Annotated in this window: 105 protein-coding genes, 1 tRNA gene and 2 pseudogenes (2 of these 108 only partly in view); 48 read left to right on the top strand and 60 right to left on the bottom strand. The window is 53.4% G+C overall.

Going from position 1 to position 115,343, the window contains the following annotated elements; translation table 11 throughout:
• The 14 genes from der to trmJ form a co-directional block, all read right to left on the bottom strand.
• Positions 1-808, bottom strand: partial view of a ribosome biogenesis GTPase Der gene (der, locus tag ACM5QY_RS09965; RefSeq protein ID WP_416120485.1) — the 5' portion only. The gene continues 677 nt to the left of window position 1, outside the view; the window shows 808 of its 1,485 coding nt (coding positions 1-808); its start codon is at positions 806-808; its stop codon lies beyond the left edge, outside the window.
• Between the two features lie 210 nt (positions 809-1,018).
• Positions 1,019-2,200, bottom strand: coding sequence for an outer membrane protein assembly factor BamB (gene bamB / locus ACM5QY_RS09960; protein ID WP_416120484.1), 1,182 nt, complete (start codon positions 2,198-2,200; stop codon positions 1,019-1,021).
• Positions 2,201-2,211: 11 nt separating this feature from the next.
• Positions 2,212-2,832 (bottom strand): YfgM family protein, encoded by a 621-nt coding sequence (locus ACM5QY_RS09955; RefSeq protein WP_416120483.1) that lies wholly within the window; start codon positions 2,830-2,832, stop codon positions 2,212-2,214.
• 13 nt (positions 2,833-2,845) lie between these two features.
• A complete protein-coding gene (gene hisS / locus ACM5QY_RS09950) occupies positions 2,846-4,120 on the bottom strand; it encodes a histidine--tRNA ligase (protein WP_416120482.1) in 1,275 nt (424 codons plus the stop codon).
• Positions 4,121-4,251: 131 nt separating this feature from the next.
• On the bottom strand, positions 4,252-5,373 hold the full coding sequence (gene ispG / locus ACM5QY_RS09945; protein ID WP_104921069.1) for a flavodoxin-dependent (E)-4-hydroxy-3-methylbut-2-enyl-diphosphate synthase: 1,122 nt from the start codon (positions 5,371-5,373) through the stop codon (positions 4,252-4,254).
• 42 nt (positions 5,374-5,415) lie between these two features.
• Positions 5,416-6,396 (bottom strand): cytoskeleton protein RodZ, encoded by a 981-nt coding sequence (gene rodZ / locus ACM5QY_RS09940; RefSeq protein WP_416120481.1) that lies wholly within the window; start codon positions 6,394-6,396, stop codon positions 5,416-5,418.
• A complete protein-coding gene (pilW, locus tag ACM5QY_RS09935; protein WP_416120480.1) occupies positions 6,386-7,147 on the bottom strand; it encodes a type IV pilus biogenesis/stability protein PilW in 762 nt (253 codons plus the stop codon). Before pilW ends, rodZ begins: the two co-directional genes overlap by 11 nt.
• Positions 7,148-7,238: 91 nt before the next feature.
• The gene (gene rlmN / locus ACM5QY_RS09930; protein WP_416120479.1) at positions 7,239-8,438 is read right to left on the bottom strand and encodes a dual-specificity RNA methyltransferase RlmN; all 1,200 of its coding nucleotides are present in this window, start codon (positions 8,436-8,438) and stop codon (positions 7,239-7,241) included.
• Positions 8,439-8,664: 226 nt separating this feature from the next.
• Entirely contained in the window at positions 8,665-9,090 is a 426-nt protein-coding gene (gene ndk / locus ACM5QY_RS09925; protein ID WP_101076359.1) for a nucleoside-diphosphate kinase, read from the bottom strand.
• A gap of 221 nt (positions 9,091-9,311) precedes the next feature.
• Positions 9,312-10,175: an enhanced serine sensitivity protein SseB gene (sseB, locus tag ACM5QY_RS09920; protein WP_416120478.1), complete on the bottom strand. Its 864-nt coding sequence runs from the start codon at positions 10,173-10,175 to the stop codon at positions 9,312-9,314.
• Between the two features lie 76 nt (positions 10,176-10,251).
• Positions 10,252-11,562 (bottom strand): aminopeptidase PepB, encoded by a 1,311-nt coding sequence (pepB, locus tag ACM5QY_RS09915; protein WP_416120477.1) that lies wholly within the window; start codon positions 11,560-11,562, stop codon positions 10,252-10,254.
• 77 nt (positions 11,563-11,639) lie between these two features.
• Positions 11,640-12,815 carry an IscS subfamily cysteine desulfurase gene (locus tag ACM5QY_RS09910; protein ID WP_416120476.1) on the bottom strand — a complete coding sequence of 392 codons (1,176 nt, stop codon included), beginning with the start codon at positions 12,813-12,815 and terminating at the stop codon, positions 11,640-11,642.
• A gap of 209 nt (positions 12,816-13,024) precedes the next feature.
• On the bottom strand, positions 13,025-13,519 hold the full coding sequence (gene iscR, locus ACM5QY_RS09905; protein WP_416120475.1) for a Fe-S cluster assembly transcriptional regulator IscR: 495 nt from the start codon (positions 13,517-13,519) through the stop codon (positions 13,025-13,027).
• Between the two features lie 217 nt (positions 13,520-13,736).
• Positions 13,737-14,474 carry a tRNA (cytosine(32)/uridine(32)-2'-O)-methyltransferase TrmJ gene (gene trmJ / locus ACM5QY_RS09900; protein ID WP_416120474.1) on the bottom strand — a complete coding sequence of 246 codons (738 nt, stop codon included), beginning with the start codon at positions 14,472-14,474 and terminating at the stop codon, positions 13,737-13,739.
• A gap of 126 nt (positions 14,475-14,600) precedes the next feature.
• Here trmJ and suhB point away from each other — a divergent pair, with 126 nt between their 5' ends.
• A complete protein-coding gene (suhB, locus tag ACM5QY_RS09895; RefSeq protein WP_416120473.1) occupies positions 14,601-15,404 on the top strand; it encodes an inositol-1-monophosphatase in 804 nt (267 codons plus the stop codon).
• A gap of 65 nt (positions 15,405-15,469) precedes the next feature.
• On the opposite strand, the gene ACM5QY_RS09890 is transcribed toward suhB, so the two are convergent.
• The gene (locus ACM5QY_RS09890; protein ID WP_416120472.1) at positions 15,470-16,522 is read right to left on the bottom strand and encodes a nickel/cobalt transporter; all 1,053 of its coding nucleotides are present in this window, start codon (positions 16,520-16,522) and stop codon (positions 15,470-15,472) included.
• Positions 16,513-17,112, bottom strand: coding sequence for a DUF1007 family protein (locus ACM5QY_RS09885; RefSeq protein ID WP_416122860.1), 600 nt, complete (start codon positions 17,110-17,112; stop codon positions 16,513-16,515). Before ACM5QY_RS09885 ends, ACM5QY_RS09890 begins: the two co-directional genes overlap by 10 nt.
• Before the next feature lie 252 nt (positions 17,113-17,364).
• On the opposite strand from ACM5QY_RS09885, the gene csiE reads away from it, so the two are divergent.
• Complete coding sequence (gene csiE / locus ACM5QY_RS09880) at positions 17,365-18,645, top strand: stationary phase inducible protein CsiE (RefSeq protein WP_416120471.1); 1,281 nt, start codon at positions 17,365-17,367, stop codon at positions 18,643-18,645.
• Here the strand turns inward: csiE and ACM5QY_RS09875 are convergent.
• Both ACM5QY_RS09875 and glyA read right to left on the bottom strand, forming a co-directional pair.
• On the bottom strand, positions 18,642-19,802 hold the full coding sequence (locus ACM5QY_RS09875) for a 3-phenylpropionate MFS transporter (protein ID WP_416120470.1): 1,161 nt from the start codon (positions 19,800-19,802) through the stop codon (positions 18,642-18,644). The genes csiE and ACM5QY_RS09875 overlap by 4 nt on opposite strands.
• A 163-nt stretch (positions 19,803-19,965) precedes the next feature.
• Positions 19,966-21,219, bottom strand: coding sequence for a serine hydroxymethyltransferase (gene glyA, locus ACM5QY_RS09870; RefSeq protein ID WP_104921057.1), 1,254 nt, complete (start codon positions 21,217-21,219; stop codon positions 19,966-19,968).
• A 400-nt stretch (positions 21,220-21,619) separates the two neighbouring features.
• On the opposite strand from glyA, the gene hmpA reads away from it, so the two are divergent.
• Positions 21,620-22,864 carry an NO-inducible flavohemoprotein gene (hmpA, locus tag ACM5QY_RS09865; protein ID WP_416120469.1) on the top strand — a complete coding sequence of 415 codons (1,245 nt, stop codon included), beginning with the start codon at positions 21,620-21,622 and terminating at the stop codon, positions 22,862-22,864.
• 76 nt (positions 22,865-22,940) lie between these two features.
• Here hmpA and glnB read toward each other — a convergent pair whose 3' ends face one another.
• The 6 genes from glnB to ACM5QY_RS09835 form a co-directional block, all read right to left on the bottom strand.
• Complete coding sequence (gene glnB / locus ACM5QY_RS09860) at positions 22,941-23,288, bottom strand: nitrogen regulatory protein P-II (RefSeq protein ID WP_416120468.1); 348 nt, start codon at positions 23,286-23,288, stop codon at positions 22,941-22,943.
• Between the two features lie 153 nt (positions 23,289-23,441).
• A complete protein-coding gene (gene glrR, locus ACM5QY_RS09855; protein WP_416120467.1) occupies positions 23,442-24,779 on the bottom strand; it encodes a two-component system response regulator GlrR in 1,338 nt (445 codons plus the stop codon).
• A complete protein-coding gene (gene qseG, locus ACM5QY_RS09850) occupies positions 24,776-25,552 on the bottom strand; it encodes a two-component system QseEF-associated lipoprotein QseG (RefSeq protein ID WP_416120466.1) in 777 nt (258 codons plus the stop codon). The genes glrR and qseG overlap by 4 nt, the downstream gene beginning before the upstream one ends.
• 31 nt (positions 25,553-25,583) lie before the next feature.
• Positions 25,584-27,020, bottom strand: a complete 1,437-nt coding sequence (locus ACM5QY_RS09845) for a sensor histidine kinase (RefSeq protein WP_416120465.1) — start codon at positions 27,018-27,020, stop codon at positions 25,584-25,586.
• 586 nt (positions 27,021-27,606) lie between these two features.
• Positions 27,607-29,553 (bottom strand): penicillin-binding protein 2, encoded by a 1,947-nt coding sequence (gene mrdA / locus ACM5QY_RS09840; protein WP_416120464.1) that lies wholly within the window; start codon positions 29,551-29,553, stop codon positions 27,607-27,609.
• A gap of 143 nt (positions 29,554-29,696) precedes the next feature.
• Positions 29,697-30,095, bottom strand: coding sequence for a hypothetical protein (locus ACM5QY_RS09835; RefSeq protein ID WP_416120463.1), 399 nt, complete (start codon positions 30,093-30,095; stop codon positions 29,697-29,699).
• Between the two features lie 374 nt (positions 30,096-30,469).
• On the opposite strand from ACM5QY_RS09835, the gene ACM5QY_RS09830 reads away from it, so the two are divergent.
• Positions 30,470-31,216, top strand: coding sequence for an alpha/beta fold hydrolase (locus ACM5QY_RS09830; protein ID WP_416120462.1), 747 nt, complete (start codon positions 30,470-30,472; stop codon positions 31,214-31,216).
• A gap of 7 nt (positions 31,217-31,223) precedes the next feature.
• Here the strand turns inward: ACM5QY_RS09830 and ACM5QY_RS09825 are convergent, their stop codons facing one another.
• Together ACM5QY_RS09825 and ACM5QY_RS09820 are read right to left on the bottom strand one after the other, a co-directional pair.
• Positions 31,224-31,781, bottom strand: a complete 558-nt coding sequence (locus ACM5QY_RS09825) for a DNA-binding protein (protein WP_416120461.1) — start codon at positions 31,779-31,781, stop codon at positions 31,224-31,226.
• A gap of 51 nt (positions 31,782-31,832) precedes the next feature.
• A complete protein-coding gene (locus ACM5QY_RS09820) occupies positions 31,833-32,063 on the bottom strand; it encodes a hypothetical protein (protein WP_152324591.1) in 231 nt (76 codons plus the stop codon).
• A 497-nt stretch (positions 32,064-32,560) separates the two neighbouring features.
• On the opposite strand from ACM5QY_RS09820, the gene ACM5QY_RS09815 reads away from it, so the two are divergent.
• The 3 genes from ACM5QY_RS09815 (at position 32,561) to ACM5QY_RS09805 (ending at position 34,764) form a co-directional block, all read left to right on the top strand.
• On the top strand, positions 32,561-33,811 hold the full coding sequence (locus ACM5QY_RS09815) for an L-lactate MFS transporter (protein WP_416120460.1): 1,251 nt from the start codon (positions 32,561-32,563) through the stop codon (positions 33,809-33,811).
• A 135-nt stretch (positions 33,812-33,946) separates the two neighbouring features.
• Positions 33,947-34,150 (top strand): hypothetical protein, encoded by a 204-nt coding sequence (locus ACM5QY_RS09810; RefSeq protein WP_416120459.1) that lies wholly within the window; start codon positions 33,947-33,949, stop codon positions 34,148-34,150.
• Between the two features lie 476 nt (positions 34,151-34,626).
• Complete coding sequence (locus ACM5QY_RS09805) at positions 34,627-34,764, top strand: hypothetical protein (RefSeq protein ID WP_416120458.1); 138 nt, start codon at positions 34,627-34,629, stop codon at positions 34,762-34,764.
• 638 nt (positions 34,765-35,402) lie between these two features.
• Here the strand turns inward: ACM5QY_RS09805 and cspE are convergent.
• The gene (gene cspE, locus ACM5QY_RS09800; protein WP_101076387.1) at positions 35,403-35,615 is read right to left on the bottom strand and encodes a transcription antiterminator/RNA stability regulator CspE; all 213 of its coding nucleotides are present in this window, start codon (positions 35,613-35,615) and stop codon (positions 35,403-35,405) included.
• Between the two features lie 366 nt (positions 35,616-35,981).
• Positions 35,982-37,052 carry a DUF1615 domain-containing protein gene (locus ACM5QY_RS09795; protein WP_416122859.1) on the bottom strand — a complete coding sequence of 357 codons (1,071 nt, stop codon included), beginning with the start codon at positions 37,050-37,052 and terminating at the stop codon, positions 35,982-35,984.
• 169 nt (positions 37,053-37,221) lie between these two features.
• On the opposite strand from ACM5QY_RS09795, the gene ACM5QY_RS09790 reads away from it, so the two are divergent.
• Both ACM5QY_RS09790 and ACM5QY_RS09785 read left to right on the top strand, forming a co-directional pair.
• Positions 37,222-37,935 (top strand): DUF3053 domain-containing protein, encoded by a 714-nt coding sequence (locus ACM5QY_RS09790; protein ID WP_416120457.1) that lies wholly within the window; start codon positions 37,222-37,224, stop codon positions 37,933-37,935.
• A gap of 90 nt (positions 37,936-38,025) precedes the next feature.
• A complete protein-coding gene (locus ACM5QY_RS09785; RefSeq protein WP_416120456.1) occupies positions 38,026-38,298 on the top strand; it encodes a hypothetical protein in 273 nt (90 codons plus the stop codon).
• 55 nt (positions 38,299-38,353) lie between these two features.
• On the opposite strand, the gene ACM5QY_RS09780 is transcribed toward ACM5QY_RS09785, so the two are convergent.
• The 3 genes from ACM5QY_RS09780 to ACM5QY_RS09770 form a co-directional block, all read right to left on the bottom strand.
• The gene (locus ACM5QY_RS09780) at positions 38,354-39,916 is read right to left on the bottom strand and encodes a sensor domain-containing diguanylate cyclase (RefSeq protein ID WP_416120455.1); all 1,563 of its coding nucleotides are present in this window, start codon (positions 39,914-39,916) and stop codon (positions 38,354-38,356) included.
• A 138-nt stretch (positions 39,917-40,054) separates the two neighbouring features.
• The gene (locus ACM5QY_RS09775; RefSeq protein WP_416120454.1) at positions 40,055-40,534 is read right to left on the bottom strand and encodes a 2TM domain-containing protein; all 480 of its coding nucleotides are present in this window, start codon (positions 40,532-40,534) and stop codon (positions 40,055-40,057) included.
• Between the two features lie 151 nt (positions 40,535-40,685).
• Entirely contained in the window at positions 40,686-41,594 is a 909-nt protein-coding gene (locus tag ACM5QY_RS09770; RefSeq protein ID WP_416122858.1) for a LysR family transcriptional regulator, read from the bottom strand.
• A gap of 157 nt (positions 41,595-41,751) precedes the next feature.
• Here ACM5QY_RS09770 and ACM5QY_RS09765 point away from each other — a divergent pair, with 157 nt between their 5' ends.
• From ACM5QY_RS09765 to ACM5QY_RS09750, 4 genes are all read left to right on the top strand, one after another.
• A complete protein-coding gene (locus ACM5QY_RS09765; protein ID WP_416120453.1) occupies positions 41,752-42,981 on the top strand; it encodes an MFS transporter in 1,230 nt (409 codons plus the stop codon).
• Positions 42,982-43,079: 98 nt separating this feature from the next.
• Positions 43,080-43,229: a hypothetical protein gene (locus ACM5QY_RS09760; RefSeq protein ID WP_416120452.1), complete on the top strand. Its 150-nt coding sequence runs from the start codon at positions 43,080-43,082 to the stop codon at positions 43,227-43,229.
• A gap of 40 nt (positions 43,230-43,269) precedes the next feature.
• Positions 43,270-43,362 carry a small membrane protein YniD gene (yniD, locus tag ACM5QY_RS09755; RefSeq protein ID WP_416120451.1) on the top strand — a complete coding sequence of 31 codons (93 nt, stop codon included), beginning with the start codon at positions 43,270-43,272 and terminating at the stop codon, positions 43,360-43,362.
• A 123-nt stretch (positions 43,363-43,485) separates the two neighbouring features.
• Positions 43,486-43,728, top strand: a complete 243-nt coding sequence (locus ACM5QY_RS09750; RefSeq protein WP_416120450.1) for a hypothetical protein — start codon at positions 43,486-43,488, stop codon at positions 43,726-43,728.
• Here the strand turns inward: ACM5QY_RS09750 and recD are convergent.
• The 5 genes from recD to ACM5QY_RS09725 all read right to left on the bottom strand — a co-directional run bounded on the left by recD (position 43,725) and on the right by ACM5QY_RS09725 (position 54,854).
• Positions 43,725-45,773 carry an exodeoxyribonuclease V subunit alpha gene (gene recD / locus ACM5QY_RS09745; RefSeq protein ID WP_416120449.1) on the bottom strand — a complete coding sequence of 683 codons (2,049 nt, stop codon included), beginning with the start codon at positions 45,771-45,773 and terminating at the stop codon, positions 43,725-43,727. The genes ACM5QY_RS09750 and recD overlap by 4 nt on opposite strands.
• Positions 45,770-49,450, bottom strand: coding sequence for an exodeoxyribonuclease V subunit beta (recB, locus tag ACM5QY_RS09740; protein WP_416120448.1), 3,681 nt, complete (start codon positions 49,448-49,450; stop codon positions 45,770-45,772). Before recB ends, recD begins: the two co-directional genes overlap by 4 nt.
• A complete protein-coding gene (gene recC, locus ACM5QY_RS09735) occupies positions 49,447-52,911 on the bottom strand; it encodes an exodeoxyribonuclease V subunit gamma (protein WP_416120447.1) in 3,465 nt (1,154 codons plus the stop codon). Before recC ends, recB begins: the two co-directional genes overlap by 4 nt.
• A 128-nt stretch (positions 52,912-53,039) precedes the next feature.
• Positions 53,040-53,552, bottom strand: a complete 513-nt coding sequence (locus ACM5QY_RS09730) for an SRPBCC family protein (protein ID WP_416120446.1) — start codon at positions 53,550-53,552, stop codon at positions 53,040-53,042.
• 204 nt (positions 53,553-53,756) lie between these two features.
• Positions 53,757-54,854, bottom strand: a complete 1,098-nt coding sequence (locus ACM5QY_RS09725) for an NADH:flavin oxidoreductase/NADH oxidase (protein WP_101076400.1) — start codon at positions 54,852-54,854, stop codon at positions 53,757-53,759.
• A gap of 122 nt (positions 54,855-54,976) precedes the next feature.
• Here ACM5QY_RS09725 and ACM5QY_RS09720 point away from each other — a divergent pair, with 122 nt between their 5' ends.
• From ACM5QY_RS09720 to ACM5QY_RS09705, 4 genes are all read left to right on the top strand, one after another.
• Positions 54,977-55,879 carry a LysR family transcriptional regulator gene (locus tag ACM5QY_RS09720; RefSeq protein WP_416120445.1) on the top strand — a complete coding sequence of 301 codons (903 nt, stop codon included), beginning with the start codon at positions 54,977-54,979 and terminating at the stop codon, positions 55,877-55,879.
• Between the two features lie 91 nt (positions 55,880-55,970).
• On the top strand, positions 55,971-56,279 hold the full coding sequence (locus ACM5QY_RS09715) for an Rdx family protein (protein ID WP_416120444.1): 309 nt from the start codon (positions 55,971-55,973) through the stop codon (positions 56,277-56,279).
• A 234-nt stretch (positions 56,280-56,513) separates the two neighbouring features.
• Entirely contained in the window at positions 56,514-57,020 is a 507-nt protein-coding gene (locus tag ACM5QY_RS09710) for a nuclease-related domain-containing protein (RefSeq protein ID WP_416120443.1), read from the top strand.
• An 8-nt stretch (positions 57,021-57,028) separates the two neighbouring features.
• Positions 57,029-58,378: a DEAD/DEAH box helicase gene (locus tag ACM5QY_RS09705; RefSeq protein WP_416120442.1), complete on the top strand. Its 1,350-nt coding sequence runs from the start codon at positions 57,029-57,031 to the stop codon at positions 58,376-58,378.
• Positions 58,379-58,448: 70 nt separating this feature from the next.
• Here the strand turns inward: ACM5QY_RS09705 and ACM5QY_RS09700 are convergent, their stop codons facing one another.
• From ACM5QY_RS09700 to ACM5QY_RS09675, 6 genes and pseudogenes are all read right to left on the bottom strand, one after another.
• Entirely contained in the window at positions 58,449-59,315 is an 867-nt protein-coding gene (locus ACM5QY_RS09700; protein ID WP_416120441.1) for a ribokinase, read from the bottom strand.
• 1 nt (position 59,316) lies between these two features.
• On the bottom strand, positions 59,317-60,174 hold the full coding sequence (locus ACM5QY_RS09695) for a MurR/RpiR family transcriptional regulator (protein WP_416120440.1): 858 nt from the start codon (positions 60,172-60,174) through the stop codon (positions 59,317-59,319).
• Entirely contained in the window at positions 60,174-61,145 is a 972-nt protein-coding gene (locus ACM5QY_RS09690; RefSeq protein ID WP_416120439.1) for an ABC transporter permease, read from the bottom strand. The genes ACM5QY_RS09695 and ACM5QY_RS09690 overlap by 1 nt, the downstream gene beginning before the upstream one ends.
• A gap of 46 nt (positions 61,146-61,191) precedes the next feature.
• Entirely contained in the window at positions 61,192-62,694 is a 1,503-nt protein-coding gene (locus ACM5QY_RS09685) for a sugar ABC transporter ATP-binding protein (RefSeq protein WP_416120438.1), read from the bottom strand.
• 33 nt (positions 62,695-62,727) lie between these two features.
• Entirely contained in the window at positions 62,728-63,771 is a 1,044-nt protein-coding gene (locus ACM5QY_RS09680) for a sugar ABC transporter substrate-binding protein (protein WP_416122857.1), read from the bottom strand.
• Positions 63,772-63,834: 63 nt separating this feature from the next.
• A pseudogene (locus tag ACM5QY_RS09675) lies at positions 63,835-64,814 on the bottom strand (TIM barrel protein).
• A gap of 329 nt (positions 64,815-65,143) precedes the next feature.
• Here ACM5QY_RS09675 and ACM5QY_RS09670 point away from each other — a divergent pair.
• A complete protein-coding gene (locus tag ACM5QY_RS09670) occupies positions 65,144-66,931 on the top strand; it encodes a methyl-accepting chemotaxis protein (RefSeq protein WP_416120437.1) in 1,788 nt (595 codons plus the stop codon).
• Between the two features lie 69 nt (positions 66,932-67,000).
• Here ACM5QY_RS09670 and ACM5QY_RS09665 read toward each other — a convergent pair whose 3' ends face one another.
• From ACM5QY_RS09665 to ACM5QY_RS09655, 3 genes are read right to left on the bottom strand one after another with little or no spacing between them, the layout of a single operon-like run.
• Positions 67,001-67,810 (bottom strand): pyrroline-5-carboxylate reductase family protein, encoded by an 810-nt coding sequence (locus ACM5QY_RS09665; protein ID WP_416120436.1) that lies wholly within the window; start codon positions 67,808-67,810, stop codon positions 67,001-67,003.
• Between the two features lie 34 nt (positions 67,811-67,844).
• Positions 67,845-69,002, bottom strand: coding sequence for a M20 aminoacylase family protein (locus ACM5QY_RS09660; RefSeq protein ID WP_416120435.1), 1,158 nt, complete (start codon positions 69,000-69,002; stop codon positions 67,845-67,847).
• Positions 69,003-69,061: 59 nt separating this feature from the next.
• Complete coding sequence (locus tag ACM5QY_RS09655; protein ID WP_416120434.1) at positions 69,062-69,775, bottom strand: GntR family transcriptional regulator; 714 nt, start codon at positions 69,773-69,775, stop codon at positions 69,062-69,064.
• A gap of 617 nt (positions 69,776-70,392) precedes the next feature.
• Between ACM5QY_RS09655 and ACM5QY_RS09650 the strand changes: the two genes are divergently transcribed.
• The 7 genes and pseudogenes from ACM5QY_RS09650 to ACM5QY_RS09620 all read left to right on the top strand — a co-directional run bounded on the left by ACM5QY_RS09650 (position 70,393) and on the right by ACM5QY_RS09620 (position 77,776).
• Positions 70,393-71,511 (top strand): ABC transporter substrate-binding protein, encoded by a 1,119-nt coding sequence (locus tag ACM5QY_RS09650; RefSeq protein ID WP_416120433.1) that lies wholly within the window; start codon positions 70,393-70,395, stop codon positions 71,509-71,511.
• 40 nt (positions 71,512-71,551) lie between these two features.
• Positions 71,552-72,445, top strand: a complete 894-nt coding sequence (locus ACM5QY_RS09645; protein ID WP_416120432.1) for a branched-chain amino acid ABC transporter permease — start codon at positions 71,552-71,554, stop codon at positions 72,443-72,445.
• A complete protein-coding gene (locus ACM5QY_RS09640) occupies positions 72,438-73,325 on the top strand; it encodes a branched-chain amino acid ABC transporter permease (protein WP_416120431.1) in 888 nt (295 codons plus the stop codon). The genes ACM5QY_RS09645 and ACM5QY_RS09640 overlap by 8 nt, the downstream gene beginning before the upstream one ends.
• Positions 73,322-74,101, top strand: coding sequence for an ABC transporter ATP-binding protein (locus ACM5QY_RS09635; RefSeq protein ID WP_416120430.1), 780 nt, complete (start codon positions 73,322-73,324; stop codon positions 74,099-74,101). Before ACM5QY_RS09640 ends, ACM5QY_RS09635 begins: the two co-directional genes overlap by 4 nt.
• A pseudogene (locus tag ACM5QY_RS09630) lies at positions 74,098-74,816 on the top strand (ABC transporter ATP-binding protein). The gene ACM5QY_RS09635 and the pseudogene ACM5QY_RS09630 overlap by 4 nt, the downstream one beginning before the upstream one ends.
• 52 nt (positions 74,817-74,868) lie before the next feature.
• Complete coding sequence (locus ACM5QY_RS09625) at positions 74,869-75,720, top strand: VOC family protein (RefSeq protein ID WP_416120429.1); 852 nt, start codon at positions 74,869-74,871, stop codon at positions 75,718-75,720.
• A gap of 457 nt (positions 75,721-76,177) precedes the next feature.
• Positions 76,178-77,776 carry a methyl-accepting chemotaxis protein gene (locus ACM5QY_RS09620; protein ID WP_416120428.1) on the top strand — a complete coding sequence of 533 codons (1,599 nt, stop codon included), beginning with the start codon at positions 76,178-76,180 and terminating at the stop codon, positions 77,774-77,776.
• Positions 77,777-77,790: 14 nt separating this feature from the next.
• Here the strand turns inward: ACM5QY_RS09620 and ACM5QY_RS09615 are convergent, their stop codons facing one another.
• Entirely contained in the window at positions 77,791-78,861 is a 1,071-nt protein-coding gene (locus tag ACM5QY_RS09615) for a GlxA family transcriptional regulator (RefSeq protein WP_416120427.1), read from the bottom strand.
• A gap of 439 nt (positions 78,862-79,300) precedes the next feature.
• Between ACM5QY_RS09615 and ACM5QY_RS09610 the strand changes: the two genes are divergently transcribed.
• The 11 genes from ACM5QY_RS09610 to ACM5QY_RS09560 all read left to right on the top strand — a co-directional run bounded on the left by ACM5QY_RS09610 (position 79,301) and on the right by ACM5QY_RS09560 (position 91,788).
• The gene (locus tag ACM5QY_RS09610) at positions 79,301-79,846 is read left to right on the top strand and encodes a fimbrial protein (protein WP_416120426.1); all 546 of its coding nucleotides are present in this window, start codon (positions 79,301-79,303) and stop codon (positions 79,844-79,846) included.
• A gap of 109 nt (positions 79,847-79,955) precedes the next feature.
• Positions 79,956-80,690, top strand: coding sequence for a fimbria/pilus periplasmic chaperone (locus ACM5QY_RS09605; RefSeq protein WP_416120425.1), 735 nt, complete (start codon positions 79,956-79,958; stop codon positions 80,688-80,690).
• Positions 80,668-83,256, top strand: coding sequence for a fimbrial outer membrane usher protein (locus tag ACM5QY_RS09600; RefSeq protein ID WP_416120424.1), 2,589 nt, complete (start codon positions 80,668-80,670; stop codon positions 83,254-83,256). Before ACM5QY_RS09605 ends, ACM5QY_RS09600 begins: the two co-directional genes overlap by 23 nt.
• Positions 83,257-83,276: 20 nt before the next feature.
• Positions 83,277-84,614: a fimbrial usher protein StbD gene (gene stbD / locus ACM5QY_RS09595; protein WP_416120423.1), complete on the top strand. Its 1,338-nt coding sequence runs from the start codon at positions 83,277-83,279 to the stop codon at positions 84,612-84,614.
• Positions 84,580-85,293, top strand: coding sequence for a fimbria/pilus periplasmic chaperone (locus tag ACM5QY_RS09590; protein WP_416120422.1), 714 nt, complete (start codon positions 84,580-84,582; stop codon positions 85,291-85,293). The genes stbD and ACM5QY_RS09590 overlap by 35 nt, the downstream gene beginning before the upstream one ends.
• Before the next feature lie 96 nt (positions 85,294-85,389).
• A complete protein-coding gene (locus ACM5QY_RS09585) occupies positions 85,390-86,043 on the top strand; it encodes a helix-turn-helix transcriptional regulator (protein ID WP_416120421.1) in 654 nt (217 codons plus the stop codon).
• Positions 86,044-86,065: 22 nt separating this feature from the next.
• On the top strand, positions 86,066-87,385 hold the full coding sequence (locus ACM5QY_RS09580; protein WP_416120420.1) for a TolC family outer membrane protein: 1,320 nt from the start codon (positions 86,066-86,068) through the stop codon (positions 87,383-87,385).
• A 14-nt stretch (positions 87,386-87,399) separates the two neighbouring features.
• Positions 87,400-88,662, top strand: a complete 1,263-nt coding sequence (locus ACM5QY_RS09575; protein WP_416120419.1) for an HlyD family secretion protein — start codon at positions 87,400-87,402, stop codon at positions 88,660-88,662.
• Between the two features lie 25 nt (positions 88,663-88,687).
• Positions 88,688-90,850, top strand: a complete 2,163-nt coding sequence (locus ACM5QY_RS09570; RefSeq protein ID WP_416120418.1) for a peptidase domain-containing ABC transporter — start codon at positions 88,688-88,690, stop codon at positions 90,848-90,850.
• A gap of 36 nt (positions 90,851-90,886) precedes the next feature.
• The gene (locus ACM5QY_RS09565; protein ID WP_416120417.1) at positions 90,887-91,321 is read left to right on the top strand and encodes a DcrB-related protein; all 435 of its coding nucleotides are present in this window, start codon (positions 90,887-90,889) and stop codon (positions 91,319-91,321) included.
• A 143-nt stretch (positions 91,322-91,464) separates the two neighbouring features.
• Positions 91,465-91,788: a colicin V synthesis protein gene (locus ACM5QY_RS09560; protein WP_416120416.1), complete on the top strand. Its 324-nt coding sequence runs from the start codon at positions 91,465-91,467 to the stop codon at positions 91,786-91,788.
• A gap of 75 nt (positions 91,789-91,863) precedes the next feature.
• On the opposite strand, the gene ACM5QY_RS09555 is transcribed toward ACM5QY_RS09560, so the two are convergent.
• On the bottom strand, positions 91,864-92,343 hold the full coding sequence (locus tag ACM5QY_RS09555; protein WP_416120415.1) for a hypothetical protein: 480 nt from the start codon (positions 92,341-92,343) through the stop codon (positions 91,864-91,866).
• Positions 92,344-93,228 carry a transcriptional regulator gene (locus ACM5QY_RS09550; protein WP_416120414.1) on the bottom strand — a complete coding sequence of 295 codons (885 nt, stop codon included), beginning with the start codon at positions 93,226-93,228 and terminating at the stop codon, positions 92,344-92,346.
• Positions 93,229-94,339: 1,111 nt separating this feature from the next.
• On the opposite strand from ACM5QY_RS09550, the gene ACM5QY_RS09545 reads away from it, so the two are divergent.
• The 6 genes from ACM5QY_RS09545 to ACM5QY_RS09520 all read left to right on the top strand — a co-directional run bounded on the left by ACM5QY_RS09545 (position 94,340) and on the right by ACM5QY_RS09520 (position 100,401).
• Positions 94,340-94,942 (top strand): helix-turn-helix transcriptional regulator, encoded by a 603-nt coding sequence (locus ACM5QY_RS09545; RefSeq protein ID WP_416120413.1) that lies wholly within the window; start codon positions 94,340-94,342, stop codon positions 94,940-94,942.
• 114 nt (positions 94,943-95,056) lie between these two features.
• A complete protein-coding gene (locus ACM5QY_RS09540) occupies positions 95,057-95,557 on the top strand; it encodes a fimbrial protein (protein ID WP_463366397.1) in 501 nt (166 codons plus the stop codon).
• A 68-nt stretch (positions 95,558-95,625) separates the two neighbouring features.
• Positions 95,626-96,306 (top strand): fimbrial biogenesis chaperone, encoded by a 681-nt coding sequence (locus ACM5QY_RS09535; RefSeq protein WP_416120411.1) that lies wholly within the window; start codon positions 95,626-95,628, stop codon positions 96,304-96,306.
• Between the two features lie 44 nt (positions 96,307-96,350).
• Positions 96,351-98,879, top strand: coding sequence for a fimbria/pilus outer membrane usher protein (locus ACM5QY_RS09530; RefSeq protein ID WP_416120410.1), 2,529 nt, complete (start codon positions 96,351-96,353; stop codon positions 98,877-98,879).
• Positions 98,870-99,391 (top strand): fimbrial protein, encoded by a 522-nt coding sequence (locus ACM5QY_RS09525; protein ID WP_416120409.1) that lies wholly within the window; start codon positions 98,870-98,872, stop codon positions 99,389-99,391. The genes ACM5QY_RS09530 and ACM5QY_RS09525 overlap by 10 nt, the downstream gene beginning before the upstream one ends.
• Positions 99,391-100,401, top strand: a complete 1,011-nt coding sequence (locus ACM5QY_RS09520) for a fimbrial protein (protein ID WP_416120408.1) — start codon at positions 99,391-99,393, stop codon at positions 100,399-100,401. The genes ACM5QY_RS09525 and ACM5QY_RS09520 overlap by 1 nt, the downstream gene beginning before the upstream one ends.
• A 77-nt stretch (positions 100,402-100,478) precedes the next feature.
• Here ACM5QY_RS09520 and ACM5QY_RS09515 read toward each other — a convergent pair whose 3' ends face one another.
• Positions 100,479-100,712: a putative hemolysin gene (locus ACM5QY_RS09515; protein ID WP_195815433.1), complete on the bottom strand. Its 234-nt coding sequence runs from the start codon at positions 100,710-100,712 to the stop codon at positions 100,479-100,481.
• Positions 100,713-101,025: 313 nt separating this feature from the next.
• Between ACM5QY_RS09515 and ACM5QY_RS09510 the strand changes: the two genes are divergently transcribed.
• The gene (locus ACM5QY_RS09510; RefSeq protein WP_416120407.1) at positions 101,026-101,253 is read left to right on the top strand and encodes a hypothetical protein; all 228 of its coding nucleotides are present in this window, start codon (positions 101,026-101,028) and stop codon (positions 101,251-101,253) included.
• Positions 101,254-101,310: 57 nt separating this feature from the next.
• Here the strand turns inward: ACM5QY_RS09510 and bhsA are convergent, their stop codons facing one another.
• Positions 101,311-101,568, bottom strand: coding sequence for a multiple stress resistance protein BhsA (bhsA, locus tag ACM5QY_RS09505; RefSeq protein WP_416120406.1), 258 nt, complete (start codon positions 101,566-101,568; stop codon positions 101,311-101,313).
• A gap of 223 nt (positions 101,569-101,791) precedes the next feature.
• On the opposite strand from bhsA, the gene ACM5QY_RS09500 reads away from it, so the two are divergent.
• Entirely contained in the window at positions 101,792-102,055 is a 264-nt protein-coding gene (locus ACM5QY_RS09500) for a type 2 periplasmic-binding domain-containing protein (RefSeq protein WP_416120405.1), read from the top strand.
• 150 nt (positions 102,056-102,205) lie between these two features.
• On the opposite strand, the gene ACM5QY_RS09495 is transcribed toward ACM5QY_RS09500, so the two are convergent.
• The gene (locus tag ACM5QY_RS09495) at positions 102,206-102,478 is read right to left on the bottom strand and encodes a helix-turn-helix domain-containing protein (RefSeq protein WP_416120404.1); all 273 of its coding nucleotides are present in this window, start codon (positions 102,476-102,478) and stop codon (positions 102,206-102,208) included.
• A gap of 111 nt (positions 102,479-102,589) precedes the next feature.
• On the opposite strand from ACM5QY_RS09495, the gene ACM5QY_RS09490 reads away from it, so the two are divergent.
• Positions 102,590-102,862: a helix-turn-helix domain-containing protein gene (locus tag ACM5QY_RS09490; RefSeq protein WP_416120403.1), complete on the top strand. Its 273-nt coding sequence runs from the start codon at positions 102,590-102,592 to the stop codon at positions 102,860-102,862.
• A gap of 41 nt (positions 102,863-102,903) precedes the next feature.
• On the opposite strand, the gene ACM5QY_RS09485 is transcribed toward ACM5QY_RS09490, so the two are convergent.
• From ACM5QY_RS09485 to gpt, 6 genes are all read right to left on the bottom strand, one after another.
• Positions 102,904-102,979: transfer RNA gene (locus ACM5QY_RS09485), tRNA-Thr, on the bottom strand.
• 157 nt (positions 102,980-103,136) lie between these two features.
• Positions 103,137-104,390 (bottom strand): glutamate-5-semialdehyde dehydrogenase, encoded by a 1,254-nt coding sequence (gene proA, locus ACM5QY_RS09480; protein ID WP_416120402.1) that lies wholly within the window; start codon positions 104,388-104,390, stop codon positions 103,137-103,139.
• A 10-nt stretch (positions 104,391-104,400) separates the two neighbouring features.
• Positions 104,401-105,504, bottom strand: coding sequence for a glutamate 5-kinase (proB, locus tag ACM5QY_RS09475; RefSeq protein WP_416120401.1), 1,104 nt, complete (start codon positions 105,502-105,504; stop codon positions 104,401-104,403).
• A gap of 122 nt (positions 105,505-105,626) precedes the next feature.
• A complete protein-coding gene (gene crl / locus ACM5QY_RS09470; protein ID WP_416120400.1) occupies positions 105,627-106,028 on the bottom strand; it encodes a sigma factor-binding protein Crl in 402 nt (133 codons plus the stop codon).
• Between the two features lie 63 nt (positions 106,029-106,091).
• Positions 106,092-107,342, bottom strand: coding sequence for an esterase FrsA (frsA, locus tag ACM5QY_RS09465; protein ID WP_416120399.1), 1,251 nt, complete (start codon positions 107,340-107,342; stop codon positions 106,092-106,094).
• A 226-nt stretch (positions 107,343-107,568) separates the two neighbouring features.
• The gene (gene gpt / locus ACM5QY_RS09460; protein WP_013574288.1) at positions 107,569-108,027 is read right to left on the bottom strand and encodes a xanthine phosphoribosyltransferase; all 459 of its coding nucleotides are present in this window, start codon (positions 108,025-108,027) and stop codon (positions 107,569-107,571) included.
• A 294-nt stretch (positions 108,028-108,321) separates the two neighbouring features.
• On the opposite strand from gpt, the gene pepD reads away from it, so the two are divergent.
• Positions 108,322-109,782, top strand: a complete 1,461-nt coding sequence (pepD, locus tag ACM5QY_RS09455; RefSeq protein ID WP_416120398.1) for a beta-Ala-His dipeptidase — start codon at positions 108,322-108,324, stop codon at positions 109,780-109,782.
• A gap of 41 nt (positions 109,783-109,823) precedes the next feature.
• Here pepD and dinB read toward each other — a convergent pair whose 3' ends face one another.
• Complete coding sequence (gene dinB, locus ACM5QY_RS09450) at positions 109,824-110,882, bottom strand: DNA polymerase IV (RefSeq protein ID WP_416120397.1); 1,059 nt, start codon at positions 110,880-110,882, stop codon at positions 109,824-109,826.
• Positions 110,883-111,162: 280 nt separating this feature from the next.
• Here dinB and dpaA point away from each other — a divergent pair, with 280 nt between their 5' ends.
• Entirely contained in the window at positions 111,163-111,888 is a 726-nt protein-coding gene (gene dpaA / locus ACM5QY_RS09445) for a peptidoglycan meso-diaminopimelic acid protein amidase (RefSeq protein ID WP_416120396.1), read from the top strand.
• Here dpaA and ACM5QY_RS09440 read toward each other — a convergent pair.
• Together ACM5QY_RS09440 and lpcA are read right to left on the bottom strand one after the other, a co-directional pair.
• Positions 111,859-112,626, bottom strand: coding sequence for a class II glutamine amidotransferase (locus tag ACM5QY_RS09440; RefSeq protein WP_416120395.1), 768 nt, complete (start codon positions 112,624-112,626; stop codon positions 111,859-111,861). The two genes, dpaA and ACM5QY_RS09440, sit on opposite strands and share 30 nt — an antisense overlap.
• A gap of 26 nt (positions 112,627-112,652) precedes the next feature.
• Complete coding sequence (gene lpcA / locus ACM5QY_RS09435) at positions 112,653-113,234, bottom strand: D-sedoheptulose 7-phosphate isomerase (RefSeq protein WP_101079792.1); 582 nt, start codon at positions 113,232-113,234, stop codon at positions 112,653-112,655.
• Positions 113,235-113,502: 268 nt separating this feature from the next.
• On the opposite strand from lpcA, the gene fadE reads away from it, so the two are divergent.
• Positions 113,503-115,343: the 5' portion of an acyl-CoA dehydrogenase FadE gene (gene fadE, locus ACM5QY_RS09430; RefSeq protein WP_416120394.1), read on the top strand. The gene runs 628 nt beyond the window's last position; 1,841 of the gene's 2,469 nt are visible here — the first part of the coding sequence; its start codon is at positions 113,503-113,505; the stop codon falls past the right edge of the window.

The raw sequence follows: 115,343 nt of genomic DNA, 5'->3' as shown, positions 1-115,343 counted from the left end.
CTTTTCCGCGCTTACGCACACCGGCGGTGTCGATCAGAACGTATTCACGCTCGTCACGTACCATCGGGATATAAATACTGTCGCGAGTGGTGCCCGGCATGTCATAAACCACCACGCGCTCTTCGCCCAGAATACGGTTAGTCAGTGTGGACTTACCGACGTTGGGACGCCCGACGATAGCCAGTTTGATAGGCAAAGTCGTCGGGTCGAAATCATCTTCCTCATCTTCCGGGATTTCATCACCGGTCGCTTCCTGTTCAGCCCAGTAAGCGGCGTTGGCTTCTTCTTCAGTCAGCTCGACCTCTTCGGGTTTTGCACAAACAAACGGGACCAGCACGTGTTCGATCAGCTGTGCAACACCACGACCGTGAGAAGCCGCAATCGGATAGACTTCGCCCAGACCGAGAGAATAGAAATCGCCGATTGCGCTGTCAGGATCTAAACCGTCAGTTTTGTTGGCTACCAGGAATGTGGATTTTTCACGGCTGCGAAGATGCTGGGCAATGCCCTGATCGGCAGGCATCAGGCCCGCGCGCGCATCGACCATGAACAAGACGATGTCGGCTTCTTCGATTGCCAGCAGTGACTGCCCGGCCATGCGGGTTTCGACGCCATCTTCGGTACCGTCGATACCGCCGGTATCAACGATGATGAATTCATTACCCTCAATTTCTGCACGACCATACTTGCGGTCACGCGTAAGCCCCGGGAAATCCGCAACCAGCGCATCACGCGTCTTGGTTAAACGGTTAAATAAAGTGGATTTACCCACATTCGGGCGCCCTACAAGCGCAACGACAGGTATCATTTTGAAGCCTCAGTTTTTATAGATAGAGCTAAACGCAAATAGCCAGCACGCCCGTTAAATCAGACAAACCGCTATAATTCAATTTCTTACGTCGTAATTCATAAAAATAAATTACGCTGTTTTCAGAATACGAAACGGCCCCTGAGCAATTCAGGAGCCGTTTTAATGGCCGGGATCAACCGATCTCAAAGCCAGACGCGGGTCGCGATTTTAGCGGGTGAAAGAGTAAACTTCGCCGCCTTTCGCCTGCACAACCAGCTTGTCGCTTGCCACAATCGGCGCGCTCAGGAAGCCGTCGCTGTCAACTTTCTGCTGAGCCACAAAACGGCCATCAGAGGTGTTGATCCAGTGCAGATACCCTTCGGAATCGCCGACCACAAGGTAACCATTAAACAACACAGGGGCTGTCAGGTTACGGTGCAGCAAGTCACTTTGACGCCACAGACTCACGCCGCCTTGAGTATCAAGCGCCATGACGCGGTCATCCTGATCGACCAGATAAATACGGCCGCCATCAACGATGATGTCATTCACGGAACCCACGTCACGCTTCCACGCAACCTGACCGGAACGCAGATCCATCGCCACCAGATTGCCGTTGTAAGCCAGCGCATACACTACGCCATCAACGATAACCGGCGTGGTATCCACATCGCTCAGACGGTCGATTTCAGTCGTACCGGTGGTCTGAGAAATACGTTGCTGCCAGATCAACTGACCTTCTTTCATCAGCACGGCGCTTACGCGACCGTTATCACCGCCGACAATTGCCGCACCAAACGCCACCGCAGGCGCAGATTCACCGCGCAGGGAGAGCGTTGGCATATCGAGGTTAGCCGTCCACTGGATTGTACCATCGGCCTCGCTCAGACCCTGCAACATACCGTTGCCGGTATGCACCAGAACCAGACCATCGCTGACGACCGGACGGGATAACGCTTCACCCGCCACTTTGGTCTGCCATGCAATTTTACCATCAGCCGTGTTCAATGCATAAACTACCGCTTTTTCACTGCCGACATAAACATGATCACCGGAAGCAGTCAGGCCACCGGAAAGCTGAGCTGAGATGTTGCTGGAGAGGAAACCGGTTTTTTCAGACAGGTTAACACTCCATTTTTCCTTCCCGCTGTCCGCATCCAGTGCTTTGACCACACCAAAACGATCGGCGGCATAGATCGTGTTGTCCTGCCACGCAGGATGCAAGTTGGAGTAGTATTCGCCTACGCCATTGCCGACAGATTTGCTCCAGACTTTCGTCGGAGTGAACTGGTTTTCAACTTTTGGCAGCGGGGACATTTTCACAACGTCTTCTTCGCTGTTAAACAATGAACAGCCACTCAGCAGGGCAACAGAAACCCATCCTACCAAGAGTGTTTTACGCAATTGCATCGGGGTTCCCCTTAGCTGGCTAAGTTGTTCAATTTCATACGCAGCATGGTTTGCAGCGTTTGAGAGGGTTTAGAATCAATTCCTTTGCTGTAGGCTTCGCGAGCGCCTTTTGCATCGCCTTTTGCCAGCAGAACATCACCACGGATGCCTTGCTGCATTGCCACCCAGCCTTCACCCTTCACGCCGTCTAACGTTTTGAGTGCATCATCAAATTTACCTTGCTGCATCTGGACACGAGCCAGACGTAGATTCACCAGCGAATGGAAATTATCTTCTTTTGCATGGTCTTGCGCCTGCGCCAGTTGCTTTTCAGCATTGGCAAAATCTTTCGTTTCCACGAAATGATCGGCCAGTTGCAGCGCGGCCAGCACCCCGTAAGTGTTCTCATTGCTCTGCGCAAACTTTTCGAGGTCAGCAACGCCCTGAGCGCTATTCGCGGTCAGTGACTGATTCGCTTTCTGGAAAGACGCAGAAGCTTCCGTCAAGGCTGAGTCCTGATGGCTCTGCCAGAAACGCCAGCCGCTCAGGGCTGCAATACCCAGAACTACGCCAATGGCCAGCGCTTTACCGTTCTCGGCAAAGAAGCGACGTACAGCATCAACCTGTTCATTCTCAGTGGTATAGACTTCCACAGTGTCCTTCTCCTTAACCCAACATCGAAGCCAGACGCGCAGCGAGTTCGCTTTGCGCCAGCGTTTCTTGCGTTCCACTTTGCAGGTCTTTTACCACAACCTGCAGGTTAGCGACTTCATCTTCACCCAGCACCAGGGCAACACGTGCGCCCCATTTATCAGCACGGGCAAATTGCTTCTTGAAGTTACCGCCACCGTAGTTAGTCATCACTTTCAGTTCAGGCAGTGCATCACGCAGCGTTTCAGCCAGTTGCATCGCCGCACTTTGCGTCCCCGCACCAGAAGAAATCACATAAGCATCTACCGTCGCAGGCGCTTTGAAATCCGGATTAACCGCCTGAACCAGTAAGACCAGACGCTCCAGCCCCATCGCAAAACCGACGGCAGGTGTTGCACGACCCCCTAATTGTTCTACCAGCCCGTCATAACGGCCACCGGCACAAACAGTGCCCTGCGCCCCCAGGCTGCTGGTTACCCATTCGAATACCGTGCGGTTGTAATAATCCAAACCGCGCACAAGTCGCTGATTAACCGTATATGGGATACCAGACTGCTCTAAAAGTTCACACAGACCTGCAAAGTGTTCTCTTGATTCTTCATCAAGATAGTCTCCCAGGACCGGCGCGTCGTTTAATAACGCCTGAACATCCGGATTTTTGGAGTCCAGCACGCGCAGCGGATTGCTGTACATACGACGTTTGCAGTCTTCATCCAGCGTGTCTTTATGCTGTTCGAGGAAAGCCACCAGTGCATCACGATAGTTGGCGCGGGCTTCCAGAGAGCCGATAGAATTCAGCTCCAGCGTAACGTGTTCAGAAATACCCAGCGCACGCCACCAGCGGGCACTCAGGAGGATCAGTTCGGCGTCAACGTCCGGGCCTTGCAGGCCAAAGACTTCCACACCCAGTTGATTGAACTGACGATAGCGGCCTTTTTGCGGACGCTCGTAACGGAACATCGGGCCGATATACCACAAACGTTGTTCCTGATTGTACAGCAGACCATGTTCGATGCCGGCGCGGACGCAGCCAGCTGTCCCTTCAGGACGCAGCGTCAGGCTTTCGCCGTTGCGGTCTTCAAAGGTGTACATTTCTTTTTCCACGACATCGGTTACTTCGCCGATAGCGCGTTTAAACAATGGGGTCTGCTCTACAATCGGCATACGGATTTCACTGTAGCCGTAACCGCCGAGCACTTGTTTCAACGTACCTTCGATACGTTGCCATAATGCCGTGTCTGCAGGCAGATAGTCGTTCATGCCGCGAATGGCCTGGATATTCTTTGCCACGTCAGTTCTCTATCGTTTTATAAAAAATGAACCCGATTATAGGGGGTTTGTGCCCTGCGGTTCAACGCGCAGACGCCATCCCCTACCGGGTTCAATATAATGCAGGGTATAAATATAGCCCGCAACCGATGTTACTTTTCAAGATGATTGATAACGATACGTTTACTCTCATCCATAATCGCCGCTTTGGCGCGAATTTTTGCTTCTAACTGGTCGATCATATCTGTGTTATCAAAACGCTCTCTCTGACGAACGCCGTCTTCGTAGAAACCGCTTTTATTATGACCGCCCGTCACACCGATTGTTGAGACCAGCGCTTCTCCCGGACCGTTCACCACACAGCCGATGATGGAAACATCCATTGGCGTAATGAGATCTTCCAGACGTTGTTCCAGCGCATTCACTGTGCCGATGACATCAAACTCCTGACGCGAACAGGTCGGGCAGGCAATAAAGTTGATCCCACGGGAACGGATACGCAATGACTTCAGGATATCAAAACCGACTTTCACCTCTTCGACAGGATCGGCAGCCAGTGAGATACGCAGCGTATCGCCGATACCTTCTGACAGCAGTAAACCCAGGCCGATAGCCGATTTGACGGAACCGGCGCGTAAACCGCCCGCTTCCGTGATCCCAAGGTGCAAAGGCTGAACGATTTGTTTGGCCAGCAGGCGATAAGACTCAACGGCCAGGAAAACATCTGAGGCTTTTACGCTGACTTTGAACTGGTCAAAGTTGAGGCGGTCGAGAATATCGACGTGACGCATTGCAGATTCCAGCAGCGCTTGGGGCGTAGGCTCGCCGTACTTTTCCTGGATGTCTTTTTCCAGAGAGCCGCCATTGACACCGATACGGATAGGAATATTTTTGTCGCGGGCGCAGTCCACTACGGAGCGGATGCGGGATTCATTACCGATGTTGCCCGGATTAATACGCAGGCAATCCACGCCGTATTCTGCAACTTGCAGCGCGATGCGGTAATCAAAATGGATATCAGCGACCAGCGGGACATTAACCTGCTGTTTGATGAGTTTGAACGCCTCTGCGGCATCCATCGTAGGCACGGAAACGCGGACAATATCGACACCCACGCGTTCCAGTGATTTGATCTGCGCGACTGTTGCCGCTACGTCTGTGGTGCGGGTGTTGGTCATCGATTGCACAGCAATCGGCGCTCCGTCACCTACAGGCACCTTGCCGACATAAATCCGGGTTGATTTGCGACGGGTAATGGGTGCTTGGTTATGCATTACTTCACTCTCCATCGTTACGAGCGTCTGACAAACTGCCGATTACTCGGCAGCTAAAGTCAGGCGTGCAACACGGCTTGATTTTACAAAACGACTTAAATCAACCGGTTTGCCCTGGAATTGGATTTCCACCGCACCCGGAGCACCGATTTTCAGCTTATACGGCGCGGTGCCCTTAACGCTGAGAGACTCACCACCTTTTTTGACGCCGCTGAACAGGGTTTTACCTGATGCGTCATCGATTTGTAACCAGCAGTCAGCTTTGAAAGTCAAAGCAACGGCTTGTGGATCTGTACCTGCGACTGCGGCAGTTTGTGCATTACCGGTTGGCAGACCATTCTCAGCCGTTGTTCCTGGCTGGCTGGTAGAAACCGCTACGGGTGCTTGTGAAGCCGTTGCAGCGGGTACATTGCCTGCGGTTGCTGCAGGTGCCGTCGTGGTATTGAGCGCAATACTGTTCTGCGGCTCGGTCGCCGGAGCAGAAGACGTATCTTCTGTTGTCGGCGCAGAGTTCGCATTATCACCCAGTGCTACCGCTTGCCCCTGACCATTATCCTGGTTCAGTTGTGCAGAGGATTGGTCAGCCATGGTAGCAATTTCTTGCTGCTGCGCCTGATGATTTTGCCACCACCACGCACCGGTCAGACCGATCACAACAAACACCACCAGCCAGGTAAAGCCCATCAGCCAGCCATCGCGTTTCTTGCGAGACTTACCGAGGGAAAAACCCTGCATTGAAGCGACTTTAGGCACTTTAATGGGCGCTTGTTTGCCAATCAGCGCTAACAGTTCCTCTTCAGGAACATGCACCAGCTTGGCGTAAGAGCGCAGATAACCGCGCAGGAATGTCGGCGCGAGATCGGCCGGCGTCGTTTCTTCTTCGATTTGGCGAATAGTCGAGACTTTCAGACACAGGCGTTCTGCAACGGCCTGATGACTGAGACCTAACTGTTCACGCGCCTGACGCAGACGTTCGCCTGTGGTCAGCTTTACATTATTTTCTTGGGAGGCTTCAGTATTCATTAGCTAAGAACTGCTGGTACTGTTTAGATTGTGGATAACTACGCGCAAGCTGCTTACCGTAGCGTTGAACGCTATCCGGATTGCCCGCTAACGCAGCGAATCGAATTTGTAACATGATGCTTTCAGCTGTGGCTGGCAGAACATGTTGATATACATCCAGTAATAGTTTCGCCTGAGCGCGGTTCCCTTTCCCAAATTCTTTGGTTGCCTCAGTCAGCAAGGGTGCGCCTTTATCGGGATCAGCTTTTAATGCCCGGCTTAGTAACACTCGCGCTTCCTCATTCTGATTGGCCTTCAGAAAACAGTAGCCTGCATTTTCCAGACTGTCAGCGACCTGACCGTAATCAGGTGCATTAACTGCGGCGCTAAACTGCTGTTGTGCGGGTACATACTGCCCTAAACTACACAAAAACGCACCGTAATTATTCATCACTGTGCCATTTTGCGGTGCCAGCTTCAGCGCTTGCTGGTAGCGGCTTTGCGCAGCATTCTGATCGCCGTTTTTTTGCTCGTAAAGTGCCATTCCGAGCTGGGTGCGGTAATCGTCCGGCGCGCCATCAACGGCTTTCTGTAAATTTTGCTTCGCCGCGTCCATATTTCCCTGAGACAGATATTCCATCCCCAGTTCCAGACGCGTTTGGGACGCGCCCGTGGCCTGTTGCGTTTCTTTCGGCGAACTGGAACACCCTGCCAGCAGTGCAACGGAAATCCCCGCTGCAATCAGCAACTTCACACTGCCCTTCATTGTCATGCTTAATTCCCTTTATCCTGCCACCGACAACAAAACGGGGGTTTACCCGACCTGCACAGTAAACCCTCGCACACCTTACGGCTTATGGCGACTACACGGCTTTTACGGAAATCTGCTGCTCGCCTGCCATTCTTTTCTTCAACGTACGTTTGGTACGGTCGATCACGTCGCCCGCCAGCTGACCACAAGCGGCATCAATGTCATCGCCACGGGTTTTACGTACAATCACCGTGAAGCCGTAATCCATCAGCACTTTCGAGAAGCGGTCAATACGACTGTTGGAGCTGCGGCCATACGGTGCACCGGGGAACGGGTTCCAGGGGATCAGGTTGATTTTGCACGGCGTATTTTTCAGGCGTTCGGCCAGTTCATGCGCATGTTCCGTGCCATCGTTGATGTGGTCTAGCATGACGTATTCGATCGTCACGCGGCCCTGATTGGCGTTAGATTTACTAATATAACGCTCAACCGCTGCGAGGAACGTATCGATATTGTATTTGCGGTTGATCGGCACAATTTCGTCGCGGATGGTGTCATTTGGCGCGTGCAGGGAAATCGCCAGCGCCACGTCAATCATGTCGCCGAGTTTATCCAGCGCAGGCACCACACCGGAGGTGGAGAGCGTAACGCGACGTTTTGACAGACCAAAACCAAAATCGTCCAGCATGATTTCCATAGCCGGAACCACATTGTTCAGGTTCAGCAAAGGTTCGCCCATGCCCATCATCACCACGTTGGTGATAGGACGCGTACCGGTTACTTTTGCCGCACCGATGATTTTTGCCGCACGCCACACCTGACCGATGATTTCGGACACGCGCAGGTTACGGTTAAAGCCCTGCTGAGCGGTTGAGCAGAAAGTACATTCCAGCGCACAACCTACCTGGGAGGAAACGCAAAGCGTCGCACGTTCGCCGTCCGGGATATACACGGTTTCGACCAGTTGGCTGCCCACCTGGATGGCCCATTTGATGGTGCCATCGGTTGAACGTTGTTCCGACGCCACTTCCGGCGCACGAATTTCTGCAACGCGGGCCAGTTTTTCACGCAGCGGCTTGTTGATATCGGTCATTTGCTCGAAATCATCGCTGCAGTAGTGGTACATCCACTTCATAACCTGATCCGCACGAAACGGTTTCTCGCCCATGTTGAGGAAGAACTCGCGCATTTGTTTGCGGTTAAGGTCAAGAAGGTTAATTTTTGCAACAGCAGGCGTGACAGTGTTCACGGCTTCTGCGGATACGGACGTGTTCTCAGACAAGTTATGCTCGGGCGTGTTTGATTCTAACATGATGAAAAATGGCCTCGTTGTTACACGTTATGGCGTATTGGAAGTGCAGAGCCGTCACCTTTTCAGAAAATGGCGGCCTGCAAATAAATTGCGCCCCGACGAGGCTGGCTCATTCGGGGCGCAACATTGTACAAATTTTAGGGCAGTGTTGCCATGTTTGGAAGGCGCCAGTGACAAAATTCTTGCGAATTTGCGGTCTGTCTTCCAGCAACCGGTGCCAAAAATCTTAACGCGGGCAGATTTCGCTTTCGGTGAAGAAGTAAGCGATTTCGCGTTGTGCGGATTCTACAGCGTCAGAACCGTGAACAGCATTAGCGGTGAAGCTGTCAGCGAAGTCTGCACGCAGGGTACCCGCCAGTGCGTTCTCAGGGTTGGTTGCACCCATGATGTCGCGGTTACGCTGAACAGCGTTTTCGCCTTCCAGAACCTGAACCATGATCGGGCCAGACGTCATGAACTCAACCAGACCATCAAAGAAAGGACGGCCTTTGTGTTCAGCGTAGAAGCCTTCAGCCTGCTCTTTCGTCAGTTTCAGCATTTTAGACGCGATGATAGTGAAACCTGCGCGTTCGAAACGTGCGTAGATAGCACCGATGTCGTTGTTAGCGACGGAGTTTGGCTTGATGATGGAGAAAGTACGTTGGATAGTCATGAAAAACCTCTGTCTGACTTTTATAGGTAGGGCCGGTTAATTTAATGTTATACCTGCCGTAAAATGGCGGTGATTATAGGGAGCGAAGTTACGATTGCCTACCTGAATCACAACATTTAATTAAAAAAATGTGTCATTGATTCACCATCACAACTAAACCACCCATTTTTCGCAAACAAAGCGGAAGAGAACAACATATTTGATCCTCTTCCGCGCGGTCATTACGCCTGACCAGAAGAAGGGATTATGTTGCGCAGCCAGCTGCCCCACTTGCGCTGATAGAAAGGCTGCGTGTGGCTGATCAGATAATGACTGATGCCGCGCTCCTTTTCGGAAACGATACAGAAATCCACCGGGCGATCGTCCGGAGACGTTTCACTCGCCACATTTCCGGCTTCACGGATCAGCGCGTCAATCTCCTGTTCATCACCGTCAGCTTCCACGCCAATTAACAGGTTTGGCTGGTCATCCACCGCTTTATCATGAATCAGCGCCATGAACGCCCGGCGCACCGGCTTTTTCTGGGCAAACAGCGTGGTTAACGCGTCAATCATTGCGGAAGGATATTCTTCCGGCTGACCAATCAGTAACTGGCTTTCTTTATCCAGTACCAGCTCCGACGGCGCATGCAGACCGCCGTGGCTCAGTAACAGCGTGACTTCATTGGGCGTGAATTCCTTTCCGTATTCCGATTTAGGATTCAGAAACAGCTCATCGCCCTGCGTCATTTCAAACAACACACGGGCGGGCAGCGCAACAAACGCCTGCTCGTCCGGGCTTTCGCCAGCGCTGGCTTTTTCGAGCACATCGACAGAAGAGAAGAAAGGAATGATAGAGCTGCCATCCTGCTTTTCCCAGTGCAGGATATTAAGCTCACTACCGGCGGTGATCGCCACACTGCCCTGTTTTTCCGCGTCATCCTGACCTGCATCGCCCAGCACGAAAACGGTGGAGTCCAGCAAGGTTTGGTAAAACGCCGGGCGCCAGGCAGGCGCGGTGACGGACAGGCGAAGCAGACGCTCCAGCTCGTTTTCTCCGTTTACCGCTGCGGCACCCGCAGGGAGATGATCGTGTGGGACACTCATAATACTGACTCCGGTAAGGGTATAAAACGGGGCGCTAATCAGCGCCCCGTTATTTCTGCATCGACAAATAGTTCTGTTACTGAGACTTGGCTAACAATAAGTTAGCCACGGTACGAACGCCCAGACCGGTCGCACCGGCAGACCACTGGTCAGCCGAGCTTTTACGGTACGTCGCCGAACAGTCGATGTGCAGCCAGCCTTTCTTATATTCGGTGACGAAATGAGAAAGGAAAGCCGCCGCCGTGCTCGCGCCTGCGGTGTGCGAAGGGCCGGCGATGTTGTTCAGCTCAGCAAAATTGGAAGGCAGATGTGAACGGTGGAACTCTTCCAGCGGCAGGCGCCAGAACGGTTCGTGTTCTGCTTTGGCACTTTCCAGCAGGTCCGCCACCAGCGCATCATCAAAACTGAACAGCGCGTGGTAATCGTTGCCCAATGCCGTTTTGGCCGCTCCGGTCAGCGTTGCCGCATCAATGATCAGTTCCGGATTTTGCGCTGAAGCGTCGATAAGGCCATCAGCCAGAACCAGGCGACCTTCGGCATCGGTGTTCATCACTTCAACCGTTTTGCCGTTGCGGTAGCGAATAATATCGCCCAGTTTCAGGGCATTGCCGCTGACCATGTTGTCCGCGCAGCACAGGTAAAGTTTCACACGTTTGTTCAGGCCGTTTGCCGCCGCCAGCGCCAGTGCGCCGGTCAGGGTGGCCGCGCCGCCCATGTCGGCTTTCATGGAATCCATAGAGGTGCTCGGTTTCAGGCTGTAACCGCCGGTGTCAAAAGTAATCCCTTTGCCGACCAGACAGGCAAAAACCGGGGCTTCTGCGTCGCCGGACGGGTTGTAATCAAGTGCCAGCAGAACCGGCTGACGGTCAGAGCCACGTCCCACAGTGTGGATGCCCATGTAGCTTTGCTGACGCAGATCTTCGCCCTTGGTGATGCGGTAACTGACTTTGTCGTTGCCAAATTCACACATCAGATCGACAGCGCGGGTCGCCAGCTGCTCCGGAGACAAATCTTCCGCCGGGGTATTGATGGTATTACGCACCCAGTCGATGATTTTCAGGCGCTGTTTCAGTGTCGTGGTGTCATCTTCGGATAATTCGGCCCATTCCACATTGCGCGTGCCTTTCGGGCCACGGAAACCCTGCCAGAATGCCCAGCTGTTTTCGAGATCCCAGCCTTCGCCAGCGAGCTTGACGTTTTTCACGCCCTGACCATCGATACGGCGTGCCGCACGGGCAATCGCAGTCAGCGCATCGCCCTCTTTCAGATGGATGGTCATGCCTTCAGAATCGGTGCTCAGTGTGGCTTTTTCACCCCAGCGGGCGTCTGCTGGCTGGGAAGAAAGGAACACGGACATGGCTTCATTGGTGTTTACGTCGGAACTCATAACAGCACTCCTGATTTATTATTTTCAAAGACAAGTTTTATCTTCAATGACAGTCTTTTCTTCAAGGACAGGTAATGTCAGGCTTTCGCCGTATAAACCGGTGGCAATTCACGCAGGCGGCGGACAGATTTCACCACCAGCGCAATCGCATAATCAATTTCTTCTTCCGTCGTCCAGCGGCCCAGCGAGAAACGCAGAGAGGCGTGTGCCAGTTCTTCATTTATGCCCAGCGCACGCAAAACGTAAGAAGGCTCAAGGCTGGCGGACGTACAGGCAGAGCCAGAGGAAACTGCCAGATCTTTTAGCGCCATGATCAGGGATTCCCCTTCAATGCCCGCGAAACTGACGTTCAGAATATTGGGTGCGGCATGTTTGGCTGAGCCGTTCATGAAGACGCCATCCAGCGCCTGAATTCCTTTCCACAGACGGTCACGAAGCATAGTCAGACGTTCAGCTTCCGTCACCCTTTCTTCACTGGCAATGCGATAGGCTTCACCCATCCCGACAATCTGATGCACCGGCAACGTTCCGGAGCGCATTCCGCGTTCATGCCCGCCGCCGTGGATTTGTGCTTCGATACGAACTTTCGGTTTACGGCGCACATACAGCGCGCCGATGCCTTTCGGGCCGTAAATTTTATGCGCGGAAAACGACATCAGATCAACCGGCAACTCGCTGAGATCAATATCAATTTTACCTACGCTTTGAGTCGCATCGACGTGGAACAACACGCCACGACTACGGCACAATTCGCCAATCGTTGCGATATCCTGCACCACACCGATTTCGTTATTCACCTGCATGATGGACACCAGGATCGTATCCGGGCGCATCGCGGCTTCAATAGCCGCTGGCGTGATAAAGCCGTCAGCCTGTGGTGCAAGATACGTGACGTCAAAACCTTCGGTTTCCAGCTGATGGCAGGTATCAAGCACCGCTTTATGCTCGGTCTGGCTGGTAATAATGTGTTTGCCTTTCTCGCGTTGCGCGTGCGCGGCACCTTTGATCGCCAGATTATCGGATTCTGTTGCCCCGGAAGTGAATACGATTTCACGCGGATCGGCATTAATCAGCCCGGCAATCTGGTTGCGCGCTACATCTACCGCCTCTTCGGCCTGCCAGCCAAAACGATGAGAACGGGAAGCCGGATTACCGAAAGTACCGTCCAGTGTCAGACACTGCATCATTTTCTCAGCAACGCGCGGATCAACCGGTGTGGTGGCAGAGTAATCGAGATAAATAGGTAATTTCATGACAGGCAAGCTCCGGACCGCGCGTTCTGTTTCGAACGAAAGAATTAAAAAAACGACATCCAGTTTAAAACGGCTTCACGAATTCTTAAAAGGGAAATGACGTTTTGCGGGCACTAAACGGTAAGTATTGGCGTCTGAAAATGCAAAAGCCCGTGAGAATGTGAATTCCCACGGGCTTTTTAATGGCATATCAATGGCTGACCGGAAGTTTATGCTCGCAGGTTTACATTGATCGTTTCGATTTGCCGACCATTCGGCTGGCGACGGACTTCACCGTTCTGACGGTCGGCCACTTCCAGGATTTCCTGATTGTTGACCAGCTCTGCCAGTGTGATGTTGTTGAGGAAACCGCTGATGCGCTCGCTCAGATCACGCCACAACGTGTGCGTCAGGCAACGTTCGCCGTTCTGGCAACCTTCTTTACCCTGGCAACGGGTGGCATCGACAGATTCGTCAACGGCAGTAATGACCGCGCCAACCGCGATATCACCGGAATCTTTACCCAGCAGATAACCACCGCCCGGACCACGAACACTGGCAACCAAACCATTTTTACGTAAACGCGAGAACAACTGCTCCAGATAAGAAAGAGAAATACCCTGACGCTCAGAAATATCAGCCAGTGGTACGGGTCCTTCCTGGGAATGCAGTGCAACGTCGAGCATAGCGGTCACGGCGTAACGGCCTTTGGATGTCAGTCTCATAGCATGGTTACCTGTTTTAAATGTCTTTTAAAAACGCACGAATGCGGTTGATAAAACGAGTCTGACATTCCCGAGTAAATCAGTCAACTATTTAACCGAGTAATTTACTCAAGTATTACACTGAGGGAAAACAGGCGTTTTAGCCTTCACGGATGAAGGCATCACAACACAATGATTCATAAAACAAAAAACTGTTTAATAACCCAAAAAAACAGGCTTATTCTTTGTTGTTATGCGTCTTTTCAATAGACGTCAGAATACCGCGCAGGATGTTTAACTCCTGAGATTCAGGGCGCGCGCGGGTGAACAGACGGCGTAATTTGCTCATCACCTGGCCCGGATGTGCCTGGCGAATGAAGCCAGTTTCCAGCAGCGTCTGTTCCAGATGCTGATAAAAACGTTCCAGATCATCGACCAGCGGATACGGCGATTCTTCGTATTCCACCTGCGGTTTGGCCGCTTCTAGTAAAGCCAGATACGCAACACGAACTTCATACGCAATAATCTGCACGGCCATCGCCAGATTCAGCGAGCTGTACTCAGGGTTCGCCGGAATGCAGACGTGGTAGTTACATTTTTGCAGCTCTTCGTTGGTCAGCCCGACGCGTTCGCGCCCGAAGACCAGCGCAACCGGTGCGGTTTGTGCCGCTCTGGCGCTGTGCTCGCCACATTCACGCGGGTCAAGCATCGGCCACGGCAGCGTACGGGAACGCGCACTGGTGCCGATCACCAGACTACAACCGGAAAGAGCTTCATCCAGCGTATCAACGATGGTGGCATTGCCGATCACATCGCTCGCACCAGCGGATAAAGAGATGGCCTGAGAATCAGGTTTCACCAACGGATTCACCAGGTAAAGGCTTGATAAACCCATGGTTTTCATGGCGCGGGCAGTAGACCCCATGTTACCGGTATGGGACGTTTCAACTAAGACAATGCGGATATTAGGCAGCATACAGACTCTGGGCAGACGGAAAATCACAACAGCCTAACACAACGGTAGTTAATTTTCAGAACCCCTGCTATACTGCGCGCCGTTTCCCGTATTCCCGTTCTTTAACATCCTAGTTGGAAGATATCCATGCATCCGATGCTCACCATCGCCGTGCGCGCTGCGCGCAAGGCCGGTAACCTGATTGCCAAACATTACGAAACGCCAGACTCTGTAGAAGCTACTCAAAAAGGTACCAACGATTTTGTTACCAACGTAGATCGCGATGCAGAACATATGATTATCGATGTCATTCGCAAATCCTACCCAAAACACACCATCATCAGTGAAGAGTGTGGCGAGCTGGAAGGCGAAGACAAAGACGTACAATGGATTATCGACCCGCTGGATGGCACCACCAACTTCGTTAAACGCTTCCCACATTTCGCTGTTTCTATCGCCGTGCGCATCAAAGGCCGCACTGAAGTCGCGGTAGTTTACGATCCAATGCGCAACGAACTGTTCACCGCGTCCCGTGGTCAGGGCGCTCAGCTGAACGGTTACCGTCTGCGCGGCACTAACGCGAAAGATCTCGACGGCACCATTCTGGCGACCGGTTTCCCGTTCAAAGCAAAACAACACGCAAAAAGCTACATGAACGTTGTGGGCAAACTGTTCACCGAATGTGCTGATTTCCGTCGCACCGGTTCTGCTGCGCTGGATCTGGCTTACGTGGCTGCTGGCCGTGTTGATGGTTTCTTTGAAATCGCCCTGAAACCTTGGGATTTCGCCGGTGGCGAACTGCTGGTGCGTGAATCAGGCGGCGTTGTCACTGACTTCGTTGGCGGCCACAACCATTTCTCTTCCGGTAACATCGTTGCCGGTAACCCGCGCGTCGTTAAAGGTATTCTGATGACCATGCGTGATGAACTGAGCGAAGCGCTGAAGCGTTAATTTCGCCGGTTTCGGGTCGTAAGACCCAAAAAAAACGGACGTCCATCGATTGGGCGTCCGTTTTTTTATGTCTGCGATTTAAGATCCACAGCGCGATTATTAACGCCCGAAAGGCCCGCCGGTGATTGGAGAAACATCCCCCCGCCGGTGCTGTAGAGCAAAATGCCGACCACAACCAGAACAATCCCGCCCGTCAGTGCCAGCAACGACCAGGCAACGCGCTGCCACGCGGCAGGCGTCCGGCTGGCGCTCAGTTTTACCGCCAGCGAACGGCTGTAAAAAACCAGTACGCCGATGAGCGACACGGTCAGCGACGTGCCGATGGCCATCGTGATGGCAGAAATCACGCCCCAGCTGTAAACTCCGATCACTTTGGAGAACAGCAGAACCATGATCGCGCCGGAGCACGGGCGCAGCCCCATCGCCAGCACAATCGCGATTTGCGTGCGCAAATCACCGCCGGCCTGAAGCTGCCGATCGCTCGGGACATGCTGATGCCCGCAGCCACAGTGTTCGTCATGAACGTGCGGCTGAGCGCCCGCCGGAGAAAGGCTTTTGATGCGCATGGCCGGTGCTGGCTGCAAACTTTTGATCGTCTGCCAGACCCGTTTAAGTGCCCGCCAGCACAGCAACAATCCGAGAAAAATCACCAGAATGAAACTGCCCCGCTCCATCCAGAAACTGCTCTGATGCAACTGGCGTGAAGAAAGCTGCAAAACGCCCAGCATCACGCTGACCAGCAAAATCGCCACCAGCCCCTGCACAATGGCGGAGGCAAACGTCAGTTTCAGGCTGTTTTTCAGGCGTGAAGGATGGGTTGCCAGATAGGTCGTGATAACGATTTTTCCGTGCCCTGGCCCGATGGCGTGAACCACGCCATAAATCAGGCTGAAACCCGCCAGCGTGATGCCTGCCTGTAACGGATTTTCTTTCACCTGGCGCAAAAGCCCGGCCAGCTCCTGATGCAAATCCCGCTGCCAGATAATGCTGCTGAGCAGAATTCGCGGCCAGTAGTGGAACAGCGCAAACGCCCCGCCCGCCAGCAAGATCAGGAACACCGCCAGCGGCCATAAATTCCGCCAGGAAAAGGTTTTCGATGGCGTTGAAATCAGTGACATTCGAGCGTGACCTTCTGGGCAAATTGCTGACCAAGATCCATGTTTTCCGGTGGCGCATCGGCCTTATCCAGCGACAACGCGTAGCTTTGCAGCGAAGCGTCCGGTTTCGGGGTAAATAACGCCAGCGTGCAGCGCTTTTCCAGATCCGGCGGAAGATGCAGCGCGGTTTTGTCTTTGTACGTCATATCCACAAAATAGGAGGGATCGAAGGTCGAGAACTGCATCGGTTTACCCGCCAGCAGTTGCGGGTGCGCCAGCGGGAGCACAAACTCCAGCACCGCCTGATCGCCTTTGCGGGAAAGCGCATATTCACTGGGTAAATCGAGATATTTCACCGGTTTGCCTTCACGGTAGAAATCGGTGAAATAGTGCTGGCTGAGCACCCGCGCCATGACTTCTGCCGCCAGTTTCTTCCAGACATCCGATCCCGTTTTGGCATTCTGCGCGTCATACAGCAGATCGGCGGAGGTGATTTCGTCCATCGTCCAGACCATTTTCAGGCCGGTCAGCGACGTTTCATCCGCCACCAGCGTGGTCTGCATATCAATAAAACTGTGCGGATGTGCCAGCGTAATGACTGGCAGGCACATAAGCGCTAAACCCAGCCATTTCGCACAGCGGGAAACAGGCCGGTTCCTGGCATTGTTCAAGATCATCTCCCTGTAAAGCGCCATCAAATTGTTACTAGTAACAGTATTTTGCTGTGCATTTAAGCGGTCGTCAAAAATATCTGTGATCTGAGTTGTAAGCCGGAGTAAAACCCTGCGAAGACGTCTTATCGCAGGCAGTCGCTTTGCTATGCTTGACTAATAATTTCAGGCTAAACAATTACAGAAGGTGATATGACCCCAGAAAAACAGCCCTCTCCTGCGCTTTCCGCTACGCAACGCCGGTGCCATGTGTTGCTGATGCTGTACGCGCCGCTGACGGCGGTTCAACTGGAGATCATCAGCGAAATTAACGGCGTCGGGCTGAGTACGACGTGGGAAGATCTGGCCGAAGTCACCTGCGAAATCCAGCGGATCCACCATCTGGATGTCTTGCAGTACAGCGAAAAAGAATGCCGGATCCAGGGTGATACGCTGGCCCAGCGCCTGTGCCTTTTTCAGGGATTACGCCGCACATTGCGTATTTCCCCTGATTTCGTGTCCCGCCATTTTATCCCGTGGTTGCATATCGCTTTTGACGGCCAGACCTGCCCGACGGTGGCACTGAGAAATGACATTCTCGGGGTCGTGATCGAAGACTGTTCGTCGGGGTTGCCGAAACCTCTCAGCCCGCACGATCGCCAGCTGATGCAGATTTGCCTGCAATATTGTTTATGGCAAAACGACCGGCCCACCGGTTTGCATTTCACCGAACAGCAGCGCCGCTGGCTGCGTGAAAAACCGGAATACACGGCGGCGCGTGAAATTTTTCTTCAGCTGCAAAGCCTCAGTAACGGTTTGCTGGATGACGGCGAGTGTGAATTTTTTACCCTGATGCTGCGTATGTTAAAAAACCACAGCTATCAGAGTTCCGGTTCGACGGAAGATCAGCGTCTGTTGCTGGAAATTGAAAATATGGTGGCGCGATTTCAGGAAATCGCCGGTATGAAATTCAGCAGCTATGAAGGGCTGGTTGGCCAGCTTTTCGCGCATCTCGGCCCGGCCATTGAGCGCTGCCATTTCGGTATGGGCATCGATAACCTGATGCAGGAAGAGGTCAACCGGATGTATCCGCGTCTGGTGAGAACCACCGGTGAAGCGCTGAAAGGGTTTGAACATGAATACCTGATCAGCCTTTCGGAAGATGAAATCGGGCTGGTGGCGATTACCTTTGGTGCCTGGCTGATGCAGGGAAACGCCTTGCAGGAAAAGCAGATTTTGCTGCTGACGCACGGTAATCCACAGCTGGAAGAAGCGGTCGAGCAGCAACTGCGTGAAGCCACGCTGCTGCCGCTCAATATTAAATATCAGACGCTTGCCGATTTTTATCAGTTTGGCGCGCCGGGCGGTGTGGCAATGATCGTCACACCTTACGCCATCCGCAGCACCGACGCCGATCCTTTAGTTATCCACACGCAATTGCCGCTGGCGAAAGAGCAGCGAAAACGGATCCGATCGCTGCTCGAAGCGCCCTAGCGAGCAGTCTCAGCCGGTGCTGAAGGGGTGACGTTCGGGCGCAGGAACATCGCCGGAACCGCCAGCAACGCCATCACCCAGAATAATCCGGCGTGAAGATGCTCGAACAGGAAGCCGGAGACCATCGTCATAATCGCCACGCCGCCGCCCATTGCCAGTGCAGAATAGACCGACTGCAACCGGATCACCTGATCGCGCGGGCGCGAAGCGATAAAACGCATCCCCGCCAGATGACAAACGGTGAACGTACCGCAGTGCAGGATCTGAACCACAATCAGCCACGGCAGCGCGGTAAATTCGCCCATCATGCCCCAGCGGACAACGCCGCACACCGCCGACAGCAACAGCAAATCCCGCGCCGGCCAGCGCCGGAACAGCTGATGGCTGAAGGTAAAGACCAGCACTTCCGCCACCACGCCCAGCGACCATAAATAGCCAATAGTCGTTGAGGAATAACCGATATCCTGCCAGTAAATCGCGCTGAATCCGTAATACGCCGCGTGCGCACCCTGCAACAACGTCACGCACAACAGGAACCGCCAGACCGGCGTTTCACCCAGCAGGGCTTTCCAGGAAATAGTCGGTGCGCCGCTTTCACGTGGTTCGCCCACCGGCTTCACGCTCGGGCGCAGTAACATGCCGAGCAGCATCGCCGCAATGCCCGCTGTCAGCGTGTACAAAATTGCGTTGTGGCCGTAAACCTCGACCAGTTTGCCGGTCACCGCCGATCCGATGACAAACGCAATTGATCCCCAGACGCGCACTTTGCCGTAATCCATATTGATCTGGCGTTGCAACGTGCCCGCTAACGCGTCGGTCAGCGGCACTAACGGCCCGAAGAATACGCTGAAACCGGCAATATTGATCATCAGCCACGCCCAGCCGTTGCCAAACCAAAACCCGACGGCAAACGCCAGCGTGAGCAAGGCCAGAATGCGCAGGCCGGTAATGAGATGAGACGGGTCTTTAATCGACGGAGAAATAATTAACGTCCCGAGAAAACGGGCCACTAAGCCAGCACCGAGCAACAGGCCGATGCTTTCGGAAGATATCCCCTCACCTTTTAGCCATAAGCCCCAGAAGGGAAGGAAAATACCGTAACTGAAAAAATAGGTGAAATAACTGAGTGCGAGCCAGCGCGTAGAACGCAATTCCATAAATCCTCCGGTGTGAGGCCAATACTTTGACAAAGCTCACAATCGCTAGCAATCCGCAGACAAATTCTGACTCCCGTAGTGTCTGCCAGCTCACAAATTCTGATACATGCCCATAAAAAAACCCGCCGGAGCGGGTTTTAGCAGCTTAACGGCTCCGCAGATATTATGCGTAAACCGGGAAGCGTGCACAGATATCGAGAACTTTGTTTTTAACGCGTTCGATAGTGGCTTCGTCGTTCACGTTGTCCAGCACGTCACAGATCCAGCCAGCCAGTTCACGCACTTCAGCTTCTTTGAAGCCGCGACGGGTGACAGCCGGCGTACCGATACGCACACCAGAAGTGACGAACGGGCTCTTCGGATCGTTTGGCACGCTGTTTTTGTTAACGGTGATGTTAGCGCGGCCCAGAGCGGCATCCGCTTCTTTACCGGTCAGGTTTTTATCGACCAGATCCATCAGGAACAGGTGGTTGTGCGTACCGCCGGAAACCACTTTGTAGCCACGTTCCAGAACCACAGCCACCATCGCCTGCGCGTTTTTAGCCACCTGCTGCTGGTACGCTTTGAACTCAGGTTCCATCGCTTCTTTCAGTGCTACCGCTTTACCAGCAATCACGTGCATCAGCGGGCCGCCCTGGCCGCCAGGGAAGACGGCGGAGTTCAGTTTTTTGTAAAACTCTTCGCTGCCGCCTTTCGCCAGAATCAGACCGCCGCGTGGGCCAGCCAGCGTTTTGTGCGTGGTGGTCGTGACGATGTGTGCGTGTGGAACCGGGTTCGGGTAAACGCCTGCCGCAATGAGACCGGCAACGTGTGCCATGTCGACGAAGAAGTACGCGCCAACGCTGTCTGCGATTTCGCGCATTTTTGCCCAGTCAACGATACCGGAGAAGGCGGAGAAGCCACCGATGATCATTTTTGGTTTGTGTGCTTCGGCCTGACGCTTAACGTCGTCATAGTCGATGTCGCCGCTTTCGTTGATGCCGTAAGGCACTACGTTATACAGTTTACCGGACAGGTTGACCGGAGAACCGTGCGTCAGGTGACCACCGTGGCCGAGGTTCATCCCCAGAATGGTGTCGCCCGGTTGCAGCAGTGCGGTGTAAACCGCGAAGTTAGCTTGTGAGCCGGAGTGTGGCTGAACGTTAGCAAAATCAGCACCGAACAATTCTTTTGCACGGTCGATGGCCAGTTGCTCAACGATATCGACGTACTCACAACCACCGTAATAACGCTTGCCCGGATAGCCTTCGGCATATTTGTTGGTCAGCTGCGAACCCTGAGCCTGCATAACGCGCGGGCTGGTGTAGTTTTCTGACGCAATCAGCTCGATATGTTCTTCCTGACGGACAACTTCTTTTTCCATTGCTGCCCACAGCTCAGCATCATAATCGGCAATGTTCATTTCACGCTTTAACATCCGCATCTCCTGACTCAACAAACTAAAAATAAACGCCCCTTACGGGTTCTGCGCAATAGTGTAAATGTTTAGGCGGTCTTCGGATAGGGTCAGTTAGAGGTTTTTAAGCAAACGATTGGCTCCAGATGCAGCAAGGCTTTGATCTGCGAACCTCTGCCCATAATCAAGGGAATTTTATTCACCTGAACATGGTCAAATTTCAGCTTTGTGAGCTACCGCTCACCGGAAAATAGCCCTACCACTTTAGGGGGTGTTTACAGAAATTGTGGGCTTATATAAGATGTATTTAAAATGCATGTTATTACTTTTCATTCTAAATAACCTCAAAGTCATTGGAGCTGCGGCAAGGCGGCAATCGAAAGAATTCCGATGAGCTGACCTGAGTCAGTGATTCGGATTCTTGAGGGCAGCTAACGCAGCAGCAGTTTCAAGGACGAAGAGGAAGGAGTTCACTATGCTAGATGCACAGACTATCGCAACCGTTAAATCCACCATTCCTTTACTCGCGGCAACCGGCCCGAAGCTGACGGCCCACTTCTACGATCGTATGTTCGCACACAATCCCGAGCTGAAAGACATCTTCAATATGAGCAATCAGCGCAATGGCGATCAGCGTCAGGCGCTGTTTGACGCCATCTGCGCTTATGCGGCGAATCTCGAAAATCTGGCGGCGCTTTTGCCCGCTGTGGAACGCATCGCTCAGAAGCACACCAGTTTTATCATTCAGCCGGAACAGTACAACATCGTCGGTGAACACCTGCTGGCAACGCTGGATGAAATGTTCAGCCCGGGCCAGGAAGTGCTGGATGCGTGGGGCAAAGCCTACGGCGTGCTGGCGGGCGTATTTATCCATCGTGAAGCGGAAATCTATAAAGAAAGCGCCGAAAAAACCGGTGGCTGGAGCGGCACCCGTGAATTCCGTATCGTGGGAAAACAGCCACAAAGCGAACTGATCACTTCTTTCCTGCTGGAGCCTGTTGATGGCAAACCGGTGGCAGATTTCCAGCCGGGGCAATATCTGGCGGTGTATATTCGTGACGCCTCACTGGAAAATCAGGAAATCCGTCAGTATTCCCTGACGCAGGCACCGAACGGCAAAACGTACCGTATTGCGGTAAAACGTGAAGGTCAGGGTGCAGTTTCCAATTTCCTGCATAACATTACGCTGCCGGGCGACATTATTCACCTCGCCGCGCCGCACGGTGATTTCTTCCTGGATGTCAGCGAAACCACGCCGGTCGCGCTGATTTCTGCCGGTGTCGGCCAGACGCCAATGTTATGCATGCTCAGCACGCTCGCACAGCGCGGCCATAAAGCGCCGGTTCAGTGGCTGCACGCCGCCGAAAATGGTGCGGTTCATGCGTTTGCCGGTGAAGTGAAAAGCGCGCAGGCGTATCTGCCTCAACTGGAAAGCCATGTCTGGTATAACCAGCCGCAGAAAAGCGATTTACCGGGCGAAGATTTTCAATATCAGGGCTTAATGGATCTGAGCAAAGTCAGCGAACAGATCAGTAATCCGGCGATGCACTTCTACCTGTGCGGCCCGGTCGGATTCATGCAGTTTGCCGCCAAACAGCTGCTGGCAAAGGGGATCGCGCAAGCCAATATTCATTACGAATGCTTCGGCCCGCATAAAGTCATTTAAGCGGCAGAATACCCGCGCCAAAAAGCAAAAAGGCTGACGCAATGTCAGCCTTTTCTCTTTCAGACTCTGAATAAAATCAGATAGCCTCTTCGTCCTGCTCGCCGGTACGAATACGCACTACGCGCGCCACGTCGAACACAAAGATTTTGCCGTCGCCGATTTTGCCGGTCTGCGCGGTGGTCATGATGGTTTCAACACAGGTATCCACGATGTCATCGGCCACAACAATCTCAATTTTTACTTTTGGCAGAAAATCGACCATGTATTCAGCACCACGGTACAGTTCAGTATGACCTTTCTGACGGCCAAAGCCTTTTACTTCGGTCACGGTCATCCCGGTAATCCCGGTAATCCCGACTTCAGCCAGTGCTTCACGGACGTCATCGAGTTTGAATGGCTTGATAATCGCATCAATCTTTTTCATGGCGGACCCTTATAATCATTCGTTTGCTCTCCGCCTTCCTGAGCGGCAGCATGGTTCACAATCTGGTTTCGGATGCCGGAGCATGCGAAGGCGCTAAAGGTATCATAGTTCAGCGGCAGGAATGTACCCGATGCCGCCGAAAGTAAATTCCCGTTACTCTTTAAAATCCGTGGCTTCCAGCTCATGGCGGGAAAGCAACTTGTAAAATTCGGTGCGGTTACGCCCGGCGATACGCGCCGCCTGCGTCACATTGCCTTTGGTTATCTGCAAAAGCTTACGCAAATAATTCAGCTCAAACTGGTTTCGCGCATCGGCAAACGTCGGCAGCGCGGTGTTCTCGCCTTCCAGCGCCTGCTGCACCAGCGCTTCGCTGATGACCGGCGCGGAGGTCAGCGCCACGCACTGCTCAATCACGTTCACCAGCTGACGCACATTCCCCGGCCAGCTCGCGGCCATCAGCCGCTTCAGCGCATCGGTGGAAAAACTGCGGACGAACGGTTTGTGCCGCTGCGCTGCAACGCGAAGCAGATGGTTTGCCAGCAGCGGAATGTCTTCCGACCTTTCGCTCAGCGTCGGCAGTTTCAGGCTCACGACGTTAAGACGATAAAACAGGTCTTCGCGGAATTCGCCTTTTTCCATCGCCTTCGGCAAATCGCGGTGCGTCGCAGAAATAATGCGTACATCGACGTCGATATCCTGATTGCTGCCCAGCGGGCGGACTTTGCGCTCCTGTAAAACGCGCAGCAGTTTGACCTGCAATGACAGCGGCATATCGCCGATTTCATCGAGGAACAACGTTCCGCCACCAGCCGCCTGAAACAGCCCTTCGCGGCTGCTGACCGCGCCGGTAAATGCGCCTTTGGCATGGCCGAATAATTCTGATTCCAGCAACTGTTCCGGCAGCGCGCCGCAGTTGATGGCAATAAACGCGTTCTTTCCGCGCGGGCTGGCGCCGTGGATCGCCTGCGCCAGCACTTCTTTACCCGTACCACTCTGGCCGTTAATCAGCACGCTGACGTCAGACTGTGCGACCATATTCGCCTGCTCCAGTAAACGCAGCATCAGCGGGCTACGGGTCACAATCGACTCACGCCAGCTTTCATCCACCGACGGGCTGGACTGCGCCAGCGCTTCATCAATGGCTTTATACAGCGCATCGCGGTCAACTGGTTTGGTGAGAAACCCGAAAACGCCCTGCTGCGTGGCGGCAACGGCGTCGGGAATTGAGCCGTGCGCCGTGAGAATAATCACCGGCATTCCCGGCTGGAACTTCTGGATCTCGGCAAAAAGCGCCATGCCATCCATTTCGTCCATACGCAAATCACTCAGCACCAGATCGATACGTTCACGGTGCAATACGCGTAACGCTTCGGCACCGCTTTCGGCTGTCGTGACGCGAAAACCTTCGCTGGTCAGACGCATGCCCAGCAGCTTTAACAGGCTGGGATCGTCGTCCACCAGTAATAAACTGGCGGCTTTACGTATCGTCATTTTGCGTTCGATTCCTTAGGAGGCGGCACGTAGGTTTCTGCCGGTTTCACCGTGGATCCGGTGGCCGGTTTTGACTGCGAAGTCGCATCATTATCCGGCAGATCGCCCTGGATCTGCTTGCGTGAGGAAAGCTGACGTTCGATGTCGGTCAGGTTTTCCAGCTTACGCCGCGTATCGGCTAAGTTATTTTCCAGCACCCGCTGTCCGGCGGTCATCATCTGAAGCTTATCTTCATTAACGGCCTGTTGGCGCGCGTTGCGGGCCTTTTCATCGCCAAGTAAGACTTGCAGATTCTGACGCTCACGCCACAGCTGCACCAGCGGGCGAATTGAACCGGGCATCTGACCACGGAATTCGCTCACTTTGGCCAGCAAGGCGCGGCGCTGCTGTTGATCCGGATCGGCACCCGACAGCAGAATGCTTTGTTTGAATACCCGCTCCCAATTAGTCGCCGAAATCTGCTGCGCCTGGAAACGCGCCTGCGCATCATTCATGCGATCGGCACAATCCATCGCCCGCAGCCAGTACAGCGAGTTGGTCATCGCTTCGCTGTCATCCAGCGTCCACAGGGTTTCGCAGGGCGCGATACGGAAGTCGATCACTTTAGTGTCAGGCACAATCTGGTCGGAAACTTGCTGGTAATAGCGATTATCGGCGGAATGTGGCACACAGCCCACCATCGCCAGAGGCGCACTCAGAAGGAGAGCCCGGTGACGTACGACGGCACGCACCAGACGGGTAAGGATTTTCGATATAAAGGTTAATGCGTTCATTGGCCGCACCAGGCTGCAAATAGGGTCATGATCAATTTTTCTCAGCCGTCAGGGGCAATTCAATACGGAAACAGACGTCCGCATCTTCAACGGCAACCAGTTGCAGCTCTCCATGCATGCGGCGAATGCAGTCCTGAGCAATGCTCAATCCCAGACCGCTGCCTTTTACAGCCCCTTTTCGTTGCTGGCTACCCTGGTAAAAGGGTTCAAAAATCATCGCGCGCTCGGCTGCGGGGATCGGGGTTCCGGTGTTTGCCACCTCAATAATCACCCGCCCTGCGTCTTCCCGGCTGCGGACCCAAATAGTACCGGATTCAGCCCCGTAGTGCACCGCATTGGAATAGAGATTATCCAGCACGCGCTTAAGCAGTGTCGGTTCCGCCAGACATTGTGGTGCGTCGATGGTGACTTCGCTGCGGATCTTTTTGGCGCGCGCGGGCAGGCTGTTCGCGATCACAACATCATTCACCAAGTCTTTAAGGTCAACCGCTACGCTCAGCGCCGGTGCATCGGCCAGTTTACGGTTGTAATCGAGCAGTTGTTCGATGAGCGTTTGCAGGTGACGGCTGCTGCTGTTGAGTATCGCCACGACGTCTTTCTGATCGGGCGTCAGCGGCCCGGCAACTTCATCGGCCAGCAGTTCCGTGCCTTCACGCATGCTGGCGAGCGGCGTTTTGAGTTCATGGGAAATGTGACGTAAAAATTCATGGCGCTGTGATTCCAGCCACGCCAGACGCTCACTCAGCCAGACGATGCGCTGCACCAGAGAACGGATTTCGCGCGGGCCTTTAAACCGCGTGACATCCCCCAGATTTCGCCCTTCGCCCAGCCGGTTGATCATTCTCTCCACGCCTTTTACCGGCCCGATAATCATGCGGGTGAACAGCACCACCAGCGCGCCGCTGAGCAGAAACAGCACCAGCGCCTGCCAGCCAAAAAACTGGCCACGTTCGGCAATGGCGCGCTGAAGTTGCTGTCCGCGGGAAAAGACCACTTCACGCGTCGCCTGAATCATTTCGGCATTCGTGCGCGAGAAATTTTCCAGCCGTTCGGAAGCGTCATTATCCGGTGCGTTATTACGGCACGTGGGGTCGGTCAGTTGCGTCAGCAACGTGCGCAGCGTCTGGTAATAGCGCAAATCCGGCAGGACGGACGCATGCGCATCCAGAAGCTGGGAATATTGTTTGTGCTGATTCTGATAAAGGCGGGACAGCGTGGGATCGTCGAGGACGCAATACTGACGGTAGCTACGCTCCATTTCCAGCGCGATGCTGGACATCGATTCGCTGCGACGCGCATCGCTGAGCGTGGTGCGGTTTATGTGCGCAGCCTGACGGCTGAGCTGATCGAGGCTGTTATAGGCCTGATACGCCAGCACCAGCAACGGCAGCAGGACTAACAGGAACGCCATCAATACCAGCTGGCGTAAAGAACCGGGGAATAAACGTCCTCTTTTCAACGCATTCATCTCATTTTCCGCAGATAAACCATGCTAACTGACAACGGTTTGAACAGCCAGTGTCATAGAAAAAGTGAAAGAGGGTTTGGTGGAAACGGGAAGAATTCGAAGGGGGTATTGCTGGATACCTTATAAAGGTATCCAGCAAACCGGAAGAGGTGGTGCCTCACTCAACGTGTCGTTCGATGCTTGATAACGTGCTTGCGCAACGATTATCGGTCTGGTGAACGATAGGCACCGTTTCTTTGGCGTCATTCGGACATTATGAGCATATCAACGCTTTCGCGTGAGCCAATCATAATCAGGTGAATGAGCAACTGCCAGAAATATAGCACGAAACGTGCCAGTTTTGGAATTTAAGTTTTATAACACTGATTAATAACGCTTTCTATTTTTTTTGGAATATTTGATTCTGAAACAAACTGTGATCTCTGTCTAAAAATCACACGTGCTGTCGCTGTTTCCCAACATATTTTTTCGGTAAAATTAAATACTCATTTAATCAGCCACTTAAATGTCGCTAAATGGCGACACACAAAACTGCGTCTGTCGCCATTTAATGACATCCTGTTATCAGCGATGAATTGCGATCCTGTCAGTGCTCGCTAAACCCCAGAGAATTCGGCGTGGGAACCGGTTGTTCGCAGTCGGCCGGATTGTCTGCTTTCGCGGGGTCGCAGAGTGTGGCCTGCGGCGGCAGGAAGATATGGTCAAGGATGGCTCGCGCTGTCGGGCCGGCCACCACGCCGTCACCACCGCCGTTTTCCATAATGAGCGCCATGACCACTGTCGGATGTTTATACGGCGCAAACGCGGTATAGAATATGTGGTCACGCAAGCGCACCGGCGTCATTTTGGCGTTGTAAACCTGATTCTCACGCAGGCTGAAGACCTGAGATGTCCCTGATTTCGCGGCAATCTGATAAGGCGCGGTGTGAAAGAGTTTGTATCCGGTACCGTTCGGGAGATTCGCCATCCCGAACATGCCGTTTTTCACTATTCCCCAGATTGGTGATTTTGCATCAGCAATCTGCCGTGTTGGCGGCATTTTATAGGGAGTGATCACCTTGCCGCTTTTTGAAGAATACAACAGGTGTGGCGTTTCAAGTTTGCCGTTATTGACCAGCGCGCTGAGCGCACGCACCATCTGAATCGGTGTCGCCACCCAATAACCCTGGCCGATACCCACCGAAACCGTATCTCCCTGATACCAGCCTTTCTTATGAACTTTCATCTTCCATTCACGGCTTGGCAGGACGCCATTATATTGCTCGTCAAGATCGATGCCGGTGGATTGCCCGTAACCAAATTTGCTCAGCCAGGTATGAATGCGGTCGATACCCATTTCATACGCCACCTGATAAAAGAAGGTATCGGCTGATTCCTCGATGGCTTTGGTGACATTGAGCAGACCGTGGCCGGTTTTCAGCCAGTCGCGGTAATGGCGCTCAGTGCCTGGCAGCGTCCAGGTCGGCGCGCCAAAGAAGGTGGTTTGCGGCGTGATCACCCCTTCAAATAAGGCGGATGTCGCCATGAAAGGCTTTACCGTCGATGCCGGCGGGTAAAGGCCCTGCGTCACGCGGTTAATCAGCGGTAAATCCGGGTTTTTCAGCAATGCGCTGTATTCCTTACTGGAGATCCCGTTCACAAACGGATTCGGATCATAACTCGGGCTCGACACCATCGCTTTAATCCCGCCATCTCGTGGATCCATCACCACAACGGCGGCGCGCTGCCCTTTCAGGACTTTTTCGATGTACTGCTGTAAATCGAGATCCAGCGTCAGGTAGATATTTTGCCCGGCCTGCGGCGGCACTTCTTTGAGAAGGCGCACGACATGCCCATGGTTATCTACTTCTACTTCCTGATAACCGGTGCGGCCATGCAGGATATTTTCATAATACTTTTCAACGCCCTGCTTACCAATGTCATGGTCAGCGGCGTAATTCTCCGCGATCCCTTCTTCGTCGAGGCGTTTCGCATCTTTATCATTGATTTTAGAGACATAGCCGACAACGTGCGCCAGCTCAGCGCCGTACGGATAACGCCGTTGCTGATAGGTGCTGATGGAAACGCCGGGGAAATCAAACTGGTTCACGGAAAAACGGGCGACTTCGACGTCGGTCAGCGCCAGTTTTAACGGGATCTGCGCAAAATGACGACCATGGATCATCGCTTCATGGAAGCTGTCCAGATCGTCCTGTGTCAGATCGACAATCGGTTTCAGCGCATTCAGGGTGGCTTTGAGATCCGCCACTTTACCGGGGATCACCTGGAGCTGATAAAGCGTGATATTTTGCGCCAGCACAACACCGTTGCGATCCATGATCAGCCCACGACTTGGGGCGATCGGCAACATTTTGATGTCATTCTGATTTGAGCGGGTCTGGTAAAAATCATGCATTCCGACCTGCAAATGATACAGGTTGAACACCAGAGCGGCAGACATTAAGGCCACAACCAGAAATGCAATCACGGCACGACGAACGAAAAGGACGGACTCTGCGGTATGGTCGCGGATTTCGTCGTTAAGTAAGGCCATAAGCGGGCAAATACCTTTATTGTCTGCTTCTTGAAGCGGGCGAAAAAAGAAAAATTCGGGGCTGGAAAAGTGCGCAAGGATAGCCCGTCGGGAAACGGGCGACTATAAGAAGTGTGCTAATGAAGTGGCAGGAGTGTTTCTATTTATTTCGCTGTATTTACCTTGCAGTCGCCATATACATAACCTTCGGTTTGCGTTGCAACCACAAAGCTGTCTTTTACATGGATATACATCAGGTTATCCTGCGCACCGGCCTTCATCGGCTGATTGTCTTTGCCGATGATATCCGTCAGTTCAGGGCTGGTGACCAGTTTGCTGCCGTCAGGGGAGAAACTGAATGTATTTCCGGCGTCATAAACGCGCGCATCTTTATTCACAACTTCAGAAACATCATTGCCGTCTTCGGACTGCGTATGATGCGTTAACACACATTGATACTGCGTGACAGCCGATGCTGAAAACGACGCCAGCGCCAAGACAACCGCCACACAACCGCCTAACCTGACCATCAGATAAATCCATAAAGGGAGCAAGAGTTCCATGCTATCACTTGCCCGCCCGATGGAAAGAGCCCGCAAAAGATATTTTCGCGGGCTAAACATCTTAAGCCAAATTAGGGAATGAATAAGGTTTGATCGGCGATTATTTGGGCAATGCAAGCCTGAGTGCGGGCTCTGCACAGCCTGTTAGCGTGCGTTTATTACGCTGATGAAAGGTTGAAAAACAAACCAAAATTTAACTGAACCATAAATCTGACAGAGAGTTGAAAATGCACTTCGCTGTAAAACTCAACACTCTGTTCGTTTACATGTTTTTTGTACTGCTGCTCAGAAAAATCCTGCCTATAATCCGCAGATTGCACTTGAGCAGTTAACAAAGGATTGAGATGAAATCTTTCAAAGTATCCGGAACGGAAATGATCTTACGTTTCCATGAGTTGCCAGGTCTGGGCGTTCCGCTGGTCTTTATTCACGGCCTGGGATGCGCGGCGTCATGCGATTTCCCGCGCGTCGCGACCGATGCTTCACTGCGCCCGCGCCGCTCTTTCCTGCTGGATTTAGCCGGTTCAGGTTTCAGTGATAAACCACAGGATTTCAGTTACAGCCTTCAGGATCACACGCTGTGCATCATCGCATTACTGGAAAGCCTCGGCGTGCCGCAGGTCAATTTAATCGGCCACAGCATGGGCGGCAGTATTGCCATCATGGTGGCGGCGCAGCGGCCCGACCTGATTCAGCGCCTGATTGTCGCAGAGCCCAATCTTGATGCGGGCGGCGGGATATTCAGCCGCGCGGTTGCGGAATATTCGGAAGAAGAGTATCTGGCCAAAGGTCATGCGCATCTCATTAATTTCGCCGTGCGCAGCAATGATGCCATCTGGGCGGGATCGATGAGCGTGGCGTCACCGCTGGCGATCCACCGGCAAGCCGTCGGGCTGGTCAATGGCGAACCGACATCGTGGCGCGAACAGCTCTATAACCTGGAAATGCCTGCCACCGTTTTGTTTGGCGAGTTTTCACTGCCGGAACCTGATGTCGCGATTTTACCGCAGCATGGCGTGCATACCGCCGTGGTGCCTCAGGCAGGCCATTCGATGATGTGGGAAAATCCAACCGGCGTCGCGGCGGCAATCAACGCGGCGCTGAATGCGGAAGTCTTATAAGTACATATTACAAATCCGTCATTTCATTCTGATGCTCAAGCAGGTGTGCAAATTGCTTAACTTGTTTGGGCTCAGAAGAAGAACGTAACTGTAGCGCCAGATTGATATTTTCCAGGATGCGGGAACCTTCCACCCGAGGATCCCCGGCGGGTAATCTTCCCTCTGCGACCAGCCATTCCACCACACTCTTCCAGCGCCAGAGCGGTGAGTTTCCTTTGAGCCGCTGAACAGGGTTAGGGAAATTACGGGATCCGCGAGATCCGTCTTTCAATAATGCCACCGACTGGCGGGTCAGCCCGGTCAGTTCCGCAATATCGCTGAGCCCAACCAGAGCCGAATCGACCGACTCGACACGTGCATTCAGGCCCGAGGATTCAATATCCCGGATTGCCGTCAGCACCGCTTTCGCGAATGAAGTGCTTTCCCGGTCAAATTCCAGATAGACCGACGTTCCATAGAAAGAAATCAGCGCGTCATCGCAGCCGCTCTCAAAGAGCGCATCTTCCAGTTTTTCTGTATCGGATGTAACGCCTGAAAGCGTCAGCGTAAAGTTAAAAGGTGCCACAGAACCTCGTTGTCCGGGAAATTGCTAAAAAGGCGGTTTCCCGCCTTAGTGTTATGTCTTATCAGGAGAACAATGATCAACCCTTCTGATAATTTGCACGGCATGGTTTTCCGGATTCCGCGGGGTAGACCAGATGCTCATCATATGTTCGCGATGTGCAGGAATACCGCAACGAACCCGCCCGAAGCAGTGTGAACTGCTGCCGCCAGCGACAAAATGCCAGCCTTTAGAAATGGCATATTCAACGGCTGCGTGAATATGTTTATTAGGATGTGCCTTCATTGGCCTCCTGTAGCTGTAGTATAATCACTCGTTGACATCCGTCAACAATCATGTGCATACATCCTCATGCACACCGGGAGTGTATCCCCGCATCAGGGGTGAAAACCTTGAAAAAATGACATCAGCAAAAATAAATATCCTCTCCTGATTTCGCCCTCAAAATTCCCCCGCACTAATCCTCCCCGTCTCCGCTGTTGTCAGTGGAGTACCGAAAAATGGAAGAACTGGCGGTTGTAATAATGCGGGTGGGAATGCATGGAAAGGTTAATTGAAGGATTAGTGATCCAGATCAACTAAAACCCGCGCCCCGCAAGGGCTGCAGAGGCGTTTTAAGTCCAATTTCGGGGCGTTTTTGACGCCAAAATGGCGACTCATGCCTCGCCAGATGCATTTCATTCCACAACTTATGCATCTCACGCCACAAATGAACTGCGTTTATTCGCGAGGACTATCATAGCGACAGTTAATTGAATCTACTTCGCTCGGGAGAACCCGCTATGAGTGACAAATCTGGCATGCAGAACGACAACCGTACCCGCTGGCTAACACTGGCCGGTACCATTCTTACTCAGCTTGCTCTGGGTTCCGTTTACACCTGGAGCCTGTTCAACGGCCAGTTATCCGAAAAGCTGGGTGAACCAATCAGCCGCGTAGCGCTGACTTTCGGGATCCTGAGCCTGTGTCTGGCACTTGCCTCTTCCGTCGCCGGAAAACTTCAGGAGCGTTTTGGTGTGCGCACCGTGACCATCGCCGCCGGTTTACTGATGGCCGCTGGCTTCTTCCTGACCGCGCATTCTGACAACGTGATTATGTTGTACATCAGCGCCGGTGTGCTGGTGGGTCTGGCGGATGGTGCCGGTTACCTGCTGACACTCACCAACTGCGTGAAATGGTTCCCTGAACGTAAAGGCCTGATTTCAGCCTGTTCAATCGGCGCTTACGGTCTGGGCAGCCTGTTATTCAAATTCGTTTGCGGCCATTTGCTGGCAACCGAAGGCTTGCAGAACACCTTCATGATTTGGGGTGGCGTAGCGATGGTGATGGTCATTGCCGGTGCGATGATGATGAAAGATGCACCGAAACAACAGACCGCTGATGTAACTCGCGAAGAAAACAGCCTGAACGACAACAGCAACGACACCCGCGACTTCACGCTGGCTGAAGCGGTACGTGCTCCGCAATACTGGATGCTGGCGCTGATGTTCCTGACGGCCTGCATGAGCGGGTTGTACGTGATTGGCGTGGCGAAAGATATCGGTCAGAGCCTGGTGAAACTTGACGCACTGACCGCAGCCAATGCCGTTACCGTGATAGCGATTGCTAACCTGAGCGGCCGTCTGGTTCTGGGCGTTCTGTCTGACAAAATGCAGCGTATCCGCGTTATCTCCATCGCGCAGGTTGTTTCCCTGGCCGGTATGAGCATGATGCTGTTCACCCACATGAACGAAATGATGTTCTTCATCTCCGTTGCCTGTGTGGCTTTCAGTTTCGGCGGCACTATCACCGTTTATCCTTCACTGGTCAGCGATTTCTTCGGCCTGAACAACATGACCAAAAACTACGGTCTGCTGTATCTCGGCTTCGGTATCGGTAGCATCTTTGCTTCCCTGGTCGCGTCTTTGTTCGGTGGCTTCGCGGTAACATTCAGCATCATTACCGCACTATTGATCGTATCACTGGTTCTTTCTGCCACGATTCGCTTACCGAATAAATCAGAAGCGGGTCATAATACGCTCCAGCACGTGTAAAGCAGCAGCTGTACGCATCATAAATGATGAACGGGAGCATAATTTGCTCCCGTTTCTTATGGGTAAAGCATATAAAGCCGGCTGCTGATTCACGAAAATCCTATGAACAAATGTGAACAGACCGGACACCCGTAAATGAAACGCACCACCCTCGCTATTTTCAGCCTCATGCTGACGATGACCGCCGTGAACAGTTTTGCCGTCTCTTACCCTTCCAGCGCACAGGAAGTCGCCTCAGAACTGAGCCGCAAAGCCAGCGAAAGCAGCTCCCGCCCGTCCACGACACTGGATTCAAGCGCACACAGCAAACTGACTTCCCGCAGCGACTATCTGAAATAAGATCGGAAAAAAAACCGCCCGCCGTCCGGTAAAGTGTCTAAAATTAGAGCACGTAATTATCCATGCGGATTATATGTTTGTTATAATCACCTCTTGAAACCGATCATTCGGGTGATTTGTCCCGCAACACGCACAAGGAGTGTGAAATGAAGGCAACAGCATTTTGGTTAATCATGGCGGGCGGTTCTGTGGGAATTGGCTACGTGATGGCACTAATGATGGAACTTTTCTAATCCAGTAACGTTGAATACCCCGGATAAATAAGGACATTTTATGGCATTTTACAGCCCCAAACGCATCATCCTCTATACCGCCGCGGCAATTGCGCTGCTTGTTATTGTCGGCCTGGTCACTTTCTTCACCGTCGGTCACTTAAGCGTTTAACGCCTGTTCATTGTTTTCCCCTGCCCGGTGGCGATATTTCACGTATCGCCGCATAATGCGGGTATTCACTGAGACAAACGGAAGGGAAAGTCATGACCTGGAAAGGATTAATGATTGTTGCTGCGGTTATCGTGCTGGCGAGCATCGGCTCTGAGTCTTTGATACAGAAGGGAATTGCGATGGCTGACACCAAAATCGATCAGTTAATTTCTCATTACGCTGACAAATAAGCCTTACATCTGCTGGAGTAACATTACCGGACAATGACAAAACCATACACAGCGTTTGTTATCTTAAATCTATCAAATGTTGTGTGATGTCCCTGTGTTAAGTCCCTGTGTAATACCCCTGTAGAACCCTGTTATTTTGCCCGCCGTGTGCGGGCTTTTTTTTGGCTTTTTTTCAGGATTTTTTTGAATTTTGAAGTACAGGCGCAGAAGCCAATTCCCGAAATAATTTGGGTTGGATCAAGGCGGCAACGTAACGAATCCCCGGGAGCATACTTAAGTATGTGACTGGGGTGAGTGAAGGCAGCCAACACAGAGCCAGCCCAAAGAATGAAGGGAATTTGCCGGTGCTTTCCCGGCCGTCATATTATGGCGTAAGCGTTCATCGTACACTCCAACATTACGCGGCCTGAGCGCGGCCTTGTCACAACAGAAAAATTGGCTAAATGAAAAATAATCAAACCGGCTTTTCTATTGTGGCTCCCAAAATAATTCTGGAAGCTTTTAAATAATAAACCCCGGCGTTGGCCAGGGCTTATTTTTGTCATTATTCATGTCGATATTGAATTAATTAGTCTGTCTGCTCCGGGTTTGACCCATCTTCGCTATTGCAGAGTATTTACCTTCAATATCTGGCGACATTACAGAACGACAACGTTACCGGCTGATGGGCCTTTCTGACCTTGTTCGATGGTGAACTCAACGTTCTGACCTTCGTCCAGGGTTTTGAAATCATTGCTCTGGATTGCAGAGAAGTGAACGAACACGTCTTTGCTGCCGTCTGCAGGGCTAATGAAACCGAAACCTTTACCAGCGTCGAACCATTTTACTAAACCAGTCATTTTAGTAGACATAGGAAATACCTTCTTCGTTTTTATTTTATGATGCCATAGGGCAATATAGGTCTGTTTTTATTTGAAATACTTATGGATGCATCAGAGAAGGAAATTCGTCGGAGAAAGGATTTGCTATATCACTTGAACCAGGAACTACTTTACTAAAATGTCTTACATAAATAGGTCTTAACTACAAACCGTTGACGCTATTTACACACAGCGGGATTTATTAAGCAAGCTTTTATTTCAACGCTATTATATTGGTGGGATGTATATTCCATCGGGAAATAACGCGCAGCCCGCTGCTGGCGGTGGCTACAGGCTGATGCGAAAAAGTAAAACCTGCCCGAAAGCAGTAGGCTTTAAGACTTTTCCCCCTGCCGGTTATCCGGCAGAAGCGCGTTTCATACAATCGGCACGGCGTCCGTCGACCCGTTTTGCGAACCAGGCCGTGGTCAGCTTACGGGTGATTTTCGGGCTTTCCAGCGTGATCCCCGGCAGCATTTCGCGCGGCAGACGCTTACCGGTGGTTTTATCCGCCAGTGCATAAACCTGTTTATACAGGCTGGTTTCCTCAAACTCCGGTTGCTCGCCCTTCTCCAGCGCTTTACGGATGGCCGAATGGCTGATGTCCAGCCGCTTCGACAGTGTTCTCACGGCCAGCTCGGTGCCGCCCGGTTTATCGGTGCCGTAGTTAATCAGGTCGCCGTCCAGCGCCAGCGGAATGCCCGTCGCTTTGCTTACCGCGCTCTGGAAAGCCGCGTTCCGGCTGGCGTACCAGCCAGCATTGAAATCAGCAAACCGGTACAACGGCTGAGAATAATTGGCCGGATATCCCAGCAGATGTTTCACGCCAAAATAGACGCCGCCGCGACGGCTGAACACTTCATTGCGGATTGTGCCGTCAATTTTGTACGGATACCCTTTGGCGTGTTCTTCGGCAAACGCGATGCTGACCTGCATCGGCCCGCCGGTGTGAACCGGATTCAGATTGCCAAACAGCTTTTGCCCCATCGGCACCATGTTAATGAAATCATCAAAAATGGCGCTGAGCTGTTTCTCGGTTTTGACGTTATCCAGGCGCTCGCTGTAGGATTTTCCGTTCGGCGAGTTAATCAGCAGCGCGGTGTGAACCAGGAAATTGGGCACATGAACCGCATCCGCCCGGCGGTCGATCTCTTTCCAGGCGATTTTTCCCAGCCCCGGAACCGGCGCATCGGCATTGAAATTCGATTCCTGCTGCGCCACCGCCAGCACCGAACAAATATTTTCAGTCGTCGCCGGAATGCCCTGTGAGGTAAAGGCGGCAGTAATGTCCGTCGCCCAGCCTTTTCTGTCCGGCGCGGAAGACGGCATCAGCCGGACAATATCGGCTTTCACGTCATGCGGATTTTGCACCGGCGCTTCGGTTTTCTTTCCCGTTGTACATCCGGCGAGGATCATCACAGCCAGCATCACCGCAGATTGGTTAATTGAAAATCGCTTTGCGTTCAACGTTAAACATCCCCTGAATCAATGGTTTTGCCGAAGACGTTAACGAAGATATCAGCAACTATCTAGCAAAAACTAGCCTTTCTCAGTAAGGTTAGCATCCTGATAACGGCGCTTACGGAGCAAGGAATTTATGCAGAAGTCACACTTTAGCCGCGCATTTCTGATGCCTTTTATGCTGCTGCTGATGATTTTTGTGGTCAGCGGCTGCGGCGACAAAGAGCCAGCCCAGCGCAAAGCCTTTATGGATTTTCTCCAGTCACGCATTCTGGACAAACCGGTGCTGGCCGTCCCGCAGCTCACGGAAGAACAAGGTAAAGAGTTGGGTAATTACGCGAAAGATTACGCGATTATTGCCGGATTCCATCATCAGATGAACATTGAGCTGGATTCCTCGCTGGTGCCGGTTTTTGCCGGGATGAACGGCGTTAACAGCGTGAGTAACTTGCTCGATCAACGCGATGATCTGAAAAAAATGGCAGACAGCAGTGCGAACTGGAAAGAAAAAATGGTTCTGCTCAAAACGCAGGCCGACACGCAGCACACGGCGCTCAGGCAACCGGATGACCTGAAAAAAGTTTACGATCAGGCATATGAAAAAACGGTGACTAAACCGGCAGCCGTGACCGAACAGGTGTTTGATTTACTGCCGCAGGTGCTCAATCTGATTGTGGCAAAAGCTGACTTTATCAAAAGCCAGGGCAAAAATGTCACCATCACCGGCAATCGTCTGCAATTTGCCAACCAGAAGCAGTTGGATAAATACAACGCCATCCAGCAGCAGCTGGTGCCGCTGAATGCGCAACTGATGCAACTCAGCCGCCAGATGCAGCAAATGGTGCGTTAAACCGGCCGACATCCCCGCCGCCGCCGCAAGGCGGTTTTTTCATGCTGGTGCTTTTGCTATGGTGTGCGGCAAATCATTAAGGAGACACCCATGAACGACGAAACCCTGAACAAACGTGTAGACCAGCTCGAGCGCGTTAACCGTGAACTGCTGGTGCAGATTTCAGCCATGCGCCTGCTGTTTGGCAGCGTGGGCAACGTGCTGAATGCCAGCCAGGAAAATGCCTTTACCGTGGCCGTCAATCAGGCGCTGGAAGCCAACCGTGCCGACGTCGCCAATCAGGCCGATCTGGACGACGCCTCACGTAAATTCCGTGAAGACGTCTTCAAATGCACCGAATCCCTGCTGCCAGGTTCACGTTAAAAAAAGGCTCAGGTGAATTGCCTGAGCCGTTTCCCGCTGTTATGTAAAAACGGAACTACAGACTGACCACGCGATTCCGCCCGTCATTTTTCGCCTGATATAACGCCTTATCGGCCGATTTCAGCGCGCTGTCGATATTCACTTTTTCAGGATTGAAATGGGTCACACCCAGAGAAATCGTCACGTTTCCGGCACCGTCAAAATCCTGTGAGGCAACCTCACGCCGCAACCGTTCCGCCAACTGAACCGCGCGCGTCAGCGATGTGCCCGGCAGCAGCAGCAAAAACTCTTCTCCGCCCATCCGGCACAGTAAATCATCTTTGCGCGAGTTGTTCAGAATAAGGCGCGACAACTGCGTAATCACGACATCGCCCACGTCGTGACCATAGGTATCGTTGATCCTTTTAAAGTGATCGATATCAAGGGTAATGACTGAGATTAACGACTCCTCAACAAGCAATTTGTCCGCCTGTTCATACAACCCGCGCCGGTTCAGCAGGCCGGTCATCGGATCGGTGTGCGCCTGCGTGCTGAGTTTTTCGATGCGCTGATGCAGCAAATGGATCCCCTGCAACATCACGGTTTTCAGCTTCGATGCTTCGTAATACCAGGCGTTGACCTGCTCGATTTCAACGGAGACATCTTGCGAATCCATGGTGTCGGCTTTCGAGGCGAGCTGCCGTAAAGGGCGGGAAATAGAACGGGTCAGCAGCCAGATCCCGATAAACACCAGAATCACAAAAGGCAGCGTATAAAGCAGTACCTGCAACATAACATCATAAAGCAACACCACGTCAGCCCGCGCCGGATGCAGCACAAGCACCGTCCAGCCTGCCACTTCCATGGTGGAGAATCCGGCCAGTGAATCTTCGCCTTGCAAGTTTTTCATATGCAGGAATCCCTGATCACGGCCTTCAAGTAACGCGATATTCACGTGCCCTTGTGGCCCGCTTTTCGTCCAGCCCGCCACCGCCCGGTACAAGACATCGCCTTCATTGTCGATCACATAGATATAAGCGTCCTTACGATAATTTCGCGCATTGATCAGCGAATCAATAATACCGCCCTCTTGCAGGGTAATTTCCGCCACCAGATAACCGAGGTATTTTCCCCGCGCGTTGTGAATGGGCACGGACATGGCAATAATGTGATTGTTTTGAGGGGTGCGAAAAGGAGAGCTGATGACCGGATTCTGCGTCGACAAAGCCTGCGTGTTAGCTTCTGATACCAGTTTTATACCCACCATATCGGCGGAGTTTCTTGACGCTGCGCGAACTACGCCAGATTTATCCACCACCAGCACAGAGCTGTAGCGTTTGCTCTGAACCTGCAAACGGTCGGCTTCATCGGTGACGGCATTCAGGTTGTCAAATTCTTCGCCCAGCAAACTGGCGCTGTAGAAGAGTTGTTTTTGGGCCGCGTTGAAAAAGAGGTCGGCGGTCAGGGAAATCCGCGTCGCATAAGACTGGCTTGCGCGCAGTGACGATTCAATAAGGAGCTTTTTTTCGACCTGAAAAATTGCCAGAAAGCTGCTGAACAACGTGATGAGCGTGCTCACCAGTGCCAGAACCAATATCAATCTTTTAAGATTAAATGCAAACCGCCGGGGCTGATCCATTCTCTGTCCGTTGAGCTGATGACCATGAATACTACAAAGGATAGCAGTATGTTCATCTGGAAATTTGATATGTCTCAGTCAGGGCGGTCTTCTTTGAATTTGCAGGCTGCAATCTGTCTTAATTCTATCGCCCGCACATCACGGTTTGCGGATCAACTTCTGCAACCGCGCTTTTTGCCAACGCTCAACAGAACCGCGAAAGGCAAAAATCCCCAAACCGCGGATCACCAGAATCCCGCCCCAGATGCACAACGGCCAGACGAACCAGATAGAGTGAGGCGACGTGTAATGATTGAGTGCGAACAAACCGACGTTAACCACCGCCCACAACACCACCGAGCGGAAGAATCCGCTTTCTTCCTCAACCCGCTTTCTGGCTTTTTCGATCTGATCGTCGATCGCCTGCTCGGGCGTAGCGTCAAATTGCGGATCATTTTCGGTCAGTTCAGAAACTTTCATATCAAACGCCGCCGCAATTGCCCCGAGCGTTTCGAGGCTGGCCTGCTCGCCATTTTCGATACGCTGAACGGTGCGGACACTCAGTGACGAAAGTTCTGCCAGCTGTTCCTGCGACCACGCACGTGAGATCCGAAGTTGCCTGATTTTGCTCTGATTCATATGCTTACCTTTACGTGAATGTTGAACACAGCAACAGCTTGCAACAGGAGATCGGAAACCAACACGTCAGCAACCTGACATCAACACGACATCAACCTGACAGCGTTTATAATCATAATGTTAGCCTGTAAAATGGCGTCCCATCGGGTGTTTAATTCGGGCACAACAACGCCAGTTCAGGGCTTTCAGGGAAAACACGCTCGCTGAGAAAGTCGATCAGCACCCGCAATTTCGGTGTCATATACCCACCCGACGGCCAGAGAATGAAAAAGTCGGCGCTGCGGCTGACATAGTCATCAAGCACGGTGACCAGTTGCCCGCGAGCCAGTTCTTTGCGGATACTGAAATCCGGCAGGCACGCAATGCCCAGGCCCTGCAACGCGAAACACTGACGCGTCTCAATATTATTACAAACCATCGAAACCGGCAGCGCGAGATCCTGATAACCCGACATCGGCCAGGTTTCCAGTTTTCCGCTGTTTGGGAAACGAAAATGCAAACACCGGTGTGCCTGCAAATCGGGCGGCGAAACCGGAACACCATGCTCTGCAAAATACGCCGGAGCGCCCACCAGCAAATGGTGAAAGGTCCCCAGTTTACGCATTGAAAGCCGCGAATCCGCCATTTGCCCGGTGCGCACGACGGCGTCAAACCCTTCTTCCACCACATCCACAATACGATCGGTGAAATCCAGATCCAGTTCGATATCAGGATAGCGCCGCATAAATTCGCCCAGCACCGGCAGCAGCAGCGTGCTGACCTGCGGCAGGCTCAGCCGCAACCGGCCACGCGGGGATTCGGAAAGCTGCAACAGCTCACTTTCCGCCGCTTCCAGTTCCGCGACAATCCGGCGGCTGCGCTCGAGAAACAGCGCGCCTTCTGCCGTCAGCGTCACGCTGCGGGTGCTGCGGTGAAACAGGCGAACATTCAGCTTGGCTTCCATGCGTGCGATGGTTTTGCCCACCGCCGAAGCCGAAACGCCCAGCAGGCGACCGGCCGCGACAAAACTGCGGGTTTCCGCGACATGCACAAACACATGCAGACTGCTCAGACTTTCCACTGCCACCTCTCATTCATTGCGGACGGTAATGTCCGTATATTCTGGAAATCTACCCTACTTTTTCCGCACTGAGGAGATCTCTATCGTGATTTAACACTTTCGGAAACTGAGATAACACCATGAACAAATTACGTGACATAACTGACGGAGCGAAGTCATGAATCAAACCCCGAAAAACGCGCCGCTTCCACTCTCCGCGTTACTGGCGATGGCGCTGACCGGTTTTATTGCCATCATGACGGAAACGCTGCCCGCAGGATTACTGCCGCAAATTGCCGGTGGCCTCAATGTATCGCAGCCCATGGCGGGCCAGATGGTTACCGCGTATGCCGCCGGTTCACTGATGGCCGTGATCCCGCTGGCCGCCCTGACGCGGGGCTGGAACCGCCGCGCGGCGCTGCTGACCGCCATCGCTGGTTTCCTGATTTTTAATACGCTCACCACGTTCTCGACAAATTTTGCCCTGACGCTGTTTGCCCGCTGGATGGCCGGTGCCGCCGCCGGTCTGGCGTGGGGACTCCTGGCCGGTTACGCGCGGCGCATGGTGCCCGTCCATCAGCAGGGTCGCGCGCTGTCGGTCGCGATGCTCGGCGCGCCGGTGGCACTGTCGGTTGGCGTGCCGCTGGGCACCTGGATGGGTACGCTGCTCGGCTGGCGGATGGCGTTCGGGATAATGTCCGTGGTCACACTGCTGCTGGTCGTCTGGGTGCTGCGCCAGGTGCCGGATTATCCCGGCCAGAACGCCGCGCAGCGCCAGTCACTGCGTCAGGTCATCATGATGCCGGGCGTGCGCAGTATCCTGGCGGTGATCCTGCTCTGGATGCTGACCCACAACCTGCTTTATACCTACATTGTTCCGTTCCTGCGGCTCTCCGGTCTGGCCGGTCATGCCGATCAAATCCTGCTGGTGTTTGGCATTGGCGCACTGGCAGGGATCGGGCTGACCGGCATGTTGGTGGACAAACGTCTGCGCCAGACATTGCTCACCAGCCTCGCGCTGTTTGCGGTGATCTCACTGGTGCTGGCGCTCAACAGCCATTCTGCGCTCATCGTAACCCTGAGCGTTGCGCTGTGGGGGCTGACGTTTGGCGGTGCGGCGACGTTACTGCAAACGGCCATTGCCGATGCCACGGGGGAACACGCGGATATGGCACAATCCATGGTGGTCGTGGCCTGGAATCTGGCGATTGCAGGCGGTGGTTTGTCGGGGGGAATCCTGCTGGAAACCGTCGGGATCGGCGTCTTTCCGTGGGTGATGCAGATATTGCTGGTCGCAGGCCTGCTGATTGCCTGGTGCGCCAAAAAACAGGGTTTCAGACCCGGCGCGCGGCATTCTGCCGCACAGCAGGCGCAGGATCAAAGTTTCGGAAAGGCACAAAAGGTATAGTTTCCTAAACATTTTCCTAACCAGACGTCTGAATTCTTCCCGGATCCCGGCCTGTTCTGGTAGAGTAAAAAACAGGCAAAACAGACATAATGAGATCCATGGAAGCGCGTAAAAAAGCGGGTTTACTCTTAACCGTACTGGCCACGGCAGCCCTGCTGCTGATGGCCTTCGAATGGCTCGCCGATCAGACGGTGCCAGAGCTGAAAGAGCAGGTGGTTCACTACGTAGACCATCATATGGCGGGCTGAAGGCCCCTTGGTACAGGGAGGAAAAAGGGTGACAAAACGGATGATGGCCAAACACTGGAAAATGGTGGTGGTGCTTCTCTGTATCTGTGGTGCGCTGATGCTCCTCCGCTGGGCCGCCATGATCTGGGGGTAAAATTTTGCAAATACCCGGTCAGAAACTGATTAAATAATCAACAAACCGGCCAGCGGGCTTGAAACCTGATGCCGTGCAAGCGAAAATATCCTCTGTGATGTTTAAGAGCCTGACCGTCTGCTTATGAGTAACCGCAAACCTCGTCGTCCGCACGGGCGATGGACCTATTACATTATGTTCGAAGACATTCTGTGGCCCTGCCCGGTTCGCTGGGAGTGGGAGAATGGCTACGGTGGCTGGCTGCCTTTTTACTACTCGCCGACGCTGGAATTTGTTGCGGGCGATCCGCACAAAGCCACGAAAGTCGCGGGCCCGAAAGCCCGCGCGATGCGTAAACCGGCAAAAATTCACGCGTACGAATTTTAATTAATCAGCCCGCTGGCGCGCAGCACCCTGCGCTGAATGGCTTCCGGCAACACCGCGTTCATTCCCCCTACGCATCCCAGACTGAACCAGTGACGCGAACGGGTAATCCCGGTGTATATCAACTCACGGGTCAGGATCGGGCTGAGATTTTCCGGCAGCAAAAGCGCCGTATGGGTAAATTCTGAACCCTGCGATTTATGCACCGTCATAGCAAACACCGTTTCGACCGCCTGCAACCGCCCCGGCATAATCCAGCGAATATTCTGCGTCCCGTCACCGGTCAGGAATGCCACGCGTAGCACCGGCACCACGGAACCGTCTGCCAGCCGGTGCGGAATTTCCAGCGTGACGCCAATATCGCCGTTCATTAACCGCTGGCTGTAATCATTGCGCGTCACCAGCACCGGACGCCCCGGGAACCAGTTGACAGCCCCTTTAATCAGCCCTTCTTTATACAGAATTTCTGCGATCCGCTGATTCAGCCCTTCCACGCCCCAGCGTCCGCCGCGTAAAGCGCACAGCAACTGGAACTGGCTGTACGCCAGCAGCACGTTCGCCGCCCAGGCGTTGAACGCCTCCGGCGGTGCATCATCCGCCGGACGTTCATTTGTCATCACGTTCAGATAATGGCGGTAACCCACCGGCGGCTCGACGCCTTTGCGGCTTTGTGCAGCCGGAAACCGCCCCGCCGCGCCGTTAATTACCCAGTCGCGCAGTTCGGTATCGTCATCCGTCTTAAGCGTGATCTGTGCCAGATCGGCATAATCCTGTTTCCAGACCTGTTTCAGCGCTTTAACGTCACCGTCGTTAACCGCTTCCGCCAGTTGCCCGATGCCGCTTTGCGCATCAAAACGGTAGCTGTGGCGCAGCATCACCACGGCCTGATCCATCGCCGTTCCCGCCGGATCAACCAGCGCATCCGGGATTTTTTCCCCCGTCACACTTTGCAGCCAGTCGCGGGTTTGCGGCAGATAGTGCCCGCCGGTGGCCCGCTGACATAACTCGCTGAGCAGCGCACCGGCCTCCACCGAGGCCAGCTGATCTTTATCCCCGAGCAGGATCAGGCGCGTATTCTCTGGAAGCGCGGCCAGCAGCGCCGCCATCATTTCCAGATCGACCATCGACGCTTCATCCACCACCAGCACGTCGAGCATCAGCGGATTACCCGCATGATGCCGGAAATGCCGGGTATCCGGTCGGCTCCCGAGCAGACGGTGAAGCGTCACCACGTCGGTATTAATGCTGTCACGTACCGACTCGCCGTTGTTCAGCGCGTGCAGATCTAAGCGGGAAACCGCACCGGCCACCGATTCATTGAGACGTGCCGCCGCTTTACCGGTCGGCGCGGCCAGCCGGATACGCAGCGGCTGGCCGTTTTCTTCCAGCGCCAGTGCCTGCAATAACGCCAGCAGGCGCACCACCGTGGTGGTTTTCCCGGTGCCGGGGCCGCCGGTAATAATGCTGAATGCAATGCCCGCCGCCAGTCCGCACGCCAGTTTCTGCCAGTTCACCGGCTCTGCGTTTCCGGCCTGCGGGAACAGGACATCGAGTGACGCGCGCAGCGATTCAGCGGGCAGCGCATGCAGCTGCGTGCGGCTCAGGCGCTGTTCAATTGCTTCACGCACATTCTGCTCATACTGCCAGTAACGGCGCAGATACAGCCGATGTCCGATGAGCACCAGCGGCGTATTGCCCTCTCCGCTGCCCACCAGCTGCGGGTTCACCAGCGCCGCCATCCATTCTTCCAGACTCAGATCGTCAAGCACCGCCGACGGACGGGAAATCGCGCCATCGGAATGATCGCCGTCGGGTGGAAGTGAGAGCGAAAACGCACTGTCAGCCAGCGTGGCCTGCAAATCCAGGCACACATGGCCGCGCCCCAGCTGATAGCTGGTCAGCGCCGTCGCCAGTAATAAAAGCGGATGCGCATCCGGCGCTTCTTTTGCCAGAAACGTCACCAGCGCGCGATCCAGTTCACGCAGCCAGCCGCATTCCACCCAGCTGGCCAGCAGTTTTACAATGTCTTCACGGCTGTTGATTTTCATACGCCTTCCTCAGTGCGGCTGAAAAGAACGTCGAGTTCTTCCATTAATGCTTTATCCGGCCTTTGGACGCAGACCCCGTTACCCGGCGCGTGGCTGCCGCGCAGGAATAAATAGACCGCACCGCCGATATGGCGGTCGTATTCGTAATCCGGCAAACGGGATTTCAGCAGACGATGCAGCGCGAAAAGATACAGCGTGAACTGCAAATCGTAACGGTGATCCCGCATCGACTGCGTCATCGCCGTCTGGTCGTAACCGGTGGCGTCATCACCAAGCCAGTTGGATTTGTAATCCAGCACGTAGTAACGCCCGTTGTGCTCAAAAACCAGATCGATAAAGCCTTTCAGCATGCCGTTAAGTTCTTCCGCCAGCAGCGGTGCGCGCTCGGCGCCCCCGAGCGTAAAGTGCTGAACCAGGGTATCAAGACGCCGCGTGGACACTTGGGAGAGCGAGAACCAGAACTCCATTTCCACCTGATAGGGCGGCAGTGCGGCCAGCGTGAAACTTTCGCCGCCCGGCAACGCCAGCGGCTGCGTCAGCAACGCGGTCAGCCAGCCGGTCAGCGGCACAATCCACTGCTCCCAACCACGTGTATTACAGCGCCGCGCCACCTGATCGGCGATCCGCTCCGGGTTTTCCGCCAGTGCGGCAAAACCTTCATCGCCCGCCCATTCCAGCAAACCGTGCAGGAAATTACCCGGCGCAGGGCCGCGCGGGAAAGCATATAAATTCTCACCGGTCATCGGCTGCAAAAGCCCGTCGGCAGATGCTTTGTCCCCTGACTTTTTATCTTCTAAATAGCTGTCCTGCGCTGCACTTTCAATTTCAACCGGCGGTTCACGGTTCAGCGCTTCCGGCACGATATAGGTGCCAGCCGGGGCGATTTGCAGGCCGGAAAAACTCGAAACCCACCAGCGCGGGCCTTTGTGGGTGCGCAACGGCGGTCGCGGACCCAGTTCAGGCAATGCCTGCTCGCTGCGGTATACCGCACCGACAGAAACCGGCAGCGGCCACGCCTGAACATTTTCCGTTTCCAGCGCCTGCAAACTGGCGGGCAATTCTTCAGCCTCAACCGGTTCGCCGCCGTGGAAAAGATAGCCGGGTGCGCTTTTTTCAAACTCTTTCAGCGGCGCCATACCCAGCCACAGCGCGTAACGCGAGCGGGTCAGCGCGACGTAAAATTTACGCAGATCCTCGCCCAGACGTTCGCGATCTGCCAGTTCCCGCTGTTCTTCCGTGGCACTCAGCGAGATTTCAAGTTCACCCTCCGGCGTATGCCATTTCAGCGGCGAATCCTGTTTTTTCACCGCGCGGAATGCGCAGGCAAATGGCAGGAACACCAGCGGATATTCCAGCCCTTTGGATTTATGCACGGTGACGACTTTCACCAGCGCGGCATCACTTTCCAGACGCAGCTTGCGCGCATCACCGCCCTGATTTTCATCCTGACATTGTTCCGCCAGCCAGCGGATCAGCGCGTGTTCGCCATCGAGCTGCACGCTGGCCTGTTGCAGTAACTCGGAAAGATGCAGCAAATCGGTCAACGCCCGTTCGTCGCTGTGCGCGAGCAGATGACGCGGGACGTCAAACTCCCACATCAGACGCCGCAGCATCGGCAAAATGCCCTGCTTGCGCCAGCAAAGGCGCAGTTGCTGGAACTGCTGAACGTAGCGTTCCCACTCGTTTTCATCCTGATTCAGACGATCCAGCGCTTCCCAGCTTAAATGGAGCGAAGGCGTAGCCAGCGCGGCGCGCAGAAGACGATCATTTTCCGGCGCGGCACAGGCCGCCAGCCAGAACTGCAATTCACCTGCCTGCGCACTTTGAAAAATGGACTCTTTGTCAGAAAGGTACACGCTGCGCACGCCGCGTTTAGACAGCGCCGTGCGGATCGCCGCCGCTTCCCGCCCGGTATTCACCAGCACGGCAATATCGCCCGGTGCGACCGGTTTGAGCGGCTCATCCGGCTGCCCGAAGCCTGCCGCGCCCTGCTGCCCGAGACGCAGCAAACGGACGATTTCTGTCGCGCAGCCTTCGGCCATCAGCTGGGCGTATTGGCTTTTCGGCAGCGCGTCGGTCTGATTCTCCGGGTACCACAGCGTCATGGCGGCGGCTTCTGCGCCGTCGATTATCCACGCGTCATCCCGCCCTTTGGCTTCGACCGGCAGGAACGGCACCTGATTTTCATCACCACGTCGGAACAGAAACGCGCCTTCGCCGGAACGCCGGTCTTCGGCGAGAGCAAAGACACTGTTGACCGACGCTACCATTGCGCGGGTAGAACGAAAGTTGGTCGCCAGCGTGTAGTGGCGGCCACCGGTATCACGGCGGGCGCGCAGGTAGGTATAAATGTCGGCACCGCGGAAGGCATAAATCGCCTGTTTCGGGTCACCTATCAGGATCAGCCCCTGCTCCGGCGCGTTCTCCGCCACGCGGTAAACGGTGTCGAAAATCCGGTATTGCAGCGGATCGGTATCCTGAAACTCGTCGATCATCGCCACCGGGAATTGCGTGCGGATAATCTCCGCCAGCCGTTCGCCGTTATCGCTGCGCAGCGCGGCATCAAGACGGGTCAGCAAATCGTTGAAGCCCATCTGCGCCCGTTTTTTCTGTTCGACGTCAAAACGGTTTTCAATCCAGCGGCAGGCATGTTGCAGCAGGCCACTGCGGGCGTCCGGCAAGGTTTCCAGACGCGTTTTCAGCGTTTCCATCGCCGTCAGCGCCGGATGCGCAGGCGGCTGGCCCTGCTTCCAGCATTCGGCCAGACCGTCCGGCGTCAGGCGATCCCAGCCGGTTTTCAGATCCGGCATGATCTCGTCGCTGGCCGCCCAGGCATGCAGTTTTTCCAGCCACGGATTAAAATACCGCGCCTGAATTTTCCGGCCATCGACCACTTTCGCCGCCACCGCGCCTTCGAGGATCGTGCGCAGTTCCTGCGTCCATTGCGCCCAGCCTGCTTTCAGCTCGCTCAGTTCTGCGGCTTTTTGCTGATTCGTCGTCTCAAAAACGACAGCGGGCGTTTCATCCGTGCCCAGCGTTTCAGCGTATTCCAGCAACGGAGACACGTTCTTGTGCAGGTCTTCCGGCGAACGCCACCACGCGCGCAGCGTCCTGATGTCCGGTTCCGGCAGGGAAAAATAGAAGCTGCGCCAGTAATCGCGCACCACATTCATCAGCAGTTCGGTCTGGTCAGTTTCCAGCGTCTGGGTAAACAGGCTGTCGCTGTCGAAAGCGTGTTCGCCGAGCATGCGGTTACACCAGCCGTGAATGGTGGAGACCGCCGATTCATCCATCCATTCCGCCGCCAGTTGCAGCTTACGCGCACATCCCGCCCACTCTTCCGGCGGATATTCCGCGCGCAAACTCAGTAAGAATTCATCGCCCGCCGAGGGTTCATCCGGATCTTCCAAAAAGCACGCTGCCGCTCTGGACAAGCGTTCGCGGATCCTGTCGCGCAGCTCTTTGGTGGCGGCATCGGTAAACGTCACCACCAGAATTTCCGGCGGCGTCAGCGGGCGGCCGAACGCATTTTCAGCGCCGTGACCGAGCACCAGCCGTACATACAGCGCGGCGATGGTGAAGGTTTTACCCGTCCCGGCGCTGGCCTCAATCAGGCGGCTGCCGGTCAGCGGGAAATTCAGCACATTCAGCGCAGAGGGAAAAATGCGTTCCTTCATTCTTTCGCTCCTTTTTTGCTGCTGCGGGCAAGATGATTTTTAAGCGGTACCAGCAGTTTGTCAGCCAGTTCGGCGAATTCACCGCCGGACCACAGCGTGGCGAAATCCGGCCACGCGCGCGCCAGATACGCATTGCTGTCGCGTTCACCAAATTTCATGTTGGCCGGATCGTGGTTTTCATAGGCATCGCGGGCCGCAAGCCCGGCATCGCTGTCCGGCGGGCTTTGCGCGGTGCCGTCTTTTTTCAGCCAGACAAAGGCCGTTTTGACCGCCAGCGGCAACGGCCGTAATTGTCCCTGCTGCCAGGTTTCGATCAGTTGCTGCCAGAGCGCCTGCGCGTCGGCAATCTCCAGCGGCGGTAATTCCGCCGTGCCATTTTTACTGATAATGATGCTGTGCATCGGCTGCCCGCCGAGGTGACCGGCCAGATGCGCGACCCAGTAAGGGAGCAAACGGTCGAAGCGGTAACTGCGTTCTTTGGTCATGATGCCGGTACTTTCCAGCACCACGCGGGCGCGATCTCCGCCAGCGTTCGCGCGTAAATCGCCGAGCCAGTCCGAGACATTCACGCCTGCGGTTTCAACACTCAGCGCTTCATTAGCCAGCGTCTGCGGCCATTCATCGAGCACGCTCTGATAACTGGCGAACAGCGTTTCCATCGGCTCGGCGAGATCTTCACTCAGCACGGCGGCGAATTCGCCCGGTGCCAGCTCACCGCGCCGTTCGATGCGTTCAAGCTGCTGACGCAGAATATCCTGACGCGACTCTCCGGCTTCCAGCGCCCATTTCTGCGCGCGTATCAGTTCATCCTGCAAACGCCAGTTTTCCAGCGCATTGATATCAAAAGGTTCCTGATCTTCACTTCCCGCATCTTCCAGTTCGAAGTAAATATTCAGCCGCTGGCGGAAGAAACTGCGCACCGGATCGGACAGGAAATCCGCCAGCTGACGCAGCGTCAGCGCCCCTTCCTGCACCACCGGCGGCAACGGTTGCGGCGCTTCGGCGCTGACATCTGCGTCTATTCCGGCGCGCCATTCGTGGGCGTAGCTGAAAAGCGCACTGCCCTTGCTGAAGTAATCGCGGTTAAAGGGTTGCAGGCGATGTTCGGTGGTGAGCGCGTGGATCAGATCATCGCCGTTCTGCGTTTTCCAGCCTGCCGCCAGATGGTCGCGCAGTTGCGCCACCAGCACCGAAGGCGGACGTTCGGTATTATCGAGAATGCTGCGCCCGACCCAGCTGATATGCAGGCGTTCGCGCGCCGACAGCAATGCTTCGAGGAACAGATAACGGTCATCTTCACGGCGCGAACGGTCGCCCGGCCGGTAATCACGCCCCATCAAGTCGAAATCCATCGGCACGCGGTTGCGCGGATAATCGCCGTCGTTCATCCCGAGCAGGTAAACGTGGCGGAACGGAATGGCGCGCATCGGCATCAGCGTGGCAAACGTCACGGCACCGCCAAAGAATGGCTGCGTCAGGCCGGACTGGTCGAACTGCGCCAGCCAGTGTTCGCGCACGACAGACAGCGGCAGTTCGGCCTGGAGATCAACGCTTTCACAGGCCTCAAGCCAGGTTTCCAGCTCGGTATGCAGACGCACCAAAATAAAGCCGTCGTCGCCGTCATCTTCGGCAAAATAGCCGCTCAGCAACGCCTGCAAGCGTTCGCCCCACACACGCGGCGTCGCGGGTTCACACAGCTGACGCCAGGTTTCATCCAGGCAGTTTAAGAGATGCGACAGCGGGCCAATCAGCGCTGCTTCCAGCCCGCCGATTTCGTCCAGCGGTTCAATGCCCTGCCAGGCGTCACCGCTGCCGACGGCGTAACCGAGCAGCATTCTTTGCAGGCCGAAGAACCAGCTGTTTTGCTCCGGCGATAATGGCAGTTCGAGGCTCTGACGCTGCTCCGCATGCAGCCCCCAGCGCACGTTGGCGGCGCTGATCCAGCGGTGCAGCAACGGCAACTGTTCTTCGCCGATGCCAAAACGCTGACGCACCGACGGCACATCGAGTAAATCCAGTAAATCGCTGACGGCAAAACGCGACTGTGGCAGCGTCAGCAGGCTTTCGAGCGCACCGAGCAGCGGGTTATTCTGACGCGGCCCCTGATCGGCCACGGTGAACGGAATGTAACGCGGATCGCTGCGATCCATCAGGCCAAACACCGCCTGAATGTGCGGCGCATAGCCATTAATGTCCGGCACCATCACGATTATATCGCGCGCTTTCAGGGTCGGATCGGCGGCCAGCGCGGCCAGCAGACGGTCGTGCAACACTTCCACTTCACGCTGGGCGCTGTGCGTTATCGAGAAGCGCAGGGATGGGTCTTTCTGCGCATCAATCTCAGGCCATTTATCTTTCGTTTCCGCCAGCGGACGCAGTTGCAGAATATCTTCCTGCAACTGATGCAATAAGGTGTCATCACCGTTTGAGGTGAACAGGTCAATACGCGGGATCACCGGCGCGAGCGTGGAGGCGTAGGATTCGTGGTTGTCATATTCATTGAGCAGACCGATGTAATCGCGCCCCTGTTTGCCCCACGCCGCCAGCAGCGGATGCGCATGCTGATGCAGATCGCCTTCGGCAATCTCCTGCGGCATGCCCGGTTTACGCCGCTGACGCGCACGTTCGGCGCGCAGCAGATCTTTATCGGCAATAATATCGCTCCAGTCGTGCTCGCACGGGTTATGCACACACATAAAGATATGCGTCCAGCGGCCCAGCACGGCCAGAACTTCTAAGGATTGTTGCGGCAGCGAAGAAATCCCGAACACGATCAGACGCGCAGGTAAACCGGCCGGACGCTGGTCTTCAGGAATGCTTTGAGCATGTTGCAGAAAACGCTGATGCAGCGCGGCGCGGCTGGTTTCCCGCTCGCTTTCAGGCACATCGGCCAGCAGTGCGCGCCACAGTTGCGGCTGCCACAGCAGATTTTCCGGCAACGGCTCGCTGCCTTTGCGGCTGGTGCGCAGCACATCGTGCCCGTTTCCCCAGTCTTCCAGCCAGTCGGCGCGGTAAACCTGATACTGATCGAACAGATCCGCCAAACGCTGCGCCAGCTGATGCAGCTTACGCATATCGCCGTCGTCTTTTAAGAAACGAGCCAGCGGAGCAAAAACCGGTTGAGGCAGTAATTCCGGCAACAGGCGAATCAGCCGCCAGGTCAGCAGCGGACGGTCAAACGGTGACGAATCCGGCACCTGATCTTTGCCCAGCACCGCGCGGTAAACCTGCCAGAAAAAGCGCGCAGGCAGTTTGATATCCAGCGCCGCCGCGATCCCGCAGCCGCCTTCGGAGACATCGCGCGCCAGCGCCAGTTTCAGCCACTGATTGATCCCGTTGCTTTGCACCAGAATCACTTCGTTTTCCAGCGGTGACAGCGGATGCGCCGCCATCCACGACACCAGAATATCCCTCAGCGCTTCTGAGTGATTTCCGTGTAACACCATCAAACCTGAATTCACGCCCGCATCCCTTGTTGTCGCCGGTCAGAGGACAGATTTTGCGTTGATTTGGAAAGGATTGAAAGGATTGAAAAGAAAAGAGGCAGACCTTGCGGCCTGCACTGAAACAAAATGTAATTCTTTGAAAATCAGCCGTGCATTTTGCGAGCCGCGCCGATCATCCCATCCAGCCATTCCTGATGGCCGTTGATCATCGGGTTCGGGCGTGTGATCGCAAGTTCCCGTGCGGGTTTACCGTTTTGCGTTTCCTGCGTCAGGATACGGACGCGGCCACCGGAGAGTTCTTCGAAAAGCCAGGCGTGATGGACGTCGAGCCGGGTTTCGGCGTCGCCTTCTGCCCAGCCGTGCCACGCCATGCGCGCGGGCTGGCCTTTTACCGGCGGTACGTATTCATTGACCTGCGCTTCGACCGGAAAACCGAACGTGCTGAAGCGAAAACGTGCGCCGTCGCTCAGGCCAGGACCGGTGCCGTCGTGGAAAAAGATATCCGATGCGTTGCTGTAATACACCGGCCATGCGGCGGTGTTGTCGAGTTGCGCCCACAGTTCTTCCACGGTGAGGCCGGTGATGATCATTTCGTTAGAGGCGAAGTTGTCGGTTTCACCGGGGATAAAGCCTTCCGGCCAGAGTATTGCGTTCATGTTGAGCTCCTTAAAATTAAGATTCCGGCCCGCAGGCTGGCGTTGAGCACAAGATACGCAATAGCGAGATATTACTGAAATCATCACTTGTGATTATAATCATCTCTGATTTTTATATCTGGAAAACACGCAAAAAAACAGGCAGAAGGATCGCTTCTGCCTGTTGTTCTTACCGCTATTTACGCGGATGTTATCACTGCCGTTTTAGCTGATGCTGTAACGCTCAAGCCAGTGCGCGTAAGGCGCAGGCAGGACCCAGGACGGATTTTCCACACCCAGCTCTTTCGCCAGTGCATACGGATAATGCGGGTTGGCGAGCATCGCGCGGCCAATCATCACCAGATCCATGTCTTCTTCGCTGATGCAGCGTTCGGCGACGTCCGCAGACGCCACGCCCCAGGAACTGGCGACCGGCAAACCGGCTTCTTTGCGCACGCGGCGCGAAACCGGTGCGAGGAAACCTGCGCCCCACGGGATCTGCGCTTCCCAGGTGGAGAAACCGACGCTGACGTTGAGCAGATCCAGCCCTTTTTCACGCAGAATACGCGTCAGTTCGATGGACTCGGATAACGTTTCTTCGTCGCGGCCATCGTATTCAATCACGCCAAAACGCGCGGTGATCGGCAGGTTTTTCGGCCAGACCGCATTAACGGCGTCGAAGGTTTCAATCAGGAAACGGCTGCGACCGGCGAAATCACCGCCGTATTCATCAGTACGGGTATTGGAATGCACGGAGAAGAAACTCTGCGCCAGATAGCCGTGGGCAAAATGCAGTTCCAGCCATTCAAAACCGGCATCGCGCGCACGTTTGGCTGCCGCGACGAAATCCGCCATAACGCGCTGGATATCCGCTTTTGTCATCTCTTTCGGCACTTTTGGCAAGTGTTTGCCGAACGCAACCGCTGAAGGTGCGATAGTCGCCCAGCCGCGCGGATCGCCTTCTGCAATATGATCATCGCCTTCCCACGGCAGATTGGCGCTGGCTTTACGGCCTGCATGACCAATCTGAATCCCCGGAACAGCCCCGGCGGCTTTGATGGATTTGGCGATTTTCGCCAGTTCAGCGGCCTGTGCGTCGTTCCAGATCCCTAAGCATCCCGGAGTGATGCGGCCTTCCGGCGAAACAGCGGTCGCTTCGACGATAACCAGACTTGCGCCACCGCGCGCAAGTGTTGCGTAATGCACCTGATGCCAGTCGTTCGGCACGCCGTCAGTGGCGGAATACTGGCACATCGGCGGAACAGCGATACGGTTTTTTAACGTGACGTCTTTCAGGGTAAACGGCGTAAAGAGTGCGGACATAATTTTTTTCCCGGTGAGTTTGGCAGCCGGCAACCAGAGTGACGTCGGACAGCTATATGCGGAAGTGAAGAAATATTATAGTGCACATAATATTTCGTTATAACTCAAAGAGTGCCCTGCCGATGCGCAACCTTAAAAGTCTCGACCTCAACCTGTTAAAGGCTTTCGACGCCCTGCTCGACGAGCGGAATGTCACCCGCGCCGCCGAACGCCTTTCCCTGACGCAGCCTGCCGTCAGCAGTATGCTGACACGTCTGCGTGACAGTTTTGATGATCCTCTTTTTGTCCGTTCACGTTACGGCATTGTGCCGACGGAGCGCGCGCTGGCGCTGGCGAAACCGGTAAAACGGGTCATGGCGCAGATAGAAGCGTTGCTGGAACCGGAAGCCTTTGTTCCCGCAGAGTGCGAAATGACATTCACACTGGCGGCCACCGATTACGCACTGAGTGTGATTATCGTGCCGTTCTTTTCCCTGTTGCAACAGCGTGCGCCGGGCATTCATCTGTCGGTACAGCGCGCCGAAGATGCCACGGTTTTGGGGCGGCTGGAGCGTGGTGAAATCGACCTTGCGCTGCTGACGCCGGAAACCACGCCGCCTGATTTACACATCCGCCATCTGTACGACGAACGTTATGTTTGTGCACTGCGCAAAGGCCATCCGGCGCTTAAAAACGGCGCTATTTCCCTCGATACGTTCTGCCGGTACGATCACGCGCTGGTGTCGCTGAGCGGCGAAAATTTCGAAGGCGTGACCGATAAGGCGCTTCAGGCGCTGGGCAAAAAACGTAATGTCGTGCTGTCGGTGAACAGTTTTCTGGTGCTGCCGCCGGTATTGCAAACCACTGACCTGATTGCCGTGGTGCCGGAACGTCTGGTGCGCGACGCCGCAGGGCTTGAGGTATTACCGCCACCGCTGACGATTCCCGGTTTTACCAAAGTCGCCGCGTGGCATGAGCGCTCGCATTTATCGGCGGCGCACCAGTGGCTGCGTCAGCTTCTGGCACAGGCGTGCAGCGGGGAGTAAATCGCGCCACATCATGGTATTTTCAAGGCTTCATCTGCTTTTCACATGTTAAAAAACGCGGCAGAAAAACCGCGCACAGAAGGGTTATTCCATGGAAAAACGTCCGGCAGTTACCATCACTTATTGTTCCCAATGCAACTGGCTGTTGCGCGCCGCGTGGATGGCACAGGAGCTGTTGAATTCTTTCAGCACCGATCTGGCGTCCGTCACGCTGGTGCCGGGCATAGGGGGAATTTACGAGATTAAAGTCGATGACGAGCTTATCTGGGAACGCAAAAGAGACGGCGGTTTTCCGGAGGCCGCACCGCTTAAACAGCGCGTGCGCGATATCTGCTTCCCGGACCGCGATTTAGGGCATGTGGATAAGAAGAAAATTCCTACAACTGATGGAGAAAAATAAGATAAGACGCCCCTTAATTGCATCAGCAGAACGGGGGCTGCATTATGAGGCGTAATGCTTATTCACCTTATTTAGGAAGTATAATAATCGCAAAGGAAATTTCAGATAAGTTCACAAGCAATATCTTGGATATTATTGTTATTTATCTAAAATACTGGTATCTGAATCATTTTTTATTTTCTCCTCGTCGTATAATCTGTGTGAATCTTAATTTCTCGAAAAATCAGGAATATCATGGCTGAAATAATTCCAACTATTAATAGTTTCACAGGGAAAGTAATGCCTGGGGAATTACGCTTTGCAAAAAAAATTGAGTCAGCACTTAGCGATGATTGTTTGTGCTGGTATGACATTCCTGTCGGCAGACTGCGCCGTTACCCGGACTTTATCCTCCTCCATCCGGCCAGGGGATTATTGTTCCTTGAGGTCAAGGATTGGAAAGTAGAGAATATACGTCAAATTGATAAATCTCGAATGGAATTGCTGACAGATACCGGAATAAAAACAGTACCTAATCCCATGGAACAAGTCAGGCAATCAAGTTACGCGGCCATAAATCAGCTAGAAAGAGATTTGCAGTTATTACAAAGTGACGAGCGTTACAAAGGTAAATTGTGCTTCCCTTATGGATGGGGAGTGGTGTTAAGTAACATAACCCGAAAACAATTGAACTCAGTAATACCCGTTGAAATCCAGGAAGAGGTTCTCCCCCGCAGCTGGTCATTTGCAGCGATGAAATGACGGAGTCTTTGAGTAAAGAAATATTTGAAGAAAAAATATGGGGTATGTTCCGCTATAAATTCAAAACGCCATTAGATAGCCCACAGGTTGACCGTATTCGCTGGCACCTATTCCCTGAAATACGGATCACACACGCTCAACCTGATTTGTTCCAACAAGACGTTTCAGATGAAACGGGGTTGCCTGACAAGAGCATTCCGGAAATCGTACGAATTCTGGATATTCAGCAAGAAATATTGGCTCGAAGTTTGGGTGAAGGCCATCGCGTCATACATGGGGTGGCAGGTTCCGGAAAAACGTTGATTCTTTTATATCGATGCCTCCACCTTGCTCAAATTCTGACAACCCCCATCCTGGTGCTTTGTTTCAATATCACATTAGCCGCAAGATTAAAAAACCAAATTGCTGAACGTGGCTTGGGAGATCGAATTCAAATACTTCATTTTCACGGTTGGTGTAAAGAACAAATTGAAAAATATAAACTTCTTCTTCCTAAATCTGACAAAAAACCTTGGGAAGTCCATGTAGATGTTGTCATTCAGGCAGCTGAGGATGGCCGTATTCCTATAGGGCAATACGGTGCAATATTAGTGGACGAAGGGCATGATTTCGATTCAGCCTGGCTTTCACTTGTAACAAAAATGGTTGATCCCGAAACCAACTCACTTCTCTTTTTATATGATGACGCACAGTCCATTTATAAAAAGCGCGGGGCGTTAAGCTTCTCGCTGGCAAGTGTTGGAATACAAGCTCAGGGCAGAACATCCATATTAAAATTAAACTACCGGAATACGAAAGAAATCCTAAATTTTTCCTATAACTTCTCAAAGCAGCATTTTGATTCTCATGATGATAAGCACATGGCATTTATGCAACCTGAAGCTGCGGGTATAAAAGGGACGCCACCCGATTTAAAACCCTTTAATACAATGTCAGAAGAGGTCTCTCATCTTATAAAATGGATTAAAAAAGAGAATGCATTAGGAATCAGTTGGAGTGATATTGCCGTTTTATGCCCATCAAATGGAGTAGGGAAGTATCTTGAAAAAGCATTTTCTAAAACTGAAATTCCTTACAATTTTTTATTCACATCTGAAGACAAGAAAAAATACAACCCTTCAGATGAGAAAATATCTGTATTACCGTTACCAAGCAGTAAGGGATTAGAATTCCATTCAGTAGCAGTCATAGACAGCAGTCATATTATTCAGACTGATAATAATATAGATGAAGATATAAGTGATGAAGTCCGGCGCTTATATGTTGGATTCACAAGAGCAAAAAAAAACCTTCTCGTGACGTGGCATACGAAGAACTCACTGAGTGAAAGTTTAGAAAAAATTGATAGTCTGCGGTAATCATATTTAATATTCGTAGTAAAACTTTTTTAAAATAAGGCAGGAATTTCCCCTGCCTTATTTTTTTACATTAACTCTGCACTCTGCGTGAAACGTGTTCGGCGGCGGCGTGGTTGGCTTTTGCTACGGAATCGGCCAGCGTGTCGCCCTGCAAGAGTGACGTACAGAGCATACCCATAAAGCAGTCGCCTGCGCCGTGCGTGCTGACCAGTTCGACTTTTTCGGCGGGCATGGACTGGCTGCGCTCACCGGCTTCGCACCAGGCAACACCGTGTTCGCCTGCCGTGACGACCACCGCCGGATAATGCTGGACGAGCCATTCAGCGGCGGCGCGGGCGTCAGATAATGCATTCACCGCAAGGCCGCTGAGATCGCGGGCTTCGACGCCGTTGACCACCAGCAAGTCGATGGCGGATTGCATCGCGCTGCACATCTCACGCGCCGGGGCAGCATTCAGACACACGCGGATACCGCGCTGTTTTGCCGCGTCGGCTGCCGCCAGATTCACCGCTTCCGGCACTTCGTTTTGCAGCAGCAACATCTCAACTTGCTGCCAGACGGCATCGTCACCAAATTGCGCGGCGTCCAGTTGGTTATTGGCGTTGGAGACGACGACCGCGCCGTAATCCCCTTCGGCGTCCATCAGCGCAACGCTCATGCCCGATGGCAGGTCAGAACTGACGACCACGAAATCTGTATTCACGCCGTTTTCTTCGAGCACGGCGCGCAGAAAATCGCCCTGCGTATCTGCGCCGATGGCACCGGCAAAACTAACCTGCGCGCCCGCTTTCGCAGCGGACACCGCCTGATTGCCGCCTTTGCCACCAAATTTGTACGAACAGCCGCTGCCCATCACCGTTTCCCCTTTTTCAGGACGGTGATGCGCGTGGATCACGATGTCGTAATGAAGGCTGCCCGTGACTAAAATTTTACCCATTCTAGTATTCCCGAAGGTCCTGAACCGCCTGCTGGGTTTTCATCAGGTTTTTCTCCGCTGTCTTCAAATCCTTCTGCGCAATCGCCACAAATAAGGCATCCAGAATATTTAACTGGGCGATGCGAGAGGCAGCGTTTTCCCCGAGCAAGTGCGATCCCTGAGAGGTTGAATTGAGAACCACATGCGCATTGTGCGCAATAGGCGACTCGGCGTAATTGGTGATGGCGATAACTTTGGCACCGTTGCGCGCCGCCAGTTTAATCGGGTCATTCACCGCACGGGTGGCCCCGGAATGGCTGATCGCGACCACCGCATCATCGTCCGACAAGACTGCTGCTGACATCAGCATAATATGGGCATCATCGTAGACCGTCGTTTTAATCCCAATTTTCAGGAGCTTATGCGACAAATCTCTGGCGACTGCGGCGGAACCGCCGACGGCATATAAATCGATGTGCCTGGCTTTAAAAAGAATGTCAGCGGCACGGTTAAATTCCGACACATCGACAATAGATAATGTTTCTTCTATTGCCTGAATGGATGTGCGAAAAACCTTTTCAAGTAATTGCTCCGACGAGTCTCCCGGCTCAATTTCCGCATGTAAATTTGCCACTTCAGAATAGTTGTAATAAATCAAACTGCTTCTGAAATCTCTAAATCCTGAGAAATTTAATTTCTTCGTCAATTTAACAATCATCGCCTCAGAAACATTATTTTCCAGCGCAATTTCTTTTAACGAAGTTTGCTCTGAAAAATCTGTTTTAGACGTAATGGCTTCGACGACTTTTCTTTCCAGTGGCGTCAGATGTGGCAATTTCATACGAATTTGAGCGCCTATGGCTCGCGGATCCTGATTCATTACTTGCCTCGTGTCGCCCGGTCAATCAACATCGCTATGATAATTATAAGGCCGGTGGCAAGCAATTGATAAAACGCCTGAATATTCAGAAGCGTCAGACCGTTACGTAATGAACCCAAAATAACCGCGCCAATCAGCGTGCCGATCACGCTGCCTTTGCCGCCCATCAGCGAAGCCCCGCCAATGGCCGCCGCGGCAATCGCATCCAGCTCCCATAAATTCCCCATCGTCGGTTCGGCCGCGCCCAGGCGACCAATCAGAATCAGTGAGGCCAAAGACGCCAGTACGCCGGAAATCACAAACACCGTGACTTTGGTCCTTTTGACCGGCACACCGGCCACGCGCGCGGCTTCTTCATTGCCGCCAACGGCCAGAATATATTCGCCCAGCGGCGTTTTATTCATAACCACCCACAGGATTGCCGCGATGGCGATAACAATCACGATCGGTGCCGGAACCCCGAATACCGTGCTGTTGATGACCGTGCGAAACTCCATCGGGATACCGAAAATCGGGTTGCCGTTGGTGAAAATCAGCGCCAGCGCACGGAACAGCGACAGGCCACCGAGTGTAACGATGAACGGCTGTAAACCGGCATACGCGACCAGCATTCCGCTGAAAACGCCGCACAGCGCGCCGACGCCCAGTGTTGCCATAATCGCCAGCGGAACCGGTACACCAGACACCATCAGCGTCGCGCCAAGTACCGCAGAAAGCGCCGCCGTCGGCCCGACGGACAAGTCGATGCCGCCGGAAATAATCACCAGCGTCATCCCCAGTGCAATAATTCCGTTAATCGATGATTGCTGCAAAATATTCAGCAGGTTTGGCAATGTGAAAAATACCGGCGAAAGAAAAGAGAACGTGATCACAATAATCAGTAAACCAATCAGCGTACCGGCATCGCGAACATTGAATTTAAATAATGCCAGAGGGAAAGCCTTTGGCTGAACATTACCTTGAGTCGTCATAATAATGGCCTTAAAAAATCGGTAGGTGTCGGAGCGTATCGTTAATTCAGACGGCTTTTTTCACATCATTAATGGCATAACGCGCAATATTTTCTTCGGTGATATCGTCGCCGTTAAGTTCTTTCGTAATTTGCCCTTCCCGCATGACCAGAACCCGGTCGGAGATACGCATTATTTCCGGCATTTCGGAAGAAACCACCACAATGGCTTTCCCCTGCTGCGCGAGTTTTTCAATCAGATTATAAATTTCAGACTTGGCACCGATATCAATTCCCCGTGTCGGCTCATCAAAAAGAAACACTTTATTATCGGCAGCCACCCAGCGGCCAATAATCACTTTTTGCTGATTGCCGCCGCTTAGCGTGCCGATAGGTTTGTCGATATTCAGCGGACGCAGCCGTAAATCCGTCATCACATCCAGCGCGGTCTGGTTTAGCTGATTTTTTTTCAGCAGGCCGAAGCGGGTAAAGCGCGCCATCGACGGCAATGCCATGTTCATTTTGACGGCGCGTTCTTTAATGATGCCTTCTTTTTTGCGGTCTTCCGGCACCAGACCAATTCCGGCGCGAATGGCGGAACTGACGTTGTGTTTTCTTACCGCGACGCCATCGACTTCAATGCTGCCGCTGGTTTTGGCATCGATACCGGCAATCAGTTTCAGCAACTCGGTACGCCCGGATCCCACCAGCCCGGCGATGCCCAGCACTTCGCCGGCTTTGACGCTGAACGTGGCGTTACGCACCGATTTGTCGCGGCTGAGATCGTCCACGCGCAGGACGATGCGCTCGGTGGCATAAGAATGGTGCTGCACTTTTTCGATTTTCCGCCCGACCATTTTGGTCACGATGGTTTCTTCGGTTTCGTCGCAGATATTCACCACGCCGACCTGTTTGCCATCGCGCAAAATCGTGGCGCGGTCGCAGACTTTGAAGATTTCATTCATTTTGTGCGAGACGTAAATCAGCGAGACATTCATCGATTTCAAGTCAGAAATCAGTTCCGCCAGACGTTCAAACTCCGTCGGCGTCAGGCTCGACGTCGGTTCATCCATCGCAATAATCTTGGCTTCATCGAGCAACGCACGGGCGATCTCGACGATCTGCTGCTGCGAGACTTTCAGGTTTTTGATCGGCTCATCCGGGTTAATGCTGGGATCCAGACGGCGCAGGATCGCCACCGCCCGTTTGTACTGCGCCTTTCTGTCAACAAACAGCCCTTTCATTTTGGTGAGTGGCCGCCCGAGAAACATGTTCTGGGCGACGGAGAGTTCAGGAACGTGCTGCAACTCCTGGTGAATCATTGCGATACCGGCATGGCGCGCAGACAGCGGGTTTTTCATCTGAATCACCTGCCCTTCCACCCTGATCTCACCGGAATCAGCGGCCCGGACGCCTGACAGGATATTGAGCAGCGTCGATTTTCCGGCACCGTTCTCCCCAATCAGCGCGTGCACTTCGCCCGGTCTGACGGAGAAATCGACCCCCTGAACTGCCGCCACGCCGCTGTAGCTTTTGCTGATGCCGCGCATCGTCAAACAATACTGTTCCATAAACGCTCCTCGCCCTGTTCTCTGACGCCAGACTTATTGTTGCTGTGCCAGCAACTGGCGAAGCTTCGCGTTATCTTTGGTGGAGAACGCATCGGCATTGTCTTTGGTGATCAGCGCCTGCGGCGTGGACACCACGCGGGAGATTTTCTGGCCGTTAATCAGACGGACAACCACTTCCATCGCCACTTCGCCGGTCAGCACCGGGAAGCTGTCAACCGTGCCGGTCAGCTCGCCGCGTTTGATAGACGCATACGCATCGGAAATTCCGTCGGTGCCAAAAACAGCAACCTGTTTCGATTTTCCGGCAGCCGCAACGGCTTCCACCACGCCCAGCGCCATGCCGTCGTTGTTGGCGTAGAAGCCAATCAGATCAGGATGTTGCTGTAAAATTGTCGCCGCGGCGTTGTACGCATTTTCGCGGCTCCAGTTGGCCGGAACGCTGGCGACCACGGTGAATTTTCCGCTGGCCTGAATCGTTTCTTTAAAGCCTTTGGTGCGTTGCGTTGCCGCATACACGCCCGGCTGGCCTTCGATGACCGCGACTTTGCCGCCTTCAGGGTGTTTCTTGATAAACCAGCCCGCCACGCGAACGCCGTTATCTTTTTGCACGTTGCCGACGTAATACGCGGCGTTTGGCATCACGGCGTCATTGACGTTCACCACGGCAATGTTTTTGCTTTTGGCGGATTCATACGCCGGTTGCAGGTTGGCGTCGGTTTGCGGCGACACCAGCAGGCCGTTGAACCCTTGTGAAATCAGTGTTTCGGCGATAGAGAGCTGACCGAGCTGGTCGTCTTCGTTGGCAGCAGCCTGATATTCCACGGTGAAACCGTGTTTATCGGCAAAGTTTTTATAGCCCTGGCCGAGGGAACGCCAGTATTCGTTGGTCAGCGTTTTTGATACGCCGCCGATTTTCAGCGATTTATCAATAGCCGGTAACGGGCCATATTTGGCGGTCAGTTGTGTCCATTCAGTCCGATCCGGTTCGGTGTCGGATTGCAGCGGCGGTAAATCCGCGGCATAAAGGCTGGAGCAAAACAGTGTAGAGGTGAGTACAGACAGTAAGAGTTTTTTCATCATCTGGCCTTCGGATTGTTATTTTTATGGTTATCACAGCGACACGCGCTGTGGCGGTCGCTTTTATTGCGCCAGCATCACGTCATTGACGATTTGCTGAGAGGCGACGGCATCCTGCCTGCTGATGGCTTCATTCAGCGCCGGGTTGTTTTCGAGCTTTTCACACAGTTTCAGTAAACGGATAACGGTCGCGATATTGGTTTCCGCTTCACGAACCGGATCCAGACCGCTGGCGTCCGGGAACGTATCGAAGTAATACGCGCCTTTATAGCCGTCGCGTTTCATTTGCAGCAGGAATTCCAGCGTGGCGCGCGGGTTCACAGAGCCGACCATCAGGCCGTCGTCGCGTTTACCCCAGCCGTCATTGAGATCCAGCCCGAGCAGGCGTGAACGGCGCGCGACCATCGCCGCGGCAAACGCCGGGACTTCATTGGCAAACAGCACGTGCGCGAAATCCAGCGTGATACCTAAGTTCTTGCAACCGGCTTCTTCCACCGCCAGCAGACAGGTGGTGGCGTTCGGGAAGATGCTGTAAGCACGCGGCTCGTTGGGTTTGTATTCAATGCTGACGTCGATGTCCGGCGCATATTCCGCCACTTCGCGCACCGCGCTGACTGCGTCTTCCCACATTTTTTTGTAGTCAGCCTGGAAGCAGTAATCGAAACCGTCCTGCCCCATCCACAGCGTCATGATGCTGGCACCGAATTCGCGACCGGCATCGATGCCGCGTTTGGTTAACTCAATCGCCTGACGACGAATTTTTGGGTCCGGGTGGGTAAATGCGCCGATTTTAAATTCCGGAGCATCCCAGCGCATTTGCATCCCGTTGACCGCCAGCCCGACTTCTTCGATTTTCTGACGCATAGTTTTGACGTCGTCAGTCATGTGCTGGGGATAATTCAGGTCAAGATGTGTCAATCCTTTAACCGTAGCTGCACGTTCGATCATTTGCAGCACTGAAGGTTTGCCTTTCAGTTCTGGCCAGTAAAGATAAGCCCCGAGGCAAACGAGTTCAGACGTGTGGCGAATTTAAGTTCTGACATGGGGTGTCCTTTGTAAACTGATTCGTGATGTACTTTCCTGCTTCACATTATTTTGTAAAGTAGTGCATTACTATCACCAGCCGAAAAAACCTGCAAGATCCCCTGGGGGTTTTGTGATCAGATTTGAGAGGCGTTTCACGAAATTTAGGTAAAGCCTGGCGGGAATAACAGGGAATAGCGAGTTGGGGATGGAAGGCGATAAATTTCACGCAAAAATAAAAATGAGCGCTATTTCACCGCTATAAACCTCCGTTTTTCTGTGACACACCTCAAGTTTCCCGGCTTTCTGCCGTTATCTAAATCTTAAGATTCCTTCCAGGGAAACGCCCATGCTAAAGACAATTCGTTCGCGCATTATTACCGCCTGCATCGCCATTGTGGTGTGCTCGCTGGTGATCAATACCTTCCTCAGTTACACCGTTGCAGATAAATACAACCGTCAGGCGACAGACACCACGCTCAATGCCCTGACCTCCAGTCACACGCAAGGGATCAGCGATTGGGTCAGCTCAAAAACAGGGATGATTGCTTCACTTCAGCAGGTTGCGTTAACGGAAGATCCGGTTCCGGTGCTCAAACAAATTACCGCCGCGGGCGGATTTACTAACGTTTACGTCGGCTATGCGAATAAAACCGCGAAATTCGCTGACCCGACCGGCGTGCCGTCAGATTACGATCCGACGGGCCGTCCGTGGTACAAGCAGGCAGCAGAAGCCGGGCATCCGGTTGCCACGCCGCCGTATGTCGATTCGGGCACCGGTAAGTTAGTGGTCACATTCGCCGTACCTGTTATGGACGGCGGCACGCTGAAAGCCATTGTCGCCGGTGATGTGTCGATGGATAGCGTGGTAAATAACGTGAATACCATCCATCCGACGCCCGGCAGTTTCGGGATGCTGGTAGATAAATCCGGTGTGATCATTGCGCACCCGGACGATAAGCTGGCCCTGAAACCGTTCAGTTCGCTGGCGGAAGGCGTGAATTTGCAGGATTTATTCGCGGCGAAAACGCCGGTGGATATTCAGCTCAATGGCGTAACAAAGCGCGTTCGTGCGCTGCCGGTCGCGGGCACCGAATGGTACACGCTGGTGTTGCAGGACAAGAACGAATCCACGGCGGGTATGCGTTCGCTGCTGACGTCATCGGTGATTACGCTGTTTGTGATCGTGCTGATTTCCGCTGCCGTGATTGGCCTGATCATCACCAAATCGTTCCACCGCCTGTCTGTGGTGCGCGATACGCTCAACGCCATCAGCTCCGGCGAAGACGATCTGACCCAACGTTTACCGACTGACGGCCACGACGAAGTGACGCAAATCGCCCGGGCGTTCAACACGTTTGTCGATAAGCTCAGCAAGGTGATGTCCGAAATCCGCACCACCAGCGAATCCGTCAAAATTGCCGCCGATGAAATTGCCGCCGGGAATAACGATTTGTCGGGCCGTACCGAATCCGCTGCCGCCAGTCTGCAACAAACCGCTGCGTCGCTTGAGCAGATCACCGCCACGGTGTCTCAGTCCGCCAGCTCCGCTAAACAGGCCAGCGCGACGGCGAAATCCGCCTCAGAAGCCGCCACACGCGGAGACGAAGTGGTGACGAGAGTCATTACGACGATGGAAAGTATTGAAAGCGCCTCGTCAAAAATCGGGGATATCACCGGCGTTATCGACGGCATTGCGTTCCAGACCAACATTCTGGCGCTGAACGCTGCCGTTGAAGCCGCGCGTGCCGGTGAACAGGGGCGCGGATTTGCCGTAGTCGCCAGCGAAGTGCGCAGTCTGGCACAGCGCAGCGCCCAGGCGGCGAAAGAGATCAAAGTGCTGATTGAATCGACGGTCAGCAGCGTGGCGTCGGGTTCCGCACAGGTGCGGCTGGCCAGCGACAGCATGAGCGAAATCGTCAGCAACGTGTCGAACGTCAGCAGCGTGATGATGGAAATCACCCACGCGTCGGAAGAACAGATGCTGAGCATTCATGAGATCAACAAGGCGATTACCCAGCTTGATGGCATGGTGCAACAGAATGCGGCGATGGTTCAGGAATCCACCGGCGCGGCGTCTGCCTTGCAGGAACAGGCCACCGGTCTGGCGCTCGCCGTCGGTCATTTCCGCGTGTAAGTGAAATCGTTTTGATCAGGGCCGGACGCGAAAGTGTCCGGCCTTTTTTACAGGGGCAATAAGGCAGGTTTACGCCGGTTTGCTGCCGGAAAGCTCGGTGGTTCTTCTGACGGCCGTCATCACGCTGCGCTGTAACCCGGCGGCGAAATCGCTGTTGTTCAGTTCGTACAATCCGTTGATACCGACACCGGCCGGTGAGTTATTGATGTCCATCAGCTGGCGCGGATGCAGCCCGCTGGTTTTCAGCATCTCCACGCCACCAATCAGATTTTCCCACACCACTTTGCTGGCCTGCGGACGCGACAACCCGCTCAGCACGCCTGCGTCAGTCAGCGATTCGATAAAGTAATACACGTAATTCACCCCGGCGACGGCAAAGCCGGTGAAGATGTCGATCAGCCGTTCTTCAAGCACCATCACCTTGCCGAAACTTTCCAGAAACGGCATCAGCGGCTCCGGGGTGACATGCGCGTTAAACACCACGCCGCTGTAGCCAAAACCGGTGTCTGTCAGGGTATTGGGAATGGTGCGGACAATCGGTCGCGTCGTGCCAAACTGCGCACCCAGCCGTTCGAGTGTGACACCGGCAATAATCGAAATCACCGTGGCCTGCGGCGATGCGTGCTGGCAAATGTGCCGCGCAACGCCGTCGATATCATCCTGCGGGCGGACGCCAATCACGATGTAATCCGCCGCCGCCAGCGCTTCGCTGTCGTTAAGCGCCGACGTCAGCTGATACCGGTCACGCAGCGTGGCAATACGCCCGTCATCGATATCCGCAAGGGTAATCTGGCTGGCCGAAACGGCACCGCGTTTCAGGGCCGCGCGGATAATCGCTTCGGCCATCTGACCGGCTCCGACAAAATGAATCTGGCTCATGGTTGACTCCGTAAAGGTGAAAATAGTGAGAGAATTATTCCTTCAACGACCTTTCCACCAGCGTCGCCCAAATGCCGATGCCCAGCGGGATCAGATCATCATTAAAATCGAAATGTGCGTTGTGCAGCGAAGCGGAAGGCGTTGCGCCGTCAGCGCCCAGCCAGAAGTAAGCACCGGGACATCGCTCAAGCAAATACGCGAAATCTTCTGCCGCCATCGACGGCGGATTATTGAAATGCACTTTCGTGACGCCCGGTGAATGTTCAGCGGCTTCACGCACCATTTCTGCCTGCGCCGGATGGTTTTTCGTCACCGGATAACCGAATTCCCAGCGGACTTCGCCTTTGACGCCAAACGGCAACGGCACGGCTTTGACGTATTCTTCAATCAGCCGCCAGCAGGAAATGCGCGTTTCATTACTCTGGCAGCGCAACGTGCCGGACATGTGCAGCGTTTCAGGGATCACGTTGATCGCCTCGCCCGCCTGCAACTGCGTCAGGCTGATCACCGTTTGTTCCAGCGGCGACAGGCGGCGTGAAATCAGGCTTTGCAGCGATAAAATTAGCTGTGCGCCCGCCACGACAGGATCCGCGCCCAGTTCCGGCATTGCCGCATGGCAGCCTTTTCCGGTGAGCGTAATGTAGAAATTATCCTGCGACGCCATCATCGGGCCCTGGCTGACCGCGACTTCGCCGACCGGCAGGCCGGGCCAGTTATGCAGCGCGTACACTTCCTGCATCGGGAAACGCTCAAACAGCCCTTCACTGACCATCATCTGGCCGCCTCCGGCGTTTTCTTCCGCAGGCTGAAAAATGAAATGTACCGTGCCGCGAAAATGGCGGTTTTCGCTCAGATGACGCGCCGCGCCGAGCAAAATGGCCGAGTGACCGTCATGGCCGCAGGCGTGCATCAGGCCGGGGTTTTGCGAGACGTGTTCAAAACTGTTGAGTTCCTGAATCGGCAGCGCATCGATGTCCGCGCGCAGGCCGATCGACGGCCCTTCGCCATTACGCAGGGTGGCGACAATGCCGGTTTCGGCGATACCGGTGTGAACTTCAAGGCCGAAAGACCGCAGCAGTTCGCTGATTTTTTGGGCAGTATGATGTTCATTCAGACCCAGTTCTGGCCGGGTGTGGAATTCACGGCGTAACTGTTTTGCCTGATCGATAATGTGTTGAGAAATGACAGCCATAGATCCTCTGTGGTGATCTGTATTGATATGCAGGGTTTTTATAATGTCCGGAAGCGGCGTTAAAGCGCCTGTTTTTTCCCGAAGTAAATGCGTGCCAGACCTTCTTTTGTCACTTCCACTGCGTTTTCAGAACTCAGCGAAACGTGGCGTTCAATCAGTTGTGCGCCCTTTTCGACATCGCGATGGCGCAGCGCAGCAATGATCCCGACGTGTTCCTCGTAGGCGTTGATCCGGCGGCTGGGCGTTTCCAGATCGATACGGCGGAAAAAGCGGATCAGCGAATTTAAACTGTCGAGCATTTCGTACAGCCGTGCATTACGCGAGATGCGGGCGATTTCCATGTGGAAATGTTCGTCGGCTTTGGCGATTTCCGACCAGTCAGTGATTTCACTGGCGTCGGGTTGTGTCTCGCTGACGTCTTCCCAGATGGCAGCGGTCGCGGCGATCTCTTCATCGGTGGCGCGCTGGCAGGCAAAGCGGAACGTCGCCTGTTCAATCACCATGCGCACTTCATACAGCTCGCGAACGCCTTCCGGCGTGATATCGCGGGCATAAAATCCGCGGTTCGGTACGAAACTCATGAAACCGTCTTTGGAAAGGCGGTTGAGCGCCTCGCGTACCGGCGTTCTGGAGACGCCAAGCTGGCCCGCCAGCTCGACTTCGTTGACCCGTTCGCCCGGGCGGAAGTGGTAATCAATTGCCAGCAGTTTTACTTTCTCGTAAACCTTCTCGACGCTGTCCGCGCTGCGGGACTTTTTTTTAGGAACAATCACTGAACCTCCGGCTCTGCTTAATTTTCTTCTTTTAATCTTTTTGTTTATGTCAATTTTAAAACTGAAGCAGAAATTAAAGACATCGATGTGGATTTAATTGATAGCACAGCAATAAAGTCGGCTCAACACAAGATTGCATACACTTTTGCACTCACTTCTACAAATCACTATTTATCATAAGCTTATTCACTATAGAATATTTAGCCCTTTGTTATTTCCGAATTAAAAAAAGAATTGCACTGTTGCAGTGCGGTTATTGCTCCAAAAAAGTGAAAATAAACATTTGGTATTGAACCCGCGGTTTAGCGATCGGCAAAAATAATGACCGTGTCTGATTTACTTTTTAATTTTTTACCGCAGACGTTCCCTCTGTTTTTCATCATTATTTGATCTCCCCGCGTTCGTTCTCCGGCCCGGTTACGCTGCAAAAATTGCGCACATGGCATAGAACTTGCCTTTAAACATAAGTGTATGCACTTGTTTATTCACTTCTGAGTGCATGACTTTGCTTCACCCAGGGTAATCACACGACAACCGCTTCGCCCGGTCAGGGCAAAACGGCTGCCGGTCCGACTCCAACTGCTTCTATGGGCTTATCAAAAAGCCGGAGAACCATAATGAAAACTCGCTTTCGCCGTACTGTTGTTTTGTCTGCGCTGACCAGCGTGACGTTGCTGGGCGCTGTTCATCCCGCATTTGCGGATATTAAGCTTGGCGCGATTTTGCCGTTAACCGGCACCAGCGCCAGCATTGGTGAAGACCAGCGTCGCGGCATGGAACTGGCCGTGGAAGACCTCAATGCCAAAGGCGGCGTCGCCGGGCAAAAACTGGATGTGGTGGTGGAAGACTCGGCGGGCAGCCCGGTGACCGGGCTGAATGCGGTCAGGAAATTAACGCAGGTGGATAACGTGCCGCTGGTGATCGGCGATTTCTCTTCCAGCGTGACCATTCCCATCGGCCAGTATCTGGTGAAGAACAATCTGGTTCACATCAACATTTCCGGCACCAGCGCAGATGTACGCAAAATCGGCAAAACGTCTTACAGCGTGATCGGCCTCGATGACCTTTCGGCGCGTTTTTCTGCCGACGACGTGTGGAAACTTGGCTATCACAAGGTGGCGTTTATCGCGCCGGACGGGGCTTACGGTCAGGGAATGGCGCAGCAGTTTACACAGGCGTTTGAAAAACTCGGCGGAAAAGTGGTCGCCAAAGTGTTGTACACCAGCGGCCAGCCGTCTTACCGCCGCGAGCTGGAACAGATTTCACGCGCCAAACCCGATGCTTACGTCTACACCAGCTACGGCCAGGACGCGATTGTGCTAAACCGCGAATCCTCCGCACTCGGTCTGGGCAAAACGCCGTGGTACGGCATGTATCTGACGATGGCAATTGCGGATTCTCCGGCGCAATTCACCAACGGGCAAATCGGTATGGAAGTCTCCGGCATGGCGCAGAAAACCGGCGGGCAAAGCTACAGCGAGCATTATCAGCAGCGTTTCCACGAGAAACCGCGCTCCGTTTATGGCAGCTATGCCTATGACAGCGTGATGCTGGCGGCGGCAGCCATCGGCAAGGCGCACAGCGCCAGCCCGGCAGCATTAGTGGACGCCATGAAAACCGTCGCGCCGCAGTTTACCGGCATCACCGGCACCCTGAATCTGGACGCCGATAATCAGCGTCAGACCCAACCTTACCTGAAAGTGAAAGCGCTCAACGGCGAACCGGTGGCGCGATAACGCGACCGTTTCCTTCTGCCCCTTTGTTCAGGAAAGCATCATGTTTCAGTTTATTGTTGATACGTTAATCCGGACCGCCGATTTGTCTCTGGTCGCCCTCGGGCTGAGTCTGGTCTACGGTCTGGTGCGGTTTGCCAATATTGCGCACGTTCAGTACGCCATGGTCGGGGCTTTCCTCACCGCCAGCGGCATGAAAATGGGCATGCCTTTTTCGCTGGCGGTGCTGTTCTCTGCCCTGTCGTGCGGCATTTTAGCGGTGCTTTTACATCACTGGGTGTTTCAGCGGCTGGTCAGCGCAGGCCCGGCGAATGCCATGATTGGCTCTCTCGCCGTGTCGATGGTGATGATTGCGTTGATGCTCGGCGTCGCAGGGTCGGCGCCCGTCAGCTATAACCTGCCGCTGGGCACTGTCTGGCAATGGGGCGATACGCGGGTTTCCACCGACGAACTGATGAGCCTCGGCGCAACCGTCGCCATTATTGCGATTTTCAGCGTTCTGCTGTTTTTCACGCCGCAAGGGCGCTCCGTGCGTGCGCTGGCCAGCAACCGTGAACTGGCGGCGGCTTCCGGCCTGAACGCTAACGCCATCATTCATACCGTCAATATGGTTGCCGGAATGATCGCCGCCACCGGCGGTTCACTGATTGCCATGAACAGCAGCGCGTACATCAACCAGGGCAACGACCTGATGCTGCCGGTGCTGGCCGCCGCCATTCTCGGCGGGCTGGGCAATCCGATGGGCGCGATTTTTGGCGCGCTGCTGATTGCCGTCACCGAAACGCTGGTCACCAATATCGACTGGGGCGTGTTTTATAGTACGGAAGGCGTGTTCATGCCAACCACCTGGATCAACGCCGCGTCGTTTGTGATTTTACTGCTGGCGTTGCTGTTGCGCCCGTATGGCCTGTTCAACCGGGAGGTGCGCCGTGTCTGAGTTCCTGCTCCATATTTTCTGCATCGCCGGGATCTACGCGATGATTGCGCTGGCGTTAAATCTTCAGGCGGGCTACGCCGGTTTGCTCAATTTCGGCCATATCGCGTTTGTCGGCATTGGCGCATATGCCATCGGGATCGGCAGTCAGTTTTCGTTGTCGTTATGGCTGGTGATCCCGGCGGGCATTTTGCTTTCGACGGGCGTAGCCGCTGCGATGGCGCTGCTCGGGCGTCAGCTTTCCGCCGATTACTGGGGCATTGCCACGCTGGCGCTGGCGGAAATCATCCGCATTGCGGTGATCAATGAAGAGTCGCTGACCGGCGGCGGTCAGGGGATCGGCAACATTACCGCGCCGTGGTCCACCGGATCCGGGGCGCATGACGTCGGCATTTTCACGCTGATCATCGTGCTGTGTATCGCCGCGTGTACATTTATTTCCCTGCGTTTAGGCCGCAGCCGGTTCGGGCGGGCACTACGTCTGATGCGCGAACAGCCGCAACTGGCGATGTGCATGGGATATTCGCTGCTGTGGCTGAAATGCCGGGCACTGATGTGCAGTGCGGTAATGTGCGTCGTCGCCGGTATGTTGCTGGCCTGGTACACCAACTATGTCAGTCCGGATTATCTGCTTTCCTCCGAAACCTTCCTGATCTGGAGCATGGTGATGATCGGCGGTATCGGTAACGTGCGCGGCGTGCTGGCCGGTGTGCTGGTGGTGGAAGGGTTGTACAACTTTATTCCGTTCGCCAAAGACTGGCTGCACATGAGTTCAGATCTAACCGGCGCGTTGCGTCTGGGGCTGGTCGGGCTGGTGATGCTGACAGGCTTACTGCTCAGGCCGGGCGGTATTCTGCCGGAAAAACTGAGGATCCTGCCATGACAGATTTACTGAGCGTGAACGGGATAAGCAAAGCTTTTGGCGGCAATCAGGTGCTGAAATCCGTCACTTTCGCCCTGGAAAAAGGCGAAATTCTGGGGCTGCTCGGGCCGAACGGTTCGGGCAAAAGTACGCTGCTGAACGCCATTTCCGGCTTTACCACCGTGGACAGCGGCACCGTCACCGTCGGCGACAAACGCATCGATAAAATGCCGCCGCACAAAATTATCAGCGCCGGTATTGCGCGGACGTTCCAGCTTCCGGCGATGCCCGCCAAAATGACCGTGATGGAAGTGGTGATGGCCGCTGGCACCCGCCATCACGGGCTGTGGGACGGTCTGCTGTCGCTGCCTGGCGGGCGGCAGGCGGAAAAAGAAGATCATCAGAAAGCCAGCGGATTGCTCGAGACTTTATTGCTCACCAAAGTGCGGGATTTACCGGCGGCGGCGCTCTCCGGCGGGCAGAAGAAATTACTTGGCATTGCCTGCGCGCTGATGGGTGACCCGGCTATTCTGATGCTCGACGAACCGATGGCGGGCGTGCATCCCAATCTGCGCCAGGAACTGGCGGAAACGCTGAAAACCCTGAGCCGCACGGGCATTTCGCTGATTATCATCGAGCATGATATGCATTTTATAAAATCGCTGTGCGAACGCTGCATCGTGTTAGATCGCGGGCACATTGTTGCCAGTTGTCATCCGGATGATTTGTCGAAAAATCAGGCCGTAGTCGATGCGTATCTTGGCCGCGGAAGCCGCCCCCTGAAGGAGGCCGTATGATCAGACTCAATGACGTCGTGGCCGGTTATACGCCGGGCGTCGATATTTTGCAGGGCATTTCCCTGACGGTTTCGCAGGCCGAGATCGTCACGCTGCTCGGGCCGAACGGCTGCGGAAAATCGACGCTGCTCAAATGTATCGCCGGGTTTCTGACGCCGCGCCGGGGCGAGGTGCGCCTGAATGGCGAAGAGACGGGCGGCATTCCGATTCACCGGAAAGTACGCGAGTGTTCGCTGGGTTTCGTTCCACAACTCGATAACGTGTTTAACAACCTGAGCGTCGCGGAAAACCTGCAAACCGGCGGGCAGTTTCTGCCCCCGCCAAACGCAAACGGCGCATGGAACAGCTTTGTGAACTGTATCCGCTGCTGCGTAAAAAGTGGCAGGCACCGGCCTCGGCGCTCTCCGGCGGTGAACGCCAGATCCTGGCACTGACCCGTGCGCTGATGCCCGAACCGGCGATTTTGCTGCTCGATGAACCGTCCGCCGGGCTGTCACCCAAAATGCTCGACGAAGTGTTCAGCGCCATTCAGACCATCCGTCAGTTGGAAAAAGTCACCATTCTGATGGTGGAACAAAATGCGATGGAAGCCCTGCAACTCTCTGACCGCGCTTATATTCTGGCGCTCGGCAAAGTGGCGCTGACCGGCAATGCCCGGGATTTGCTCGACGATCCGCGTATGAGCGAACTTTATTTCGGAGGCCGCACGGTTTAAGCCATGTCTTCATTCTTTTATTTCTTACGATTTACAGCCGGGAGTGCGCGTTATGTCTGAGTTAATCCCCGTGGTTGATCATGCGGTGATCAACGTCGATGACCATCTGGATGACGCGCAGGCGCTGTTTGTCCGCATGGGATTCCAGTTGTCCGAACGCGGGCATCATTCGATGGGTTCGAGCAATCATCTGGCCATTTTTGGTGAAAACTATCTGGAACTGCTGGGCTACGAGCCTGACGTGGCCGGAAAAAAAGCAGCACCGAAAGGCCTGTGGCAGCCGCCGTCAGGGTTGGCCGGGCTGGTGTGGAAAACGCAGGATGCAGACGCCACTTATCAGCATTTGCAAAACCGTCAGCTGGACGGCGAACCGCCGACGGCTTTTTTCCGCCCGGTGACGCTGCCCGACGGACGCGGGGTCGAAGCGCGTTTTTGTATCACGCGGATTAACAGCCAGCGCATTCCTAACGGGTTCAGCTTTTTCTGCCAGCACCTGACGCCCGACGCCGTCTGGCAAACCGCATGGCAGCAGCATCCGAATGGTGTGCAGGATCTGAGCGGGTTTGTGATTGTGGCGGACGCCCCGGAAAGCGCCGCGCAGGTGTATTCGCAATTGTTCGGGCCGGAATATGCCTTGCAGCACACCGCCGATGGATATTGCCTGCAGGCAGGAAAAACCGTGCTGAGAATTCTTAACCCGGCCCAGTCAGAACGCGAAGGCTTCGCCCTGCCCGATGATTACAACGGGCAACCGCGGATGTGCGCGCTGGAATTCACAGTGTCTTCGCTGTCGCGGACGCGGGCATGTCTGGAAAAAGGTGATGTCTGTTTCAGCGACATCAACAACGCGCTTATCGTTTCGCCGGTTCATGCCGGGAATGTGGCGTTACGTTTTCGGGAGTAATTTCAAGGCGCAGGGCTCACGCTCTGCGCCCTTTTCTGCATTTTCAGAATTTGCCCAGTATTTTCCGAAACATTCAGTTGTGCTTGAATGAAAAACGTCCCTGAAATCGTACTTTTATTGCGCGTAATGGTTATTCAGAATCGCTAAGTTATATTGCCATGTCGCCCCGCCTGAAATTTGCCTTAATGCAGATTTTTATCTCTATCAATATTAAAACCTTCCTTCCACATAAAAATTACATTTATATTAATTCAACAATAAAAATTAACCTTTACTATTATTTCTCGCATCCAAGCGGGTTTTGTAATTTAAATATTTCTGGTCAGTAACAAAAAATACCGGCATAGTCATTGAGTCATGGAATACGCATACAATAATCTGGAAATAAAAATACACACAGCCGTAACAACATAATAACGACAGTTATAATAATTTTAAGCGTTCCAGAGGTTCTTCTATGCGCGTAAACATGCCAGTGACACAACGGGAATATGGGTTAGATCCTGATACCACATTAATGTCCACGACGGATGTCAATAGCCGGATTATTTATGCTAACTCCGCGTTTATTAATGTCAGCGGATTTTCTGAAGACGAGCTGATCTTCAAACCCCATAACATCGTGCGCCACCCGGACATGCCGGTGGAAGCCTTTGCCGACATGTGGTTCACCCTGCAACAGGGCGACAGCTGGACGGGGCTGGTGAAGAACCGCCGTAAAAACGGTGACCACTATTGGGTGCGCGCCAACGTCACGCCGGTTCATCATCAGGACAAACTGACGGGCTATATTTCCGTGCGCAATAAACCCGCTGAGCAGGAAATTAAAGCGGCGGAAGCACTGTACAAATTAGTCATCGCGAAAAATGCCGGCAGCCGTAAATTCTATAAAGGCCTGGTCGTGCGCACCGGTTTATTTTCACTCTTCTCTGTATTGCAAAAACTCCCCGTGAGCTGGCGTTTACGGTTACCGTTATTTATCGCGGGACTTTTCCCGTTATTATTTTCACTGACGGGAATAAGCCAGACCTGGGTCGTCATTTCAACTGTGGTGCTTTTACTGCTGGCTGATCTCTTTTTGCAAACTCAAATTCGCCATCCGATTAAAACTATTCTGGCGCAGGCGCAGCAAGTGGTGTCCGGTAAAAAAGCCGACTCCGTGCATTTTAACCGCGTCGATGAAATAGGTTTGCTGATGCGTTCAGTTAATCAGTTTGGCCTGAACCTGCATTCGCTGGTGGAAGATGTCGGTACACAGGTCGGTGGGATCACGAATATCAGCCACCTGATGTCAAAAAACAGTACCGCGCTCAGCGCACGTACCGAAGAAACGGCGGCCAATCTTCAGCAGACCGCCGCCGCCATTGAAGAAATTGCCGGTGCCGTCGGGCAAAGTGCGGATACCGTGATTCAGGCCAGCAAACTGGCGGACAGCGCCGCTGCCGTGGCGCAGAAAGGCGGCAAAATCATGCAGGAAACCATCGGCATGATGCAGTCCATTTCGCAGGCCAGTAACAAAGTCGTCGATATCATTTCCGTCATCGACGGGATTGCGTTCCAGACCAATATTCTGGCGCTGAATGCCGCCGTCGAAGCCGCCCGCGCCGGAACCGAAGGACGCGGTTTTGCGGTGGTCGCCGCAGAAGTCCGGGTGCTGGCGCAGCGTTCTGCTACCGCCGCCAAAGAAATCAAAGGGCTGATCGAGGCCAATATGCACAGCGTTGAAACCGGCGGGCATATGGTAGAAAGTGCCGGAAAACAGATCAGCGAAATCATCAGTGAAGTGGTGCAGATGTCGGGCCTGATTAAAGAAATCAGCCATGCGACCAACGAACAAACATCAGCGCTTTCGCTGATCAATACGTCGCTGGCGCAAATCGAAACCATGACGCAAAACAACGCTGAGATGGTCGCACAATCCTCTGAATCGGCCGAAACGCTGAACTATCAGGCCACCCGGCTGAAAAGCGCCATCGACGTGTATAGTGGCCAGATGACCAAAATGGAGAGCCGTTCTGCAACGCTGACCGGGTTTGAGAAAGTCGCGGTCGGTTAAGGAAAATTCAGAAACTACCCCGGTTCATTAAGAGACTCGTTCTGCCCGCGCCAGAAACCGGGGGTGCAACCGTATTCATTCTGAAAATGACGAATGAAATGGGCGCAGTCGCTGAACCCCATGCGCAGGGCGATTTCCGTGATGCTTTCCTGCGTATTGTTCAGCAGCCATCGTGCGTAACGCAGTTTGGCGCTACGGATAAACGCCCTCGGACTTTGCCCCAGTTCGGCCGTAAACAACCGGGTTAACTGGCGGGCGCTGAGATGAACCTGATGCGCCAGCCACGCCGTGCTCAGCGGGCGCGCCAGGTACTGTTCAATCAGCATCACCGCCTGCCGCAGGCGCGGGTCTGAGATCAGTGAAATGTTCGCCGGTCGCGAAACGGCGGCGGTGCGAAATTCATCATACCCGAGCGACAAACGGTGGCTGGCTTTCGCCGCCGTTTCTTCACCCGCGTGCTGCCGGATGAGTTCAGTCGCGAGCGTGATGGTCGAAATACCGCCCGGACAGGTCTGCACATCGCCCTCGTCAATAAAATCAAACCCTTCTTCTGCACAGACGCCCGGAAATCTTTTGCGAAATTCCGCGATATGAAAAGGATGCACCGACGCGCGGCGGCCATTGAGCAATCCGGCTTTTGCCAGAATAAAGCTGCCGGTGCCGATCCCGACCACCGGCACTTTGGCCAGATGCGCCTGTGTAATGTATTTAAGATCCCCCGCATGTCCCCGCGCCAGACTTTTAAGGTCTCCGCCAATAATCGCCAGGTAATCAAAAAATTCGGGGGAATCATGCGCCCTGCCCGGCTTAACGCTGATACCGGTATTGCTGATCACCGGCGTGTCCGGTTGTGTGCTGATAATGCTCAGCAAACACTGCACCTTATTTCCGGCATTCGCAGCATAACGCATGGCATCCATCATTCCCGATAACGCCAGCAGTGGAAATTCCGGCCACAGTATTAATCCAATATGTAATTTATCCCCGAAAGGAGGAATAGTTTCATCTGCAAGAGAAGAAATAGTCTGACCTGAAACGCCGGATGCGGATAAGGATACAGAAGAAACAGCGACCGGCATTTTCATTAATTTCCCCTTTCATTGATTGCGGGGAATTATAACGGGTAATTAATGACCACTTATCTAAACAGAACCTTAACAGCATCAGGCCTTATCGTTTCTTAACCCCGCCCCCTTTCTTTTTAAACCAGATGATTAACGAAAATCACACAAGCGCAGATCGGCACTTCACATTTCCTGAGTTTTCTTCACTAACATAACTTTACAGTCGAATTCTACTATGTTCCGGCAAATGAGCGATTCGTGCTTATTGCGTCTATTTCTGATGTTTGTTTTGAGATTCAAATGTACGTCTTTAAGTCTTCAGCATCGCCTCCGGGACGACGCTGAATTTTAAAAGCAGGGTTGATTTCAGCATCGGAATGAAAAGGAAATACGCCGTTCTTCGCTATTGAGCGTCGCCGTCGTATTAATCAACTGTTTTAAGTCAATAGGGAATTTTGCAATGAAAAAACTGGCCTTCTTATCTGTTACAGCAATGTCTGTTCTGTTCGCCTCTCAGGCATTCGCTTTTTCCGATAATACAGTGACTTTCCAGGGTGAAGTCACAGCAGAAACCTGTTCTGTCACCATCAACGGTAACAGCGCGAAACCACTGGTTCTGCTGCCAAGCGTTAACGCAAGTACGCTGGCTGCAGCAGGTCAGACTGCCGGTCAGGCGACTTTCGATATCGGTGTTTCCGGCTGTACAGGAAGCTCTGAGGCTGCAACTAAAGTTTCCAGCGTCTTCGCCGGTAACAGCGTTGCAACCACGGGCGATCTGAGCAACGTGGCAACGACTGACGCGGCGACTAACGTCAACATCCAGATCCTGGATACCAAAGCGACCGCTATCGACTTCTCTTCTCCGTTCACAGCGGATGGCGACCTGACGCTGGCTACCGGTGAAACGGCAGCAACTGCAACGTACACCGCGCAATACATCGCGACCGGTAAAGCAACCGCGGGTGCGGTTGAATCTACCCTGCAATACGCAGTGAGCTACAACTAATACCTTAATAAATCAGGGACGTTTATTTCTCTGAATACTTTATTCAGATTAATTAAGGCCACGGATGGCCTGTTTACTCTTTTCAGGATGTCAGGCAGTAATTTTACGGATGGATATTATGTCCCGCTTACAATGGCGTAGCATTTTCTTATTTGTGTTCGCACTGAGCGTTTCAATCAGTGCCTCAGCCAGCGTCGTCATGACTGGCTCACGCGTTATTTATCCCTCTGATGCAAAATCAGTGGATGTCCAGCTGAGAAACAACGACGATTTTCCTTATGTTATTCAGGCCTGGTTTGACAGCGGCGATCAAAATTCCACACCGAACACCGGTAAAGCGCCTTTTGTCGCGACACCACAAACATTCAGAATTGCCGCCAAAGACGGACAGGTATTACGCATATTCTTTACCGGTGAAAAAACATTACCGCAGGATCGTGAATCCATTTTTTATTTTAATTTTCTGCAAGTGCCTCCGTCTAATATCGGCGGAGATAAAGGCAATCAGATGGTCGTCATGCTGAAAAACAGGCTGAAGGTGTTTTATCGCCCGGCTGGCATGAAAGCCAATAATAAGAAAATCTTTGATTATCTGACCTTCAGTAATGTGACCACTAATAATATCCGCATTACCAACGCCTCCCCTTTTTATATTTCACTCGGTAAGGTCGCAGTGAAAGGGGTGAATGCAAAAGATAAGACGCCAATGATTGCGCCTTTTGCCGCCGTGGATGTGGCGCTGAATGCAGGAAAAGTCACTGATAAGAACGTTCAGGGAATAGAAATCGGTCTGGTTAATGATTATGGAGCAATGGTGACACATGAGTATCCAATCCAAAAATAAGACAGGGGTTTTCCGTCTGGCGGTACTGACCTGTGTGATCAAAGCGTCGTTGTTCACTCATTCTGCTTTTGCTGAAGATTACCGCTTCGACAGTCATTTGCTCGCCGGTTCAGATTTCGCAGAAAGCGTGGATCTGGATAAATTTAACGAAACGCAGGCCATTATTCCTGAAGGCCCGCAAACGCTGGATATCAGCCTCAATGGCATCAAAATCAAGAGCCAGGTGCCGGTCCAGTTCCGCAAAGTGAAACCGGCGGATAAAAGTGCGCAGCCCTGCCTCGACAGTGAGCTGATGAAGCTGTTGCAGCTTAAATCTCAGCCGCTGAAAGGCACACAGAAACAGTGCGTCTTTTTATCGGAAATCACGCAGCAGGGCAGCTGGAAAATCAAGCAGTCGACCCTTTCGCTGGATTTTTTAATTCCGCAGATCCTGCTGAACCGCCAGCCGCGCGACTACATTCCGATTTCAGAGTGGGATGCCGGTGCGCCGCTGGTGTTTTTACGTCATAACACCAACTTCACGCGCAATATCATGCGCGACGTTCACTACAACTATGTGTGGAGCATGATCAATGCCGGGGCAAATATGGGCATGTGGCAATTCCGCCATCAGGCCAATTTGCGCTATATGGAAAGCAGCACCAGCGGCGATCATTACAAATGGAACACCGTGAGGACGTGGGTGCAGCGCCCTGTGCCGTCCCTTTCCAGCGAACTGATGGTCGGTGATACCTACACTGACAGTTCAATGTTTGGCTCGATGTCTTTTAACGGCGTGAAACTGGCCACCGACCAGCGCATGTGGGCGCAGGGAAAACGCGGTTATGCGCCGGAAGTGCGCGGTGTAGCCAGCACCAATGCCCGCGTGATGATCCGTCAGGCCGGTAACATAATTTATGAAACGCAGGTGCCGCCCGGCCCGTTCCTGATTGATGACCTGTACAACACGCGCAGTCAGGGGGATTTACAGGTTCAGGTGATCGAAGCCGACGGCAAATCGTCGTTCTTCGTCGTGCCTTACGCTGCCGTGCCGAACTCCATGCGTCCCGGCAATCTGAGCTATCAGTTCGCCGCCGGTAAAGTCCGCAATTATTACTCGGTGCAAAATGCCTTCACCGAAGGCGTCCTCCAGTACGGCGTGAATAACAGTATTACGTCCAACACCGGCGCACGCCTTGCCAATGATTATCAGGCATTGCTGGTCGGTGGCGTGTTTGCCTCCGAACTCGGGGCGCTGTCGCTCAATACCACCTGGTCACATGCGCGGGTGGAGAGCGATCAGTCGAAAAGCGGCTGGCGTGCCGAGATGTCGTACAGCAAAACCTTCGAAACCAACACAAATATCGTGCTGGCGGCGTACCGCTATTCCACCGCCGGTTATCGTGACCTGGAAGACGTGCTCGGTGTACGCCGTCAGGCCAATGGTGGCTCGGATTACTATTCCGACACGCTGAAACAGCGTAACCGTTTCACCGCCACGCTCAGCCAGAACATGGGCGACTACGGCACCGTCGCGCTCAGCGGCAGCAGCACGGACTATTACAACAACCGTTCGCGCATCACCGAGTTACAGCTTTCTTACAACAATATGTGGAAGAAGCTCAGCTACAACATCAACGTTGGCCGCCAGCGGTCGAGCTGGAGCAACGATAACGTCTACAGCGTTAACGATGCCGATTACGATGCCAGCCGTTATCAGAAATACACCGAGAACGTGATTTCCATCGGCCTGTCCGTGCCGCTGGACTGGCGCGACTCCCGCTCAAGCGTGTCGTTTGACATGATGAAAGACAAAAACACCCGTTCGGCGATGACCACCCTTTCCGGCTCCGCCGGTCAGGAAAGTGACTTCACCTATTCCGTGTATGCCAACCATGACAAGTACACCGAACTGGAAGATGGTAAAAGCCATGACATCCGCTGGGGCACCAACGTGCAGGAACGTACCCGCATGGGGACGGTGCGCGCCTCGTATGCCCGCAGCGATGATTATCATCAGCTCGGCCTCGGCACTGCCGGGACGCTGGCCGTTCACGGCGGCGGCGTAACCTACGGCCCGTACGCCAGCGATACCTTTGCACTGGTCGAAGCCAAAGGCGCAACCGGTGCGCGCGTCAACAATGCACAGGGCGCAAAAATCGACACCTTCGGCTACGCCATTGTGCCGTCACTCGCGCCATACCGTTACAACACCATCAGCATTGACGGCAATTCCATGAGTCAGGACGTTGAGCTCGAAGGCGGAAACGTGCGCGTGGTGCCGGTGCTCGGCGCGGTTCCCAAAATTGCCTTCAAAACCCTCGGCGGCACACCGGCGCTGATCACCGTCATGATGCCGGACGGCACGCCGGTGCCGATGGGCGCGGATGTGAAAGACAGTAACGGGAACAGCGTCGGGATGGCCGGTCAGAATGGTCAGGTCTATGCCCGTCTTCCGGCGGCTTCCGGCACGCTGTTTATCAGCTGGGGAAGCAATAAATCGTGTCGCGTGAATTACCAGCTTCCGACTCAGAAAAAAGCCGACGGCAATAACTTCACTCTCTTAAACGGCACCTGCGTACAGTGAGGATCACCATGAAATTTTCAATGACTCAGTTAAAAACCTGGCTGCTCGCCTCAGCCTTTATGGCCTGCTCGCCCTGGGCTCACGCAATTTGCTACAAGGTCACCGGGATCGGCACATCAACATCCACCATCCCGCAGGCCGTGGCCGATCTGGGTTACACCTCCACCTCCTGGGGCGGCGTACTGAACTCGGCGGCTGCATCCATTTCCTTCGGTACAATTATCATGGGCACCGGGGCGCAGTCGCTGGCGACGGCAGGCACCGTACTGGCCAGCGCCAACCTGAACTTTATCGATACGGCGCTGAAAGTGCCGTATACCGCTAACCAGATTGTCTTCAAATGTGCGCTGGCCGATGCCGATACGCTGTATGAAATGTATGCCCTGTATGGCGGCAACGGCAATTTTTACGGCGGATACGCGGTGAATGACGTTGACGGCGGTTATGCCACACCGGCACAAGGGGTCGCGTACCGTATCACGAACCAGAAAACCGGTCTGTTTTACACCAGTAAATGGCAGGAGCGTAAGCTAACGGCTGATGATTACATTACCGTCGGCGCAAATATTTATATTCCGGCATCCTCATTCGACAGCGCCACGTTTGAGCTGATCAAAACTGACGACATCGGCTCCGGGGCTTACGTTGCACGTAACGCCTTCACGCAGATTGTGGCACCGCAGGGATTTGTGGCACTCAGAGGCAACGCGATGAATACCGATCTGACCACCGGCTCCCTCGCAAACTCCCCTTCGCCTTATAACACCTCCGGCGTGTGGAGCATGAGGGGCGGCTCCACCACAATTATTCGCGGGAATACCTGCAAGGTCAGCGATTTCGACCAGGTTGTTCAGCTGCCCTCTATTGGTACCGGCGATCTGCGTAACGGCAGCAGCAGCTCGAATACTTTTAACGTCTCCATTGAATGCGACGCCGGCGCCATATCCGGCACCACAACCAGCTCGACCAACGCCCCGGTGGCGATGGGCTTTCTGGTGACGCAGGCCACGGCGTTAAACCAGGCGACCACGCTGGGGCTGAAAAGCAGCTCCGGCGGGATCAGTTATCTGCTTGATGATAACTACGGCACGAGCGGCGTGGCATCCGGCGTGGGCATCCGTCTGTATTCACCGTCCGGCGTGGCCCTGAATCTGTTGTCATCGAAAGACACCACCGGTACCGGGAATGCCGCAGGCTGGTACGGATTTACCGATTTACTGAGCGGAACCGGCGCAACCTCGACCGGCGGGGAAGCCTATGGCGGAACGTTCACGGCGTCACTTGAACAGCTTCCGGGATTACAGGCCGCAGCAGGATCAGTCAATGCACAAGCTCAGATTGTTGTCAGCCTTCAGTAAACCTCTGCTGGCGGCGGCGCTGTTGCTCAACGCCAGCTTCGCCAGTGCAGTGGTCAACAGCACGCAGAGCCGTCTGGTGTTCAATGAAGACAGCATGGCGGAATCGCTGGTGCTGGTGAATTCCGAACGGGCACCGGCGCTGGTTCAGGTCTGGAGCGACGATAACAATCCGCTCACGCCACCGGACAAGATCAGCACGCCGCTGATTGTTGTGCCGCCGGTCTTCAAGCTGGACGCGGGCGAATCGCGCAACCTGCGCGTGATGCTGCTTTCCCGTCAGGGAATGCCGTCTGACCGCGAACGCGTTTACTGGCTGAATATTTATCAGATCCCGCCGAACTCACAGGCTGACAGTGCGGATGACAAGAAAGTCATTTTGCCGCTACGCATCCGCCTGAAAGTGTTTGTGCGCCCTGTCGGGCTGAAAGCGCCGGGAGAAGATATCGGGAAATCGCTGGCGTTTGCGCTAACAAACGGCGCGCTGGTGATCACCAATCCGACGCCTTACTACCAGACACTGGGCGGGCTGAGTCTGGGGGACAAACTGCTGACGCCGCTGATGGTGGCACCGAAATCTTCCGCCACGGTGACAGTGCCCTCGGGCATTAACGCCCGGCAGATAAGCTGGTCGGTGATTGATGATTACGGGAAACAAACGTTGTACCAGCGGCAATTATAAATATAACGCTGTCACCTCCGGGCATCCTGATGATGCCCGGAAATTATCGCATACCGGGAAAATTCGTTTATTTCCCCGACAGAGCTTAAGCAGCCTATGAAAAACACCCGACTCACGACGATTAATATGACGTATTTTCACCAGTATCATATGTCCTATGATTTGATTGCTGCGTATATTCAGCGTGAAATGAACATCAGCCATTTACAGCTGCATCATTTCCCGGATCCGGGATCGCTGTTAAACGCGGTGAAAGAAAACAAAATGGATATTGTGATGATTAATTCATCCTGTCTGTTCGACGGCTATTTCCGCGAAACAGAAATCCGTAAAGTGCTGTCTGTGCTTTGTGCAAATAAAAATACTACAACAGTGTTATTTGCTCAAAACATGAAACCTGTTCTGCTCAAAAAAATGGCCGAAGCCGGCATGGACATTATGATCAGCTCCCATGATACGCCGCATGAACTGGTCATTGCGCTGATGAATGCCATGATGACGTCAGACCCGGAACCTTATATTTCTCCGACCATTAAAACGCATCTGCAACAAACACAGGATGAACTGACCACCAAGGAGTGGGAAGTCATCAATCTGATTAATCAGGGATATTCGCTTTCACAAATTGCATCGAAAAAATGCCGGGCCATGAGCACCGTCTCGACCCAGAAGCGTAATGCGATGAATAAATTACATATAACCAGTGAAAGTGAATTGCTGCGTTTTTTACACCAGAACACCTTTTTTTAATTATTTCATCGCGTGGAATTTCATGTTTAAAAAAATGCTTATCCCGCTCACCGGGGGAATATTGCTGACCGGAAATGCCTGGGCATTATCGCTTCAGGAAGCCCTTATTGCAGCCAATACCTACAACGCTGAAATTAATGCTGCACGCAGCGAGCACGACGCGGATAGTCAGAAAAAATATCAGGGATTTGCCGGGTTATTACCTGTCGTCTCCCTTAACGGCGCGTGGAATAAAACCGATCAGCCCGATGCGGCTTATTCTGCCGGCGTCACCCGTCATAATTACAGTTTTAATGTAACGCAGCCGATCTTTGACGTATCAAAATATGCCACCTGGCGCAAAAGCGTGGTGATCAGCGATCTGGCCGACGTGCATTACCTCATCGCTCAGCAAAAGCTGATCAGCGATGTGGTCTCGGCATTTTACGGCGTGGTCTATCAGCGCAGTGTGCTCGAAACCAATCAGCGGATCCTCGCGGCGTTTAACGCCAAGCTGAAACAGTCACAAAAAGCGCTGGAAGTGGGCGACGGCACCCGGCTGGACGAAGTCGAAGCGCAGGCCAACTATGACAAAGCGGTAGCCGATGAGCTGGCGGCAGAGAACAGCCTTAATGATGCCTACGTGGCGTTTCGCCAGATGACGGGGCTCGACGCGCAAGGGATTTCCGACCAGAGTCTGAGCTGCGTGCGTTATACCCAAGACATCAACCCTGAACAGCTAAAACGTCTCGCAACCGCCGATAATCTGGATGTGCTTTCCGCGATACAGACCCAAAAAGGCACGGAAGCCGACATCATAACGGCCACCTCCAACCATCTGCCCGTCGTCACGTTTCAGGCCGGTTATGGCAAAAACTGGAGCCGTGCAGAAAACAGCAATGTGCTGGATGACCTGTTCGGCACCACGGCGAAAACCGACAACACCACCTACGGCGTCAACGTGTCTATCCCGCTGTTTGCCGGCGGCAGCCACATTTCACAAAGTCTCGAAGCCGCTCACCGTTACGAACAGAGCAAAGATTTGCTGATTGATGCCCGTCGAAAAGCTGAACAGCAGGCGATTCAGGCAGCATCCGGCGTGAAAAACGATCAGTCACGGATTAAGGCGTATGAGCGGGCCATCAGTTCTGCGGAAAAGCGCCTGACGTCCACGCGCTACGGTCGGGAAATCGGGCAACGCACGCTGATCGACGAGTTCAATGCCGAGAAAGATTATTACCAGGCAATTCAGGATCTGGCTCAGGCACAGAACAGCCTGATCCAGTCGATCGTGAAATTAAAATCCGCAACCGGCGCGCTCGATTATGCCGCGGTGCAAATTTTCAACTGTGGCGCGGCATAGCCGGAGATTTGAGCATGAATAACGACTTATTTAGAAAAGAATCGCTGGACGCCAAAAAAACCAAAGTGCTGGGCGCAGTGGCACTGTATTGCCCGCCGTTCCGCTGGCTGATTATTGCCATCGTCTGCGCGCTGGTGATGGTTTTAATTGGTTTTTGTATTTTTGGCAGCTACACCAAGCGCGAAACCGCAAAAGGCATCCTGACGCCGGAAAGCGGCATGATGACCATGACGGCGATGGCCGCCGGAACGGTGATGGCCCTGCCCGTGCGCGAAGGCGATAACCTGAAAAAAGGCGATCAGATCGCCACCATTTCGTCGGAAATCTCCACCGGCCGCTATGGCCAGACGCGTGAAGCGATCGCCAGCCAGCTCGATCTCCAGCAGCAGGGTTTAAACAATCAGCTGATCAATCTTGAGCAACTGAATGCTGAAACACTCCGGTCATTGCAGGAGAAAAGCAACCTGCTGGAACAACAGTCTGCCGAGCTGGACACCATCTATCGCCAGCGCACGCAGCAAATTGCGCTGAGCAAAAAGCAGGTGGATAAAACGACCGCCATGCGCGCGGAAGGTTATGCCTCCAATACGCAGGTGGAGCAGCAGCAAAATGATCTGCTGGATGCCAGCGTGCGCTTACAGGACGTGGCCCGCCAGCGCATCGACGTCAGGCAGCAACTTGCACAGACGCGCCAGCAACTACGTGAGCAACCTCTCACCTATTACCAGCAGAAGAATGACCTTCAGCAAAAATTATCCGATATCACGCAGTCGATGATGGAAAACGAATCGCGCCGGTCCATTGATTTACGCGCACCGGAAAAAGGCACGGTCAGCGCCGTGCTGGTTAAGCCGGGGCAGATCGTCAGCACCGGGCAAACGGTCGCGATGATCCTGCCGGACAACGCCCGCTTACAGGCCAGGATCATGCTCAGCAGTCGCGCGATCGGGTTTATCCATCCCGGCCAGCGCGTAGTGTTGCGTTACGAATCCTTCCCCTGGCAGAAATTCGGCCAGCAATACGGCACGGTGACTGAAATTTCCAAATCGGCGCTGTCACCGCAGGAAGTCTCCAGCATTACCGGCGATTCTCAGGTTCAGGAATCCCTTTATCAGGTCAAAGTCGCCATCGACCATCAGTCGGTGCAGGCCTACGGCAAGCAGGTGAGCCTGCGCGCCGGCAGCGGGCTGGACGCCGACTTTATCGTTGATAAACGCCGCATCTACGAATGGGTACTTGAGCCGCTTAACGCGCTGGGCAAGATGACCTCTCTGTAATTTCAAATAGTTAACCGGGTTGAGCATGGATCTTTTTCACAAACTTAATTTGTCGTTCCGTCACAAGTTGCCGGTTTTACGCCAGACACAGGCCGCGGAATGCGGGCTGACGTGCGTCGGCATGATTGCCGGTTTTTACGGCCACCATATCGATATGGTGTCTCTGCGCCACCGTTTTCCGTCATCACAAAAAGGCAGCACGCTGACCGATGTGATGTCCTTTGCCCAAAAACTGGGGATGGGCTGCCGTGCCGTACGTCTGGAGCTGGACGAGCTGGATAAACTCAATCTGCCGTGCGTCCTGCACTGGGACATGAACCATTTCGTGGTGCTTAAAAGCATCACGAAAAACAGCATCACCGTTCACGACCCCGCGCGCGGCGTACGGACAGTGACGATGGATGAAGTGTCGCGCTCTTTCACCGGCGTGGCGCTGGAGCTCTATCCGGCGGCAACGTTTGAGCAAAAAAACGAGAAAAAGTCGATCTCGATGCTCAATCTGATCCGCAATGTGTCGGGCATCGGATCCGCGTTTACGCAGGTGGCGCTGCTGTCTCTGGCGCTGGAGTTTTTCGGCATCATTTCGCCGTTCTACATGCAGTGGGTGATCGACCAGGTTTTAGTCTCCGCCGATCGCGATTTACTGACGCTGCTGGGCGTGGCGTTCATCAGCATCACGTTGTTCCAGAATCTGATCAGCGCCCTGCGAAGCTGGGTGACGACCTGGTTTTCCAGCATGCTGAGCGTGCAATGGTCCAGTAATTTGTGCGCCCATCTTCTCGGCCTGCCGCTGAACTATTTTGAGGAGCGCCACGTCGGCGACATCCTTTCGCGATTCGGTTCGATTGCCAATATTCAGAGCACGCTGACCGGACGCTTTATCTCGTCGATCTTCGATGGCGTGATGGCACTGGTCACGCTGGGGGTGATTTTTACTTACAACGCCAATCTGACGTTTGTGGTTATCGGCCTGTTCCTGCTTTACGCGCTGATCCGCTGGATCTCGTTTGAGCCGTTCCGGCGGGCGAACGAAGATCAGCTGCTGGCGTCGGCGCAGGCACAATCACAACTGCTGGAATCCATTCGCGGCGTGCAGGCGATCAAGCTTAATAACAAGCAGGATCTGCGCGTCTCGACCTTTACCAATGAAACCGTGGAATCCACGAATAAAGGCATTACGACACAAAAACTGTCTATCGGATTCAGCACGTTGCAGGGCACGATTTCCGGCGTCGGCAAGATTGTCCTGATCTGGCTGGCTGCCGGACAGGTGCTGGACGGCAATTTTACCAGCGGGATGCTGGTGGCCTTTATTTCGTTTTCCGACCAGTTTATTTCCCGTTCGGCCGGGCTTATCAACGCGCTGATTGAATTCAAAATGCTGCGCTTACACGGTGAACGTATCTCGGACATCGTGCTGACGGAAAAAGAACAAAACATGGAAAGCAACATCGCGCTGGCCGAACAGGAAGGCCCGGTGCGTCTGGATATCCGTCAGCTTTCGTTCCGCTATTCCGCCACGGACGCCGAAATTTTCACCGGCTTTAATCTGGCCATTGAAGCGGGTGAATCCATCGCCATTATCGGCCCGTCCGGACAGGGCAAAACCACGCTGGCAAAGCTGTTGCTCGGGTTACTGAAACCGGTGAGCGGCAGCATCTGCATCAACGGCGTCGATCACGCAAAACTGGGCATGACGCATTACCGTGACCTTATCGGCAGTGTGATGCAAAGCGATATTTTGTTTGCCGGATCCATCATGGACAACATCAGCTTCTTTGATGCCAGCCTGGACCGTCAGCATGTCGAGAAAGTGGCACGTATCGCGCAGATCCACGAAGACATTATGGCAATGCCGATGGGCTACAACAGTATGGTCGGCGACATGGGATCGTCGCTGTCGGGCGGACAGGTTCAGCGGGTCATTCTGGCGCGGGCGCTGTACCGAAAACCGCGCATTCTGATCCTCGACGAAGCCACCAGTCATCTCGATGTGGCGAGGGAAAGCGCCATTAACGCCTCCGTCAAACACATGGCGATGACGCGCATTATCATCGCTCACCGCCCGGAAACCATTTTAAGCGCTGACCGCATTCTCCAGATAAACCGCAACGGTGTAACGGAAGTGCCAAAACCAGACTTCATCCGGCTGGTCAACGCATCACAACCGGTACTTGAGGCTGGCTAAGCGCCCAAAGTCCCTCGTAATCTATCAGGAGAAAACATGAATAACCGCTTAATCTGCCTGGAAGGCACCCTTGATTTTGAAGAAGAAATCCGCACGCAGTCGATTAATATCGTCTCTTTCCGTCAGGGGCAGCAGATCAATATTAACCGCGATAAGCTGATGCCGGGCCATACGCTGGCATCACATATGTCTTCGCAGCTCGATAGTGCGCAAAAGATTTTTAACCAGTTTAGCTTTGTGAAAATGGATGAATTGAATGAAGGCGATTTATTTGCCGATACTATTCAGGTTATTTTCACCTTTATTACCGGCAACGGGCAGAAAGTCTGGCAGGTCACATTTGCATCTTGTCTTAATGAAAATAAAATCATTAATTTCACTTCTGTATATCCCGACGAAGAAAGTATGAATAATGAAATCTGCCGTTTACGCCACTGTGTAAAACACTTTGTATTATCGACGGAAAAATAGAAGTAATTCTATATATTTCACACGTTATAAAATGCAGAATTCCCCCATCGAAAGAGAGTAGAACATCTCTTCTCTTTCGTAGCTTACAGTAATCTTCACACGATTTTGTAAAACATTTTATTTAAATTAAAAGGAAGAAATAAATGCGTGAATTAAGCGTAATGGAAGTGGAAGCAGTTTCTGGTGCAGGTTTCTTTAGCGCTCTGACCAGCGCTATTTTAGGCGCAGCGGGTGCAGGTTCTGCTGGCGCAATTATCGGCGGCATGCACGGCGGTGACGGCGGCGGCGTTCTGGGTGTGGGCACAATCGGTCAGGGCGTAGGGATGATTGTTGGCGGCCTGTTCGGCATCGCTTTTGGTGCTGTTGCCGGCGCAATTGTGGGCTGGAACGATCCTGACGCTGTAACCTCTCTGGTTACCCAGTGGGTCAGCAACGTGAGCAGCGGTTTATTCACGCAAACCGCGTAATAACCTGACGAGCCTCATGTATAAAAGAAAAAGGTGCAAATTATTCTGCACCTTTTTCTTTTCTTATCCCCGGACTTACTCTTCTTCAATACTTTTACACACGTATGTCGGAATGGTATCAATCATAAACAGATAGCTGTTATTCTCCTGCTGATCAATGCGCATATAAATACTCTTTTCCGGATACACAAAGAAATCAGGTTCATGAATGCCTAGCCAGGTATCATCCACATTATCATCCGGAAACTTAAGATTGCTTTTCGACGTCATAAAATAGACATCCCCTTCTTTGTGCATAGTAAAGGATATCTTACGGTTGAACACTTTCTCGGGGTGAACTTGTGAACGCCCGTTAATGCTGATAAGCCCGGACGTCCCGCGAACGGTATAGCTCAGGGAAACATCCACATTGTCATGGGTATAATGCTGAGACAAACTGGCGGCACAGGAAAAATTATCCAGCGTGCTGCTGTGCCAGAAAGAATAAATAAGCGCCGCCACAATTCCTGCCCCCGCGACGGGGAGCAGGATTTTGGCTTTCCGGGTAAGCTTCATTTACTTATCCTCAAAGAAATAATCAGAAATACAGGTATTCGGTTCACTCATCGGTTTATCGCAACGGATCACCGACGTTCTCGGCAGTAGCGGTAAATGGGTGACGTAAAGCCAGGGATAGCTTTTGCAGCCGTCGGCAATCTGTTTGCTGCGCTCGAGCGCATTCGCACGGGATTCCGGCGAAATGATGCCGTCCGACAGAAAAATGTGGCAACCCTGCGTGGTTTTCAAAAAGTGATAGTGCGAAAAAAAATGGCTTTCGTCATTGCTGCGCAAAGCCAGAACGGCTGCGCCCAGTAACATCAGTACGACCAACGCGCTGGCGCTGCCGGTAAGCCACTGGCGACGCGTACACCGCCTGACCGGTTTGGGTTCTGTGGCGGGTGATTCTGGCGATCCTTCGGCTGGCGTCTCTGTCGCAGGTTCCGGCACATCTTCCTCAGGGACGTCTTCCGGCGGCTGAAGGGTTTTCAGTTCCTGCGTCAGGGAATGTTCATCGATAAAGTGGGCATTTTCATGGCTAACTTCCACCTGCTGATCCGTGGTCAGTTTTTTAATGTGCGTGCCGCTGGCCAGCGTTAAGCCGATACGCGGGATGGTCACCACCGGGTCATCGGGCAGGCCAATCTTTTTCAATCCTTTGCGCAGAATAGAAATGTTCTGGTAGAAGGTATTGGAAGACACCAGCATTCCACGCTGTGCCCAAACGATATCCAGAAATTCGTGCTGGGTGACAATGGTTCCGGTTCTTTCTATCAGCAATAGCAAACAACGCCCCGCCGGTGAATTTAATACGACAACATGGTCAGGATCGTTAAGATCACGCAACGTACTGGTGGCAGGGTGAAATTCAACAACCCCGTTAATAATGTAATGATTATGCATACGTGTGGGTAAAGCTCCGTAGATGCTTCATGTGTGCTCCATGGGTAAATCGCCAGCGTATAAACGCCTTGTCCCTTAAATAACCGTTAAGCCTGATAAGCAGAAATGAGAAGAACTCACTCAGACTTAATGTGACGCATAAAATAAATAATGTATATCGTCGTTACTGGCGATTTATCTCATTTTTTATGGCATCCATTCCAATCCCACCTTAACCTGATTAAGAGAAATTAATCTGTTCCTCTGCGACATTTTCATTACAGGAGGCGCCATATTGACGTATTCAGGCACATACGCTTATCCATAAGATGTGATCTTTTATGAAGTTAACCTTTATTATTTAATAACGTCTATTATCCCGTCGTTTGATGTGGGGTGATTTTTATATTGAAAGATAAAGAAGAAAGCGAAAACTTAACATCTGACGTGCCCTCTCTGTGCATGGAAAACACCCTGAACCTGATATCTTGACATTTACAAACCCTGACATTACGCACCATTGAATACAGCAGACGCGCATGTCCGACCTGTTATGCGATCAATTCGACCGGCAAACCGAAGAACCCAGTTATAACGCGGGCTCAGCGCCTGAAACCGTCGCCATACCGCTTGTTCACTCCCGGCGGAAAACGCAGAAATATCGTGCAATTTGTGGGGTTTAGTCAGTGAAGTGGTGGATTATCTGACAAAGTGCTCTCCGATTTTTACAAATCATTAATAAACTGCACAGTACACTTAAGATTGTTCTGTATGATTATTCTCATGCCGGAAAGGGAAAGAAATTATAAGAACGAGAGCATTTCACAGGCGCAGCCTGCATTAACACGGAATACCTCAAAACAGGGAGACTTTTTATTCATCCGTTATTATTAAGATTTTTCCACGGATAACTCTGAACAATTTCAGCACGGAATACTGTTTTTGGCTGCAACTTCACGTTTTTCGCTGAGTCAGAGAATCTGAAAATTAACAAAAGGTGAGATTTCTTCAGAAGATCATTCCGAAAAATCATCTATCATAAGTGAATAAACCCTATTTTCAGCCAGATAAATCATATTGTTGACCGGTTATTAAAAGATATTACATTAGCATTACCAATCGAGGGGATATTATGGAAAGCATATTTGAACCCGGGGGAATCACGGATATTGCATTAATGGGAGACGATCACTATGCCCGGCAGGGAATAGCGTCACTGATGCAGATCATGGGTTCTAAATTAAGGATAAAAGCCTCTGTTCGTGATTATCATGTTCTTGATATGGTTTTAGAAAAAACACGAATAGATCTCGTATTTCTCTCGGAACCTGAAAAATGTAACGCTGGCTTCGACACGCTCAAATTTATTAATAAAATCAAACTTAATCATCCGCATATGGTTATTTGCATGTATTCGGTACATACCAGTTCATTGTTATGGGTACGCGGCGATGTCGATGCGTTTATTTCACTGAAAGAGCCCATGTATAACTGGCATGCAAACATTATGAAATTGGTCGATTCACGTTATCGCCCAAGGTCTAAACCTGCTGCGTTATCCCTGACGCCCATTGAGTGGAAAGTCTTGAAAGAATTAAGAAACGGGCAGGATTTACGCCGCATCGCGGCAACGGAAAAACTCTCTTATCGCCGGGTCAGTGCATTAAAAAGCTCGGCGACAAGAAAACTCGGGCTCAGGAATAAGACAGATCTGCTGATTTTTTTAACCAGTTAACTCTGCCGTATTAAGAGCAATACATAGCAATCATTTAAAAATGGAAATTTAAAGATGAAATCACAGTTTACTAAATCATTAATCGCCGCAACGCTGGTTTTCGCCGGTCAGGCAATGGCAGTAGATGAAACGCCTGTTCCGGTTGTTGTCGACGGCGGCACCGTGAACTTCAGCGGCAGTGTTGTCACCGCCGCCTGTGCGCTGGGCAGCAACAGCGCCAACATTGATGTGGATATGGGTCAGGTGCGTACCGCGTCTCTGGCGACAGCGGGCAGCGAAGCCAGCACGTCAAAAAGCTTCTCTATCGTGCTGGAAGACTGTGACAGCACCGTTTCTAAAACGGCGGCCGTGACCTTTACAGGTACCGCTGACGCCACCGACAGCACCAGCCTGGCGGCAGGTTCTAACGGCGGCACCGGTACGGCGCAAAACGTGGCCATCCGTCTTTATGACGAAAAAGGCACCGTGGTAAACCTGGGTGAGGCGTCCAGCGCAACGGCCCTGCGTAACGGCGAAAACACCCTGAACTTCAGCGCGAAATACTATTCGCCGAAAGGGACAGCAACCGCCGGTGACGCAAGCGCCGTCGCGACTTACACCCTGTCCTATCTGTAATCTTTAATTTGTCATTACCGCGGTCCGGCCGGATGGCCGGACCTGATTCACCGCAAAAGGGAATTGCTATGCACAAGTTAGCTTCTTATGTCGTACTGGCCGCTGCATTCACGTCGTCAGCCGTTTATGCCGGTGGCGTAGGATTAGGCGCAACGCGGATGGTGTATTCCGCCACCGCCAAACAATCCTCACTGGATGTCAGAAATACCAGCAAAGATTCGCCGTTTCTTATTCAGTCATGGGTTGAAAATGAATCCGGCAACCGCACCAATGATTTTGTTATCACGCCTCCGTTATATGTTTTAAAAGCGTCAACGGAAAGCGTGGTGAAAGTCATCTTTAACGGAAAACCATTGCCGAAAGACCGTGAAACGCTTTACTGGTTAACCGTAAAAGCCATTCCGCAGGATACAAAACAGACTGCCGGCAATACTTTGCAGTTTGCTTCCGCCAACCGGATTAAAGTGTTTTATCGCCCTGACGGGCTGAATGAAAATGTGAATGAAGCCTGGAAACGCGTCCGGGGGGAATTCCGTCAGGGAAAAATTCAGCTGAAGAACCCGACGCCTTATTACCTCACCACCGTGAATCTAAAAGTGGACGGTAAAATCGTGAAGCCGGTGATGATCCCGCCAAAAGGCAGCGTCACGCTGGAAGAATCTTTCGCCAGCGCCCGTGAGTTCAGCTACCAGACCATCAATGATTTCGGAGCCTGGACACCGGCGATGACGTATCCGCTGGTGAAGTAAACGGCTGTAACAGTCCTGTATAAGATAACGTAAGGCGTAATATTGTGAAGGTTAAAATCGTTTGTGCCCTGGTTTCTTTAAACCTGATGGGAAGTGCCGCGTGCGCAGAAAACGATTTGCAATTTAATCCGGCATTTCTTAATGGTGAAGGATCCAATATTGCCGATCTTTCCTGGGTAAATGCAGGAGGAGAATTACCTCCGGGTGAATACAATATTAATGTTTACGTTAATAACGAATATGCATTCACCGGTAATATTACTTTTAATATCGATAAAGAGAATTCCGCGCCAGCGCCGTGCCTGACGCCCGAACAAGTCACCGCGACGGGCATTGATGCCGCGCAGGCTCAGGGCGGCGCCATGCCGCTGACGCAGAAATGTGTGTTTCTGAATCATTATTTTCCGGGAACGCAGATTGATTTCGACCAGAAAACGCTGACCGTCAATATCTCGGTGCCGCAGCGTTTCATGCTGAATTTGCCGCGCGGCTATGTCAGCCCGCAAAGCTGGGAATCGGGCATTACGTCGGCCTGGTTTAACTACGTCGTCAACGGGTCCAATAACCAGTATCAGGGCGAAAGCAGCGCCGACCGCGAGCAGCTGTTTGCCAGCCTGAACAGCGGCGTCAATCTGGGCGCGTGGCGTTTGCGTGATTTCACCACCTGGACCAAAGAAAACAACGAACTGACGCACGTGCAAACCTTTCTGCAACGCGATCTGCCCGCCCTGCGCGCACAGTTTTATGCCGGTGAAACCTACACGTCGGCGCAGATCTTTGATTCCGTCAGCCTGCGCGGTGTGGCCCTGAGCACCGACGACAATATGCTGCCCGCCAGCCTGAGCGGTTACGCGCCGGAAATCCGCGGGATTGCGCGCAGCAATGCGACGGTGACGGTGCGCCAGAACGGCAACATTATTTATCAGACGTCGGTTTCTGCCGGTGAGTTTGTTTTGAAAGATTTATACCCGACATCTTCCGGCGGCGACCTGTCGGTGACCATCACCGAAAATGACGGCAGCAAAACGCAGTATTCCGTGCCGTTTGCCAGCGTCCCAAATCTGGTGCGCGCCGGTCAGTTTAAATATTCGCTGGGTGCCGGGAAATTCCGCCCGACGTCCACGCAGGAATCGCCGGCGTTTATGCAGGGCGAAATGTTCTGGGGCTGGAAGTATGGCCTGACGTTCTACGGCGGCACGCAGCTATCGCAGGATTACACCGGGGTGGCGCTGGGCGTCGGGCAAAACATGGGGAGTTTTGGTGCGTACTCGGTGGATCTCATCCACGCACGCAGTACGCTGGCCGACGGCAACAGTTACAACGGTGATTCCGTGCGCCTGCGTTACAGCAAGCTGATCAATGACGTCGGCACGCGTCTGAATTTCTACTCATGGCGCTTCTCCACCGAGGGGTTTTATACCCTCAGCGATACCACCTATAAAGGCATGACCGGCGGGAAGTCCACGCAGGTTACGGAAAGCGACGGCACGATCACTACCAGCTACGAAAACGTGTACGACCTGAGGATGTCGCGTAAATCCAAAAATCAGCTGATGCTGTCGCAACCGATGGAAAATCTGGGATCCGTTTCGCTGTCGTGGGATCAGCAGACGTACTGGAACACGCCGAAATCGACGCAGGGTATCCAGTTCTCCTGGAACAATACGTTTAAAAACGTCTCGGTCGGGGTGAATTTCCAGCGCAGCACCAGCCTGTACGACAATCAGAAAGACAACATTGTGTCGCTGTCATTGTCGGTGCCGCTGGGCAATCCGGCGCTGTCGACGCGGGCGCGCTACAACGCCACGCAGTCTGACTCCGGCGGCGCGTCCCACAGCGTCGGCCTGAGCGGTTATGTGCCCGGCAAAGACAATTTGTATTACAGCGTGAACCAGCGTTACAGCAAACAGCAGCAGTACGGCGGCGATACCGCGCTGCAATATCAGGGGCAAAGGGGCGACTATAACCTCGGTTACAGCTACTCCGGCAACTCGCGCAATCTCAGCTACGGCATGAGCGGCGGCGCGGTATTACATGAAAACGGGCTGACGTTAAGCCAGCCACTGGGCAACACCAATATTTTGGTGAAAGCGCCCGGCGCGGCGAATGTCGAGATCCGCAACCATAAAGGCATTAAAACCGACAGCCGTGGTTATGCGGTCATCCCTTACGCCACACCTTACCGCGTCAACCGCGTGGAGCTGGATGTGACGACGACGGGCAATGACGTCGAACTGGATAACGCCGTGGTGAACGCCACGCCGACCGACGGCGCGCTGGTCCGGGCGACCATTCCGACCCGTGTCGGGTTAAAGGCCATGTTTGTGATCCGCAATAAAAACGGCGTTCTGCCTTTCGGTACCGTGGTTTCGCTGATGGATGCCAAAAACGACAGCAGCAGTATTGTCGGCGATAACGGCAGCCTGTATTTGTCCGGCTTGCCGGAAAGCGGCTCGCTCAGAGCCGTCTGGGGAACCGGCAACGGCAAAGCCTGCACGGCGAAATATCAGCTGAATAAGCACGACTACAACGCCCGGACAGGCCTTTATTCACAGGAGGTGATATGCCAGTAATTTTACGTTTCGCCGGATTCGCCGCACTGATCGGGCTGATTTCGATGCCGGTTCGCGCCTATGACGTGCTGGTCTCCGTGACCGGTTCGATTTACGGTAACACCTGTACGGTGTCGGCGGATTCGAAGGAAATTAAGGTGCCGCTGGGCACCGTTGCGACGCGCCAGTTCGGGGAGAACGGCGCGGTCAGCAACGTCAAAACACCGTTTTCCATCAATCTGGAAGACTGCGGCCCGACGTTCTCGGGCGTCAAAATCTCGTTTACCGGCACGCCGGATGCTAATAATCCGGAGCTTTTGAAAACCGAAGACAACGGCGCGACCGGCGTGGCCGTGCAGTTGCTGGATAACCGCAGCACCGCCATTCCGCTGGGCACATCTACCGAAGCCTACGGCAGCGCGGGCGCGGAGACGGTGCAGATGACGTTTTTCGCGCGTCTGGCGGCAAACGGGGAAACCGTCAATCCCGGCAGCGTATCGGCCGTGGCAACCTGGGTAATGGAGTACCAATAATGCGTTTATTTCTGATTTCTCTTCTATGGATTTGTTCTGCCGCCAGCGCGTGGGCAGCAAGCTGGACATCTGATATCACGCTTTCGCCACAACCGATGAGCTTCTCCGGCCCGGCAGATTCCGTCGCTCCGGGTAAAATTATCGGCTCGACCTGGAGCGCGACGGCCAGCGTCGAAGAAGTGGTCTGGTGCGGTCTGGTGTGGACCTGCCAGACCGGCACGATGGAACCCGGCAGCGGCATGATTTCCACCGGAATGACCGTGACGGTCGATGGCGCAAACTACACCGTTTTCGAAACCGGCGTGCAGGGCGTGGGCTTTATTCTGGGCCTGAAAGATTACAACGGCACCACTTACATGCCATTGCAAAGCGCGCAGACGCAGACTTACCCGGCGACGGGAACCAGTGGTTATGCCACGAAGTTAGGCTGGTCGGCCAAAGTGACGTTTGTAAAAACTAGCCAGACGCTGGCGACCGGCGTTTACACCACACAAACCCTGAATGCGGCGCTGCTGACGGTCAAAAATAACGAAACCGTCACGGCAAAAGTGATCATCAACCCGACGACAATTACGGTCAGCGCCACCGGCTGCACCGTGCTGACAAAAACTGCCAATGTCGATCTGGGTGCGGTAGACGTTCGCTCCCTGCCCACGGTGGGCAGCACATCGCCGTCGGGCAGTTTTAACATTTCGCTGTCGTGTGACCAGCAGGTTTCCGTTAACGCGACGGTCAGCGATCAGACGCACCCGGCGAATTTTTCTTCAGCGGTATCGCTGACTGCCGATTCCACCGCTTCCGGGATTGGCGTGCAGTTTCTGTATAACGGTAGCGTGATTGTGCTCGGTCAGGACAGTTCGGCATCCGGCACGCTGAACCAGTTCTTTATTCAGACCACAACTACGGCGCAGACGCTGTCGCTGCCCTTTCAGGCGCGGTATATCCGCATGGGGGATGTCGTTCCGGGCACCGCCAACGCACTGGCCGGGATCACGTTTTCCTATCAGTAAGTGAGCGCTTACAATACATCCATAAAAAAGGCTTTCCTCTTTCGGGGAAAGCCTTTCGCGCCGCTAAAAATCCGGCCCTAGCGGTGATCGTGACGGTATAACTCCCATTCGTCGATGTGTCTGCCGTCAGGGAAGACGCAATCCGTCCTGACGCCCTGCTGTGTTTCAATATTCACCGATCTGCCACCTCTTTCATGGCAATAAACCGCCGCCGGATTCGCCATTCCGGTCTGACGTCTTTGCGGTTCGTGGTGATGATTCACACAGCCTGACAGGGCTGCAACCATGATGATGAACAGGAGTTTTTTCATTCTGAGCCTTCGTGGAAAGAGTAATACAACGCAGAGATTCTATTCTCCTACGCTTTGGGTTTTCTACTCACAGTTTCCTAAAATGCGCTCTTTTCCCTGCTTTCGGAATAACGGCGAACACATTGACCAGGCTTATCGCTGATGCTGGTGAGCGGCAGGTTGTTGCCGAAAGATAAAGGCGTTCTTCCCCGTAAAGACTCGACACATTAAAAAAAGCAGGGCAGATCACATAACCACGAAAAATTCGTGGCTATGATAATTTTTACTTAAATCGATCTGGCTTAAATCGACTGTGACTGGCAAGGAGGTGGGGATGGAAAGGTACCAAAATCGGGGAGGTAATTCGGGTGTCGTCGCTTTCATCACATCGGAAGATTCCATTACAGTTAAGTTTAAAGATGGCTGGCATTACATCTATAACTCCATTCGCCCTGGTCTGGCAGATGTGGACCGCATGAAAACGATGGCGAAAGCAGGGAGCGGCCTTCATGGCTTTATTAACAGCAAAATCCGCAATAACTATTTCCACAAATACCACTAAACCGCAGACACGAAAAAGGCGGCAAACGCCGCCTCTTCTGCATACAACTGTGACATCTTATTTGTACAGTTCTGCTGTACCGTGCATCTGGTTATTACCGGAAGCACCGATGATGCGGTATGAACTTGCACCGGCCTGTTCAGCTTTGGCATTCAGTTGTGATTGCAGGCCAGGCAGTGAACCGTAAGTTGATGCGCTGACCACACCCAGACTCTGCTGACCGGCAGGTGCGGACTGAACTTCTGTTGCAGCCAGAGTAGAGAATGAAGCGGTAGCGATAGTCAGAGCAGCGATAGTCATTGCGATGGTTTTCATGATGTTAATTCCTGTTCGTTAATTTGGTTTGGGATGCCTTCTTCAGGAAACCCGGTTTCAGGTCAACGTTACTTATTAATTAACGTTCGATAAGTAAATACTAAGGGCTGCGGAGACTTTGTGCAAGACATTTATTTATCGATCGTTAACTAAATGTGCGATCCTGTACTGAAACAAGCAGAAAGGGAGAAACAGGCAGGAAGATGGTAGAAGCGGGTCCGCGATGAAAACCTGCCTGAAAGCCGGATTTGTCCCCCAGAAGATTCAGCTCACGCGGGATGTGTCAGTGGCTATCGGGTTGGTATCAATCGGAATGGGCGTAACGCCGTTGCCCGAAACGCAGAGTTCTGTGATGATCCCCGATGTAAACTACTGCTTCCTGACCGACTCATGCGCAACATTCACCCTTACCCTGAGCTGGCAGCGACACCAGAAAAACAAAGCTCTGGCTGATTTTATTCGTTATGCGAGGGAGCTGACGGTTTAGGGGGAATTGAGTGACGGGAATGAAAAACGGCAGCGGTTTCTATCCGCCGCCTAAATATGCCCTGCCCGACTGACATGAAAGCGCTGAAATCTTTCTTTCTGTAAATGACCGGTCAAAAGCTAAAAGTTTCTGGCTCAGGATGAGTGATTCCTAAGATTGAACAGTATTAGACGCATTTTTACTTTCATGAAATTCAATAATCAGCGCGGCCAGCTCGTCTTCTTCTGCATAAAAATAGGCCACCGGTACATCCAGTACTTTGGCGATTCGACTCACCGTATCCTGATCGGGCTGATGCTTGCCCTTCTCATATTGATTCATTCGGGCACTCGAAGAAGCTTCATCCAGCCCCGCGAGTACACCAAGTTTGTACTGAGAAAGTCCCGCGCGCAGACGCGCTTCCTTGAGTCTTTTGATCAACATAATGTCGGAGCTAACCTTTAACTAAGTTATTCTTAGTTTTCTATTGTGTTATTTTTAAGCACCGCACATACTAAGGATAACTTAGTAAGTAACATTATCTGGAGGTCTTACATGGCAAGTTCAAATGATTGGCACAGCGCTGACATCCTCGCGGCGATAAAAAAGAAAGGGACAACAATGGCGGCAGTTTCCAGAGAAGCCGGATTAAGTTCATCCACGCTCTCAAATGCATTGTCCAGACCGTGGCCAAAAGGGGAAATGATTATCGCGCAAGCCATTGGTGTTGAAGCGAAAGAGATCTGGCCGAGCAGATATTTTGATGTAAGAACGGGTAAACAAATCAGCAGGAAAATCAGGCAAGTAAGTGGGGTCGATTTTTCTTGAAGAATAACGTTTTGATATTTCTGGGATTGGATACTGAAAAATGGTGCCGACTACCGGAATCGAACTGGTGACCTACTGATTACAAGTCAGTTGCTCTACCTACTGAGCTAAGTCGGCTTTTTGAAGTGTTACCGGGGAACTACGGGGTGCTAAATTAGTGAAATCTGACGCTGCCGTCAAGCCCCTGAAAGTGCGTTTGCTGCTTTTCTCATCAAATGGCACAGTTTAGGAAATTTCTACCGGTTTCATAGGCTTGAAACCGGTAGAAAAAGGGTCACGGACGCACTAAATCGTCGCCATAACCAATCCATTTATAGGTCGTCAGGGCTTCTAATCCCATCGGGCCGCGGGCGTGCAGTTTTTGGGTGCTGACCGCCACTTCTGCGCCTAAACCGAATTGGCCACCGTCGGTGAAACGGGTGCTGGCGTTGACGTAGACCGCCGAGGAATCGACCTCACGCACGAAACGGTCGGCGGAGCTGATGGAACGGGTGAGGATCGCGTCGGAATGTTCGGTGCCGTAGGTGCGGATATGCGCCACGGCGGTGTCCAGATCGGCGACCACGGTGACGTTCAGATCCAGCGACAACCATTCGTCCTGATAATCCTCTTCGGTCACAGCCAGCACTTTCGCCGGGCCATTTTGCAGATGCGGCATGGCAGATTCACTGGCGTGTAACGTTACGCCCGCGCGGTACATACGGCCACTGAGTTCCGGCAGAAAACGTTCTGCAATTGCCTGATGAACCAGCACGGTTTCGAGGCTGTTACAGGCGCTCGGACGCTGCACTTTCGAGCTTTCAATCACGGTCAGTGCTTTGTCGAAATCCACACTTTCATCCACAAACGTATGACACACGCCGATACCGCCGGTGATCACCGGAATGGTGGACTGTTCGCGGCACAGTTTGTGCAGCGCCGCGCCACCGCGTGGGATGAGCATGTCGACGTATTTATCCAGACGCAGCAGTTCCGCCACCAGCGCGCGATCCGGGCTGTCGATGGCCTGAACGGCGGCTTTTGGCAGGCCACATTCTTCCAGCGCCAGCTGGATCACTTTGACCGTCGCCTGATTGGTGTGATGCGTTTCTTTCCCGCCGCGCAGGATAACCGCGTTGCCCGTTTTCAGGCACAGGCTGGCGACGTCGATGGTGACGTTCGGGCGCGCTTCATAAATCACGCCAATCACGCCCAGCGGTACACGGCGGCGTTCGAGACGCAAACCGCTGTCCTGCTGAGAACCATCAATCACCTGCCCGACCGGATCGCTCAGGCGGCAGACATCGCGCACGTCGCTGGCGATGGCGGATAAGCGCGCGGGCGTCAGCAGCAGACGGTCAAGTAACGCTTCGCTCATGCCGCTTTCGCGTGCAGCGGCCATGTCCATTTCGTTGGCGAGGATAATGCTCTGGCTGTTGGCCTCGAGCATGTCAGCCATCAGCATCAGCGCACGGTTTTTCTGCGCGGTGCTGAGGGTGGAGAGCTGCCAGGACGCGGCTTTCGCGGCCTTGCCCATCTCGTTAAGCATGTGTAACTCCTTAACTGACAATCATGTCGTCACGGTGAACGGCAACCGGGCCGTATTCGTAACCGAGAATATCGCTGATCTGCTGAGAGTGATGACCGGCAATCATGCGCATCGCATCGCTGTTATAGCGGCTGACGCCGTGCGCGAGGTCGCGCCCGTTCAGGTTGCGGATACGGATCACTTCGCCACGCGAGAAATCGCCTTTCACTTCGCGGATCCCTTTTGGCAGCAGAGAACTGCCACGCTCCATCATGGCGGAAACCGCGCCGTCGTCGATGGTGATTTCACCGGCTGGCGGTGCGCCGAAGATCCAGCGTTTACGGTTCTCCAGCGGGGTTTCCATTGCATGGAAACGCGTGCCGACAGAAACACCGTTAATCACATCGCCAATCACGCCCGGCAGATTGCCAGCGGCAATAATTGTATCGACACCCGCACGGCACGCGACATCTGCGGCTTGCAGTTTAGTCGCCATCCCGCCGGTTCCGAGGCCGGAAACGCTGTCGCCCGCTACCCCACGCAGTTCATCATCGATAGTCATGACTTCACGGATGAGTTCGGCTTCAGGATTGGTACGCGGATCGGCAGTAAACAGGCCACTCTGATCGGTCAGCAGCAGAAGTTTATCAGCTCCGGCCAGAATCGCGGCCAGCGCCGAGAGATTGTCGTTATCGCCGACTTTAATCTCTGCGGTAGCGACGGCATCGTTCTCGTTGATCACCGGCACGATATGGTTATCGAGCAACGCGTGCATCGTGTCACGGGCATTCAGAAAACGCTCGCGATCTTCCATATCGGCACGGGTCAGCAACATCTGACCAATGTGGATGCCGTAAATCGAAAACAATTGCTCCCAGAGCTGAATTAAACGGCTTTGCCCGACGGCAGCCAGCAGCTGTTTGGAAGCAATGGTGGCGGGGAGTTCGGGGTAGCCAAGATGTTCACGTCCGGCGGCAATCGCGCCCGACGTGACAATCACAATCCGGTGCCCTGCCGCATGTTGTTGCGCGCACTGGCGGACAAGCTCAACAATGTGAGCGCGGTTGAGGCGGCGTGAACCGCCAGTGAGCACGCTGGTGCCCAGTTTTACAACCAGTGTCTGACTGCCACTCATTAGTCTTTCCATTAAGGTGAATAAGAAATGCTTCTTTGTCTTTGTATCAGGGAGAAGCGTTATGCCAACCGGCATAACGCTATAATAGCAGCATTCAGTATGGGAATGGGTAGTACAGAAAGTCAGGCGGAGAGCTTCACCGGTTCCTCGCTGAAATCATCAGCAGGTTCCAGTTTGAGCGACATCTCTTCGATCATGGTGTTGAGTTTTTTGTGGAACCCTTTCAGGGTCGTCTCAAGCTTCTCACGCACTTCAACATCTTTAATGTTTTGCGCTTTCCAGATCCCGTCTTTATCGAACAAACCGAACTGATAAACATAGGTAAAACGTTCGGCTTCGGCCTGCAACTCAATCCACCAGCCCCAGAACTCACGCTTTTCTGGCGCAGGCTTCACGTTCACACACACCGCTAAGCAGTCAAAGAAAAAGCGGTCGTTCTCGCATTTCCCTTCTCTAATGTACGGCCCCAGTGTACCGAAACGTTTCATTAGCCTGCTTTTAGGATGACCACTTGGTAACGTCATAGTACAACCTCCATAGAAAGACGATCCTTTTTAGCAAACCGCAAAGAATTAGCAACCATTAAGTTAACGCATATGCTTTTCCAGCCAGCCGCAAATTTCTTGTAACGCGCTGTCAAAGTGCTGATAAAGCGGTTCACTTTTGATGGCTAAAAGCTTGCCATCGGCGGAAGAATCCGCAATCAGTCTGGCTTCGGTCTTCGGGCTGAAGATATCGCTTTCCCAGTAGGCGGCCAGCATTGGCGTCGGTGTTCTGCGCCCTAACAACCCCTGCGTTTTCAGAGAATATCGATTAAGTTCGGTTTTCAGCGCGGAATCGGACGACGTTGACATTCCGATGCGGCTCGCCAGCACATCCATGTACATATCCGGCACCTGTTCCTGACATTTCGGGTCGCTCAGCAGCGTATGCACCAGTGCGCCCAGCGTCGCCACAGCCCGCACGCGGCGCGGTTCAAGATACGCCAGCCGCACGGCGACGTTCGCCCCAAAGCGGTAACCCAGCAGGCTGACGCGACTCGCATCCACCCACGGCACATCAGAAAGCTGCATGAGAACCTGCTGATGCAGGAAGCTGGTGTCCTGCGTCAGTTTCCATTTTGAGGAAAAACCGATCGACGGCATGTCGATGGTCAGCATCGCAATGCCCATCGGCGCGAGATAAGACCGGAACAGGCGCTGATGGTCACTCTGTAAGGTGTCCAGACCGCCACACACCATGACCGTCGGGAACGGCGCTTTGCCTTCGTTAGGCAGATGCAGGAAACCGGTGATCGGCGCGCCGCCCGGGATTTTGAATTCCAGCTCTTTCAGCTGATACGGCGAATGTTCGGAGGATTTCTCAAACGCTTTATTGGCCAGCACTTCCGCCTGTTCGGCCAGCGTGTCGCCTTTCAGATGCGGATAACCGGCAATGCTGTAAAGGTTCGCGGCGTTCAGCCAGTATTCACTGGCGAGGTTGGCGTCTTGCTCTTCCACCGCTTTTTGTTGCCAGACCATCGCCTGATTAGACCATTCATAAATCCAGTTACCGTTGCGATAGCCAATGACGGTATCGAGCAATAACGGGTCGCTGTGCTCAGCTTTGGAAACGGCAATCCGCGACAGCACTTCTTCCACTTCCAGTGGATCAACGCCACGCCACAGCCACATCAGACGGTTGATTGTCCGGTACCAGCAATTCACCGTGTCACCTTCCAGCGCTGAGTGCATCGGCGGGTGCGTATTGTGATGATGAACGCGATGAACCAGTGTCGAGGTTTCCGGATATTTGAATGACGGTTTGAACAGTTTTTCCGTGAGATTGGCTGGAGCCATGATGCGAGATCCTCCGTTAGCAAGCAGCTTTCCGCCCGCAGGCGAACATTTCAGGCAGGGATTATAACCCGCCCACGTTGCGACAAGACAGGAGTGAGGTCAAGCGGAAAGGATTTCAAGTCAACAAAAGCAAAACGCCCGGCAATGAGCCAGGCGTTAAAAGAAAGTCACTGCATCCTCTAAATCATTCGTGCTGTATCAAGGCGGCGCGAAGGATGACGAGGATTTATTTGCCAACCAATGGCGGGACAAACACCACGCCCATATCCCACGGCTGTTCGATCCAGGTGTTCTGCGGGATATCGATCACATAATCGTCAACCAGCGGCGCACCGGCAGGTTTGGCGAAGATCGTGATGAAATGCGCTTTCGGATACATTTCGCGGATCGCTTTGGCGGTGCCGCCGGTATCGACCAGATCGTCGATGACGATGAAACCTTCACCGTCGCCTTCTGCGCGTTTCAGCACTTGCATTTCGCGCTGGTTGTCATGGTCGTAGCTGGAGATACACACGGTATCCACATGACGGATGCACAGTTCGCGAGCCAGCAACGCTGCAGGAACAAGACCGCCACGGCTGACGGCAATAATGCCTTTCCATTGTTCTGCCGGCAGCAGGCGTTTAGCCATCGTGCGGGCGTGGATTTGCAGCATGTCCCAGGTTACAACGTATTTTTCGCTCATAAAGGTATCCCAGCCAGTGAATTGACGGCTTCTAAAAATGTATTCGAGGGGAAAAAAGGTTGCGCAGGATTATAGTGAGTCCAGCCTACAAAAACCAGCGGTTATAGTACCGCCAGCCCGCAAAAAACCCGTATTTTCTCCCCGCGCCCGCGCACAGGTTAAGATTAAGTGATATTCTGTCAGGCCACTCGCCACACAGTCTGGCGGGGATAACTTAACCTTAAACCTACAGCATCTCAGTCAGTTCCCCTGCAAATGGAGCCTGAATGAGCTGACTGTTACAGGAGACTTATAGTGTCTGAACTGTCTCAGCTTTCGCCTCAACCGTTGTGGGATATTTTTGCCAAAGTATGTTCAATTCCGCACCCTTCTTACCATGAAGAAGCGCTGGCAAAACACATCGTTGAATGGGCTCAGGAAAAGGGCATCCACGCTGAGCGTGATGAAGTTGGCAACATTTTGCTGCGCAAACCGGCCACCCAAGGCATGGAAAACCGCAAAGCCGTTGCCCTGCAGGCGCACCTCGATATGGTGCCGCAGAAAAACAACGATACTGTACACGATTTCACTAAAGATCCGATTCAGCCGTTTATCGAAGACGGTTGGGTAAAAGCCCGCGGCACCACGCTGGGCGCTGACAACGGTATCGGCCTGGCTTCTGCACTGGCGGTTCTGGCTGATGACAGTGTAGAACACGGCCCGCTGGAAGTTCTGCTGACCATGACCGAAGAAACCGGCATGGCGGGCGCATTTGGCCTGCAACCGGACTGGTTACAGTCTGAGATTCTGATCAACACCGATTCTGAAACCGAAGGCGAAATCTACATGGGTTGCGCCGGCGGGATTGATTTTACCGCCACGCTGCCACTGAGCCGCGAAGCGGTTCCGGCCGGTTTCACCACGCTGAAACTGACGCTGAAAGGCCTGAAAGGCGGCCACTCCGGCGCTGATATCCACCTTGGTCTGGGCAACGCAAGCAAACTGCTGGCGCGTTTCCTGTCTGAACACGCTGACACACTCGGTCTGCGTCTGCTGGACTTCACCGGCGGCACGCTGCGTAACGCTATTCCTCGCGAAGCTATCGCGACGCTGGCGATCTCAGCCGATAAAGCGGACGCACTGAGAACCGCTGCACAGGAATTCCTGGCAACGATTCAGTTCGAACTGTCTGCGGTTGAGAAGAAAATCGCTTTCGTCGTTGAAGCGGCAGAAAGTACGGCGAAAGCGCTGAGCAAAGACAGTCAGGGCAAATTCATTGCACTGCTGAACGCCACACCAAACGGCGTGATCCGCATGAGTGATGACGTGAAAGGCGTGGTGGAAACCTCCCTGAACGTTGGCGTTGTTACCATGAAAGATGATGAAGTGGCGATCAACAGCCTGATCCGTTCTCTTATCGACAGTGGCAAAGAATACGTCGTCAGTATGCTGAATTCGCTGGGTGAACTGGCGGGTGCGAAAAGCCTGGCAAAAGGCAGCTACCCTGGCTGGAAACCTGAACCAAGCTCTGCGGTGATGACACTGGTTCGTGAAACGTACGAAACGCTGTTCAGCAAAACCCCGAACATCATGGTGATCCACGCCGGTCTGGAATGCGGTCTGTTCAAAAAACCGTACCCGGACATGGACATGGTTTCCATCGGGCCAACCATCACCGGGCCACACTCGCCGGATGAGCAGGTTGAAATCGCCAGCGTTGAGCTGTACTGGAAACTGCTGACAGCACTGCTGAAAGCGATTCCTGAACGTAAGTAATTGTTTTAGCTCCTCCCCCAGCGAAGAGGGAGGAGCTACAGTCACTCCCACGGCAGTAACAACTGCCGCTCTATCTGCGGATCCTGCAACGTGACATGCAACCCGACCAGACGCACACCTCGCCCGCCGCGCCGCTGTTCCCAGGCTTCACGCGCGACTTTCAGTAAATCTTCTTTATTGAGCACCGGCCAGATGTGTTCCTGAGTGGTCTGCTGGAAATCATGGAATTTGAGTTTCACGCCCTGCCTTGCGATGCGTAAATCCGGGCTGACCCGGCTCAGACGCGTATGCAATTCAGGATACAAACGCTCGATCAGCGCCACGCACTCTTCCCAACTGTGAATGTCTTCCGCCAGCGTGCGTTCAACGCCGACGGATTTCCGCAGCCGCTCAGCCGAAATTTCACGCTCGTCGATGCCCTGACAACGCTCCCACAGCACGCGGCCAAATTTACCAAAGCGCTTGAGCAACTTCGCTAAATCATAATGCTGAACATCGCCACAGGTTATCAGGCCCTGTTCCTGCAAACGCTGGGCAGTGACTTTGCCGACGCCGGGAATTTTACTCAGCGGCAGATCCTGTAAAAAGGCCTCAACGTTGTCTGGCGTAATCACAAACTGGCCGTTGGGTTTATTCAGGTCGGAGGCAATTTTCGCCAGAAATTTGATGGGCGCAATGCCCGCCGAGGCCGTCAGATTGATTTCGTCAAAAATCGCCTGACGGATTTCAGCGGCAATCAGCGTCGCCGAACCGTTGCACTGCGTCGAGTCTGAAACATCCAGATAAGCTTCGTCGAGTGACAACGGTTCGATCAATGGCGTATAACGCGCAAAGATTTCGCGGATGTGATTTGAGGCTTCTTTATACGCCTCCATTCTGCCGGGAATGACCTTCAGGTGCGGGCAAAGCTTGAGCGCCATTCCGGTCGGCATCGCGCTGTGTACGCCGAATTTGCGTGCGGGGTAATTGGCGGTGCTGATGACGCCACGCCGGTCGCGGCTACCACCGATGGCGATAGGAATGTCGCGCAGTGAAGGATCATCGCGCATCTCGACGGCCGCGAAAAAGCAGTCCATATCCACATGAATGATTTTACGCATAGCCCTCCCCTGATGACTGTATAAGTATACAGTTGAATCGGGAGATTTCAAACACAGAAAATGACGGTTAATTTGACTTAATTAATCACCATTAATGGCAACAGAAAGTATTTACATTCCTTAAACTGATTATTCAATATTTGGTGATTGCTAAAAAAATAATCAGTATTAATATGGCAACGTTTCAGACAGGCAGTACATAAGAAGAAAATCAGTGGCGTCTTACAGGCAGTTCATCTGTAGACAAAATAATCAAAATTATTATCGAGCAGGACTTAGAATGATCAGAATCGCGCTGTTTCTTGCGATGCTCCTCAGTTTGCCTTTATTTACAGCAAATTACGCCGTGGCCAGCGATGCTGTCCCGGTAAACGCGGCGCTTAAAAAACAATTGTTAGGTGCTCCCGTTTATATCCAGATTTTCAAACAAGAACGTAAACTCGAATTGTATGCACAGCTCGACGGCGAATTTCGTCTGATCGGCACCTACGGCATCTGCGATTTTTCTGGCGGTTTAGGAAATAAACGTCGTGAAGGGGATTTTAAAAGCCCGGAAGGTTTTTACAACGTGGATATTCACCACCTGAAGCCGGACAGCCGCTTTTATCGCGCCATCAACATCGGTTTCCCGAACGCGTATGACATCTCACAGGGCTATTCAGGTAAATATCTGATGATCCACGGCAACTGCAAATCTATTGGTTGCTACGCGATGACTGACGGTTATATGGATGAAATTTTCACCTACGTGCAGGCAGCTTTCCAGTTCGGCCAGCGCAACGTGCAGATCAGCATTTATCCGTTCAAGATGACCGATGCTAATATGCAGTCGCACAAAAACTCAAGCTACATCACGTTCTGGCGTCAGCTACAGCCGGGATTTGCGTACTTTGAGAAGCACCATCAGCCACCAAATGTCGTGGTGACTAACGGGCAATATGAAGTACTGCAACCGTTGTCAAACATCCCGCTGCCTTCACAGCTGGCGTTCGCCCCGGTGAAATAATGCGAATTCACCTGGAGCAATTTTGTTCCAGGTTTCGTTTGCCGTCAGCGGTTGCGTGGCAATCACGGTGACGACATCATCCGGTGTCGTCTGCTGCTGAAAATCAATTTCCACATCCTGATCCAACAACGTTGCCTTTCCGAAAGGCGCACGCCGCGTGATCCAGTGCAGATTGGTCGAACAATAGGCCATCACAAAATGCCCGTCCGACAACAGCATATTAAACACACCCTTCTGCCGTAACTCATCCGCCAGCGACGCAATATACCGAAACACGGGCGGCCAGCTTGCAGGACGGCGCGGATATCGCTGAGTGAGTTTATGCAGCAACCAGCAAAACGCGTATTCACTGTCGGTCTGGCCGATCGGGCGCAGCGTGCCGGTATCAAGCTGACGGTAACCGCGAAGCTGACCGTTGTGCGCGTAAGTCCAGTTATGGCCCCACAGCTCACGGGTAAACGGATGGGTATTTTCCAGCGCCACTTCGCCACGGTTTGCCTGACGAATATGGGAAATCACCGCGCAGGATTTGATCGGGTATTCCTGAACAAGGCGGGCGATAGGCGAATTAAAACTCGGCATCGGATCTTTAAAAGTACGACAGCCATTCCCCTCGTAAAAGGTAATGCCCCAGCCGTCTTTATGCGGACCTGTCCCGCCACCGCGCTGCACTAATCCGCTGAAACTGAAACAAATATCAGTTGGCACGTTAGCGCTCATCCCGAGCAATTCGCACATTTCCCGCCTCCTTTACAACAAAGGCCTTACGCCTTCGCCATCTCTTTTTCGATCAAGAGAATTAAAATATGAATGACTTTAATGTGGATTTCCTGCACGCGGTCAGCGAAGCCAAAATGCGGCACGCGGATTTCCACGTCTGCGGAACCGTCCATTTTGCCGCCGTCTTTACCGGTCAGGGTAATGACTTTCATGCCTTTGGCGCGCGCAGCTTCAATCGCTTTGATCACGTTACCGGAATTGCCGGATGTAGAGATGCCCAACAGCACATCGCCTTTCTGGCCTACGGCTTCCAGATAACGGGAGAAGATATATTCGTAACCGAAATCGTTGCCCACGCAGGAGATGTGGCTGACGTCGGAAATCGCAATCGCCGGATAGCCCGGACGGTTTTCACGGTAGCGGCCGGTCAGTTCTTCAGCAAAATGCATAGCGTCACAGTGTGAACCGCCGTTACCGCAGGAAATCACTTTCCCACCCGCCTTGAAAGAATCGGCCAGCAGCACTGCTGCACGTTGAATAGACTCAATATTTGCCGGATCGCTGATGAATTTATTCAGCGTAGCAGCAGCTTCGTTCAGTTCAGTACGGATAATATCCTGGTACATAGCAGCCTCTTTTATGTCCATTTGCAGCCAGCTGTGGCCGGCCGATAGCAATAAAACGTTCCGCTGAGCAGTTTAACGGAAAGCCGAAACTGCGAGAAGCAATGAAGCGGTAATGATTCTTATAGTTTCTGTTTTTGACGCTTAGTGCGGCCGGTTTGTGAGCTGCGTTGTAATTAGTATGTAAACACATTGATAAAGAAATGAGCATGGACTAAAACCATTGTATCCCTACAACAGGTCAGACCTCCTACTACTCAGGAGCTTTACTATGATGGTTCTTAGCATTGTTGCATTTGTCGTGATCCTTGGTGCGTTGTTCTATCACAAGGTCAATCTTGCCTTTAGCAGCCTGATTTTACTGGCATTTACCGCTGCCATGGGCGCTGTTCATCTGTGGACGCTGTGGCTGTTACTGCCTCTGGCGATTATCCTGCTGCCATTCAATGTACCCGCGTTGCGCCGCGCATTGTTCTCCGCACCGGCACTTCGCACCTTTCGTAAAGTGATGCCCGCCATGTCACGCACGGAAAAAGAAGCGATTGAAGCCGGTACCACCTGGTGGGAAGGCGATCTGTTCGGCGGTAAGCCGGACTGGAGAAAATTGCAGGATTACCCGGAACAACAACTGACCGAAGAAGAACAGCGCTTTATTGACGGCCCGGTGGAAGAAGCCTGCCGTATGGCGAACGACTTTGAGATCACCCACGAACTGGCCGATTTACCGCCGGAACTGTGGGCGTACCTGAAAGAACACCGCTTCTTCGCGATGATCATAAAGAAAGAGTACGGCGGTCTGGAATTCTCCGCTTATGCTCAGGCCCGCGTGTTACAGAAACTGGCGGGTGTGTCCGGGATTCTGGCGATCACCGTCGGCGTGCCGAACTCCCTCGGGCCGGGCGAATTGCTGCAACATTACGGCACTGAAGAACAGAAAGACCACTACCTGCCGCGTCTGGCGCTGGGTCTGGAAATTCCGTGTTTTGCACTGACCAGCCCGGAAGCCGGGTCTGATGCCGGGGCGATTCCGGATTTCGGTATCGTCTGTAAAGGCCAGTGGCAGGGCAAAGAAGTGCTCGGTATGCGCCTGACCTGGAACAAGCGTTACATCACGCTCGCACCCATCGCCACCGTGCTCGGTCTGGCGTTTAAACTCAAAGATCCGGACCATCTGCTCGGCAGTGAAACGGACCTGGGCATTACCTGTGCGCTGATCCCAACGGATACGAAAGGCGTGGAAATCGGTCATCGTCACTTCCCGCTGAACGTGCCTTTCCAGAACGGCCCGACGCGCGGTAACGATATTTTCGTGCCTATCGATTACATCATCGGCGGCCCGAAAATGGCCGGTCAGGGCTGGCGTATGCTGGTTGAATGTCTGTCCGTGGGCCGTGGCATTACATTGCCGTCTAACTCCACCGGCAGCCTGAAATCACTGGCGCTGGCGACCGGCGCTTACGCTTATATTCGTCGTCAGTTCAAACTGCCCATCGGCAAAATGGAAGGCATCGAAGAACCGCTGGCGCGTATTGCCGGTAACGCTTACGTGATGGACGCCGCCGCGACGCTCATCACCAACGGCATTATGCTCGGTGAAAAACCGGCGGTGCTGTCGGCGATTGTGAAATATCACTGTACCCATCGTGGACAGCGCGCCGTCATGGATGCGATGGACATCACCGGTGGTAAAGGCATTATGCTCGGCAAAAGCAACTTTGTGGCCCGTACCTATCAGGGCGCGCCAATTGCCATCACCGTGGAAGGTGCCAACATTCTGACCCGCAGCATGATCATCTTCGGTCAGGGCGCTATCCGTTGCCATCCTTACGTTCTGCGTGAAATGGCGGCGGCGGAGAAAAACGATCTGGACGATTTCGATCGTGCGCTTTTCGGGCACCTTGGCCACGTCGGTAGTAACAAAGTGCGCAGCTTCTGGCTCGGCCTGACCAACGGCCGCACCAGCGATACGCCGGTTAACGATAAAACCGCCCGCTATTACCAGCACATTAACCGCCTGAGCGCGAACCTCGCGCTGCTGGCTGACGTGTCGATGGGCGTGCTGGGCGGCAGTCTGAAACGTCGCGAGCGCATTTCCGCCCGTCTCGGCGATAT

The sequence above is a fragment of the Rahnella sp. PCH160 genome, from assembly GCF_047784855.1.
In the GTDB taxonomy this organism is placed as follows: domain Bacteria; phylum Pseudomonadota; class Gammaproteobacteria; order Enterobacterales; family Enterobacteriaceae; genus Rahnella.
Note: the sequence above shows the minus strand (reverse complement) of the source record. Positions and strands in the feature narration are given on the sequence as shown.

Coding starts and splice junctions, on each gene's coding strand:
- bamB (WP_416120484.1), bottom strand. CDS start 2,200: ATGCAATTGCGTAAAACACTCTTGGTAGGATGGGTTTCTGTTGCCCTG.
- ispG (WP_104921069.1), bottom strand. CDS start 5,373: ATGCATAACCAAGCACCCATTACCCGTCGCAAATCAACCCGGATTTAT.
- rodZ (WP_416120481.1), bottom strand. CDS start 6,396: ATGAATACTGAAGCCTCCCAAGAAAATAATGTAAAGCTGACCACAGGC.
- pilW (WP_416120480.1), bottom strand. CDS start 7,147: ATGACAATGAAGGGCAGTGTGAAGTTGCTGATTGCAGCGGGGATTTCC.
- rlmN (WP_416120479.1), bottom strand. CDS start 8,438: ATGTTAGAATCAAACACGCCCGAGCATAACTTGTCTGAGAACACGTCC.
- ndk (WP_101076359.1), bottom strand. CDS start 9,090: ATGACTATCCAACGTACTTTCTCCATCATCAAGCCAAACTCCGTCGCT.
- sseB (WP_416120478.1), bottom strand. CDS start 10,175: ATGAGTGTCCCACACGATCATCTCCCTGCGGGTGCCGCAGCGGTAAAC.
- pepB (WP_416120477.1), bottom strand. CDS start 11,562: ATGAGTTCCGACGTAAACACCAATGAAGCCATGTCCGTGTTCCTTTCT.
- ACM5QY_RS09910 (WP_416120476.1), bottom strand. CDS start 12,815: ATGAAATTACCTATTTATCTCGATTACTCTGCCACCACACCGGTTGAT.
- iscR (WP_416120475.1), bottom strand. CDS start 13,519: ATGAGACTGACATCCAAAGGCCGTTACGCCGTGACCGCTATGCTCGAC.
- trmJ (WP_416120474.1), bottom strand. CDS start 14,474: ATGCTGCCTAATATCCGCATTGTCTTAGTTGAAACGTCCCATACCGGT.
- suhB (WP_416120473.1), top strand. CDS start 14,601: ATGCATCCGATGCTCACCATCGCCGTGCGCGCTGCGCGCAAGGCCGGT.
- ACM5QY_RS09890 (WP_416120472.1), bottom strand. CDS start 16,522: ATGTCACTGATTTCAACGCCATCGAAAACCTTTTCCTGGCGGAATTTA.
- ACM5QY_RS09885 (WP_416122860.1), bottom strand. CDS start 17,112: ATGTGCCTGCCAGTCATTACGCTGGCACATCCGCACAGTTTTATTGAT.
- csiE (WP_416120471.1), top strand. CDS start 17,365: ATGACCCCAGAAAAACAGCCCTCTCCTGCGCTTTCCGCTACGCAACGC.
- ACM5QY_RS09875 (WP_416120470.1), bottom strand. CDS start 19,802: ATGGAATTGCGTTCTACGCGCTGGCTCGCACTCAGTTATTTCACCTAT.
- glyA (WP_104921057.1), bottom strand. CDS start 21,219: ATGTTAAAGCGTGAAATGAACATTGCCGATTATGATGCTGAGCTGTGG.
- glnB (WP_416120468.1), bottom strand. CDS start 23,288: ATGAAAAAGATTGATGCGATTATCAAGCCATTCAAACTCGATGACGTC.
- glrR (WP_416120467.1), bottom strand. CDS start 24,779: ATGACGATACGTAAAGCCGCCAGTTTATTACTGGTGGACGACGATCCC.
- qseG (WP_416120466.1), bottom strand. CDS start 25,552: ATGAACGCATTAACCTTTATATCGAAAATCCTTACCCGTCTGGTGCGT.
- ACM5QY_RS09845 (WP_416120465.1), bottom strand. CDS start 27,020: ATGAATGCGTTGAAAAGAGGACGTTTATTCCCCGGTTCTTTACGCCAG.
- mrdA (WP_416120464.1), bottom strand. CDS start 29,553: ATGGCCTTACTTAACGACGAAATCCGCGACCATACCGCAGAGTCCGTC.
- ACM5QY_RS09835 (WP_416120463.1), bottom strand. CDS start 30,095: ATGGAACTCTTGCTCCCTTTATGGATTTATCTGATGGTCAGGTTAGGC.
- ACM5QY_RS09830 (WP_416120462.1), top strand. CDS start 30,470: ATGATCTTACGTTTCCATGAGTTGCCAGGTCTGGGCGTTCCGCTGGTC.
- ACM5QY_RS09820 (WP_152324591.1), bottom strand. CDS start 32,063: ATGAAGGCACATCCTAATAAACATATTCACGCAGCCGTTGAATATGCC.
- ACM5QY_RS09815 (WP_416120460.1), top strand. CDS start 32,561: ATGAGTGACAAATCTGGCATGCAGAACGACAACCGTACCCGCTGGCTA.
- ACM5QY_RS09810 (WP_416120459.1), top strand. CDS start 33,947: ATGAAACGCACCACCCTCGCTATTTTCAGCCTCATGCTGACGATGACC.
- ACM5QY_RS09805 (WP_416120458.1), top strand. CDS start 34,627: ATGACCTGGAAAGGATTAATGATTGTTGCTGCGGTTATCGTGCTGGCG.
- cspE (WP_101076387.1), bottom strand. CDS start 35,615: ATGTCTACTAAAATGACTGGTTTAGTAAAATGGTTCGACGCTGGTAAA.
- ACM5QY_RS09795 (WP_416122859.1), bottom strand. CDS start 37,052: ATGCTGGCTGTGATGATCCTCGCCGGATGTACAACGGGAAAGAAAACC.
- ACM5QY_RS09790 (WP_416120457.1), top strand. CDS start 37,222: ATGCAGAAGTCACACTTTAGCCGCGCATTTCTGATGCCTTTTATGCTG.
- ACM5QY_RS09785 (WP_416120456.1), top strand. CDS start 38,026: ATGAACGACGAAACCCTGAACAAACGTGTAGACCAGCTCGAGCGCGTT.
- ACM5QY_RS09780 (WP_416120455.1), bottom strand. CDS start 39,916: ATGGATCAGCCCCGGCGGTTTGCATTTAATCTTAAAAGATTGATATTG.
- ACM5QY_RS09775 (WP_416120454.1), bottom strand. CDS start 40,534: ATGAATCAGAGCAAAATCAGGCAACTTCGGATCTCACGTGCGTGGTCG.
- ACM5QY_RS09765 (WP_416120453.1), top strand. CDS start 41,752: ATGAATCAAACCCCGAAAAACGCGCCGCTTCCACTCTCCGCGTTACTG.
- ACM5QY_RS09760 (WP_416120452.1), top strand. CDS start 43,080: ATGGAAGCGCGTAAAAAAGCGGGTTTACTCTTAACCGTACTGGCCACG.
- yniD (WP_416120451.1), top strand. CDS start 43,270: ATGATGGCCAAACACTGGAAAATGGTGGTGGTGCTTCTCTGTATCTGT.
- ACM5QY_RS09750 (WP_416120450.1), top strand. CDS start 43,486: ATGAGTAACCGCAAACCTCGTCGTCCGCACGGGCGATGGACCTATTAC.
- recD (WP_416120449.1), bottom strand. CDS start 45,773: ATGAAAATCAACAGCCGTGAAGACATTGTAAAACTGCTGGCCAGCTGG.
- recB (WP_416120448.1), bottom strand. CDS start 49,450: ATGAAGGAACGCATTTTTCCCTCTGCGCTGAATGTGCTGAATTTCCCG.
- ACM5QY_RS09730 (WP_416120446.1), bottom strand. CDS start 53,552: ATGAACGCAATACTCTGGCCGGAAGGCTTTATCCCCGGTGAAACCGAC.
- ACM5QY_RS09725 (WP_101076400.1), bottom strand. CDS start 54,854: ATGTCCGCACTCTTTACGCCGTTTACCCTGAAAGACGTCACGTTAAAA.
- ACM5QY_RS09720 (WP_416120445.1), top strand. CDS start 54,977: ATGCGCAACCTTAAAAGTCTCGACCTCAACCTGTTAAAGGCTTTCGAC.
- ACM5QY_RS09715 (WP_416120444.1), top strand. CDS start 55,971: ATGGAAAAACGTCCGGCAGTTACCATCACTTATTGTTCCCAATGCAAC.
- ACM5QY_RS09710 (WP_416120443.1), top strand. CDS start 56,514: ATGGCTGAAATAATTCCAACTATTAATAGTTTCACAGGGAAAGTAATG.
- ACM5QY_RS09700 (WP_416120441.1), bottom strand. CDS start 59,315: ATGGGTAAAATTTTAGTCACGGGCAGCCTTCATTACGACATCGTGATC.
- ACM5QY_RS09695 (WP_416120440.1), bottom strand. CDS start 60,174: ATGAATCAGGATCCGCGAGCCATAGGCGCTCAAATTCGTATGAAATTG.
- ACM5QY_RS09690 (WP_416120439.1), bottom strand. CDS start 61,145: ATGACGACTCAAGGTAATGTTCAGCCAAAGGCTTTCCCTCTGGCATTA.
- ACM5QY_RS09685 (WP_416120438.1), bottom strand. CDS start 62,694: ATGGAACAGTATTGTTTGACGATGCGCGGCATCAGCAAAAGCTACAGC.
- ACM5QY_RS09680 (WP_416122857.1), bottom strand. CDS start 63,771: ATGAAAAAACTCTTACTGTCTGTACTCACCTCTACACTGTTTTGCTCC.
- ACM5QY_RS09670 (WP_416120437.1), top strand. CDS start 65,144: ATGCTAAAGACAATTCGTTCGCGCATTATTACCGCCTGCATCGCCATT.
- ACM5QY_RS09665 (WP_416120436.1), bottom strand. CDS start 67,810: ATGAGCCAGATTCATTTTGTCGGAGCCGGTCAGATGGCCGAAGCGATT.
- ACM5QY_RS09660 (WP_416120435.1), bottom strand. CDS start 69,002: ATGGCTGTCATTTCTCAACACATTATCGATCAGGCAAAACAGTTACGC.
- ACM5QY_RS09650 (WP_416120433.1), top strand. CDS start 70,393: ATGAAAACTCGCTTTCGCCGTACTGTTGTTTTGTCTGCGCTGACCAGC.
- ACM5QY_RS09645 (WP_416120432.1), top strand. CDS start 71,552: ATGTTTCAGTTTATTGTTGATACGTTAATCCGGACCGCCGATTTGTCT.
- ACM5QY_RS09635 (WP_416120430.1), top strand. CDS start 73,322: ATGACAGATTTACTGAGCGTGAACGGGATAAGCAAAGCTTTTGGCGGC.
- ACM5QY_RS09625 (WP_416120429.1), top strand. CDS start 74,869: ATGTCTGAGTTAATCCCCGTGGTTGATCATGCGGTGATCAACGTCGAT.
- ACM5QY_RS09620 (WP_416120428.1), top strand. CDS start 76,178: ATGCGCGTAAACATGCCAGTGACACAACGGGAATATGGGTTAGATCCT.
- ACM5QY_RS09615 (WP_416120427.1), bottom strand. CDS start 78,861: ATGAAAATGCCGGTCGCTGTTTCTTCTGTATCCTTATCCGCATCCGGC.
- ACM5QY_RS09610 (WP_416120426.1), top strand. CDS start 79,301: ATGAAAAAACTGGCCTTCTTATCTGTTACAGCAATGTCTGTTCTGTTC.
- ACM5QY_RS09605 (WP_416120425.1), top strand. CDS start 79,956: ATGGATATTATGTCCCGCTTACAATGGCGTAGCATTTTCTTATTTGTG.
- ACM5QY_RS09600 (WP_416120424.1), top strand. CDS start 80,668: ATGAGTATCCAATCCAAAAATAAGACAGGGGTTTTCCGTCTGGCGGTA.
- stbD (WP_416120423.1), top strand. CDS start 83,277: ATGACTCAGTTAAAAACCTGGCTGCTCGCCTCAGCCTTTATGGCCTGC.
- ACM5QY_RS09590 (WP_416120422.1), top strand. CDS start 84,580: ATGCACAAGCTCAGATTGTTGTCAGCCTTCAGTAAACCTCTGCTGGCG.
- ACM5QY_RS09585 (WP_416120421.1), top strand. CDS start 85,390: ATGAAAAACACCCGACTCACGACGATTAATATGACGTATTTTCACCAG.
- ACM5QY_RS09580 (WP_416120420.1), top strand. CDS start 86,066: ATGTTTAAAAAAATGCTTATCCCGCTCACCGGGGGAATATTGCTGACC.
- ACM5QY_RS09575 (WP_416120419.1), top strand. CDS start 87,400: ATGAATAACGACTTATTTAGAAAAGAATCGCTGGACGCCAAAAAAACC.
- ACM5QY_RS09570 (WP_416120418.1), top strand. CDS start 88,688: ATGGATCTTTTTCACAAACTTAATTTGTCGTTCCGTCACAAGTTGCCG.
- ACM5QY_RS09565 (WP_416120417.1), top strand. CDS start 90,887: ATGAATAACCGCTTAATCTGCCTGGAAGGCACCCTTGATTTTGAAGAA.
- ACM5QY_RS09560 (WP_416120416.1), top strand. CDS start 91,465: ATGCGTGAATTAAGCGTAATGGAAGTGGAAGCAGTTTCTGGTGCAGGT.
- ACM5QY_RS09555 (WP_416120415.1), bottom strand. CDS start 92,343: ATGAAGCTTACCCGGAAAGCCAAAATCCTGCTCCCCGTCGCGGGGGCA.
- ACM5QY_RS09550 (WP_416120414.1), bottom strand. CDS start 93,228: ATGCATAATCATTACATTATTAACGGGGTTGTTGAATTTCACCCTGCC.
- ACM5QY_RS09545 (WP_416120413.1), top strand. CDS start 94,340: ATGGAAAGCATATTTGAACCCGGGGGAATCACGGATATTGCATTAATG.
- ACM5QY_RS09540 (WP_463366397.1), top strand. CDS start 95,057: ATGGCAGTAGATGAAACGCCTGTTCCGGTTGTTGTCGACGGCGGCACC.
- ACM5QY_RS09535 (WP_416120411.1), top strand. CDS start 95,626: ATGCACAAGTTAGCTTCTTATGTCGTACTGGCCGCTGCATTCACGTCG.
- ACM5QY_RS09525 (WP_416120409.1), top strand. CDS start 98,870: ATGCCAGTAATTTTACGTTTCGCCGGATTCGCCGCACTGATCGGGCTG.
- ACM5QY_RS09520 (WP_416120408.1), top strand. CDS start 99,391: ATGCGTTTATTTCTGATTTCTCTTCTATGGATTTGTTCTGCCGCCAGC.
- ACM5QY_RS09515 (WP_195815433.1), bottom strand. CDS start 100,712: ATGAAAAAACTCCTGTTCATCATCATGGTTGCAGCCCTGTCAGGCTGT.
- ACM5QY_RS09510 (WP_416120407.1), top strand. CDS start 101,026: ATGGAAAGGTACCAAAATCGGGGAGGTAATTCGGGTGTCGTCGCTTTC.
- bhsA (WP_416120406.1), bottom strand. CDS start 101,568: ATGAAAACCATCGCAATGACTATCGCTGCTCTGACTATCGCTACCGCT.
- ACM5QY_RS09500 (WP_416120405.1), top strand. CDS start 101,792: ATGAAAACCTGCCTGAAAGCCGGATTTGTCCCCCAGAAGATTCAGCTC.
- ACM5QY_RS09495 (WP_416120404.1), bottom strand. CDS start 102,478: ATGTTGATCAAAAGACTCAAGGAAGCGCGTCTGCGCGCGGGACTTTCT.
- ACM5QY_RS09490 (WP_416120403.1), top strand. CDS start 102,590: ATGGCAAGTTCAAATGATTGGCACAGCGCTGACATCCTCGCGGCGATA.
- proA (WP_416120402.1), bottom strand. CDS start 104,390: ATGCTTAACGAGATGGGCAAGGCCGCGAAAGCCGCGTCCTGGCAGCTC.
- proB (WP_416120401.1), bottom strand. CDS start 105,504: ATGAGTGGCAGTCAGACACTGGTTGTAAAACTGGGCACCAGCGTGCTC.
- crl (WP_416120400.1), bottom strand. CDS start 106,028: ATGACGTTACCAAGTGGTCATCCTAAAAGCAGGCTAATGAAACGTTTC.
- frsA (WP_416120399.1), bottom strand. CDS start 107,342: ATGGCTCCAGCCAATCTCACGGAAAAACTGTTCAAACCGTCATTCAAA.
- gpt (WP_013574288.1), bottom strand. CDS start 108,027: ATGAGCGAAAAATACGTTGTAACCTGGGACATGCTGCAAATCCACGCC.
- dinB (WP_416120397.1), bottom strand. CDS start 110,882: ATGCGTAAAATCATTCATGTGGATATGGACTGCTTTTTCGCGGCCGTC.
- dpaA (WP_416120396.1), top strand. CDS start 111,163: ATGATCAGAATCGCGCTGTTTCTTGCGATGCTCCTCAGTTTGCCTTTA.
- ACM5QY_RS09440 (WP_416120395.1), bottom strand. CDS start 112,626: ATGTGCGAATTGCTCGGGATGAGCGCTAACGTGCCAACTGATATTTGT.
- lpcA (WP_101079792.1), bottom strand. CDS start 113,234: ATGTACCAGGATATTATCCGTACTGAACTGAACGAAGCTGCTGCTACG.